Here is an 87,120-nt window from a genome sequence, read left to right as displayed (position 1 = left end):
CGTAGGAGTCTTGAGAAGGGCTGTCCCTAGTACGAGAGGACCGGGACGGACGGACCTCTGGTGTGCCAGTTGTTCTGCCAAGGGCATGGCTGGTTGGCTACGTTCGGGAGGGATAACCGCTGAAAGCATCTAAGCGGGAAGCCTGCTTCGAGATGAGGACTCCCACCCCCTTGTAGGGGTTAAGGCCCCCTGTAGACGACGGGGTTGATAGGCCGGATCTGGAAGCCCTGTGAGGGGTGGAGGTGACCGGTACTAATAGGCCGAGGGCTTGTCCATAGCTGCTTGCGTCCACTGTGCGGCTCCCAGACAGCAAACTATTGCTGCTGGGTCAGCTGGAATTTGTTCACCTAACTGAAGAGTGTGCTTGTTCGCTGACCCACTTTAGGGTTTCGGTGGTCATAGCGTTGGGGAAACGCCCGGTCTCATTCCGAACCCGGAAGCTAAGCCTGACCGCGCCGATGGTACTGCATGGGGGACCGTGTGGGAGAGTAGGTCACCGCCGAACAATTATTGAGGACCTGTGGTCCCAGCGTGAGCGCTGGGACCACAGGTCCTTTTTTGTTTTTCGTTCCGGTGCGACCGGAGTTAGAGGAGAGTAGTGAGATGACCACCAACGAGCCCGACCGGCGTGACGAGGACCGTGGCCGCGGCCGGCGTCGTGACGGCGACGGGCGTGGTTTCGACCGGCGGGACGGGGAGCGGCACGGGGGACCGCGTCGTGGGGACGGGGATCGGCAGGGGCGTGGGCCGCGGCGGCAGGATGACCGGCCGCGGCGTGATTTCCGCCGGGATGAGGACCAGCCGCGTGGGCCCCGCCGGGATGATGACCGTCCCCGGCGTGACTTCCGGCGTGACGACGACCGTCCTCGCGGGCCTCGGCGGGATGACGATCGTCGCGGAGACGACCGGTCTCGGGGGTTCCGTCGCGATGACGACCGTCCTCGTCGTCCCTTCCGTCGTGATGGCGACCGGCCGCGGAGTGACTTCAACCGTGGTGACGACCGGCCGCGGCGTGACTTCCGTCGCGATGATGACCGGCCGCGCCGCGATTTCCGGCGTGATGAGGATCGGCCGCGTGGGCCGCGCCGGGATGATGACCGGCCGCGGCGTGATTTCCGGCGTGATGAGGATCGGCCGCGTGGGCCGCGCCGGGATGATGACCGGCCTCGTCGTGACTTCCGGCGTGATGACGGCCGGCTTCGCGGGCCGCGGCGTGACGGGGATCGCGACGGGCGCGGGGCGTACGGCCGTGGGGGGCGGTTCGAGCGGCGGGACGACCGGCGGGGGGATCGGGCGCGTGGTCCGCGGCGGGAGGGGGAGCGGCCGCCCGTGCGGCGGTTGTCGATCCCCGAGGACGTCACCGGGCAGGAGATCGACAAGGCTGTTCGGCAGGAGCTGCAGAGCCTGCCCAAGACGCTGGCCGAGGACGTCGCCAAGAACCTCGTCATGGTCGCCCGGCTGCTCGACGAGGACGCAGCCCGGGCCTACGAGCACGCCAAGGTGGCCCTGCGGCTCGCGTCCCGCGTCGGGGCCGTGCGGGAGGCCGCCGGCTTCGCCGCGTACCACACGGGCCGGTATCAGGAGGCGCTGGCCGAGTTCCGCGCGGCGCGGCGCATGAGCGGGCGTCCCGACCTCTGGCCGGTGATGGCCGACTGCGAGCGCGGCATGGGGCGTCCGGAGCGTGCGCTGGCGATGGCCGGTGAGCCGGAGGTGCAGCGGCTGGACAAGGCGGGGCAGGTGGAGATGCGGCTCGTCGCCGCCGGGGCGCGGCGGGACATGGGGCAGGCCGACGCCGCCGTCGTCACCCTGCAGAGCCCCGAGTTGGCGTCCACGGGTGTGCACCCGTGGACCGCGCGGCTGCGCTACGCCTACGCCGACGCCCTGCTGGAGGTCGGCCGCGGGGAGGACGCGCGGGAGTGGTTCGCGAAGGCCCTGGAAGCCGACCACGACGGGCTCACGGACGCCTCCGACCGGCTGGCCGAGCTGGACGGCATCGAATTCACGGACGCGCTCGATCCGGATACCGAGGACGGCGAGGAGAGCGACGGCGTCAGCGCCGTCGAAGAGGAGTCGGGGTCTTCCTCGGATGCCGGTGCCGGTCTGCCCGAGGTGAACGACACCGACTTCACCGACGACGACGATCCCGCGGGCGACGAGGACCCAGTCCGCTGACTCACCCCAGGTCCAGCGCCCGCAGCACCAGCCCCGTGGCCGGCTTCGGGCCGAAGGACGTGGACTTGCGCGGCATCGTCACCCCGTCCCGCGCAAGCTCCCGTACGACGTCCTCCGCGACCGGCTTCATGAGCACCGCCGTGCCGCCCAGGCGCTCCGCCTGGGCGGCGGCGGCCTCGGGGTCGTGGACGTAGCCGATGTGCGCGGGCTCGTCCGGGAGTCGCCAGACGTGCTCGATGAGCGTCGCGTGCAGCACCGTGGCGTCCAGGCTGCGCCACGCCTCCGGCCTGTCGGTCCGTACGGTACGGGCCAGCAGCCCCGGGTCCGGGCGGTCGACCAGGTGCAGCGTGTCCCTGCCCGACAGGAGAAACGCGTTGCCCTCCGTCTCTTCCAGCGCCGCCAGCGCCGCGGACAGGGGCCCGGGGACGGGCCGGACGCGGGCGTCGTCGCCGAGGAGGCGCAGTGCGTCGGCCGGCGGGAGGGTGCGTAGCACGCGGTGGATGCCGCGGACGACGAGCGGGTGGCGGGCTGTGTCGACCAGCAGGACGAGGCCGTAGTCCCAGGGCCCCGGCGTGCCCGGCGGCGCCGGTTCCTCGGCGCGCAGCCGCAGATACGTCGCCCAGCGGTGGTGCCCGTCCGCGATGAGCGCACGCTGCCGCGCCAGGTCCGCGCGTACGGCCGCGATCTCGTCCGTGTCCGTCACCGCCCACAGCCGGTGCGCGAAGCCGTCCTCCGTCGTCATCGCCAGCAGCGGTGTGCGCGCTGTCGTGCGTTCGACGAGGACGGCGGTCGTGCCGGTGGCCGCGCCGTCGCTGCGGTACGACAGCAGCAGGGGCTCGGGGTTGGCGGCGGTCTCGCGCATCAGGCCCGCGCGGTCGGCGACGATCTCCTCCATCACGTCCTCGTGCGGCAGGACGACGCCCTCCGCCGGCTCGCTCAGCGCCAGCAGCCCGATGACGCCCCGCTGCAGCAGCTCGCCCCTGCGCTGCTCGTACACGTAGAGCGCGGGCCGCGGGTCCGGTACGAGGACACCCTCCGCGCGCCACCGACGCAGGGTGTCGGCGGCGAGGCGGTGGCGGGCGGCGGGGTCGCCGGCCCGGGGGAGGATGAGGCGGACGATGTTGTACGGGTCTGCGGTCTCCAGGTGGTGCAGTCCGTCGGGCCGGACGACGACGTCGTACGGCGGGGAGGTGACTGCGGCGAGGCTGCGCACCCGGGACGGCGCGTAGCGCAACCCGCGGAAGGCGTGGATCTCAAGGCCGGGTGAACGCTGCATGGACCGGATCGTATGCGCCGCCGGCGGTGCGCGACGATAGGGCCCGTAGGTATCGCGCCGCCCGAGGAGCCGCCGTCGTGACCAGCCAGCCCGTCAGGACCCGCCCCGACGCCTGCGCGGAGCCGCTGTGCGCGGCGTACGACACGGCGCTGCTGGACCTCGACGGCGTGGTCTACATCGGCGGCGTGGCCGTCGAGCACGCCGTCGGCGCGCTGGACGCGGCGCGGTCCGCCGGCATGCGGCTGGCGTACGTGACGAACAACGCCTCCCGCACCCCGGCCGTCGTCGCCGAGCGGCTGACCGCGATGGGCGTGCCGGCGGAACCGGCGGACGTGATCACCTCGGCGCAGGCCGTGGCGCGGCTGGTGGCCGAGCAGGTGCCGCCGGGGGCACGGGTGCTGGCGGTCGGCGGGGAGGGGCTGGACGGGCCGCTGCGTGAGCGCGGGCTCGTGATCGTGAAGTCGGCGGACGACGACCCGGCGGCCGTGGTGCAGGGGTACGGGGGGCCGGGGATGGCGTGGGGGCGGCTGGACGAGGCGGCGGTCGCGGTGCAGCGCGGCGTGCCGTGGTTCGCGTCGAACGCGGACCTGACGATCCCGACCCCCCGCGGCCTCGCCCCCGGCAACGGCGCGGCGCTGGCGGTGGTGCGCCTGGTCACCGGCGCCGAGCCGCGGGTGGCGGGGAAGCCGCAGCCGCCGATGCACCGCGAGACGATCATCAGGACCGGGGCGCGACGGCCGCTGGTCGTCGGCGACCGGCTCGACACCGACATCGAGGGCGCGTACAACGGCGGCGTCGACGCGCTGCTGGTGCTGACCGGCATCACCCGCGCCGCGGAGCTGGTGGCGGCGGCACCGCGGCACCGGCCGGCGTATGTGGCGGCGGACCTGCGCGGGCTGTCGGCCGGCCAGCCGGAGGTGGCGGTGACGGGCGCGGGCGAGGGGGTCGCGGCGCGGTGCGGCGGCTGGACCGCCTCCGTACGCGGCACGGATCCGCAGCCGTGGCTGGACGGCGAGGGGCAACCGCTGGACGGGCTGCGGGCGTTGTGCGCGGCGGCGTGGACGTACGCGGGCGAGGGCTCCTGCGGCCTCGACGCGGGGAAGGCGCTGGCCCGCCTCGGCCTGTGAGTTCCCCGAGTCAACCTGCCCGGGTTTTGTTTGATCTTGTTGCTGGGCCGGTGCTCCAGAGCGAGTCGCTACGCGTGTCGACGGCGAGTGCGGTAGGCGCGTTGCTGGCAGGCGTGTGAGCAGTACAGGCGGGGACGACCGCGTGGCGCCTGAGTGACCGGCTGTCCGCAGGCGCGGCATGGGTGACCTGCGGTTGGCACGTTTTCGTCACTTTCATTTTCAACTATCGGAGTTTCGTCACGGTCCGCGGTGGCGTCGCGCCGCCGGTGGCGGCTGTCACGGGCCGCGCGGGCAGCGTCGGTGAGATTCCGGTGCGGAAGGCGTCCTCGTGGCGTTCGGAGGTTGAGCTCGACGTCGAGGCTGGGGCATTGCACCGGATCGGCGTGGTCGCACCGCAGGAGAGCTTGAAGGTAGTCGCGCGCAGCTTCCATCTGTTCCAGTTGCCGCTCGACAAGCTCGACTTGTTCCGCAATGGTGCGTTGCCACGCTGTGGTGTCGGACTTGTCAGACGCGGCGGTGGCTGCGCGGTCCAGTGGCATCTTGCCGGTGACGTGGCACAGGTACGCGAGCCCGATGCGGCGAAGATCCTGCTCGCGGTAGAGCCGTTGCTGTCCACGGCGGGCGGGGCTGCCGAGTACGCCCTGCTTCTCCCACCATCGCAGGGTGGAGGGCGCCAGCCCGTACAGCGCGGCTGCCTCGCCGATGCGTACTCCTTCATCACTCACAGGCGTCCTTTGACATCAAGTCGGCTTCAAGATTCAGAATTTAGGTCAGCCTAACCTGAGCAACGAGATGGCGAGGACCGCTGACCGCATATGACAGCCACAGACGCCGCACCGCGCGGGTCATCCGACAAGCCACCGGCGGAGCCCGCCGGTATCGACACTCCTCGACTGATCGGGCTCGGTGCCGCAGCCCGCATGCTGCGCCCGATCCGTACCCGCCTGATCGTCGGTGCGGCGATGTCGGCCGTGGCCGAAGCAGCAGGGTTCGTGCCCTTCCTGGCAGTCGCGGAGATCGCGCGTACCGTGCTGGCAGCTCCGGATATCGCGAGCACGGCGACATCGGCGTGGGTGTGGGCCGGCATCGGTGCGGTGGGCGCCTTGGTGCGGCTGGTCCTGCTCGGGTTGGCTGCACACGTGGGGCACACCGCCGATGCGGAGATGTTGCACCACCTGCGGGTGCGGATCGTGCGGCGGCTGGGAACGGTGCCTCTTGGCTGGTTCCGCTCCGCGGGCTCGGGCCGGGTTCGCAAGGCGATGAGCGAAGACCTGGGCGCGATGCACGAACTGTTCGCCCACGCGCTGGGTGGCATGGTGGGCGCGACGACCACGCTGATGGTGGCGGTCGGCTACCTGGTGTCGGTGGACTGGCGCATGGCGCTGATCATCGTCACGGTCCCCGGGCTCGGGCTGCTCAACTACCGGGCCGGAATGCGTTCATCGCCGGCCCACATCAACCGTCTGATCGCCGCTGAGGAGCGGATCAGCGCAGCCAGCCAGGAGTACGTCGACGGGATCAGCGTCGTCAAGACCTTCGGGGGCACCGAGCGGCGGGTGTTGGGCCGGTTCAACGAGGCCATGGACGAGCACAGCGACGCGTACCGCGCGTTCGTGACCCAGAACCGGACCAGTTCGGCCGTGAGCCATGTGCTGGGTTCGGAGATGACGATTCTGGGCGTGGTCATGGCCGCCGGCCTGGCCTTCGTGAGCGCGGGCTGGCTCACCGTCACGGACCTGTTGCCGTTCCTCGTCGTGGGCGTCGGGCTCCCGAGCTCGATCGGCCCGGTGTTCCGCGGCGCCCACGGCCTGCGGACAGCGCGCATGGCGGCCGGCCATATCGACAGCCTGCTGTCCCTCGACCCCCTTCCCGAACCGCGGGAGCCACGACAGCCGGACGGTCACCGGATCGAGATCGACCGGGTGTCCTTCTCGTATGACGGGGTGTCCAACGCGGTCGAGGACATCACCGCGAGATGCGAGCCGGGCACTGTCACCGCCCTCGTCGGCCCGTCCGGCGCCGGAAAGTCCACCCTGGCCGGCCTGTTGCCGCGGTTCTACGACGTCACCAGCGGCGCGATCCGGATCGGTGGCGTCGACGTCCGCGACATGGCGTCGGAGACTCTGCTGTCGTCGGTGTCGCTGGTGTTCCAGGACGTGATGCTGCTGCGCGACACGGTGACCGAGAACATCCGGATCGGCCGCCCTGAGGCAGCCGACCACGAGGTTCGGCAGGCGGCCAAGGCGGCCCAACTCCATCACGTGATCCAGCGGTTGCCGGACGGCTACGACACGGTGCTCGGCGTCGGCAAGGGCGGGCTCTCCGGTGGTGAGCGGCAGCGCCTGACGATCGCGCGAGCGATTCTTTCCGACGCTCCCATCGTCATCTTGGACGAGGCCACCGCAGCGCTCGATCCCGACAACGAAGCGGCCGTTCAAGACGCACTCGCCGAACTCGTCGCGGGCAAGACCGTGGTCGTGATCGCCCATCGACTGCACACCATCACCGGCGCCGACCAGATTCTCGTCCTCGACGAAGGCCGCCAGGTCGACGCCGGAGCCCACCACGACCTCGTCTCCCGCCGCGGGCTGTACGCCCGGCTGTGGCACGCCCAGCAGCGGAGACCATGCGTGATCCGCAACGTGTACCGGCTGTGGCCGCATCCTGGACCGCTGGTCCGCATGTGGCTGAGCACGGCTGGCTCACACCGACGACCTTGATCGCACTCGGGGTCGCCGTGATCGCTCTGGCTGCCTTCCTGATCGTCGAACTGCGGCACCCGCAACCGATGCTGCCGGTGCGCTGGTTCGCCGACCCACGCTTCACCGTCCCGAACGCCGGGTCGTTCCTCCTCGCGTTCACCGTGTTCGCGCTGGGCGTCTTCCTCCCGGCGTACCTGCAACAGGCGCAGCATCACAGCGCGGCCACCGTCGGGTTGATGCTGATGCCCGCCGCGGTGGTCGCCGTTACGGTGCCTCCGCTGACCGGGCACCTGGTCGCCAGGATTGGGCCCCGACTGCCGATGACTGCTGGGTTGCTGCTCGCGGCCACCGGTCTTGCCACCCTCCTTGCGATCGGTCCCGACACCGGCTACGCGCGAACCGTCACGGCGCTCATTCTGATGAACGCCGGCTACGGACTCCTGATGCCCGCATCGAACACGGCGGCCATGGCCGCCGTGCAACAACAGCGCACCGGCAGCGCCAGCTCCACCATCGCCGCGATCCGGCAAACCGGAACGACCTTCGGTATCGCCCTCTTCGGGGCGTTGCTCGCGTCCGAGATGTCGAGCACCGACGGCAGAACCGCCGAGCAGGCCCACACCGACGGACTGCACCTCATCGCCTTCGTCGCAGCCATGATTGCGCTCGCCGCCGCAGCCCTGGTGGCCACCGCGATGCGAACCGATGCGTCGAAACCAGTCGATGCGAAAGAGCCCGCCGCCAAAGGAAACTCCGTGGGAAAACAGCAGGAAAGCACCGTCAGCGAGGTTCCGCCCACTCCAACGATCGATCAGGGTAGGCTAACCTAACTGCGTGTTGGTCGACGCTGTTCCCCGTACGGACCCCGGGCCCAAGGACGCCGCGCCGCGCCGCCGGTGGTTCTCCCCGCGCGCCGCCGGTCTGCTCGCCTCCTGCGCCGCGCTGCTGCTCGTCTGCGTGGCGAGCATCGCCGTCGGCGCCAAGGCCATCCCCCTGGACCAGGTCTGGCACGGCCTCTTCGACTACACCGGCACCGACACCGACGTCGTCATCCGCGACATGCGCGTCCCGCGCACCGTCCTCGGCCTCCTCGCCGGCGCCGCGCTCGGCCTCTCCGGCGCCGTGATGCAGGCCCTCACCCGCAACCCCCTCGCCGAGCCCGGGCTGCTCGGCATCAACGCCGGTGCCTCCGCCGCCGTCGTCAGCGCCATCAGCTTCTTCGGCGTCACCTCCGTCGCGGGCTACGTCTGGTTCGCGTTCGCCGGCGCCGCCGCCGTCTCCGTACTCGTCTACGCCCTCGGCGGCAGCCGCAGCGCCACGCCCGTGCGCCTCGCGCTCGCCGGCACCGCCGCCACCGCCGCGCTCTTCGGCTACGTGCGCGCCGTCGAGCTGACGGACACCGCGGCGCTGGACAAAATGCGTTTCTGGACCACCGGTTCGCTCGCCTCCGCCGACACCACCACCATCCGGCAGGTGCTCCCGTTCCTCGCCGTCGGCATCGTCCTCGCGCTGCTGCTCGCCCGCCCGCTGAACGCCATGGCCATGGGCGACGACACCGCCCGCGCCCTCGGCGCGAACCTCACCCGCACCCGGCTGCTCGCCATGCTCGCCGTCACGCTGCTGTGCGGCGCCGCGACCGCGGCCTGCGGGCCCATCGTCTTCGTCGGCCTGATGATCCCGCACATGGTGCGCGCCGTGACCGGGCCCGACAACCGCTGGATCCTGCCGTACGCGGCCGTGCTCGCGCCCGTGCTGCTGCTCGGCGCCGACGTGCTCGGCCGGGTGCTGGCCCGGCCCGCGGAGGTGCAGGTCGGGATCGTCACCGTGATCCTCGGCGGGCCGGTGTTCATCCATCTCGTACGACGCCGGAGGATGGCGCAGCTGTGAGAACGCTCAACGTACGCGGCACGAAGGGCGATCTGTCGGTACGCCTCGACCTGCGCGCCCTGCTCGTCTGCCTGCTGCTCACCGCCGCCGCGCTGGCCGCCGCCGTGGTCCTCGTCGGCACCGGCGACTTCCCCATCTCCTTCGGCGACGTGGTGCGCACGCTGCTCGGCGGCGGCGATCCCGGGCAGGAGTTCGTCGTCCGCGAGCTGCGGCTGCCGCGGGTGCTGGTGGGGCTGCTCGTCGGTGCGGCGCTGGGGCTGGCGGGGGCGGTGTTCCAGGCCATCTCCCGCAACCCGCTGGGCAGTCCGGACGTGCTGGGCGTCTCGCACGGCTCCGCGGTCGGCGCGCTCGTGGTCATCGTGCTGTTCAAGGGCAGCTCGGAGGCGGTCGCGACCGGCGCCGTGGCCGGCGGGCTCGCCACCGGGGCGGCGATCTACCTGCTCGCGTGGCGGCGGGGCGTGTCCGGCTACCGGCTCGTCCTCGTCGGCATCGGCGCCGCCGCCATCCTCACGGGCGTCATCAACTACCTCCTCACCAAGGCCGACCTGGTCGACGCCGCCCGTGCCACCCTGTGGATCACCGGCTCGCTCGGCGGTCGCGACTGGACGCACGTGTGGCCGCTGGTCGCGGTCTGCGGGGTGCTGGTGCCGTTGGTCCTGGCGTGCGGCCGGCCGCTGCGGATGATGGAGATGGGCGACGACACGGCGTACGCGCTGGGCATTCCCGTCGAGCGGGTACGGCTCGTGGCGCTGCTGGCCGCCGTGCTGCTCACCGCCGCCGCCACCGCCGCCGCGGGGCCCGTCGCCTTCGTCGCCCTCACCGCCCCGCAGCTCGCCCGCCGGCTGACCCGCTCGCCCGGCCCCAACCTGGCGCCCGCCGCGCTCATGGGCGCCACGCTGCTGATCGTCGCCGACTGGGGGGCGCAGCGCGCCTTCGGCGCCGACCAGGTGCCCGTCGGCGTCGTCACCGGAGTGCTCGGCGGCGTCTACCTCCTCTGGCTGCTGGCCGCGGAGCGCCGGGCGGGCCGGATATGAAAGACCGAACGCCGAACAGGAGCCCCGCAGTGAGCCGTCTCGCCGCCGAGGACGTCACCCTCGGGTACGACAGCAGGGTCGTCGCCGAGAAGCTGTCGGTGGCGGTGCCCGACTCCTCGTTCACCGTCGTCGTCGGGCCCAACGCCTGCGGCAAGTCGACGCTGCTGCGCGCGCTGGCGCGGATGCTGAAGCCGAGCGCCGGCGCGGTGCTGCTGGACGGCGACGTGATCGGCACGCTGCCGGCGCGGAAGGTGGCGCGGATACTCGGGCTGCTGCCGCAGTCGTCCGTGGCCCCCGACGGCATCACGGTCGGCGACCTCGTCGCCCGCGGGCGCTACCCGCACCAGGGGCTGCTGCGGCAGTGGTCGCGGGAGGACGAACGGGTGGTCCAGGAGTCGATGGCCGCCACCGGGATCGGGGAACTGGCGGATCGTTATGTCGACGAACTGTCCGGCGGGCAGCGGCAGCGGGTGTGGATCGCGATGGCGCTGGCGCAGCAGACGCCGCTGCTGCTGCTCGACGAGCCGACGACGTACCTCGACATCCAGCACCAGATCGAGGTCCTCGACCTCTGCGCCGAACTCCACGAGACACAGGGGCGCACGCTGGTGGCCGTGCTGCACGACCTCAACCACGCGGCGCGCTACGCCACGCACCTCATCGCCATGCGCGACGGGCGGATCGTCGCGGAAGGGCATCCGAACGACATCGTGGACGCCGAGTTGGTCGAGCGCGTCTTCGGCCTCAAGTGCCAGGTGATAGCCGACCCGGAGACCGGTACGCCGCTGGTCGTCCCGGCGGCGCGCAAGGCGCGGGCGGCGGCGGCCGGCCGGGTCTGAGCGGGGCCGGGGCGGCGGTTCGGGGTACCGTTCGTGGCATGAGCGAGCCGACGCCGATGCCCGCAGCGGAGCCCGAGACCGCGGCCGAGCCGCCCGACGCCGGGCGGACGGCGCCGCGGTGGCCGGAGCCGGGCGCGGGGGGCGCGGCGGGGCCGGGGGGCGGGGGCGTAGCGGAGGCCGCCGGCGGGGCCGCGGCGTTCGCGCGTACGGAAGCGGAATCCGCACCGGCACCGCAACCGGAACCGGAATCAGCGTCGGCGGCCGTCCAGGAGCCCGAGCCGGCCGAGGCCGGGCCCGTGCCGCTCGGCGTCGCGCGCACGCCCACCGGCAACGCCGACGTCGACGCCGCGCTCGACCGCCTCGCCGACGCCGACGAGCTGCCGACCGGTAGCCACCTGGAGGTCTACGAGGACGCCCACGGCCGGATGCGCGAGGCGCTGGAGGAGCTGGACCGCACCCAGGGCCCGCCCCCACCGGCTCCCGCGAACCCCGCGCCCGTACATACGCCCGCGGGCCCCGCGCGCCCGCCGTACGGCCAGGGCCAGGGCCAGGGCCAGGGCCAGGGCCATGCCCGCCCCGGCCCGTCCACGCCCGCGCAGGCGCCCGGGCGCCCCGCGCCCGCGAGCCCCGGCCCCACGCCGTACGGCCAGGGCCACACCCGCCCCGCGCCGCCCGCGCCCGCGCCGTCCCCCGCGCCGTACGGCCCCGCCTCGCCCCGCCCCGGCGCGCCGGCGCCGCCCCGCCCCGGCGCGCACCCGTACCGGCCGGGGAACCCGTGAGCGGTGGCCGGCGGCGCCGGCTCGACGCCGAGCTGGTGAGCCGCGAGCTGGCCCGGTCCCGTGAGCACGCCGGGCGCCTCATCGCCGCCGGCCGCGTCACCGTCGGCGGCATGGTCGCCAGCAAGCCCGCCACCCAGGTCGAGACGTCCGCCGCCGTCGTCGTCGTCCCCGACGACGCCGACCCCGACTACGCCTCCCGCGGCGGCCACAAGCTCGCCGGCGCCCTCGCGGCGTTCGAGCCCCGCGGGCTGCGCGTCGCCGGCCGGCGCGCCCTGGACGCCGGCGCCTCCACCGGCGGCTTCACCGACGTGCTGCTGCGCGCCGGCGCCGCGCACGTCGTCGCCGTGGACGTCGGCTACGGACAGCTCGCCTGGAAGCTGCAGAGCGACGAGCGGGTCACCGTCCGGGACCGTACGAACGTCCGCGAGCTGACGCCCGCCCACCTGGACGGGGAGCTTGCCGAACTCGTCGTCGGCGACCTGTCGTTCATTCCGCTCGGGCTCGTGCTGCCCGCGCTGGTGTGCTGCGCCACGCCCGACGCGGATCTCGTGCTCATGGTCAAGCCGCAGTTCGAGGTCGGCAAGGAGCGCCTCGGCAGCGGTGGCGTGGTCCGCGGCGCGGGGCTGCGCGCCGAGGCCGTCCGCGGGGTCGCGGGGCAGGGGGCGGCGCTCGGGCTCGGCGTGCTCGGCGTGACGGCGAGCCCGTTGCCCGGACCGAAGGGGAACGTCGAGTATTTTCTGTGGCTGCGCGCCGGGGCGCCCGCGCTGGACCCGGCGGACGTCGAGCGAGCCGTGGCGGAGGGGCCCCGATGACAGACCGTACCGTGTTCCTGCTCGCCCACACCGGCCGGCCGGCGGCGATCCGCAGCGCCGAGCTGGTCGTCCGCGGGCTGCTGCGCTCCGGCGTCGGCGTGCGCGTGCTCGCCGACGAGGCGGCCGACCTGCCGCTGCCGCCGGAGGCGGAACTGGTGGAGCCGGGTCCCGGGGTGATCGACGACTGCGAGCTGCTGATCGTGCTGGGCGGCGACGGCACGCTGCTGCGCGGCGCCGCGTTCGCCCGCAGGTCCGGCGTGCCGATGCTCGGCGTCAACCTCGGCCGCGTCGGCTTCCTCGCCGAGGCCGAGCGGGACGACCTCGACAAGGTCGTGGACCGGGTGGTGACGAAGGAGTACGAGGTCGAGGAGCGGATGACGCTCGACGTCCTGGTACGCAACGAGGGCCATACCGTGCACGCCGACTGGGCGCTCAACGAGGCGTCCGTCGAGAAGGCCGCGCGCGAGCGCATGCTGGAGGTCGTCACCGAGGTCGACGGCCGGCCCGTCTCCCGCTTCGGCTGCGACGGCGTCGTCTGCGCGACGCCGACCGGCTCGACCGCGTACGCCTTCTCGGCCGGCGGGCCCGTCGTCTGGCCCGAGGTCGAGGCGCTGCTGATGGTGCCGATCAGCGCGCACGCGCTGTTCGCCAAGCCGCTGGTCACCTCCCCGGACTCGATCCTGGCGGTGGAGGTGCAGCCGACGGGCCAGCGCGGCGTGCTGTGGTGCGACGGCCGCCGCACCGTCGACCTGGCGGCCGGCGCGCGCGTCGAGGTGCGCCGGGGCGCGGTGCCGGTGCGGCTGGCGCGGCTGCACCACGCCTCGTTCACCGACCGGCTGGTGGCGAAGTTCGCCCTGCCCGTGGCGGGCTGGCGGGGCGCGCCGCACTGACGCGCGGCCCGTCCCACGCACGGTCCCCGCACCCGGCGCCGCGGCCCGGTGCCACCGGCCGCCCGTGCCCCCGGCCGGACCGCTGATCACGAAGCCCCTCGCGACGCGGTGCCGCAACCTCGTATGGTCGTACCGTGTTGGAGGAGATGCGGATCCAGTCCCTGGGCGTCATCGACGACGCGGTCGTCGAGCTGTCGCCCGGCTTCACGGCCGTGACGGGCGAGACCGGCGCCGGCAAGACCATGGTCGTCACCAGCCTCGGGCTGCTGCTAGGAGGGCGCGCGGACGCCGCGCTCGTACGCATCGGCGCCAGGTCCGCGGTGGTGGAGGGCCGGGTCGCCGTGCCCGACGGCTCGCCCGCCGCGGTGCGCGCCGAGGACGCGGGCGCGGAGCTGGACGACGGCGCCCTGCTCATCAGCCGTACGGTGTCGGCCGAAGGCCGCTCCCGGGCGCACCTCGGCGGGCGCGGCGTCCCCGTCGGGCTCCTCGGCGAGCTGGCCGAGGACCTGGTCGCGGTGCACGGGCAGACCGACCAGCAGGGGCTGCTCAAGCCGGCCCGGCAGCGGCAGGCGCTCGACCGGTACGCGGGCGACGCGGTCGCCGCGCCGCTCGCCACGTACTCGGCGGCGTACCGCAGGCTGCGCGCCGTCAGCGCCGAGCTGGCCGAGATCACCACCCGGGCGCGCGAGCGGCTGCAGGAGGCGGATCTGCTGCGGTTCGGCCTTGAGGAGGTCTCCGCGGCGGAGCCGCGGGCCGGCGAGGACGTCGAGCTGGCCGCGGAGGCCGAGCGGCTCGGCCACGCCGAGGCGCTGGCCGCCGCATCCGCCGCCGCACACGCCGCGCTCGCGGGCGATCCGGCCGACCCCGAGGCCGTCGACGCCGGCACGCTCGTCGCGGGCGCACAGCGCGCCCTGGCGGCCGTACGGGCCCACGACCCGGCGCTGGCCGGGCTCGCCGACCGGCTCACCGAGGTCGGCATCCTCCTCGGCGACGTGGCGCAGGAGCTGGCGGCGTACGGCGACGGCATCGACGCCGACCCGCTGCGGCTCGCCGCGGTGGAGGAGCGCCGCTCCGTGCTCACCCACCTCACCCGCAAGTACGGCCACGAGCACGCCTCCGCTACCGGCGGCGGGGGAGCGGCCGGCGGCGGGGGAGCGGCCGGCGACGGCAGCGTCGCCGCCGTCATCGAGTGGGCCGAGGCGGGCGCCGCCCGGCTCGCCGAGCTGGACGGCGACGACGAGCGCATCGAGGAGCTGACCGCCGAGCGCGACGCGCTCCGCGGCGAGCTGGCGCATCTCGCGCGGGCGCTGACCGAGGCGCGCGGCGAGGCGGCGGAACGGTTCGGCACCGCCGTCACCGACGAGCTGACCGAGCTGGCGATGCCGCACGCGCGGGTCACGGTCGACCTGCGCCGTACGGAGGTCGCGGAGAGCGCCGACGGGCTGGAGATCGACGGCCGCCACGTCGCGTACGGCCCCACGGGCGTCGACGAGGCCGAGCTGCTGCTCGCCCCGCACCCCGGCGCCCCGCCGCGGCCGATCGCCAAGGGCGCCTCGGGCGGCGAGCTGTCGCGCGTGATGCTGGCGGTCGAGGTGGTCTTCGCCGGCTCCGACCCGGTGCCGACGTACCTCTTCGACGAGGTCGACGCGGGCGTGGGCGGCAAGGCCGCCGTCGAGGTGGGCCGCCGGCTCGCCCGGCTGGCGCGCGGCGCCCAGGTCGTCGTGGTGACCCACCTGCCGCAGGTCGCGGCCTTCGCCGACCGCCAGTTGCTGGTGGAGAAGACCAGCGACGGCGCGGTCACTCGCAGCGGCGTCACCGTGCTGGACGGCGAGGCGCGGGTGCGGGAGCTGTCCCGCATGCTGGCGGGCCAGGAGGACTCCGAGACGGCCCGTGCGCACGCGGAGGAGCTGCTCGCGGCGGCCCGCGCCGGAGCCGAGTAGCCCGGAGCCGGGCAGCCGCCAGCCGGGGGCGGTGTGTGCGGGGCGGCGCCCCGGGGCGGTGGGCCCGGGTGGGCCGTGCGGGTGCCCAGGGCAACCCGGTCCGTACCCGGTGCGTCTACCGAAGTGATCGGGCGGAGTGCACTGCCCCGTCCGCCCCGTCGGCCCCGTCCACGCGCCTCCCCGGCGCGCGACGGGCGTGCGGGACATCGCCCGGAAGGGTGGTGCATGTCTGACCTGTACGCCCGTACAGAGCGGTTGACGGCGCCGAGCCGGGTCCGGTGGCTGCTTGTAGGTGGCATCCTGGGCTGGCCCTGCGACGCCACGGACAGGAGTTCCGGCCCAGTGAGCAGCACCCCCGCACCGCCCCACGGCCCCACCGCGCTGCACGCCGTGCAGCTCGTCGGCCGTGGCGAGGCCGGCAGCGGCGTCCATGTGCGCTCGCTGGCGGCCGGGTTGGTGGCCCGGGGCATTCGGGTCACGGTGGTCGCCACCCCCGACGCCGCCGAGCGCTACGGCTTCGCCGCGGCCGGCGCCCACGTCGCCCGGCTGCCCGGGCGCGGCGGGCCGGCCACCGCGCCGCTGTGCACGGCGACCGTCCTGCGCGCGGCGTGCGCCGGTGCGGACCTCGTCCACGCGCACGGCCTGCAGTGCGGGCTGATGGCGTGCTCGACGATCCTCGGCCAGCGCAGGCCGCTGGTGGTCACCTGGCACACGAAGAACACCCCCGCAGGGGTACGGGGCCGGGTGCTGCCGCTCCTCGAACGACGGGTGTCCCGGTCGGCCCGCGTCGTCCTCGGCGCCACCACCGACCTCGTCGACGGCGCCCGCCGCCGCGGCGCCCGCGACGCCCGGCTCGCGCCGATCGCCGTCCCCGCGCCCCGGCAGCCGCACGGCGGCGGGGACGGCGCCGCCCTGCGCCGCCGGCAGGTGCGCGCCGAACTCGGCACCCTGGACCGGCCCCTGGTCGTCACGGCCGCTCCGCTCGCCGCGTACGGCGCGTTCGACCCGCTGCTCGACGCCGCCCGCATCTGGCGGGCGCTGCCGGAGCAGCCGCTGCTCGCCATCGCCGGCGAGGGCCCGGCGCGCGGCCGGCTCCAGCGCCGTATCGACGCCGAGAAGCTGCCCGTACGGCTCCTGGGCCGCCGGGACGACCTGCCCCGGATGCTGGCCGCCGCGGACGTCGCGGTGCTCTCCAGCCCGTGGGAGGCGCGCCCGGTGCTGGCCCAGGAGGCGCTGCACGCGGGCGCCCCGCTGGTGGCCACGGCGGTCGGCGGCGTCCCCGAACTCGTCGGCGACGCGGCGGAACTCGTGCCGTACGGGGACACCCGCGCGCTCGCCGACGCGGTCACGGCCCTGCTGCACGACCCGGCCCGCCGCGCGGGCCTCTCCGCCGCGGGCCGTGCCCAGGCGGGCACCTGGCCGACGGAGGACGACACCGTCACCCAGGTCCTGTCGATCTACGACGAGCTGATGACGTACACGTAACGGCCTGCGGCCGGGCGGTCGGGGACGACGGGTGCGGGTCGTCGGGGGTTGTTCGGGTGGCGGTGCGAAGTCGCCGTGGGAGGGCTGGAGATCGGCGGGCGGCGGGGGAGCGGGGCCGGCAGGCGCGGCTGGTCGCGGTGCCTGAGTCGGGCTCGCCGCCGACGGCCGAGGGCCGCCGTGCGGCGGCGCCGTCGCGGCCCGGAGCGCCTTCCGCCGGACCTCCCACCGCCCCGCTGGGCGTACCGGTGGCCGAGCGGACCGGGGCGGGAGGCGACCGACACGCGCGGCCGGCCGCGGGGTCGCCGCCGGACGCGGCATGCCGTGTGGCTGTGTCCCGACCCGAGCGTCTGCCGCTGGAACTCACTCTCGCCGCCCCGCGCGGAGCGCGTCGGTCGCCGGGCGGGCGAAGCGAGCGCCGACTGCCACGTGCGGCCGGCCGCGGGGTCGCCGGCGTCCGGGTGCGAACTCGCCGCCGGACGGCCGGAGGCCGCCGGGCGCGGAGGAGCACCGCCGTGAACCGGAGCACCTGCCGCCGGAGGAGCACCGCCGCGGCCCGGAGCGCGAGCCGCTGGAGCCCCTCCCCGCCGCCCCGCGCGGAGCGCTACCCGTACGCCCCCGACGCGCTCAGCCGCAGCGCCGTGTCGATCAGCGGCACGTGGCTGAACGCCTGCGGGAAGTTCCCCACTTGGCGCTGCAGCCGCGGGTCCCACTCCTCCGCGAGCAGCCCCAGGTCGTTCCGCAGCGCCAGCAGCTTCTCGAAGAGGTGCCGCGCCTCCTGCACCCGGCCGATCATCGCCAGGTCGTCCGCCATCCAGAACGAGCAGGCGAGGAACGCCCCTTCGTCGCCCGGCAGCCCGTCGCTGCCGGTCTCGTCGCCCGAGGTCGGGTAGCGGCGGATGAAGCCGTCGGGGGTGCCCAGCTCGCGCTGGATGGCCTCGATGGTGCCGATGACGCGCTTGTCGTCCGGCGGCAGGAAGCCGACCTGCGGGATGAGCAGCAGCGAGGCGTCCAGCTCCTGCGAGCCGTAGGACTGCGTGAAGGTGTTGCGCTGCCGGTCGTAGCCCTTCTCGCACACGTCGCGGTGGATGTCGTCGCGCAGCCGCTGCCAGCGCTCCAGCGGGCCGTCCGCCTCGCCCGACTCGATGAGCTTGATCGTGCGGTCGACGGCGACCCAGGTCATCACCTTGGAGTGCACGAAGTGCCGGCGCGGGCCGCGCACCTCCCACAGCCCCTCGTCGGGGCGGTCCCAGTTCTCCTCGACCCAGCGGATCATCTTCAGCTGCAGCAGCGACGCGTAGTCGTTGCGGGAGAGTCCCGTCATGTGCGCGAGATGGAGCGCCTCGACGACCTCGCCGTAGACGTCGAGCTGGAGCTGCCCCGCCGCGCCGTTGCCGGCGCGCACCGGGCGGGACTCCTCGTACCCCGGGAGCCACTCCAGCTCCGACTCGCCCAGCTCGCGCTCGCCGGCGATGCCGTACATGATCTGCAGGTTCTCCGGGTCGCCCGCGACGGCGCGCAGCAGCCACTCGCGCCAGGCGCGCGCCTCTTCGTGGTATCCGGTGCGCAGCAGGGACGACAGCGTGATGGCGGCGTCACGCAGCCATGTGAACCGGTAGTCCCAGTTGCGTACGCCGCCGATGTCCTCGGGCAGCGAGGTGGTGGGCGCGGCGACGATGCCGCCGGTCGGCTCGTACGTCAGTGCCTTGAGCGTGATCAGCGAGCGGATCACGGCGTGCCGGTAGGGGCCGTGGTACGTACAGTGCTCGGTCCACTCCTGCCAGAAGTCCTCGGTGGCGGTGAGCGACGCCTCGGGGTCGGCGGGCTGCGGCGGCTCGCGGTGCGAGGGCTGCCAGCTGATCGTGAACGCCAGCCGGTCGCCGGGGCCGACGGTGAAGTCCGAGTACGTCGTGAGCTCCCGGCCGTACGTCGGCACCGGGGCGTCCAGCCACACCGAGTCCGGCCCGGCGACGCCGACCGTGCGGCCGTCGTCGGTCTGGTGAACCCACGGGACGATACGTCCGTAGGAGAAGCGCATCCGCAGCGCGGAGCGCATCGGCACCCGGCCCGTGACGCCCTCCACGATGCGGATCAGCTGCGGCGCGGCGCCGTCACGCGGCGGCATGAAGTCGATCAGCCGGACCGTGCCGCGGGGGGTGTCCCACTCGGACTCCAGCACCAGCGAGTCGCCCCGGTAGCGCCGCCGGGTCGCGGGCGGCGGACCGGCTTCGGGGGCGTATGCGGGACCGAGGCGCCAGAAGCCGTGCTCCTCGGTCCCGAGTAGGGAGGCGAACACCGCATGGGAGTCGAACCGGGGCAGGCAGAGCCAGTCGGCCGTGCCGTCGCGACGGACGAGCGCTGCCGTCTGCATGTCGCCCAGAAGTGCGTAGTCCTCGATCCGCCCGGCCACGTGCCTCTCCAGGTAGAAGTGCGTTCCGCAGAGAATAAAGCCTCCGCGTGCGGGCGTGCGCCCACGGTCGCGGATTCCCTCTGGTCTGATCGGGTCGGGCGGATGGACAGCGGTTGGCCGCGGGCGGTGACCAGGGGATCACTGATACCCTGGTAGCCCGTGGAGCGGAGGGCCGGCCGGGCATGTGGCGGCGGCGCTCGCCGAGCGACCCACCTCGATCTGGGGCACCCCGCGACGCACCTCATCAGCGACCACGGGAGCCCTCTTGGCCATGCCATCCACGACGACAAAGCACATCTTCGTCACGGGAGGCGTCGCCTCCTCGCTCGGCAAGGGGCTCACCGCCTCCAGCCTCGGCGCGCTGCTGAAGGCGCGCGGGCTGCGGGTGACGATGCAGAAGCTGGATCCGTACCTGAACGTCGATCCGGGCACGATGAACCCGTTCCAGCACGGTGAGGTATTCGTCACCAACGACGGCGCGGAGACCGACCTCGACATCGGGCACTACGAGCGCTTCCTCGACGTCGACCTCGACGGCTCGGCGAACGTCACCACCGGCCAGGTCTACTCCAGCGTGATCGCCAAGGAGCGCCGCGGCGAGTACCTGGGCGACACGGTCCAGGTGATCCCGCACATCACGAACGAGATCAAGTCCCGCATCCGGCGCATGGCGTCCGACGACGTGGACGTGGTGATCACGGAAGTCGGCGGCACCGTGGGCGACATCGAGTCGCTGCCGTTCCTGGAGGCCGTCCGCCAGGTGCGGCACGAGGTCGGCCGGGACAACGTGTTCGTCGTGCACATCTCGCTGCTGCCGTACATCGGCCCGTCCGGCGAGCTGAAGACCAAGCCGACGCAGCACTCGGTCGCCGCGCTGCGCAGCATCGGCATCCAGCCCGACGCGATCGTCCTGCGTGCGGACCGCGAGGTGCCGGCGGCGATCAAGCGGAAGATCTCGCTCATGTGCGACGTCGACGAGGCCGCCGTCGTCGCCGCCATCGACGCCAAGTCGATCTACGACATCCCCAAGGTGCTGCACGCGGAGGGCCTCGACGCGTACGTCGTCCGCAAGCTGGACCTGCCGTTCCGGGACGTGGACTGGACCGAGTGGGACGATCTGCTGCGGCGCGTGCACGAGCCGGCACACGAGGTGACGATCGCGCTCGTCGGCAAGTACATCGACCTGCCCGACGCCTATCTGTCGGTCACGGAGGCGATCCGCGCCGGCGGCTTCGCCAACAACGCCCGCGCCAAGATCAAATGGGTCACGTCCGACGACTGCCGCACGCCGCAGGGCGCCCGCAAGCACCTCGCGGACGTGGACGGCATCGTCATCCCCGGCGGCTTCGGCGAGCGCGGCGTGGAGGGCAAGATCGGCGCGATCACGTACGCCCGCGAGAACCGCGTGCCGCTGCTCGGCATCTGTCTCGGCCTGCACTGCATCGTCATCGAGGCGGCGCGGAACCTCGCGGGCGTCTCGGGCGCCAACTCCACGGAGTTCGACCGGGCCGCGACCGACCCGGTGATCTCCACCATGGAGGAGCAGCTCGACATCGTCGCGGGCGAGGGCGACATGGGCGGCACGATGCGGCTCGGCCTCTACCCGGCGAAGCTGGCGGAGGGCTCGGTGGTGCGCGAGGCGTACGCGGACCAGCCCTATGTCGAGGAGCGCCACCGGCACCGCTACGAGGTCAACAACTCCTACCGCGGCGAGCTGGAGAAGAAGGCCGGCCTCGCCTTCTCCGGCACCTCCCCGGACAACAAGCTGGTGGAGTACGTGGAGTACCCGCGCGAGGTGCACCCGTACCTGGTCTCCACCCAGGCCCACCCCGAGCTGCGCTCGCGGCCGACGCGGCCGCATCCGCTGTTCGCCGGCCTGGTGAAAGCGGCCGTCGCACGACAGGAGGGCGCCGGACAGGAGGGCGCCGGACCGGAGGGTGTGCGCCAGCAGGGAGCGGGCCGGCCGCCGGCCGGCTCGCAGGGCGCACGCGCCGGTGCGCAGGAGCCGGTGGCCGCTGTGCGCGAGGGGGGCAAGTGATGCCCGAGCAGCTGAAGGACACGGCCGCCGAGTGGGAGGTCGTCGCCTCCGAGACGCCGTTCACCGGCGCCAAGACCGCCGTGCGCACCGACGACGTGGTCATGCCGGACGGCACCGTCGCCCGCCGCGACTACCAGGTCCACCCCGGCTCGGTCGCGGTCCTCGCCCTCGACGACGAGGACCGCGTGCTGGTGCTCAACCAGTACCGCCACCCCGTGCGGCACAAGCTCTGGGAGATCCCCGCCGGCCTCCTCGACGTACCCGGCGAGAACCCTCTGAGCGCCGCCCAGCGCGAGCTCTACGAGGAGGCGCACGTCAAGGCCGACGACTGGCGCGTGCTCGTCGACGTCTACACCACCCCCGGCGGCTGCGACGAGGCCGTGCGCGTCTTCCTCGCCCGCGGGGTCACCGACGCCGAGGGCGAGCGCTTCGCCGCCGAGGGCGAGGAGCTGGACCTCACGCTCGACCGCGTACCGGTGGCGGACGTGCTGCGCGGCGTGCTCGCCGGAGACCTGCACAACAACTGCCTGATGCTCGGCGTGCTGGCGCTCCAGGCCGCCCGCGCGGACGGCGGGCTCGACGCGCTGCGCCCGGCGAACGCCCCCTGGCCGGCCCGCCCGTTCACGCCCTGAGCGGGACGGGTGGGGGGCCGCCGCCGGGCGGTTGATCCGATGCGGTGATTTTCGTTCCGGCGTTCGGCCATGTGCCGTTACGTGACCCGCCCTTCACGCTGGGTCAATTACGCTCACCGGCGTGACGGAACAGGCCGCCTCCCACCGGTTCGTCGGCAGAACCCGCGAGCTCGACGCGCTGCGCGCCGACATCGCCCGCGCCGGTCTTGACACCCTCGCGGGCCGCCCGGCCCCCCGCAGCCGGGTGCTGCTCATCGCCGGGCGGCCGGGCTCCGGGCGCAGCGCGCTCGCCGCCGAGCTCGCCCGCGACGTCGCGGGCGACTACCCGGGCGGCGTCCACACCGCGCGGCTCTCCGGCCCCGGCGGCGAGGCGGTGCCGCTGGAGCGGGCCGTACGCGACCTGCTCGACGCCCTCGGGGTGCCGCCGGTCGCCGGCGCGGGCCCGGAGCGCCTCGCCGCCGATCTGCGCGCCGCGCTCGCCGAGCGCTCGGCGCTGCTCGTCCTCGACGACGTCACCGCCCCCGAGCAGCTGCTGGAGCTGGTCCCCGAGTCGCGCGACTGCCTCGTCGTGGCCGTCGCCCAGGGCCCGCTGAAGGGCGTCCCGGACGTACGGCCGTGCACCCTCGGCGGGCTGGAGCCCGCGGCGGCGCTGGCGCTGATCGCCTCGTACGCGGGGGAGACGCGGATCGCCTGCGACCCGGAGGCCACGCACGTGCTGGCCGAGCAGTGCGCCGGCCACCCCGCGGCGCTGGTGCTGGCCGGCGGCTGGCTCGCCGGGCACCCGCAGGCGTGCGTCGCGGACGCCGTACGGGAACTGCGCCGCAAGGGCGGCAGCACCGAGGGTTCCGCCGGGCGGCCGTCCGGCCCGAAGGCGCTGGCGCGGGCGTTCCGGCTCGTATACGAATCGCTGCCGCCGCCGGTCGTGCAGCTGCTGCGGCTGCTGCCGCTGGCGCCCGCCGGGCTCGTCGACGCCCACTCCGCCGCCGCGCTCGCCGGCTGCACCGTCGCGGCGGCCCGCGGCACGCTCGCGGACTGCGCCGGCCAGGGACTGCTGCGCCCGGCGCCGCAGCCGGAGGGGGCCGGTCCCACGCAGTACGAGGTGCCCGGCTGCCTGCAGCCGCTGCTGCGCGAGGCGCTGGAGTCCGGCGTGGGCGCGGAGGAGGCGCTGCTCGCCCGGGCCCGGATGCTGGAGCGGTACGTACGCCTGCTGCAGTCCTGCCGGGCCGTCACCGAGCCCCCCGGCTCGGCGGTGCACGCCCGGCTCGCGGGGCTGCCGCGGGCGCTGCGCTTCCCGTCGCCGGAGGCCGCCGCGGCGTGGCTGCGCAGCCGGCTGCCGTCGCTGCTGGCGGCGGCCCGGGCGGCGGTCGCCGACGGGGAGCTGGACACGCTGGCGCGGCGGCTGGTCGCCGCGCTGTCGCGGGCGCTGGCGGCGCACCGGGGCGAGGCGGAGGCCGCGCCCGAGCAGTACCGGCTGCACGAGCTGGTGCTGGGCGTCGCCGAGCGGCGCGGGCTGGTGTGGGAGAAGGCGGCGGCGCTGCTCAACCTCGGCGATCTGGACCTGCGCGCGGAGCGGCCCGCCGAGGCGCTGGGGCGGTACCGGGGGGCGCTGGCGGCGGCGCGCGAGGCGCGGGATCCGCAGCCGGTGGGGCGGGCGCTGGAGTCGGTCGGGGCGGCGTACCAGGAGCTACGGGACTGGGGCCGGGCGGCGGACTGGTTCGGACGGGCGCTGGCGCTGCGGCAGACGCGCGGCGAGCTGGCCGACGAGGCCCGGCTGCGGGCGCGGCTGGGCGCGGTGCACACGTACGCCGGGGCCTGGGGCTGGGCGCTGCGGGAGTGGCGCGGGTCGGCGGCGGCCCACCGCCGGCTCGGGGACGTCGGCGGGCAGGCGCGGGCGCTGGGCGAGGTGGCGCGGGTGCAGATGTACGCGGGGTATCCGCGGGAGGCGGTGAGGACGTGTACCCGCGCGATGGAGGCGGCGCGGGTCTCGGGCGACACCGCGCTGCGGGCGGCGGTGCAGCTCAGGCTGGCGGACCTCGTGGACGGCGCCGGCGACCCGGAGGCGGCGGAGCTGTACCGGGGGGCGGCGGGGCGGCTGGCCGAGCGGGTCCCGGAGCCGGCCGAGGGGCCGGTCGTCGTCCCCGTGGCGGAGCCCGTAGCGGAAGCCGCCGCGGAGCCCGTAGCGGAACCTGGGACGGAGCCGGAGCCGGAGCCGGAGCCGGTCGCGGAGCCGGCGCCCGGGACCGTATCGGCGCACGAGCGCGCGGGCGACGAAGCCGGCGCCGGGGAGCGCGCCCCCGGGCCCGCCCCGGAAGCCGTACCGGACGCGGAAGCGACGTCCGCCGGCGAGCCGGCAGGGGAGCCGGCCGCCGAGCCCGTCGAGGTCGCCGCGGAGACCGTCTCCGAGGAGGGCCGGGAGGTCGTGCCCGAGGAGAGCCCGAAGGCGGGCCCGGCACCCCGCCCCGCCCCCGCCGACCTGTGAATCCATCGACACGTCGCAGAAATCTGCCAGTTTCAAAGGCTGGACTAAGATGATGCCTTCATTTGAGAATGGCCAAGCCGCGGCGGACACCCCGACCGGGGCCTGACGAGATCCCCTCACCCAAGGACCGTGATCCATCGTGAAGGTCGGAATCCCACGCGAGATCAAGAACAACGAGTTCCGGGTGGCCATCACACCTGCCGGAGTGCACGAGCTGGTCCGCCACCGCCACGAAGTCGTCGTGGAGCGGGGCGCCGGCCTCGGCTCCTCCATCTCCGACGAGGAGTACGTCGCGGCCGGGGCGGAGATCCTGCCCACCGCCGACGACGTGTGGGCCGCGGCCGACCTGGTGCTGAAGGTCAAGGAGCCGATCGCGGAGGAGTATCACCGGCTCCGCAAGGACCAGGTGCTCTTCACCTACCTCCACCTCGCCGCCTCCCGCCCGTGCACCGACGCGCTGCTGGAGTCCGGCACCACCGCCATCGCGTACGAGACCGTGGAGACCGCCGACCGGCAACTGCCGCTGCTCGCCCCGATGTCGGAGGTCGCCGGCCGGCTCGCCCCGCAGGTCGGCGCGTACCACCTGATGCGCTCGCAGGGCGGTCGCGGCGTGCTGCCGGGCGGCGTGCCCGGCGTGGCGCCGGGGCAGGCGGTCGTGATCGGCGGCGGCGTCTCCGGCTGGAACGCCACGCAGATCGCCGTCGGCATGGGCTTCCACGTCACGCTGCTCGACACCGACGTGCGCAAGCTGCGCGAGGCCGACCGGGTCTTCGGCACGCAGGTACGCACCCTGGCCTCCAGCGCCTACGCCCTCGGGCAGGCCGTCCTGGACGCCGACCTGGTGATCGGCGCGGTGCTCATCCCGGGCGCGAAGGCGCCGAAGCTCGTCGACAACGAACTGGTGTCGCGGATGAAGCCGGGAAGTGTTCTTGTCGACATCGCGATCGACCAGGGCGGCTGCTTCGCCGACTCGCGCCCGACCACGCACGCGGAACCGACCTTCCGGGTGCACGACTCGGTCTTCTACTGCGTTGCCAACATGCCCGGCGCGGTGCCCAACACGTCCACGTACGCGCTCACCAACGCGACCCTGCCGTACATCGTCAAGCTCGCGAACCACGGCTGGCGGGCGGCGCTGCGCGGCGATCCGGCCCTGGCCCTCGGCCTCAACACGCACGAGGGGCAGGTCGTTTACGGTCCCGTGGCGGACGCGCACGGTCTTCCGGCGGCCGAACTCGCGCGCGTACTCGGCTGATTTCGCGCAGGTGCGCGGCACATCGACCACATTGGCCACGTGTCAACTCCGCGTCACCGGCGGAACCTTGTCACCAGGGGTTCGGCCGTGCGCCACGCCGGCGCGGGGCGCGCCCGAAGTGGTGTTCCACACCCGACACATCGTGCTCTGTCTGCGGGATTGTGTTGCTGAGGGACCCCGACACGCCATAGAGTCGCCAATCGTCGGCATGGTGCCACGCTGACCAATCGAGAAGTGCCCTGGTCACCAAGGAGACAAGGTGACTCGGTCTGGAGACAGAATTCGGGTCACCGAGGAGGTAGGACGACTTGTGAATGAGTCGACATTTGCTCCCGGGGGTGGTCGTCCAGGCACGCCTGCGCGGGGCCACGTCCCCCCGGGGGTGGAGGCGCCTGTCGGCTCCGTCGCCGTCCACACCTTCTCGGCCGCACACCAGGGCGGAAACGCATACCAGAGCATGGACGGTCATCACGTGAACGCCATGACCGGCAGCCAGAGCGGCGGCGAGGACACGACCCGTATCGCCGCATCGGCCACCTCTGACTTCGAGGACCTGTCAGAAAGCCACTTCTACGATCCGGACGCGGACTACGAGCCGGATCCCGAGTACGCCGCGACGCTCGCCCCGGACGCCGCCCGGCAGCGCCGGGAGCGCATCGGCCCCACGGGCCGACCGCTGCCGTACTTCCCCATCCCGGGCCCGGTCACCGACCACGGCCCGGCGAAGGTCATCGCCATGTGCAACCAGAAGGGCGGCGTCGGCAAGACCACGTCCGCCATCAACCTGGGTGCGGCGCTGGCCGAGTACGGCCGCCGCGTGCTGCTCGTGGACTTCGACCCGCAGGGCGCGCTCTCCGTCGGCCTCGGCGTCAACCCGATGGAGCTGGACCTCACGGTCTACAACCTGCTCATGGAGCGGGGGATGTCGGCCGACGAGGTGCTGCTCAAGACGGCCGTGCCCAACATGGACCTGCTCCCCAGCAACATCGACCTCTCCGCCGCCGAGGTGCAGTTGGTCAGCGAGGTGGCGCGGGAGCAGACGCTGCAGCGCGCCCTGAAGCCGCTGCTGCCCGAGTACGACTACGTCGTCATCGACTGCCAGCCGTCGCTGGGTCTGCTCACGGTCAACGCGCTGACCGCGGCGCACAAGGTGATCGTGCCGCTGGAGTGCGAGTTCTTCGCGCTGCGCGGGGTCGCGCTGCTCACCGAGACGATCGAGAAGGTCCAGGAGCGGCTCAACCCCGACCTGGAGCTGGACGGCATCCTCGCCACGATGTACGACTCGCGGACTGTGCACAGCCGCGAGGTACTGGCGCGCGTCGTCGAGGCGTTCGACGACCACGTCTACCACACCGTCATCGGGCGCACCGTCCGCTTCCCCGAGACCACCGTGGCGGGCGAGCCCATCACCTCGTACGCGTCGAACTCCGTGGGCGCGGCAGCCTACCGCCAGCTCGCCAGGGAGGTGCTCGCCCGGTGCCACGCCGAGTGAGCCTGCCCGGGGCCGACGAGCTTTTCCGCACCACCGGGGGGACCGCGCTCCAGTCGTCCACGCCGCAGTCGGACCGGCAGCGGGCCAACGGCGAGACGCCCGGCGGCACGCCGCGCGTTCCGGCGCCGAGCCGGGAGGGCGACTCGGAGGCCGTGGCGGCCGGTTCCGAGGGAGAGTCCGGCGCGGACGCCGAGGAGGCGGGCGCGGAGGAATCCGGCGGCTCGGGCGGCGATACGGGCGCCCGCGCGCGGGGCGTACCCACGGGCCCCGGCGGCAAGGCCGGCCCGGCGGCTCCGGCGGGCGGCAAGCGCACGCCGGGCGGGCCCGCCCGGCGGGACCCGGAGGCGACGGAGCACGGCGGCCGGGACGCGGGCGCGGACGCCGGCCCCGGCGGGCGGACGCGGCAGGATGAGCGCGAGCCGGCGGCCCAGGCGCGTACGAAGTCCGCGCGGCAGGGCGGCGGTTCGGCCGAGGCCGCCCAGCCCCGGCGCGGCCGGGGCCGGGGCCGCGGCGCGGCGCGGCGGCCCAGCGGCCGGGAGCGGCACGACGAGAAGATCACGGTCTACGTCTCCGCCGAGGAGCTGATGGACCTGGAGCACGCCCGGCTGGTGCTCCGCGGCGACCACGGTCTGGCGGTGGACCGCGGCCGTATCGTCCGCGAGGCCGTCGCGGTGGTGCTGGCGGACTTGGAGTCGCGCGGCGACGCGAGCATCCTCGTACGCCGCCTGCGCGGACGCTGACGCCCCGCCGCCCGTACGTCCGGGCCGCGCAGGCGCGTGGCCCCCGTACCGGATGACCGCGGCGCCACCCCACCGGACGGCAACCGGTCACGAACCGCTCCGGGCGATACGCTGCGAGCGATGGACGACAGGCACGACGACCCGCAGCGCCCCGCGCGTACCGCCCGGCGCTCCCTCGGCCGCGGCCCCGGGGTCGCCGCGACGCCCACCAAGCCCACTCCGCCACCCGCCGACCCGGATCCGGTGCGGGAGCCGTACCCCGAGCCGATGCCCCTGCCGCAGCCGGATCCGTCGCCCGTCCCCGGTACGCCGGAGCCGCCCCCGCTGCCCATCCCCGGCCCCGCCCCGCACCCCGACGAGCCGAGCCCCGAGCCGGCGCCCGGGCCCGGCCCGGGGGAGCCCGACCCCGAGCCGGAGACCGAGCCCGCACCGGCCGGCCCGGGCGGCGCGGAGCCCGGCGAGGAACCCGGCCCGGCAGACGAACCCACACCTGGCGCCGAACCCGGGCCCGGCCACGAGCCTGAGCCCGGCCACGAACCCGAGCCCGGTCCCAGCCGAGAGACCGGCCGCGAGCCCGCCTCGGAGACCAGCGCGGCCGAGGACCCCGACGACGGCGCCTTCCGGGTCCGGCTCGCCAACTTCGAGGGGCCCTTCGACCTCCTCCTCCAGCTCATCTCCAAACACAAGCTGGACGTCACCGAGGTCTCCCTGCACCGCGTCACCGACGACTTCATGGCCCACATCCGCGCCATGGGCCCCGACTGGGACCTCGACCAGACCACCGAGTTCCTCGTCGTCGCCGCCACCCTCCTCGACCTCAAGGCCGCCCGCCTGCTGCCCGCCGCCGAGGTCGAGGACGAGGAGGACCTCGCGCTGCTGGAGGCCCGCGACCTGCTGTTCGCACGGCTGCTGCAGTACCGCGCGTACAAAGAGATAGCTGGCATCTTTCAGCGCCGGCTGGAGGACGAGTCGCTGCGCCACCCCCGTACCGTCGGGCTGGAGCCGCACCACGCGGAGCTGCTGCCCGAGGTGGTCATCAGCATCGGCCCCGAGGGCTTCGCCCGGCTCGCGGTCAAGGCGATGCAGCCCAGGCCCGTGCCCCAGGTCTACGTCGAACACATCCACGCCCCGCTCGTCAGCGTCCAGGAGCAGGCGCAGGTCGTGGTCGCCCGGCTGCGCGAACACGGCTCGGTCAGCTTCCAGGAGCTGATCTCCGACGCCCCCGACCCGCTGACCGTCGTGGCCCGGTTCCTGGCGCTGCTGGAGCTGTACCGGGAGCGGGCCGTGGCGCTGGACCAGGAGGGCGCGCTGGAGCCGCTGACGGTGCGGTGGACGGGGCGGGAGGACGCGGTGCCGGTGGTGACCGACGAGTTCGACACGGCGCCGGGCGACGCGGACGACGGCGCCGGCGGCGATCAGGGCAAAAACGGTCAGGGCAAAGGCGCAGACGCAGACGCAGGCAAAGGGGACGACGAGCGATGAGCGACGCGGTGGCGGACGTGCCGGAGGCGGCGGGCACGGCGGATGCGGAACGGCAGCAGGAACGGCCGCCGGAGCAGCAGCCCGCGGAACAGCCTGAGGAACAGCCCGAGGAGCAGCCGGTGGCGGACCCCGCCGCGGAACTTCCGCTGCGCCCGGCCCTCGAAGCCGTCCTCATGGTCGTCGACGAGCCCGTCACCGCCGAGCACCTGGCCAAGGTCCTCCACCGCCGCCCCCGCGAGATCGCCGACGCCCTGCGCGAGCTGTCCGACGAGTACACCGTGCAGGGCCGCGGCTTCGACCTGCGCCACGTCGCCGGCGGCTGGCGCTTCTACACCCGCGCCGCCTACGCCCCCGCCGTCGAGGGCTTCGTACTCGACGGCCAGCAGTCCCGGCTCACCCAGGCCGCGCTGGAGACCCTCGCGGTCGTCGCGTACCGCCAGCCGGTCTCCCGTTCCCGCGTCTCCGCGGTCCGCGGCGTCAACTGCGACGGCGTCATGCGCACGCTGCTGCAGCGCGGACTCATCGAGGAGGCGGGCACGGATGACGGAACAGGTGCGATCCTGTACAGGACGACGAACTACTTCCTGGAGCGGATGGGCCTGCGCGGTCTGGACGAGCTCCCCGAGCTGGCCCCGTTCCTCCCGGACGCGGACGCGGTGGAGGGCGAGTCCCAGGAGGGCGTCCCGTCGTTCGACGTGGATGACGAAACCTGACCCAACAAACGGACTGACGGTAGCTCGATGCGAAGCAGCGGCGGCAGGAACAGCAGGAAGCCCACGGGCTCCGACTCCCGGGGGGCGGGTGGCAAGCGCGACGCGCAACAGCGCCGGCAGGGCCGCCCCCGCCCCGAGGAACGGCGGTACGAGAAGTCCGGTGCCCCCCAGGGCGAGCGCCCGGGCGGCCCGGGGAAGGGGGGCCGGGGGCGCGGCGGCGCGCCGAGCCGGCCCGCGCGCTCCCGCGAGTACGACGCGCAGCTGGAGGAGCGGGCCCGGGCCCGGCACGCGGGGCCGCAGCGCAAGCTGCCGAAGACGTTCGGCGAGCCCGAGGGCGAGCGGCTGCAGAAGGTGCTGGCGCGGGCCGGCATGGGGTCGCGGCGCGCCTGCGAGGAGCTGATCGACCAGGCGCGGGTCGAGGTCAACGGGCGCATCGTCACCGAGCAGGGGCTGCGCGTCGACCCGCAGAATGACGAGATCAGGGTCGACGGGCTGACCGTGGCCACCCAGTCGTACCTCTTCTTCGCCCTCAACAAGCCCGTCGGCGTCGTCTCCTCGATGGACGACCCGGAGGGCCGGCAGAACCTCGGCGACTACGTGGACAACCGCGAGACCCGGCTCTTCCACGTCGGCCGCCTGGACACCGAGACCGAGGGCATCATCCTCCTCACCAACCACGGCGAGCTGGCCCACCGCCTCACCCACCCCCGCTACGGCGTGAAGAAGACCTACCTCGCCGCGATCCAGGGCCCGCTCCCGCGCGACCTGGGCAAGCGGCTGAAGAGCGGCATCCGGCTGGACGACGGCTACGCCAAGGCGGACGACTTCCGGGTGGTGGAGAACACCGGCAAGAACTACCTCGTCGAGGTGGTGCTGCATGAGGGCCGCAAGCACATCGTGCGGCGGATGCTCGCCGAGGCGGGCTTCCCCGTCGACAAACTGGTACGCGTCCGGTTCGGCCCGATCGCGCTGGGCGACCAGAAGTCCGGCTGGCTGCGCCGGCTCACCAACACCGAGGTCGGGATGCTGATGAAGGAGGTCGGGCTCTGACGCGCCGGCCCACCCGGCCCACCCGGCTCACCCGGCCCGTACGCCCCGGAAGCCCGCCCCGTCCGGCGGCCTCCCCGCGCCCCGCGGGGCGGCTGCCGCGTATCCTTGCGCCGTGCGTACCGCCCTCGTCCTCGGCACCGGCCTCATCGGCACCTCCGCCGCCCTGGCGCTGACCCGCAGAGGCGTCACGGTCTATCTGCAGGACGAGGACGCCGACCAGGCCCGTACCGCCGCCGCCCTCGGGGCCGGCAGCGACGAGCCGCCGCCGGCCCCCGTGGACCTGGCCGTCGTCGCCGTGCCGCCCGCGCTCACCGGCCGCACCCTCGCCGACGCCCAGCGCCGCGGCCTGGCCGGCGGCTACCTCGACGTCGCCAGCGTCAAGGGCGGCCCCCGCCGCACCCTGGAGGAACTCGGTGGCGACCTCACCCGCTACATCGGCAGCCACCCGATGGCCGGCAGCGAGCGCTCCGGCCCGCTGGCCGCCTCCGCGGAGCTGTTCGAGGGCCGCCCCTGGGTGCTGAGCCCGGGCGGGACCACCGATACCGAGGTCCTGAACCTCGCGCTGGAGCTGGTCGCGCTCTGCCGCGCCGTGCCCGTCGTGATGGACGCCGACGCCCACGACCGCGCCGTCGCCCTCGTCTCGCACACCCCGCAGCTGGTCTCCAGCATGGTCGCCGCCCGGCTGGAGGACGCCGAGGAGGCCGCGGTCCGGCTCTGCGGGCAGGGCATCCGGGACGTCACCCGCATCGCCGCCTCGGACCCGGCGATGTGGATCGACATCCTCTCCGCCAACCCCGGCCCGGTCGCCGAGGTGCTGTCCGAGGTAGCCGCCGACCTCGACGAGACGGTACGCGCGCTGCGCGCGCTGCAGGCCGCCGACGACGACAAGCGGCGCACCGGCGCGGCCGGCATCGAGGACGTGCTGCGCCGCGGCGGCGCCGGCCGCGAGCGGGTGCCGGGCAAGCACGGCGCCGCCCCCGCGGACTACGAGACCGTCACCGTGCTCATCGGCGACCGGCCGGGCGAGCTGGCCCGCATCTTCGCCGACGCCGGGGCGGCCGGGGTCAACATCGAGGACGTACGCATCGAGCACGCCACCGGCCAGCAGGCCGGGCGGGTGCAGCTGATGGTCGAGCCGCCGGCCGCGCACGCGCTCACGGCCGCGCTGCGGGAGCGCGGGTGGCCGCTGAGGCAGTGACCGAGGCCCGCGCAGGTACCAGTACCCTGGTCCCGCACAAGTCGACCCGGTTAACCCGGACGTATACCTGAGGAAGGGTGTCGTACGCCCCGTGGACAGCGCTGCCAGGGCCCAGCGGGCCCCCGTGATCGTCGCCATCGACGGCCCCGCCGGCACCGGCAAGTCGAGCACGTCCAGGGCCGTCGCCGCCCGGCTCGGCCTGCGTTACCTCGACACCGGCGCGCAGTACCGGGCCGCCGCCTGGTGGATGCTGGGCAACGGCGTGGACGTGCGCGACGCCGCCGCGGTCGCCGCCGCCGCGGAGAAGCCGCAGATCGTCTCCGGCACCGACCCGGCGGCGCCCGCGATCACCGTGGACGGCGTGGACGCCGCGGGCCCGATCCGCACCCAGGAGGTCACCGCCGCGGTCAGCGCCGTCAGCGCGGTGCCGGAGGTACGGGCGCGGGTGACCGCGCTGCAGCGGTCGATCGCGGCCGAGTCCGCGAAGAGCGGCGGGATCGTGGTCGAGGGCCGGGACATCGGCACGACGGTGCTGCCGGACGCGGACGTGAAGATCTTCCTCACCGCCTCGGAAGCGGTACGGGCCGCACGGCGCAGCGGCGAGCTGAAGGGCAAGGACGCCCGCGACCTGGCCGCCACGCAGGCGTCGCTCGCCCGGCGCGACGCCGCCGACTCCGGCCGCAAGGTCTCGCCGCTCGCCAAGGCCGCGGACGCCATCGAGGTGGACACGACGGAGCTGACCCTGGAGCAGGTCATCCAGTGCGTCGTGACCCTCGTCGAAGAGAAGCAGCAGGGTCGGTGACCGAACCGGCCGGCGCGGTGCCGGAGACACGGGGTGCGCTCGTCGGGCGGCGGATGTCCGCGCCCGTGATGCACGGCTACTTCAGGCCGCGGATACTCGGCGCCTGGCGGGTGCCCGCCAGCGGGCCCGTGATCCTGGCCGGTAACCACTCCCACAACGTCGACGGCCCGCTGCTCATGGGCACCTCGCCGCGGCCGGTGCACTTCCTGATCAAGCAGGAGGCGTTCGTCGGGATCGTCGGCTGGTACCTGCGCACCATCGGCCAGGTGGCCATCGACCGCACCACGGTCGACCGGGCGGCGATCACCCGCGCGCTGGGCGTGCTGGACGCCGGCGGGGTACTCGGGATCTTTCCGGAGGGCAGCAGGGGAGAGGGCGACTTCTCCTCAATCCGCGCCGGTCTCGCGTACTTCGCGGTGCGCTCCGGCGCCCCGGTGGTGCCGGTCGCGGTGCTGGGCACGGCGGAGCGGAGCAGCCGCGTCGTCAAGGCGCTGCCGCCGGTGCGCTCCCGGGTGGACGTCGTCTTCGGCGAGCCCTTCCAGGCCGGGTCGCCGGACGGCCGGCGTACCCGCAAGGCGATGGACGAGGCGACGCTGCGCATCCAGGACCGGCTCACCGCGCACCTGGCCGCCGCCAGGCGCGAAACCGGCCGCTTGGGCCCGTAGGCCAGACTTGAGGTTGCGGGCCCGGCCGACCGGGCGGTGAGCAGCCAAGAACGCAAGGACGAGGAACGTGATGAGCGAGACCGGCATCCCCCCGGAGCAGGCCCCGGACGGCGCGGCCCACGGCGACGAGCACGGGGAGCTGGGCGACGCCGAATACGCCGAGTTCATGGAGCTGGCCGCCGAGGAGGGCTTCGACCTCGACGACGTCGAGGGCGACCTCGCGCGGGCCGGGCACGGCCCGCTGCCGGTGGTGGCCGTCGTCGGGCGGCCGAACGTCGGCAAGTCGACCCTGGTGAACCGCATCATCGGCCGCCGCGAGGCGGTCGTGGAGGACCGGCCGGGCGTCACCCGCGACCGCGTGTCCTACGAGGCGGAGTGGGCCGGCCGCCGCTTCAAGGTGGTCGACACCGGCGGCTGGGAGCAGGACGTGCTCGGCATCCACGCCTCCGTCGCCGCGCAGGCCGAGTTCGCGGTGGAGGCCGCGGACGCCGTGGTCTTCGTGGTGGACACGCAGACGGGCGCCACGGACACCGACGAGGCCGTCGTGAAGATGCTGCGCCGGGCCGGCAAGCCGGTGGTGCTCTGCGCCAACAAGGTCGACGGGCAGGCGGGCGAGGCGGAGGCGGCGTACCTCTGGTCGCTCGGCCTCGGCGAGCCCCACCCGGTCTCCGCGCTGCACGGCCGCGGCACGGGCGACATGCTCGACGCGGTGCTCGACGCGCTGCCGGACGCGCCGGCGCAGTCGTTCGGCGGCGGGCTCGGCGGTCCGCGCCGGGTGGCGCTCATCGGGCGGCCCAATGTCGGCAAGTCGTCCCTGCTCAACAAGGTCGCCAGGGAGGACCGCGTCGTCGTGGACGACGTCGCGGGCACCACCCGCGACCCGGTGGACGAGCTGATCCAACTGGGCGGGAAGACGTGGCGCTTCGTCGACACCGCCGGCATCAGGCGCCGCGTCCATCTCCAGGAGGGCGCCGACTACTACGCCTCGCTGCGCACGGCCGCCGCGCTGGAGAAGGCGGAGGTCGCGGTCGTCCTGGTGGACGCCGGCGAGACGCTGGCCGTGCAGGACACCCGGATCATCTCCATGGCCGTCGACGCCGGCCGGGCGCTGGTCATCGCGTACAACAAGTGGGACCTGCTCGACGAGGAGCGCCGCTTCTACCTGGAGCGGGAGATCGAGCGCGATCTCGTCCAGGTGCAGTGGGCGCCGCGGGTCAACGTCTCGGCCCGTACCGGACGGCACATGGAGAAGCTGGTGCCGGCGATTCAGACGGCGCTGGCGGGCTGGGAGACGCGGGTGCCGACCGGCAGGCTCAACGCCTTCCTGGGCGAGCTGGTCGCCGGCCAGCCGCACCCGGTGCGCGGCGGCAAGCAGCCGCGGATCCTCTTCGGCACCCAGGCGGGCACCCGGCCGCCGCGGTTCGTGCTCTTCGCCTCCGGGTTCATCGAGGCGAACTACCGGCGGTTCATCGAGCGGCGGCTGCGCGAGGAGTTCGGCTTCGAGGGCAGCCCGATCCGGATCTCGGTACGGGTGCGGGAGAAGCGGGGCCGCAAGAAGTAGCGGCCCCGGTTCCGGGTGCTGCCGGCGGGTTCGCGCGTGCGTAGCCGTGCGTGCGTGGCGTACGCGGCCCGGGAGGCGGGGCGGCGTGGCTACTCCTCGGCCGCGCGGTGGCGGTGCAACTGCAGGTGTGGCGTGGGCGGCAGGGATGGCCGCGCGGAGTTCATGATCGCGTCGAAGCGCAGCTGCTCCTCGCCGGAGCGGTCCCCGGGCAGCGCCCGGAAGAGCCGGCGGTACTCGGCGAACAGGGCGTCGTAGATCGGCGTCCCCGAGATGCGGGCCGCGTGGGGCTCGTGGGCAGGGCGCATGCCGGGAATCGCGTGGTATCGGTGCACACTTGTGCAACGAAGGCGTGGCGTGGAGGGATGCGGGTGCGCGTTGCTCCGATCAGGTACCGGTGAGGGGCATCGTCGCGCCGACGAGCAGCCCGCGCCCGGCGGCCTGCGCCAGCGCCTCGCCGAGCAGGTCCTCGCGCGGCTGCCGCCCGATCGCGCCGGCGGGCGCCGCGTACACCAGCACCTCCTGCTCCTTCGCGGCGGCGGCCCGCCAGCCGTCCGAGACGTTCAGCGGCTGGTGGGCCTGCCACCAGGCCGTCGGCGGCTGACCGGCGGTGCCGGGCTGCATCACGGCGTGCAGCTGGCCGGCGACGAGCAGCACGGACCAACCGGTGACCGGGGCCGGGGGCCTGACCATGTCCATCACGGGCAGGTAGCCGCTCTCGATGAGCAGCGGCAGGAAGTCGTCGCCGGGGCCCTCGGAGCCGGGCCGGACGACGGGGGCCGTGGGCTCGACGACGAGCGCGGGGCGGGCGTCTTCGCCGCACATCACCAGCCCGCAGGTGACGCCGAGCACCGCCTGCGCCTCGCCGGGGTCGTTCGCGGGGGCGGCGGGCTCGACAGGGGCGACAGGGGCGGCGAGGGCGTCGGGGGCGGCGGAGGCGTCGAGGGCGGCCGGGGGTGAGACGGCGGCGGGGGACGCGCTGGCGCCGGCCGGTACGGGGACCGGCGCCGGGGGCGCGGCGGCGAACGGGGGCGCGGGGGAGTGCGCGACGGCGGGCGCGGGAGTCTGCACGTGCGCCTGGACGGGGGCCTGCTCCGGCGCCTGCTTCGGGCCGTCGTCCGCGGTGATCGAGCGTACGGCGCCCTGCAGTTGGTCCTCGGAGACCGGAACGACCTGGGACGGGATGCAGGCGGCGTGGGCGAAGGCGAGCACCGCGGTCTCCTCGCCCACGAAGAGCACGGTGCTCGTCTGCTCCTGCGCGGAGTCGCCGGGGACGCGGCAGGAGGTGCAGTCGTACGCGCCGGGGGCGGACTCCCCGGCGACGAGCCGGTCGGCTTCCTCGTCGCCGATCTCGGCGCGTACGGCGTCGCTCACTTCGAGCATGCGGGGCACGAGTCGCTCCTCGATGTCGTGGTGCGTGTTCATCTGGGCACAACGGGCGACCTGTGTGCGGAGTCACGCCCGCGGCGGCGATTGCCGGAACGGTGCGTACGGACGGTAGGGAGCTGGTCGGAAATTCTCACTGTGGGTCAACTGATGTGCGAATCACGGCGGTTGGTGCCGTGAGGCGAGCCACAGCGCGACCGAAGATTTGCCAGACAAAGCCGGATTTGACCGGCTCGGCGCCATGTCCGGTATTGATCGATACCCGCGGTAACCGGCAACTGGCCTCGAATGACGGGGTCTTGGTTGATTACGCCCGACAAGGCTGCCTAGATTCGGCCGCCGCGTGCACCGAGCACCGACCGGGCAGGGGACCCGGGTCCACCGAGAGGAACGAATGCCTTTCCCGAAGGGCGACATACGCGCCACCCGCAGTGACCGTACGACCAGTGAGGCAGGCACCACCATCAGCACCATCAGGACACGCAGCACACGCAGCACACGCGGCACACGCAGGAACGCCGCCGTCGTCACCGGAGCCGCCGCGCTCCTCGCCCCCCTCGCGCTCCTCGCCTCCGCCGCGCCGGCGGGCGCCGCGGACAGCGGAGTGTGGGACCGTATCGCCCAGTGCGAGAGCGGCGGCGACTGGTCCATCAGCACCGGCAACGGCTACTACGGCGGGCTGCAGTTCGCCGCGTCCACCTGGGAGGCGTACGGCGGCACCGCCTACGCCGCCACCGCGGACGGGGCGAGCCGGGAGCAGCAGATCGCGGTCGCCACGAAGGTGCAGGCCGCGCAGGGCTGGAACGCCTGGCCGCACTGCTCCGTCGAGGCCGGCGCGTCCGGCGGCGCGCCGGCGGTGGCGCAGCCCGGGCAGGAGGAGCCCGCCGAACCGCGCACGGAGCCGCGCACGGAGCCGCGGGCGGACCGCGGCGAGGGCCAGCGGCAGCCGCTGATGCGCGGCGACGGCAACTACACCGTCAAGGCCGGCGACACGCTCAGCCGCATCGCCGACGCGCACGGCACGCCCTGGCGCGAGGTCTACGAGGCCAACCGCGACGTCATCGGCGGCGACCCGGACGTCATCCTGCCGGGCCAGCGCCTGCACGTCTGACGCGACGGCCCCGGTCCGCCGATCCGCTCAGCGGGCCGCCGGGCGCCAATGGGGGCACCCCCGCCAGTCAGGGCGTAGCCGGTGGGGGAGGGGGTACCCCCGCCAGTAAGGGCGTAGCCGGTGGGGGAGGGGGTACCCCCTCCAGTCAGGGCGTAGCCGGTGGGGGAGGCGCCCCCACCTCGGCGGGCTCGCCGCTGAACACCACGTTGCCGCGACGGAGTTCGTACGCCACCGTCGCCGCGGCCGCAAGGCCGGGCGGCAGGCTCTGCTCCGCGACGACGACGGTGGCGGCGAGCCCGCCGAGCAGTTCGTACGTACGGGCCGCCACCGCGGCCGACATCCCCTGGCCCGGCTCGTCGAGCAGGACGAGCCGGGCGGGGGACAGCAGCGCGCGGGAGACCGCGAGCATCCGCTGCTCGCCGCCCGAGAGCGTGCCGGCGCGGTGCGCCAGCAGCCGCGCCAGCTCCGGATACGCCGTCAGCGCCGGGCCGGTGTCGCCGTCGCGGGCCGCGAGCCGCAGGTTCTCCGCGACCGTCAGCGAGCCGAACACCGCGCGCACCTCCGGCGTCAGCGAGAGCCCGCGCCGGGCCCGGGCGTACGCGGGCATCCGCGTGACGTCCTCGCCGCGCCACACCACGCGGCCCGCGGCCAGCGGCACGGTCCCGGCGAGGGCGCGCAGGGCGGTCGTCCGGCCGGAGCCGTTGCGGCCGAGCAGCACGGTGAGCCGGGCGGCGGGCACGGCGAGGTCGACGCCGTGCAGGGCCTCCAGCGGGCCGTAGCGGACGCGGGCGCGGTGCAGGGCGATCTCGACGCTCACGGGGCCTCCGCGGGGGCGGTGGTGCCGGTGCCGGTGCCGGTCGCCGCGAGCACGTGGCCGGCGGAGCCGGTGGCGAGGATGCGGCCGGCGGACATCGCGTAGACGGTGTCGGCGAGTTCGCCGACGAGTTCGAGGTCGTGCTCGACGACCAGCAGGGCCATGCCGTCGGCGGCGAGCGCGCGCAGGACGCGTACGAGCGCGGCGGTCTCGGCGAGGTCGAGGCCGGCGGCCGGCTCGTCCAGCAGCAGCACGCGCGGACCGCCGGCGAGCGCGCGGCCGAGCTCGACGCGGCGCAGGGTGCCGGTGGGCAGGTCGGCGGCGGGGGCGTGGCGCAGCGGCCCGTCGAGGCCGAGGAGCCGCAGCACGCGGTCGGTGGCCGCCGGGTCGCGGACGCGGCCCTGCTCGGCGCCGATGCCGACGTTCTCGGCGACGGTCAGGGAGGGGAAGACGGCGGGCTGCTGGAACGTCCGCGCCAACCCGAGCCGGGTGCGCGCATGCGCACCGCGCCGGGTCACGTCCCGTCCCCCGAGCACGACCCGCCCGGCCCGGGGCCGGAGGGTCCCGGCGAGACAGTGGAACAGGGTGGACTTGCCGGCCCCGTTGGGCCCGACGAGGGCGGTGACCTGCCCGGGGGCGACGCGGAGGTCGACGCCGGAGAGCACGGAGAAGTCGCCGTACGAAACCGCGACGCCGCTTGCGACCAGCACGGAGTCGCCTGCGGCGGGCCCGCGGGGCTGGCTCCCCCCGCCCCCGGCGGACGAACCGCCCGCCGCGGAGCCCCGGTTGCCGAGCGGGGCCGCGCCGGCCAGGCGGGGGCGCTCGTCGTCGGCGCCGGCGTCACCACGCGAGCGGTGCGGGGCTTCGCCGGCACCGGGTCCCGGTGTGTGCCGCGCGTCGATGCCCGGCACGCGCGTGGGTCCCGCGCTCGCCGGTCCGTGGGCGCCGGAGTCGGCGCCGTCGGGCGTGGGTCGCGGGGGTTCGCCTCCGCCGGTCTCGGTCGGGTTCCGTTCGTCGGCGCTTCGCGTCCGTGTTGGTTCCGCGCTCGGCGGCCTGCGGCCGTGCCCGCCGTCGGCGCCGGAATCGGCGCCGCCGCGGGCCCGGTGCGGGGCTTCGCCCGCACTGGGCCCCGGCATGTTCCGCTCGGCGATGCCGTCTGCGCTCCGTGCCGTTGACGCGGAGGCGGCCCCGGCGCCGCCGCCTGCCGCCCGTGGGGCTTCACCCGAGTCGGGCAGGGGCGTGTTTCGCCCGCCGACGCCCCGTACGTGCCCTGCCGCCCCCGCCGGAGGCGTTGTCGCACCCGTGGCCCGCGCCGGTGGCGTCGGAGGGCGGGCGTCCTCCGACGGGCTGGATCCGGCGTTCATGTCCCTGCCGGTCGTACGCGCCGGCGGCCCGGCATCGGCCGCCCCCGCCGGAGGCGGTGTCGCGCCCGCCGTCACTCTGGCCCGGACCCGCAACCCCAGCGGGGTCAGCCTCGGCGGTCGAAGCAGGCGGGACGCCGCCCGGTGGAGGGCCTCGTACAGGCCGCCCGGGAAGCGGCCCAGGAGGACCGCCAGGACGCCGATGACCGCCGCCGCCATTCCGCCGCGTGTGCCCGCGTCGAGGCCCACCAGCAGCGCCGACGCCAGCAGCGCGCCCAGCATGCTGTCCGCGCCCACCACGACCACCGCCGCGAACCACAGCAATCCCCGCACCGGGTCGAAGGCGTTGGGGTCGAACGCCCGCGCGCCCATGGCCAGCATGCCGCCGCCCATCGCCGCCAGCGCCGCGCCCGCCGCGAACGCGGCGACCTTCAGCGACGGCACCGGCACCCCCGCCGCCGCGGCGCCGGACTCGTGGTCCCGCATCGCCGCCAGCGCCCGCCCCGGGCGGCCCCGGCGCAGTGCCCACGCCGCCGCCACCGCGCCGGCGAGCAGCAGCAGTTCGAGTACGTAGAACGCCCGGTCCCCGGTGAAGCCCGAGGGCCGTCCCAGCGTCAGCCCCGACGTCGCGTACGGCTGCGCGAAGACGAAGCGGCTCACCGCCACTCCCACCGCCAGCGTCACCAGCGCCAGCGCCAGGCCCTGCCGCCGGATCGCCGGATACCCCGTGAGCAGCCCCAGCGGCGCCACCAGCAGCACCGCGACGCCCAGCGCCACCAGTTCCGGCAGTGCCGCCGGCAGGCCCGGGAACCGCCCGGCCGCCAGCAGCGCCGTGAACAGCGCCCCGAGCCCCGCGTACGCCGCCTGCCCCAGCGAGACCTGGCCGCCGCGACCCGTGACGACCACCAGCGACAGCAGCACCACCGCCAGCGCCGGCACCTGGATCGACGTGGTCAGGTCGGAGCCCGCGAAGCCCAGCGGCAGCAGGAACAGCACCCCGGCGACCAGCCACGGCCGCCCGTCGCCGGCCGCCGAGTCCAGCGTGTCGGCCGGCACCCGCAGAAAGCCGTCGCCGCCGCCGGACCAGACCCCGATCCGGGGCAGCGCCAGCGCCGCCACCAGCAGCAGCACCGCGAAGAGGTTCGCACCCAGCGCCTGCACCACCTGCTCGCCCCAGCCCCCCGGGTGCAGCCGGGTCAGCTGCGCCTGCCCCACGCCGACCGCGAGCGCCACCGCCACGACCGCCGGCAGGCTCCGCAGCCCGGCCGCGACCGCGACCCCGATCACGGCCATCACCAACAGCGGCAGCCCGTACGGATCCAGCCGGTACTCCGGCGCCAGCAGCACGCCCGTCACGCCCGCCGTGAACGTGCCGAACGCCCAGCCCGCGTCCGCGACCCGGTCCGCGTCGATGCCGCTGAGCGCGGCGAGCCGGCGGTTGTCGACGACCGCGCGCAGCTCGCGTCCGAACCGGGTCCACCGGGTGACCGCCGCGACCGCGGCGGCCAGCGCCACCGCCGTGCCGAGCTGCACCCACGGGTCGGACGGCAGCAGTTCGGGCGCGTCCGTGCGCGCGCCCGTACCCCAGACGAGCCCCGCCGCGCCCATCAGCAGCACGAACATCCCGAGCGAGGCCACCAGTGCCTGCGCGCCGCCCGCCCCCGCCCCGCTCGACTGCAGTACGGACAGCGGCCGGAAGACGAACCGGCCCATCAGCAGCCCGATGCCGGGGGCCACGACGAGCAGGCTGACGGCCGCCGCCGCCCACAGCGGCCAGTTCCAGCCGACGGCGAGCTGGCGCATGACGTACGCGGTGAACATCGCGACCGCGCCGTGCGCGAGGTTGAGCACACCGGTGGCCCGGTACGTCACGACGACGCCGATGCCGGAGAGCGCGGCGGCGCTGCCCACCGCGAGCCCGGCCAGCGTCAGTTCGTATGTGAGCGACACCTCACGCCTCCGCCGCCGGGCCCGGCTCGCAGACCGGGCACGGCGTCAGCGCCCGCCCTCCGCCGGCGGCTCCGGCGGGGTCCGCGACCGGCACGGCGCCGGTCTTGCCGCCGATGAGGGGGCACCCCGGACGGTGGTAGAGCGTCCCGCCGGGCACCGCGCGGTACGGGGCGTCCCCGCCGGCCTCCGCCGCCGGCCCGGGGTCCGGCGCCGAACCGGCCGGGCCACCCGGCCCGTCCGCGTCCGCCGCGACCAGCAGCCCGTACAACTCCTCTACCCGCGCCGCCGCAAGACCCTGGTCGCCGCGCGACAGCAGCACCGCCCCGGCGACGATCAGCGCCGCCCCCGGGATCGTGCACGACGCCAGGTACGGGATCTGCCGCTCGGCGAACCGCTCGCCCGACACGCCGTACCAGCCGACGGCGCACAGCACGGCCCCGGCGGCGAGCGCGGCCCAGCCGCCCCACTGCAGGGCCATGGCCTTCAGCGAGTGCCCGCGCGCCGGGCCGATTTGCCGCATTCTGCCCCCTGTGCATGTCAGCCGCTTGGGATGCACTATGCCGTGTGTGGTTGTACTACGCAGTAGACCGGCGCAGTAGACCGGCGCAGTAGACCGCACGGATCGGCGGGACACTTGACGCATGACGACGTTCAGGGGTGAGGACGGATGACCCGAGGAGCACGCACGCGGAGCGCCGCGTGGCTGGCCGCGGCGGTACTGCTCACGGGGCTGGGCGCGGCCGGCTGCGGGGACGACGGCGGCGGGGCGGACACGCCGGACAAGGCGCCGAGCGCGCCGGCGGCGGAGAGCAGCGCCGCCGCGGAGCCGGGCGGGGACGCGGACGGCGGCGCCGGCGGCGCCGAACCGGCCGACCCGGCCGCGGCGGAGAAGGAGATCGAGGAGAACTGGACGACGTTCTTCTCGCCGGACTCCGACGCCGACGCGAAGCTGGCGGTGCTGGAGGACGGCGAGGCGATGCGGCCGCTGATGGTCGCCTTCTCCGACGACAAGCGCTGGAAGCAGGTCGGCGCCGAGGTCACGGCGGTGGAGTTCGACTCCGCCGAGGAGGCGAAGGTGACGTACGACATCGCGCTGAAGGGCCAGACGGTCGTGCCCGGCGCGACGGGTGTCTCGGTGCTGCAGGACGGCACCTGGAAGGTGTCGAAGAAGGCGATCTGCACCCTCGTGGAGATGAGCGGGTCGCCGGGCCCCGGGTGCTGAGATGAACCGGTCGGGGGGTGCTGCGCTGGCGGCGGCGGTGCTGGTGCTGCTGACCGCCGCCTGCGGCAGCCGGGTGCCCGAGAGCGAGTTCGCCGAGCGGCGCGCCTTGCCCGAGGGCGCCCCGCCCGGCGGCGCCGCGCCCTCGGGCGCGGCGAGCGGTGAGCCGGTCAGGGTCGGCGTCATCGCCAGCCAGACGAGCCCGGTGGGCGACGCGTTCAGCGGGCCGCAGGACGGCGCGCAGGCGTACTTCGAGGCGCTGAACGCGCGCGGAGGTGTCAACGGCCGCCCCGTCGAGGTCGTCACCTGCGACGACGGCGGCAGCGGGCTGGGCAACAGCGACTGCGTGCGCGAACTGGTGCTGAAGGAGAAGGTGTTCGCGCTCGTCGCCACCACCTCGCTGAACTACGCCGGCGCCCCGCAGGTCAGCGACGCCGGGGTGCCGGACATCGGCGGCCAGCCGATCGGGGCCGCGTACGAGACGTACCCGCACCTCTACGGCATCTACGGCAGCCGCGCCCCGCGCACCGGCGGCAAGGCGGGCTGGGGCGGCGACCTGTACGGCGGCACCGAGGTCTACCGCTACTTCAAGCGGGAGCACGGCGCCCGCACCGCCGCCGTCGTCTCGTACAACCAGGCGGCCTCGGCCTCGTACGCGCGCAGCGTCACCGGCGGGCTGGAGGCCGAGGGCTACGACGTCGTCACCGAGCAGGTCGACTTCGCGCTGCCCAACTTCGACGCGGTCGCCGCGGACCTGCGCGCCCGCGACGTCGACCTCGTCTTCGACGCCGTCGACACGGGCGGCAACGCCAAGCTGTGCCAGGCGCTGGACGAGGCCGGCGTGGAGCTGACCGCGAAGGTCACCAACGTGCAGAACTGGAACTCCACGGTCCCGGAGGACTTCGCCGACGCCGAGCGCTGCCGCAACTCCCTCTGGGTCACCGGCTCCAGCCGCAACTACGAGGACGCCGGCCACCCGGCGGTCAAGGCGTTCCGGGAGGGCATGGACCGCTACGCCGACACCGACACCCGCTCGCAGTGGCAGCTGGAGGGCTGGGCGGCGGCGATGTGGTTCGCGGACGCCGCGAAGTCCTGCGGTGCGGAGCTGACGCGGGAGTGCGTGGAGGACTTCATGGCGCGCACCGAGCCATACGACGCGGACGGGCTGCTGCTGCCCGCCCGCTTCGAGCAGCTCCCCGAGCCGCCGGAGACCCGGCCCACGTGCGTGTCGGCGGCCCGCTGGCAGGACGAGGCGAACGACGGGGCCGGCGGCTGGGTCAGCCAGGGCGAGATGACGGAGAACTGCTTCACGGTGCCGCAGCTGCCCTATCGGCCGTGAGGGGAGAGCGCCGACGCGGGCTGAGGCCGGGCCGCTCGGCGGCCCCGCGCCCCGCGCCTCACTCGGCCAGCGGGTCGACCACGTCCCGCCGGGCGCCCGGGCCCAGCTGCTCGTGCCGCACGACGTACGGGTGGTGCAGGTCGAAGGCCGGCGACTCGGAGCGGATCCGCGGCAGGGTGGCGAAGTTGTGCCGCGGCGGCGGGCAGGAGGTGGCCCACTCCAGGGAGCGGCCGAACCCCCACGGGTCGTCCACGTCGACCTTCCTGCCCTCCTTCGCCGTGAGCCAGAGGTTGTACAGGAACGGCAGCGTGGAGGCGCCGAGCAGGAAGGAGCCGATGGTGGAGATCGTGTTGAGCGTGGTGAAGCCGTCGGCGGCGAGGTAGTCCGCGTACCGCCGCGGCATGCCCGCGGCGCCCAGCCAGTGGTGGACGAGGAAAGTGAGGTGGAAGCCGACGAAGAGGGTCCAGAAGTGGATCCTCCCCAGCCGTTCGTCCAGCATCTTCCCGGTGAACTTCGGCCACCAGAAGTAGAAGCCGGCGAAGGTCGCGAACACCACCGTCCCGAAGACCACGTAGTGGAAGTGGCCGACGACGAAGTACGTGTCCGTGACGTGGAAGTCCAGCGGTGGCGAGGCGAGCAGCACGCCCGTCAGCCCGCCGAAGAGGAAGCTGACCAGGAACCCGATGGCCCACAGCATCGGCGTCTCGAACGACAGCGAGCCGTTGATCATCGTGCCGATCCAGTTGAAGAACTTCACTCCGGTGGGCACCGCGATCAGGAACGACATCAGCGAGAACCACGGCAGCAGCACCGCCCCGGTCGCGAACATGTGGTGTGCCCAGACGACGATCGACAGGAACGTGATCGCCACGGTGGCGCCGACCAGCATCACGTAGCCGAAGATCGGCTTGCGGGAGAAGACCGGGATGATCTCGCTGATGATGCCGAAGAACGGCAGCGCGACGATGTAGACCTCCGGATGGCCGAAGAACCAGAACAGGTGCTGCCACAGCAGCGCCCCGCCCACGTTCCCGTCGAAGACGACCGAGCCGAAGCGCCGGTCCGACTCCAGCACCAGCAGCGACGCCGCCAGCACCGGGAACGCCTGCAGGATGAGGATCGAGGTGAACAGGGTGTTCCAGGTGAAGATCGGCATCCGGAACATCGTCATGCCGGGCGCGCGCATCCCGATGATCGTGGTGAGGAAGTTGACCGCGCCCAGGATGGTGCCGAAGCCGGCCAGCGCCAGCCCCATGATCCACAGGTCCGCGCCGATCCCGGGGGAGTGGACGTCGCCGTTCAGCGGCGCGTACGCGAACCAGCCGAAGTCCGCGGGCCCGCTCGGCGTGAGGTAGCTGCTCAGCACGATCAGCCCGCCGAAGAGGAACAGCCAGTACGACAGCATGTTCAGCCGTGGGAAGGCCACGTCGGGCGCACCGATCTGCAGCGGCATGATCTCGTTGGCGAACCCGGCGAAGGTCGGCGTCGCGAAGAGCAGCAGCATGATCGTGCCGTGGATCGTGAACGACTGGTTGAACTGCTCGGGGCTGATCAGCTGCATCCCAGGCCGGGCCAGCTCCGCCCGCATCAGCAGCGCGAGCACGCCGGCGAAGAGGAAGAAGGCGAACGAGGTGATGAGGTAGAGATGTCCGATCTTCTTGTGGTCCGTGGTCGTCAGCCAGTCCGCGATCACCGAGCCGTGCCGCCGGATGCGCGGGGGAGCGGGTGCCGGTGCCGCCTCTGTCGTCCCCATCGCCTCTGCACCTTCCGCTCGTCGGTCGTGTGTGACGACGCCCTCGTCCACGGCACGACGGTGCCACCGGTGTACGGATCAGGCGCGCTACGCGCGTTCGCCCGGTGTGTCGCGGGGGGCCGCCCGGGCTATTTATGCGGAGCTGACAACGGGTGCCGCACGGGGGAAATTCGGTGAATTCCAGGCCGACCGACGGGTAAACGGAAGGTGTGTTTAGGGCCGCTGGAAGTAATTCCCGATAGCCCGTCAGGAGGTGCCTCTCGGACGCCCGTACGGGGCCTGTTCCGGGCCGGTCGACGGCGGCCGGGCGCTGTGACAGAAGTGTGACCCGCGGTGAACAGGGCCGGGACATCCCCGTGGGCCCGGACCTACCGCGGCCGTGACCAGGGGCATAGCGTGGGCCCCATGGCGACTCCACCGAACCTGCCGATCCCGTCCTCGAACCCCGACGACGACCCCGAGCGCTATGTCGGCCTGGCCGCCGCCGACGCCGAGGAGCGGGCCAGGGGCCGCGGCTGGAGCACGGTCCGCTCGCTGCCCCCGGGGGCCATCATCACCATGGAGTTCATGGGCGGACGGCTGAACTTCACCGTCCAAGACGGCCGGGTCACGCGCTGCTGGGTCGGATAGTACGGGCCCCGGGTAGGGCCGGGTGGTACGAGTGACGGGCCGGGGCCCGGCGTCCGCTCAGCCGCCCGCGCGGGCCTGCGGGCGCCCGCCGGGGCGGTCCGACTGCGGTGGCCGGCGGTGCCCGGCCGGGGTGACCGGGGGGCGCTCGTGCCGCGTCGTGGTGTGCGGGCGCGGGGCCAGGTGCGGCCAGGTGTCCGGGCGCGCGGCCGAGCCCGTACCGGAGCTGACTTGGGCCATCTCCCGGGCGGACTGCGTACCGGCGCCGGTCGGCCGCTGCGAGACGATCGAGACGCGGGTGGCCAGCGGGGACAGCGAGGCCGGTGCGGGCCGGCCGGGGACCGGGTGGCCGCGCAGCCGGTCACGCAGGAGCAGCAGCCACGCCTCGGCGCGGGCCACGCCGGGCTCGAACCAGGGCAGGGCGAGCAGCACGAGCAGGCCGGCGACCCAGCCGAGCAGCACGTCGCTGAGCCAGTGCGTACCGAGGTAGACCGTCGTGCCGCCGACGCCCAGCGCCACCATCGCGCAGACCACGGAGGCGGTCCTGCGGGCCCGCGGGGTCGTCGCCAGATAGGCCACGACACCCCAGGTCACGACGGCGTTCGCGGTGTGCCCCGAAGGGAATATATCGCCGCCGGCCCACATCTCGTTCGAGCCGATCTCGGTGGCGTAGTGCGGGCCGAGCCGGCCCATGCCGATCTTCGCCGCCCCGACCGTGGCGTTCAGCAGGAGCAGCGAGCCGGCCAGCATGAACAGCGGGCGCAGGGTGTGCTGCCGCCAGGAGCGCCAGGCCAGCCAGGCCAGCACGGCGACGGCGGTGGGGGCGCGCTGCCCGAGCACCACGAAGTAGTCCAGGAAGGCGTGGTACTCCGGCCACTGCTTGTACGGCCGGAAGAGCATCAGCTGCCAGTCGAGGTGCACCAGCCACGACGTGGTCACCACGGCCACGACGATCGCCGCGTAGACGGCCAGCGACGACCAGAAGAGCCACAGCCGGGTCCTGGTCATACGCGGCCGCCAGCCGCGGTGTGTGGTCGGGCGCTCCGCTACCTGCGGACGCCTCTCTTCGGTACGCACGGAATCGACGCTACATGGCCGCGTGCCGGGGATTGACCAAACGGACGGATCTGTAATGCCTATGTGATGTGGACTGCGTCGCCAACGGCACTTACCCCACCGCCTTTTCAGGACTCATGTCTTCCGCTTTCTGGGAATATTCGAGTGCGGCCAATCGGTCAATTGTTTTTCGCGCTCCTCCGTTTATCGGAGATTCGCCGTGCCGTCGCGGGCCGTTCGCCTGGCGGTCGAGCCGGCGCCGCGAGGGTGTGACGGGCGTCACATCTGATGCGCAAAGCCCGCAACATGTCACTTCCCGACCCGGGAGCGGGCAATCATGGCACGTCAGACGACCTGTTCGGACACACGGGGGCCAAGCTCCGCCGCAACCGGTAGCGCCGCCGCCGCAACCGACTGTGCCGCCGCCCGCCGCCGGAGGACTCGCGTACGCTGTCGACTCGCGCGAGTCCGGGAGGTGCGTAGATGTCAGGAACGGCCACGGCCACGACCCCGCCGCGGAACGTTCCAGGCGCGTACGAGGCCGGCGCGGGACGCTGGACCGTCCTGGCCGTCCTCTGCTCCAGCCTGCTGCTCGTCGCCCTCGACGCGACCGTGCTGCACGTCGCCGTCCCGGCGCTGACCGAGGACCTCCGGCCCAGCGCCGTCGACCTGCTGTGGATCGTCGACGCCTACCCCCTCGTCGCCGCCTCCCTGCTCATCCTCTTCGGCACCCTCGGCGACCGCGTGGGCCGCCGCCGCGTGCTGCTGCTCGGCTACGCGATCTTCGGCGTGGCCTCCGCGCTCGCCGCCGCGGCGAGCGACCCGCACGTGCTGATCGCCGCCCGCGCGCTGCTCGGCGTCGGCGGCGCCATGATCATGCCGGCCACGCTGTCGATCCTGCGCCAGGTCTTCCCCGACCGCCGCGAGCGCGCCGCGGCCATCGGGCTGTGGAGCGCCACCGCCGCCGTCGGCGCGGCCATCGGCCCGCTCCTCGGCGGCTTCCTACTGGAGCACTTCTGGTGGGGCTCCGTCTTCCTGATCAACATCCCGCTGATGGTCGTCGCCGTGCCCGTGGGCCGCTGGCTGCTGCCGGAGTCCACCGCGGAGCGGGCCGGCCCCTGGGACGTCCTCGGCGCGCTGATCGCGGCCGTCGGGCTCTTCGGCGTCGTCCTCGCCCTGAAGCAGGCCGGCACCGGCGACGGCCCGCTGCACCCGTCCGTCGTCGCGCCGTTCGCCGTCGGGTGCGCCCTGCTCGTGCTCTTCGTACGCAGGCAGCGCCGCCGCGTCCACCCGCTCGTCGACTACACCGTCATCTCCTGCCGGTCCTTCGGCACCGCCGTCGGCTGCATCGTGCTCGCGCTGCTCGCCCTCGTGGGGCTGCAGCTCGTCGCCGTGCAGTACATGCAGCTCGTCCTCGGCCTCAGCCCGCTGGAGACCGGGCTGCGGCTCATCCCGCTGACCGTCGCCGCCGTGGCCGCGGGGCTCGCGGGCTCCCGCATGGTCGCCCGGCTCGGCCCGCGCGCCATGGTCGCGCTCGGCTTCCTGCTCACCGCCGTCGCCGTCGCCGGGCTGATCAGCCTGGGCGAGGAGGACCGGCCGCTGGTGCTGTGCGCGGGCTTCGTGCTGCTGGGGTACGGGCTGGAGACGACGATCTTCGGCGCGTACGAGTCGATGCTCAGCGAGGCCCCGGCGGAGCAGGCCGGCGGGGTCGCGGCGATCGGCGAGACCTCGTACCAGCTCGGCGCCGGCATCGGCATAGCGCTGCTCGGCAGCGTCATGAACGCCGTCTACCGCCCCGCGCTCGGCACCGTGCCCGGCGTGCCGGTGAGCGCGAGCGACGCCGCGGGCAACTCGCTCGGCGAGGCCTACGAGACCGCCGGCGAGCTGGGCGGCGCGGCGGGCGCCACGCTGCGGGCCGCCGCGCGGGACGCGTTCGTCCACGGCATGCACGTGACGCTGGCGGTCAGCGCCGGGCTGCTGCTGCTCGGCGCGGTCACGGCGCTGCGGCTGCCCCGGTCGATGGAGTGCGGGGCGCCGGAGCACCCCGGCGCGGCGTACGACGACCGGTGGGACGTACGGCGTGTGCAAGAGGTCACGCCGCGCGCGGGCAGGCTGGACGGCGCCGATTACGCGCACGTAGCGTCGGGCCGTGACCCCGATGGCCGGCCCGAGGACGACAGCCATGCCCGCAAGCACTACGCCGCCCTTCAACCCCGCCGACCCGCTGGGAGTTGACGACCTCCTCGGCCCCGAGGACCTCGCCGTCCGCGACACCGTGCGCGGCTGGGCGGCCGACCGCGTGCTGCCGCACGTCGCCGAGTGGTACGAGCGCGGCGAGCTGCCCGGCGTGCGCGAACTCGCCCGCGAACTGGGCGCGATGGGGGCGCTGGGCATGTCGCTGAGCGGCGACGGCTGCGCCGGCGCCTCCGCCGTGCAGTACGGGCTGGCCTGCCTGGAGCTGGAGGCCGCCGACTCCGGCATCCGCTCGCTGGTCTCCGTGCAGGGCTCGCTCGCGATGTACGCGATCTGGCGGTTCGGCTCCGAGGAGCAGAAGCGGCAATGGCTGCCGCCGATGGCGGCCGGCGAGGTCATCGGCTGCTTCGGCCTCACCGAGCCGGACCACGGCTCCGACCCGGCCGGGATGCGTACGTACGCCAAGCGGGACGGCTCGGACTGGGTGCTGACCGGCCGCAAGATGTGGATCACCAACGGCTCGGTGGCCGGCGTCGCCGTCGTGTGGGCCCGTACCGACGACGGCATCCGCGGCTTCGTCGTCCCGGCCGACGCACCCGGCTTCGCCGCGCCCGAGATCACCCACAAGTGGTCGCTGCGCGCCTCGGTCACCTCCGAGCTGGTCCTCGACGACGTGCGGCTGCCCGCCGACGCCGTGCTGCCGGCGGCCACCGGATTGCGCGGCCCGCTGAGCTGCCTGACCCACGCCCGCTACGGCATCGTCTGGGGCGCCATGGGCGCGGCCCGGTCGTCCTTCGAGGCGGCGCTGGAGTACGCCCGTACCCGCGAGCAGTTCGGCAAGCCCATCGGCGGCTTCCAGCTCACCCAGGCCAAGCTCGCCGACATGGCCGTCGAGCTGCACAAGGGCGTGCTGCTCGCGCACCACCTGGGCATCCGGATGGACGCCGGCACGCTGCGCCCCGAGCAGGTCAGCTTCGGCAAGCTCAACAACGTCCGCGAGGCCATCGAGATCTGCCGCACGGCCCGCACGATCCTGGGGGCGAACGGCATCTCGCTGGAGTACCCGGTGATGCGGCACGCCACGAACCTGGAGTCGGTGCTGACCTACGAGGGCACCGTGGAGATGCACCAACTGGTGCTGGGCAAGGCGCTGACGGGGCTGGACGCGTTCCGGGGCTGAGCCTTACGGCCCAGCCCCGGTCCCGGTCGCTGCCTGTGTCGTCGTCTCAGCTCTGGTTGAAGAACCCGCCCTGCGTGGGGCGCGGCACCTCGCCGGGCACGATCGCGTACTCCGCGGGGGTCAGCAGGAACACCCGCGTCGCCACCCGCTCGATGGAGCCGCGCAGTCCGAAGGTGAGACCCGCCGCGAAGTCGACGACGCGCTTGGCGTCGGCGGCCTCCAGCATCGTGAGGTTCACGATGACGGGAACGCCCTCGCGGAAGAGTTCGCCGATCCCGCGCGCGTCGCGGAACCCGTCCGGCGTCACGGTGGCGATACGGCGCCCCTTCTCCTGGGCGACCTGGGACGCCACGCGCACGCGCGGGTCCGTCGTCCAGGCGGCGTCTCCCTGGGTCTCTGCGCTGTCGTCTTCGTACCCGTCGTAGTAGCGCTCGTCTTCGTTGTCGTCGACGAGGCCGAGCCAGGCACTAGCCCTGCGTACCGATCCCATGACGCCTCCTCTCTCTCCCGCGGCGTGGGCTGTCCCCGGAGCGGTCCGGGGATGTCTGTCCGCTCACCTATGGTCATCCATGATGCGGATGATGTGCCAATCAGATAGAGGGCACGCGCCGGGTTCGTGACAGTACTGGCACAGAAACGGCTGTCGGTTCGTCAGAGTTCCCCCAGCGCGGCGGGACTGACGGGGTGACAGGAGATTTTTGCGGGGCCGGACGGGTGTTTCGGCCTCCGCTCGGGTGGTTCCCGCGCTGTTCGAGTGGTCGGAAGCCGGGCCGGGCCGGTCGGGCGGGGCCGGGGGGCGTGCTTGCGCAACCATGTGCCAGTGCCTACTTGTGCACACCTGTCATCGTCTGAATACTCTCAGCAGCGCTTGTCAGGGGCACGACGAAAATAATAGGGGCCTTATCCCCACGGAGGAGATCACCGATCCCCTCCGGGCGAGCCTTTCCATGTTTTCTCCGCCCCGTGGCTGCGCCTCACGGACCTGCCCGCCGGCGGGTCCCCGAGCACACTCGGAGGATTGAGTGAGGATCAAGCGCACACCCCCACTGAGCGGCACCAAGAAGCGACTGCCCCTCATCGCGGCGCTGACCGCCGCCCTCGCCGGCACCGCGCTCGCGGTACCGGCGTCGGGCGCCGCCCAGCAACCGGAGGGCTTCAGCGCCGCCACCCTGGCCAGAGCCGACGAGGCGGTGCTCGCCGCCGACGTCGGCGGCACCGCGTGGGGTGTCGACAAGAAGTCCGGGACCCTCGTCGTGAGCGTCGACGAGACCGTGACCCCGGCCGAAGTGGGCCGGATCATGCGGACCGCAGGCGCCGACGCCGACGCCCTGCAGATCGATCACATGAAGGGCAAGCTCCAGCGCTACATCAACGGCGGCCAGGCGATCTACGCCGACAGCTGGCGCTGCTCGCTCGGCTTCAACGTCCGCAGCGGCAGCACGTACTACTTCGTCACCGCCGGTCACTGCACCGACGGCGCGGGCACGTGGTACACCAACTCCGCCCGCACCACCACCATCGGCCCGACCGCAGGATCCAGCTTCCCGACAAACGACTACGGGCTGGTCCGCTACAGCAACACCTCGCTGGCCCACCCCGGCACCGTGAACCTCTACAACGGCAGCAGCCAGGACATCACCCGCGCCGCCAACGCGACCGTCGGCCAGTCCGTCCGGCGCAGCGGCTCCACCACCGGCGTCCACAGCGGCAGCGTCACGGGGCTGAACCAGACCGTGAACTACGGCGGCGGCGACGTCGTCTACGGCATGGTCCGCACCAACGTGTGCGCCGAGCCCGGCGACTCCGGCGGCCCGCTGTTCTCCGGTACGACGGCCCTCGGCCTGACCTCCGGCGGCAGCGGCGACTGCTCCGCCGGTGGTACGACGTTCTTCCAGCCGGTCGTGGAGGCGCTCAACGCCTACGGCGTGAGCGTCTACTGACCCCGACGCACGGGGCCTGACCGCCCCGGCCGCCGCCCCCGCCCGGACCCCCGCCGGGCGGGGGCGGTGCGGTTCCGGAGCCGGCCGGGCCCGATCCGGTACGGCCGCGGCCTCCCGGCCATATCTCGGACCCGGCGGCGGAGCTACCGTTGAGAGAGAACGGCTGACTCGCACGCGACGCAGGGGGCCGTGATGATCGAGGCACTGATCGCAGTGGTGGTGACCATCGTCTGCCTCGGGGCCATCTACGTGATGGCCGGGGCCCGGGTGGTCAAGCAGTACGAACGGGGGCTGGTCTTCCGGCTCGGCCGGCTCAGGCCCGAGATCCGCGCCCCCGGCTTCACGATGATCGTTCCGTTCGTCGACCGGCTGCGCAAGGTCAACATGCAGATCGTGACCCTGCCCATCCCGGCCCAGGAGGGCATCACCCGCGACAACGTGACGGTCCGTGTCGACGCCGTCGTGTACTTCAAGGTCGTCGCCCCGGCCGACGCCATCGTGCACGTCGAGGACTACCGCTTCGCGGTCTCCCAGATGGCCCAGACGTCGCTGCGGTCGATCATCGGCAAGAGCGAGCTGGACGACCTGCTCTCCAACCGGGAGAAGCTCAACCAGGGGCTGGAGCTGATGATCGACAGCCCCGCGGTGGAGTGGGGCGTCACCATCGACCGGGTCGAGATCAAGGACGTGTCGCTGCCCGAGACGATGAAGCGTTCCATGGCCCGGCAGGCGGAGGCGGCGCGCGACCGGCGGGCGCGGGTCATCAACGCCGACGCCGAGCTGCAGGCGTCCCGGAAGCTGGCGCAGGCGGCGCAGCAGATGTCCGACCACCCGGCGGCGCTGCAGCTGCGGCTGCTGCAGACGGTGGGTGCGGTCGCGGCGGAGAAGAACTCGACGCTGGTGCTGCCGTTCCCGGTGGAGCTGCTGCGGTTCCTGGAGCGGGCGCAACGGGACGTGATCGCCCAGCCGCCGGCGGCGGGCGGCCCGGCCGCGGGTGCGGCGGCGGAGGGCGCGGAGCCCGAGATGGACACCGGCGAGGACGAGGGGGTGCCGGCGCCCGTGGACCCGATCGACCCGCTGGGCGCGCTGGAGCCGGGGAACCCCCTCGGTCCGGTGGATTCGCTGGGCCGCCCGGAGGAGGTGGAGCCGGGCGACGCGGCGGCCGACGAGCTGGAGCCGCCGCGGCGGGACGGGGCGGACCGGGAGGGCTGACGGGCGGGGTCGCGGTCCGTGCCGGCCCGGGAGCGGGCGCGTGGAGCCGGACCTGCGGCAATGGGGGTAGTGGGGGAGGCCGTCGCGGACGGTGGTGAGTGCGCACCGGAGGATGGCGCGTCGGGTACCGGAGCCGGGCCCCGTGGGGGGCCTCGCGAGTCAGCCGCCGAAGGCCGCGAGCGCGTCCTCCGCGGAGTTGCGCGCCCACACGTACTCGTCCGCCCACGCCGCCGCGTCCGCGAAGCCGGACTCCGCCGCGATGCGGGCGCAGGCCGCCCCGTAGTCGTACGGCGTCCGGCGCAGCGCCGCGCCGCCCGGGCCGAGTAGCGCCCAGTGCGCGCCGGGGCGTCCGTACGGCATGCCGACGCTGCCCGGGTTGACCACCAGCCGGCCGTGCGTCAGCCGGGCGAACGCCATGTGCGTGTGCCCGAGCACCACGGTCTCCACCTCCGGGCCGAGACCGCCCAGCACCTCCGCCCAGCGCCCGGCCACCGCGTCGACCAGCACCGTCTCGTCGTCGGCCCGCGGGGTGGCGTGGCAGAAGTACACCTGCCCGAGACCGCCGACCGGCAGCGTGGCGCTCGCCGGCAGTGCCGCCAGCAGCTCGACCTGCTCCGCGCGCAGCTGCTCCGCCGCCCAGGGCCCGATCGGGTCGGGGCTGCCGGCGCGGGCGCCGCGGCGGTACTCCACCAGCTCCCGGTCGGCGTTGCCGCCGACCCAGACGGCACGCTCGCCGAGCGCGGTCAGCGCGTCGAGGGTGCGGTCGGGGAGCGGGCCGGCGGCGAGGTCGCCGGTCAGCACGACGGCGTCGGCGGCGCGCACGTCGGGCTCGGCGAGCACGGCTTCGAGGGCCGGCAGCACGCCGTGGATGTCGGAGAGTACGGCGACGGTCCCGGGCATGCGACCAGGGTGCCGGGCGGCGGCGCGGGACGCACGGAGGTTCGCTGAGAGCAGGGCGGGCGTCCCGGCGCGGGCGGCGTCAGCGGCCCGGCTCGACGCGGGCCTCCTGCCAGGCGCGGGCCAGGATCTCGTCCGCCGTCTCCGCCGGCGTCTGGTCGGAGGTGTCCAGCCACAGCCCGAGCCGCGGGGTCTCGTTGTGCAGCACGTCGTCCAGCTCCCGTACGCTCCACGCCGGCCCGTACGCCGTCTTCGCCCGCGCCGCCTCGCGCGCCGCCACCGCCTCCGGCCGCGGCGCCAGCACGACGACGAGCAGCGGGTCGGTACGGAACAGGGCCGCGGTCCGCGCCAGCTCGCCGCCCAGCACCACGTCCTGGGCCACCACCGTGAACCCCGCCGCCGCGTACGCGTCGGCCGTGTGCGCCATCAGCCCGTACCGCAGTCGCAGCTGCCGCAGCGCCTCCGGCGACCCCGCCGGCGTCATCTCGGCGCGCCCGCCCACGACCATGCGGCGGAAGACGTCGCCGCGCACGTGCGCCGATCGCGGCAGCCGTTCGGCGATCAACTGGGCGACGGTGGACTTGCCGGCGGCCTGGACACCGGTCAGCAGCAGCACGGCCGGGGTGTCGGGGAAAATGAGCGGCTCCTCGGAATGCGGCCGGGACGGTCGGCGTTGCAGGTGGCGTTACCGTCGCGAGTATCCGTATCACAGCAGGGAGAGGGCCATGGCCGCTGCCGCAAGTGAAACGCCCAGGGTGGACTTCTACTTCGACCCGGTCTGTCCGTTCGCGTGGATCACCTCACGCTGGATCCTCGAAGTGGAGCAGCAGCGGGACATCGACCTCCGTTTCCGGGTGATGAGCCTGTCCGTGCTCAACGAGGGCCGCGACCTGTCGGAGCGGTACCGTGCGCTGATGGACCGGGCCTGGGGCCCGGTGCGGGTGTGCGTCGCCGCCGCGCAGCAGCACGGCGAGGGCGTCCTGCGCGACCTGTACACCGCGCTCGGCACCCGCATCCACAACGAGGGCGAAGACGACTACGAGACGGTCATCAAGGCGGCCCTGGCCGACGTGGGCCTGCCGGTCGAGCTGGCCGCCGCGGCGGCCACCGACGAGTACGACAAGGCGCTGCGCACGAGCCACCACGAGGGCATGGACCCGGTCGGCGAAGAGGTCGGCACCCCGACCATCCACATCGACGGCGTGGCGTTCTTCGGACCGGTGATGACGGCGATCCCGCGGGGCGAGGAGGCGCTGCGGATCTTCGACGGGGCGCTGGCGATGGCGACGTACCCGAAGTTCTTCGAGCTGAAGCGGACGCGCACGGGCGAGCTGAGCTTCGACTGAACGAGAGGTGCGGGTAAGGACCGGGCGTAATGGCGCCCGGTCCTCACCCTGCTGCCGACGTACCGGCCCCCGTCGCCGGCCGGCGGCGCCTTGTGAAGAGCCAGGCCGCCGCCGCCACCGACAGCGGCCACAGCAGGTACGGGCCGGAGGCCACCAGCAGCGCCGCGACCGCGACCAGCGCCGGCACCGCCGCCTTCCGCCCCGCGCTGCCGCGCGGCAGCAGCCGGAACGCGGCGGCCACACCCGCTCGCGAAATACACCGTCGTGAACGAGCCCGTCGTCAGCAGCACCAGCGGCTTCGTGCCGGTGTCCGTCAGCGTCACCGAGGCCAGCGCCGCGAACGACAGCGCCGAGATCACCGCCAGGCTGCGCCGCGGCACCTCCCCGGCCTCGCTGCCCCGCGCCAGCCGCGCCGGCAGCGCGCCGTCGCGGCCGAGGGCGGCGCCCAGCTTGGCGGCGCCGGCGTAGTACACGTTCATGACGCCGAGGGTGAGGAGCAGCGCGGCGCAGGCCGCCGTCCCCTGCGAGGTTTTCGGCCTCGACCGCAGCGACCTCGTCGACCCCTGGTACGAGCTGCGCCTGTGCGCCGCCCAGCCCGGGCCGCTCACCACCGCCCCCGGGCTGCTGCTGCAAAGCCCGTACGGCCTCGGCGACCTGGCCGAGGCCGACACCGTGCTGATCCCCGGCCTCGCCCGCGGCCACCAGCTCGACCCGCCGCCGGACCTCGTCGCCGCCGTGCGGAAGGCGTACGAGGCGGGCAAGCGGATCGTCGCCCTGTGCGCGGGCGCGTACGTACCGGCGGCGGCCGGCGTGCGGCAATGGGGGTACCCCCGCCAGTAAGGGCGTAGCCGGTGGGGGAGGCCGCCGCGCGACGACGCACTGGATGAACGCCACCGACTTCGCCCACCGCTTCCCCCGCGTCCGCGTCGAACCCGACGCCCTCTACCGCGAGGACGGCCCCGTCTTCACCTCCGCCGGCACCGGCGCCGCCGTCGACCTCTGCCTCCACCTCGTCCGCCGCGACCACGGCTCGGCGGTCGCCAACGAGGTCGCCCGGCGCATGGTCGTACCCCCGCACCGCGAGGGCGGCCAGGCCCAGTACGCCAAGCTCCCGGCCCAGCCGCCCCGGCCGGCCGTCCCCGACCACGGGCTCGCACCCGTGCTCGACTGGGCCCGCGCCCGGCTCCACGAGCCGCTGACCGTGGCCCGGCTGGCCCGCGCCGCGCACCTCGCCGAGCGCACCTTCGCCCGCCGCTTCCGCGACACCCTCGGCGTCACGCCGCTGCAGTGGCTGCTGCAGGAGCGCGTCCGGCTGGCGCAGGAGCTGCTGGAAACCACGGACGTGCCGGTGGAGGCGGTGGCGCGGCGCGCGGGGCTGGGGAGCGCGGCGAACCTGCGGCACCAGTTCGCCCGCCAGACGGGCGTCTCGCCGCGGACCTACCGGCACGTGTTCCGCGAGCGGGCGCGCTGAGGCGGGCGGTGCCGGGTCCGGGTCCGGGTCCGTCCCTGCGCCGCCCGCCAGGCCGCTCGTCAGGCCGCCCGGGTCACCGCCAGGTGCGTACGGCGGTGGCGCGGCGACTCCGCCTCGTCCAGCAGGGCGACCGCGAAGTCCGGGTACGAGATGCGCTCCCCGAGGTCGCCGTGGGGGTGGACACGGTAGCCGCGGTCCGAGCGGCCGGCGTCGTGGTCGAAGTCGCCGGCCGGGCTGACGTAGAGCCAGTCCAGCTCCGGCGGCGCCGAGCGCAGGACGTCCAGGCCCGCCGCGTGCGCCGCGCAGAAGGGGCGGAACTCCGCCGGGAACGCCGGGTCGTCGAGGATCCGACGGCCGGTCGCGTCCGGCAGCAGCGACGCCAGCCCGACCAGCACCAGCCGCGGCACGTCCGCCCGCGCAAGACCGGCCACCAGCGCCTTCGCCGAGCCGCGGAAGAAGGCGTCCGGGTCCGTGCCCTCCCCGTACACCGCCGCCGCGGCGATCGCCGCCGTGCAGCCGGCGGCCGTCTCCGCCACCGCCTCCACGTCCGCCGCGTCCCCGGCGACCAGCCGTATGCCGGCACCCGCGACCGCCGCGTGCTTCGCCGGGTCGCGCACCACGGCGACCACCTCGTGCCCGCGCCGCCGCGCCTCCGCCACTGCCTGGCGGCCGGCCCTGCCGCCCGCCCCGTACACCACGATCCTGCCCATTCCGCGTACCTTCCGCTCGGTCGTCTTCGTCCGCGCACGCTAACCGGACCTGCGGTTTCCTCCGGGATACCGGGATCGCCGCCTACGCTGGCGGGATGAGCGAGCCGCTGCGCCCCGACATGTTCGACGAGCTGTGCCCGTCGTCGATGCTGCCGTTCCGCTTCGGCGACAAGTGGGCCGGCCTGATCCTCAGGTGCCTTCAGGACGGGCCGCGCCGCTACTCCGAACTCCGCGTCCCGCTGCGGCGGGTGACGCCCAAGGTGATGACCCGCTCGCTGCGGACCCTGGAGCGCGACGGGCTGGTGTCGCGCACGGCGTACGAGGGGGTGCCGCAGCGGGTGGAATACGGGCTGACGCCGCTGGGGCGGAGCATGCTGGAGCCGCTGAACGCGGCGTGCGCGTGGGCGGCGGAGCACTGGGACGAACTGCTCGACGCCCGGGAGGCGTACGAGCGGCGGGCGGGGGCCGCAGAAGCCGCGGAGTCCGCGGGGGCCGCGGGAGGCTGAGCCGGCGGGACGTCAGCTCTCGTACGTCCCCGGCGCGCCGCCGCCCAGCGGGAAGCGCAGCCACTCCCGCCACCGCCTCCCGTCGTACGCCACCAGGTCCACCGCCCCCACCCGCGCCGTGACCGGCAGCCGGGGCGCGAGGTCCGCCTCGATCGCCGCGTGCACCGCCTCGCCGCCGCTGTTGGCGACGGTCAGGTGCGGGTCGAGGTCGCCGAAGACGCCGCCGTACGGCAATGGGGGTACCCCCATTGCCGTACGACGGGATCCACGTCCGGCATCGCCACGCTGAGCGCGGTCGTGCCGGGTGCGGTGGGCCAGCCCTGCGCCGCCGGTTCGGGTGCGGGCTCGGGGTGCGGGGGCGGCATGCGGAGGATCGTACGGTGCCGGGGCCCCGGCACCGGCCGCGGGCCCGGCACCGGGGCGGCGGCGAAACCGCTGTTCCGCGTCTTCGCGTACGGCGTACCGTAGCGATCATGACTACGGACCCCGATCTGCACCGGCGGCGCGCCTCCTCCTTCGGCAGCCAGGCCGCGGCCTACGCCGAATACCGCCCCGACTACCCCGTGGCCGCGGTCCGATGGACCCTGGAGCCGGTCGCGGACCGCGACGACCCGCACGTGCTCGACCTCGCCGCCGGCACCGGCAAGCTGACCGCCGCGCTGGTCGCCGAGGGCGTGCGGACCACGGCCGTCGAGCCGGACGCGGCGATGCGGGACGAGCTGCGGCGGGCGCTGCCGGACGTGCCGGCGCACGAGGGCACGGCGGAACGGATCCCGCTGCCGGCCGGGTCCGTGGACGCGGTGCTGGTGGGGCAGGCGTTCCACTGGTTCGACCCGGAGCGGGCGCTGCCGGAGATCGCCCGGGTGCTGCGGCCCGGCGGGGTGGTCGCGGGGCTGTGGAACCAGGGCGACCACGAGGTGGACTGGATCATCGGGCTGGACGAGGTCACGCGCGGCGAAGCCTGCTTCGCCGACCTGTCGGACGAGGTGCGGCTGCCGCCGCACGGGGAGTACGAGCCGGTGGAGCGGCAGCGGTTCCCCAACAGGACGCGGTACACGCGCGATTCGCTGACGGCGATGGTCGCCACGCACTCGCGTCTGCTGCTGCTGCCGGACGACGAGCGGGCGCAGTTGCTCGCGCGGGTCCGGGGGTACCTGGCGGCGCGGCCGGAGACGCAGCGTGCGGAGTTCGAGGTGCCGCTGGTCACGGTCGCCGACCGGGCGGTGCTGCGGGGCTGAGCGGAGGTGCGGGGCCGGGCCGTACCCGTCATACCTGGGAGCTACCCGGCAGGTGGGCTCTCCGGCGGGACGCCGACGAGGCGAGGCGCTGCGCGCGGGCGCGTCCGGGTTTCCGGGCCTCGTCCGCCCCGCCGGCCGCTGACCGCCTCGCCGGAACCGGCACCCGCCGCGGCGAGACGTACCGGAGTCAGCGGAACCTCCCGGGGTTGTGGGCGCGTTCGGGGCCGTCCAGGGCGCGGGCGCGATGGACGATGAGGTTGACGGAACCGCGGTCGCGTTCGAGGTGGCCGGCGAGGAGGACGGCCGGGGCTTCGAGGACCGCCCGCCGGCTGCGTTCCCAGACCGGCGGCGAGAACACGAGATTGATCATGCCGGTCTCGTCTTCCAGCGCGCCGAAGACGACGCCCTTGGCGGTGGGCGGGCGCTGGATGTACTTGGCGAGACCGCCGACGACGATGCGGGCGTGGTCGGCCAGGCGCCGGGCCTCCCGGGCGGGGACGGCGCCGCGGCGGGCGAGTTCGGGGCGCAGGTGCTCGGCGGGGTGGTGGGCGGCGCTGGCCCCGGTGGCGGCCAGGTCGGCGGCGGTGGCGTCGGCCGCCGTCAGGGCGGGCAGGGCGGGGGCCGGGGCGAGGTCGTCCATGCCGGGGAGGACGGGCTGGGTCTCGCCGGCGTAGGCGCCGGCGGACCACAGTGCGGTACGGCGGTCGCCGCCGAAGCGGTCGAAGGCGCCGGCGATCGCCAGGTGCTCCATCAGCCGGGCGGACAGCCGGGCCCGGCGCGCGACGTCGGCCGGGCTCCGGAAGGGGCCGGTGCCACGTGCGGCGAGGATGCGCTCGGCGACGTCCTCGCTGACGCCGGTCACGCTGGTCAGGCCGCGGCGGATCGCGGGCCGGCGGTCGGGCCACGCCTCCTGCGCCGGCCGGGGTTCGAGCGTGGCGTGCACGCCGGAGCGGGTGATGTCGACGCCGCGGACCTCGATGCCGTGGTGCTTGGCGTCCTGGATGAGGGTCTGGGAGTCGTAGAAGCCCATGGGCAGATGCGCCATGATCGCTGCCAGGAGGGCGTGCGGGTAGTGGTGTTTGATCCAGGCGCTGGCGTAGATGATCCCGGCCATCGACTGGGCGTGGGACTGCGGGAAGCCGTAGTCGCTGAACGCCTCGATCATGCCGACGATCTTCTCGGCGGCCGGGCGGTCGATGCCGTTGGCGGCCATGCCGGCGAAGAGCCGGCCGCGCAGGGCGGCGACCTTCTCCGGGGCGTGTTTGGCGGCCATCGCCTTACGCAGACGGTCCGCCTCGCCGGGGGTGAAGCCGGCGCAGTCGATGGCCAGGGCCATGGCCTGTTCCTGCCAGAGAGCGACGCCCAGGGTCTTGGACAGGGCCGGCTCGGCGAGCGGGTGGGGGTAGGTGACGGGTTCCTCACCGCGGCGGCGGCGCAGGTAGGGGTGCTTCGAGCCGGCCTGGATCGGGCCGGGCCGGATGATCGACGCGGCGACGGCGAGGTCGTCGAACGTCTTCGGCACCAGTTGGGGCAGGGTGCTGACCTGAGCGCGGCTCTCGGCCTGGAAGACCCCGATCGTCCGCCCGGCCGCGATCATGGCGTAGACGTCGGGGTCGTCCTGGGGGATGGAGGCCATGCCGAGGTGCACGCCGTGGTGTTCGGCGATCAGGTCGCAGGCGGTATGCAGGGCGGCGAGCATGCCGAGCCCGAGAATGTCGATCTTCAGCAGTCCGGCGGCGGCGACGTCGTCCTTGTCGCCCTGCAGGACGGAGCGGCCTTCGCGGGTGGCCCACTCCACCGGCATGATCTCGCCGATGGGCTGGCGGGTGAGCACCATGCCGCCGACGTGGATGCCCAGATGGCGGGGCAGGGTGTGCAGCTGCGCCGCCAGCTCGCGGACGTCGTCGGGGACGTCCAGCTCGGGGCCCGGGGGTTCGTGGTGGATGTGCCGGGTCATCTCGGAGATGCGGGCCGCCGGATAGCCCAGGGCGCGGGCGGCGTCCCTGACGGAGAGCCGGGGCTGGTAGGTGATCAGGTTCGCGACCTGCGCGGCGTGATCGCGGCCGTAACGGGTGTAGAGGTACTGGATCACTTCCTCCCGCCTGTCGTTCTCGAAGTCGATGTCGATGTCCGGGTCGGCCTTCTCCGCGTGCAGGAACCGTTCGAACAGCAGGCCGTGGCGCAGCGCGTCGACGGAGGTGATGCCGAGGGCGTAGCAGACCACGGAGGAGGCGGCGCTGCCGCGGCCCTGGCACCAGATGGACTGCTCGGTGGCGAACCGGACGATGTCCCAGCAGATGAGGAAGTACCCGGCCATCCCCAGCTCGGCGATCACCGTCAACTCGTGATCGAGCTGCTTCCAGGCGGCTGCCGCGGCCGGCTCGGCGCGTGGCCCGTAACGGCGCGTGCAGCCCTCTTCGGCCAGCCGGCGGAGATAGCCGTCCGGGGTGTGGCCGGCGGGTACGTCGAAGTCGGGCAGCTGCGGACGCAGCCGGTCGAGGGCGACGACGCTGTGGCGCGCCAGGTCGACAGCGGTGGCGACGGCATCGGGATAGCGCGACATCAGGGTGGCCATCTCCGCGGCGGTGCGCAGATGCGCCGCGGGCGCCGGCGGCAGGTGCCCGGCGGCGGTGTCGAGGTCCTGGCGGCGGTGCAGTGCGGCCAGGGCGGCGGCCAGCCGTGCGCCGCGGGGAGCCGCGTACCGGACGGCGTTCGAGGCCACGACCGGCAGCCTGCGGCGCTGCGCGGCGGCGTGGAGGGCGTCGTTGCGCGGTCCGTCTTCGGGCAGGCGGTGGTCGACGAGTTCGACGTGGAGATGCTGAGGGCCGAACAGCTCGACGAGCTGGCCCAGCCGGGCGTCGGTGGCCGGGGCGTCGTAGGCGGCGTCACCTGTGGCGGGGCAGCCGGTGAGGACGGCCCACTCGCCCTCCCGGGCGGCGGCGGACAACCCGTCGAGGTCGTAGACCGGGGCGCCCTTGGCGCCGGCGAGCTGACCGGCGCTGATCGCGGCGGACAGGCGGGTGAAGCCGAGCAGGCTGCGGGCGAGCACCACCACGGGGCCCAGCCCCTGACCGAGGGTGAGCTCGGCGCCGTAGACGGTGCCCACGCCGTGCTCGGCGGCGGCCTCGGCGAAGCGGCGCGCGGCGTACAGGCCGTCGGTATCGGTGATCGCCATGATCTCGATGCCGAGCCGGCCCGCCTCGGCCACCAGGTCTTCCGGGTGGCTGGCGCCGGTGAGGAAGCTGCTGGCGGAGTGCACGTGCAGCTCCGCCCAGCCCCCGCCGACCGGTGCGCTCGGGGCGTACGGCGTGGGAAAGCGCAGGACGCGACCCCTCGCGTCAGCCATACTGCCCATCGCGTCAGCCATACAGCGCCTCCACCCCCCAGGCGCCGCCTTCGATGCGCAGCAGCCAGGCCCGCCCGTCCGCGCAGGCGACCTGCAGCCGCGCCAGCCGCCGGGCCCGGGCGGGGATCCACCACTCCTCCAGCGCCGGCCACGGTCCGGTCCAGCCCGTGATCGCCACCGGTGCGGTGCCGTCGACCGACAGTGCCGCCGGCGGCTGGGTGAGCAGGGTGCGTCCGGAGACCCCGACCTGGGTGCCGTCCGCCGCGTACAGGCGCGCCGGGCGCGGGGTGGGGTAGACCACCGCCGGATGCGGGGCCGGCAGCCGCCCGGGCCACGGCCCCTCGACCATCGGCCTGGTGCGGGCGTCACCGTAGGGGATGCGGGTGATCCGGTCGGCCGGGCCGCGGCCGCCCGCCAGCTCGTGGCGTACTACGGCCCGGTGGCCGAGCATCGCCTGCAGCTGGCCTGCCGCGCGCTCCAGCTCCTCCGGTGCGATCCCGGGGCCGAACAGGAGCGTCTGCCGGCCGGTGGCGGCCGACAGCCCCTCCGGCACCAGCCGCAGCGCGGTGATCCCGGCGAGGTCCGCAAGCTGCCCGGTCCCGGCCCAGGCGGCGAGCTGCCAGCGCACCCGCTCGGCGACCGCCAGGGCGGAGAGCCGCCCTTCGTGCCGCCACCACCGGCCCAGGCTCCGCCCGTCGGCCAGCCGCACCTCCACCTGCAGCCGGGCGCACACCGCGCCCGCCCGTGCGAGGCGGGCATGGAGCTGTTCGGCGAGGTTCTTGGCGATGAAGGCGACCGGCTCGATGTTCTCCTCGGCCGGCTCGAACGCCTGCGCCACGCTGTGGTCCCGCTCCGCACCCGCGGCGTTCAGCGGCCGGGCCTCCAGACCGCGCGCGGTCCGCTGAGCGGCAGCGGCGTCGTGCCCGAACCGTGCCAGCACCCGTTCGGACGGCAGCGCGGCGAACGCGCCGAGGGTGGCGATGCCCAACCGGGGCAGCAGCTGCGTCAGCCGCGGACGGCCCAGCACCCCCACCGGGTACGGCGCGAGGAAGGCGGCGGTCTCCCCGGCGGGTACCAGCACCCCGGCCCGTACCGCGAGGGCGGAGGCAAGGACGCTGTCCGCCGCCCCGGTCCGCGCCGCGTGGCCCGCGGCTTCGAGGACGGCGATGGTCTGCTCGGCCAGCCGCTCCTCGCCGCCGAAATAGCGGGCCGGCCCGCGGGCCGGCAGCACGACCAGCCCGGGCCGCAGCACCTCCATCCGCGGGGCGATACGTTTCTCCAGCAACCGCAGCACCGGCTCGAACGCCCGGACCTCGGCCGCGCCGTCCCGGTCGACCAGCCGCAGCTCCCGGCTGCGTCCGGACGCCTGCCGCACCCGCATCCCGCGACGCACCCCCTGCCGCCGGGCCGCGGAGGAACAGGCCACCACCCGCTCCCGGGCGATCACCGCCACCGGCTCCCCCTCCTCCGCACCCGCGGCCACCACCGGCCAGTCCGGGCACCAAATCGAGAAAGATCGCATGTCACACCTCCCGCAAAGCCCGGTCCCGAGGCCGGCGCGGCCACGTAGCGCCAGAATCGGATATTTGTTCGATACGGGCAAGGTGGCCAGCCGGGACTCATGTGGCCGACGGCGGGCCGGCATCGCCGGCCGATCCAACTGGCCGTCGTGCGGGTGCTGTTGGCAGGGGGGTGTCCCGGGGGTGTGGCGGACCACGCAAATCGAACGCGTCCGGTACGGCCGGCGGCTGGGGCGGCCGGTCTTCCGGCGGCAGGGCTACGGGCGTGCCGTGGCGGCGAGCGAGCCGAGGAGCGCGAGTGCCTCGCTGCTGGGCGAGGCGGGCTCGGCGTGGTAGACGACGAGTTCCTGGCCGGGGGCCGAGCGGACATCGAAGGTCTGCATGGTCAGGGTGAGCCGGCCGACGTCGCGGTGGGCGAAGCGCTTGCGTTCCAGCGCCTTGCCCCGGGCGTCGTGGCGGGCCCAGAGGTCGGCGAACTCGGGGCTGGCCTCCAGCAGTTCGGTGAGCACCTGGCGTATCCGCGGATCGTCGGGCGCCGCGCCGTGGCCGAGGCGGAAGCCGGCCACGGAGTTGCGCGCGACGTCGTGCCAGTCGCGGTAGAAGGCGCGGGCGGCCGGGTCGGTGAACACGACGTGCATGAGGTTGCGCGAGTGCGTCCAGCCGTGGAAGAGCGCGTCGGCGATGGCGTTGGAGGCGAGGACGTCGTACGCGCGGTTGTAGACGATCGCCGGGTTGTGCGGCCAGGTGTCCATGAGGGCCAGCAGGCTCGGCTCCACCCTGTCCGGTACGGCGGCGGCGCGGGCGCGCGGGCCGAGTCCCGCCAGCCGGAACAGGTGCAGGCGGCCGTCGTCGTCCAGCCGCAGGGCCGCGGCCAGGGCGTCGAGCACCTGCGCGGAGGGCGTACGCTCCCGGCCCTGCTCCAGGCGTATGTAGTAGTCGGCGCTGACCCCGGCGAGCAGAGCCACCTCCTCGCGCCGCAGCCCGGGCACCCGGCGGTGCCCGGTGGCGGGGAGGTTCACGTCGCCCGGGGTGACGTCGGCGCGGCGGGCGGAGAGGTAGGCGCCGAGTTCGGAGCGTGCCATACCGCCATGCTAGGACCGGGACCGGCCGTCCTGCCTGGGTGCGCTGCACCCAGGAGAACGCCGCCTCTCCCGCGGGTGCCCCGGCCGGGCCAGCCTTGGGGCCATGACTACATCCCCCCACCTCGCCACCGTCCCCGCCGCCTGGGACCTCACCGGACGGGTGGCCGTCGTGACCGGAGCCGCCCGCGGCATCGGCCACGCCACCGCCGCGCTCCTGCGCGCCCGCGGCGCCCGACTGGTCGTCACCGACCGCTCCGAAGCCGTCGAAGAACTCGCCGCGAAGGACCCCGACAACATCGCCGCCCTCGTCGGCGACGTCGCCGACGAGGACCTCGCCCGCGCCACCGCGGCGCTCGCGACCAGCCGCTTCGGCTCGCTGGACATCCTGGTCAACAACGCCGGCCGCACCCTGAACAAGCTGGTCACCGAGACCACCGCCGAGGACTTCGACGCCATCCTGCGCGTCAACGCCCGCGGCAACTTCGTCCAGGCCCGCGAGGCGTTCCGCGCCATGGAGGCCGGTGGCACGGGCGGGGCGATCGTCTCGATCGCCTCCGTCTCCTCGCTCGTCGCCTTCGCCACGCAGACCGCCTACGCCGCGTCGAAGGGCGCCCTGGCCCAGATCACCCGGGTACTGGCCATCGAGGGCGGCCCCAAGGGCATCCGCTCCAACGCCGTGCTCCCCGGGGTCGTCGACACCGACATCATGGAGGGCGTCGTCGACAACGGCCGCGAGATGCTCGCGTCGTTCGGCCCGGCCCACCCCATCGGCCGGATCGGGCACCCCGAGGAGGTCGCGGAGGCCGTCGCCTTCCTCGCCTCCGACGCGGCCTCCTTCGTCACCGGCGCGCTCCTGACCGTCGACGGCGGCTGGACCGCCCAGTGACGACCGCCCGCGGCGGCATGATGACGACTCTTTGAGAGGACGGGGTGCGGCCGGCGCTGCGCGGCGCCTTCGTGGCGGCCTACACCGGACGCGAGGCACTGCGGTGCGCGTTCTCGTACTACCGGGCCATGCCGGAGAGTGCGGCGCAGATCGGGAAGGCCGTGGCGGCGGCCCGGCTGACCGTGCCGACCCTGGCGATCGGCGCACACCCTGTCGGCGCGGCGCTGGAGCGGTAGCTCCGGCCGATCGCCGACGACCTCACAGGCCACCTCATCCGGGACAGCGGCCACATCATTCCGCTGCACCGGCCGCGTGAACTGCTCGCAGTACTGGCTCCCTTCCTGGGACGGTGAACTCGACCACCGGACGAGCCGTGCCGTCGGGGCCGGGCAACCACACCTCGACCCGCCGCTGCCGCGAAGCCGCACCCCGCCCGGTGATCGTCAGCTGGGCGCGGCGGCCGGAGAGCAGGCCGAAACCACTGCCCAGCCCCTCCCAGGACGCCTGCGTCACCTGCAACCGCACCCCGGCCCCGGGCCAGTCCTGCCAGGTCAGCAGCAGCGCACCGCTGCGCCGCAGTCGGGCGGCGATGCGGCGGCCGGTGCGCGCGCCGACATGGCCGACCGGGCCGAGCAGGACCACCGGGGCGGCCTCACACACCATCGCCAGCACCTCCGGCCACCGCCGGCCCGGCTCCTCCACGCTCAACCCGCACGCCAGATCCAGCCCGGCATCCACCGCCGCGAGCGCGCCGAGCTGCGGCAGCCCCACCGCTGCCCACGCCCCGCCGTCCGCCGCGGCCTCGGCGGCCAACGCGATCAGCAGCGGCAGGTCGCCGCCGGTGCTCACCACCTCGCCGCGCGGCAGGCGACCGCCCGGGAAGAGCCCGGACAGCGACTCGGGCGCCTCCAGGCCCCCCTGGTCACCAGGCGAAACGACATGCATGAACATATGTTCGATTGCTTGGGCGGGAAATGCAAGCGGGTGGGGCGTGACGTGTGTCAGCTCCCCAGGGCGCGCTTGAGGATCTTGCCCATGTCGTTGCGGGGGAGGGCGTCGAGGAAGTGGACGGTACGGGGCCGCTTGTGCGGCGCCAGGTGGTCGGCCACGTACGACGCCAGTTCCGCGGCGGACGGCGGCGCGCCCTCCGGAACCGGGACCACCCAGGCGACGATGCGCTCGCCCAGGTCCGGGTCCGGCTCGCCGGTCACCGCGGCCTCGGCGACGGCCGGGTGCTCCAGCAGCGCGTTCTCGATCTCCCCGGCGCCGATCTTGTAGCCGCCGGACTTGATGAGGTCGGTGGCGCGGCGGCCGACGATGCGGTAGCGGCCGGCCGCGTCCCGTACCGCCATGTCGCCGGTGCGGAACCAGCCGTCGCGGAACGCCGCCGCCGTCGCCTCGGGGCGGTTGAGGTAGCCGGTGAACAGGTTCGGGCCGCGGACCTCGATCTCGCCCACCGTCTCCCCGTCGTACGCGGTGAGTTCGGCCCCCGCGTCGTCGACGAGCCGGGTGGCGACGGAGGGCAGGGGCACGCCGACGCTGCCGGTGGCATCCGGGTCGTCGGGGCGGACGCTGGTGTTCATCAGTGTCTCCGTCATGCCGTAGCGCTCCACGACCCGGCGGCCGGTCGCCGCGGTGAGCCGCCGGTGGTCCGCCACCGGCAGCGCGGCGGAGCCCGAGACGAGCAGCCGGGCGCGGGCGAGGGAGGCGGCCAGCCGCGTACCGGAAGGGGCGCCGTCGAGGGCGTCGGCCAGCCGGTGGTACATCGTCGGCACCCCGAACAGCATCGTGCCGCCCGCGTCCAGCGCCGCCGCCACCGTCTCGGGCGCGAAGCGGCCCACGTGGTGCACGGCGCCGCCGTGGCGCAGCGGGCCCAGCACGCCGAGGACCAGCCCGTGGACGTGGAACAGCGGCAGCGCGTGCACCACCGTGTCGCGCTCTGTCCAGCCCCAGACCTCCGCGAGGTCGTCGAGGGTCGCGGCCAGCGCCCGCTGCGACAGCACGACGCCCTTGGGCGGGCCCGTCGTACCGGAGGTGTAGACGACGAGCGCGGCGGTCTCCGGCCCGGAGCCGGAGGCGGCCGGTGCGGAGGCCGCCGACGGGGTGGCGGCCGGTGCGGAGGCCGGCGGCGTGGCCGGCACCTCCACGTGCACCCGCTCGACCCCCGCCAGCGCCTCCGGCAGCTCCGCACCCGGCGCCGCCAGCACCAGCTCCGGCCCGCTGTCCGCCACGATGTGCGCCAGCTCCCGCACCCCGATACGCGGGTTGAGCGGCACCGCCGCCACGCCCGCCGTCAGCGCCGCCGTCACCGCCACCGCGGTCGCCGGCTCCGGCGTCGCCCAGACCGCCACCCGCCGGGCGCCCGCGATCCGCCGGGCGACGGCGTCCGCCGCCGCGGCCAGCCCGCCGTACGTCAGCACGGTGCCGCCGAAGCGCAGCGCGACCCGCTCCGGCGCGGTGCGCAGTGCGGGGAACAGCTCCCACGAGGCCCGCGCGTCTCGCAGCGTTCCGGACTCCCGCGACGTCCTCGCTTCCCGCGCCCCCCGCGCCCCCCGCGCCTTCCCTGTTTCCCGCATCTCCACGACGCCCGCTCTCCTCCCCCTCGGCCCTCCGCGGGTGCGCTGCCGTCGCGCGCCCGCGGAGGGCACCGTAACCCGCCGCCGGGGTGCGCGGCCGGTTTTCGACCTTCGCGCACACCGAAACACCGCGCCGCTCGCCGGGCCATATCGGCCCGGCGAGCGGCGCGGTGTCCGCCGTCCTCAGCCCAGTGGGCGAAAGCGCCGCAGCCGGAGGCTGTTGGCGACCACCGAGACGGACGAGAAGGCCATCGCGGCGCCGGCGAGCATGGGGTTGAGCAGGCCCGCGGCGGCGAGGGGGAGGGCCGCGACGTTGTAGCCGAAGGCCCAGACGAGGTTGGTCTTGATGGTGCCCAGGGTGGAGCGGGCGAGCCGGATGGCGTCCGGCGCGGCCCGCAGGTCGCCGGTGACCAGGGTCAGGTCGGCGGCCTCGATGGCGGCGTCGGTGCCGGTGCCGATGGCCAGCCCCAGGTCGGCCTGGGCGAGGGCGGCGGCGTCGTTGACGCCGTCCCCGACCATGGCGACGGTACGCCCCTGGGCCTGCAGCCGCTTGACGGCGTCGACCTTGTCCTCGGGGAGGACCTCGGCGATGACCTCGTCGATGCCGACCTCGGCGGCGACGGTCTTCGCGACGGCCGTGTTGTCGCCGGTGAGCAGGATCGGGGTCAGACCCAGGTCCCGCAGCCGGGCGATGGCCTGCGCGCTGGTGGGTTTGACCGCGTCGGCGACCTCCAGCAGGGCGCGGGCCTCGCCGTCCCAGGCGACCGCGATCGCGGTGCGCCCGGCCTTCTCCGACCGGTCCTTGGCCTCGGCGAGTCCGGCGGGCAGCGGCATCGCCCACTCCGCGAGGAGCTGCTGCCGGCCGACGAGGACCGCGTGTCCGTCGACCACGCCCTGGACGCCGAGCCCGGGCACGTTGGCGAAGTCCTCGGGCGCCGGCAGCGTACCGAGGCGTTCGCTCGCCGCCGCGGCCACCGCCTGGGCGATGGGGTGCTCCGAGGCGTGCTCCAGCGCACCCGCGAGCCGCAGCACCGTCTCCTCGTCCTCGCCGTCCGCGGTGTGCAGGGCGTGCAGGGTCATGGTGCCGGTGGTGACCGTGCCGGTCTTGTCCAGGACGACGGTGTCGACCTTGCGGGTCGACTCCAGGACCTCGGGGCCCTTGATGAGGATGCCGAGCTGGGCACCGCGGCCGGTGCCGACCATGAGGGCGATCGGAGTGGCCAGGCCGAGGGCGCAGGGGCAGGCGATGATCAGCACGGCGACCGCGGCGGTGAACGCGGCGGCCATCCCGTCGCCCGTACCGAGCCAGAACCCCAGCGTCCCCAGGGACAGCGCGATGACGATGGGGACGAAGACGCCGGAGATGCGGTCGGCGAGCCGCTGCACGGCGGCCTTGCCGTTCTGGGCGTCCTCGACCAGCCGGGCCATCCGCGCCAGCTGCGTGTCCGAGCCGACCCGGGTGGCCTCGACGACCAGCCGGCCGCCGGCGTTGACGGTGGCGCCGGTGACGGCGTCGCCCACGGCGACCTCCACCGGCACGGACTCGCCGGTGAGCATGGAGGTATCCACGGCGGAGGCGCCTTCGACGACGGTGCCGTCGGTGGCGATCTTCTCGCCGGGCCGGACCACGAAGCGGTCCCCGACCGCCAGCCGGTCCACGGGGACCCGCTCCTCGCGGCCGTCCCGCAGGACCGCGACCTCCTTGGCGCCCAGCTCCAGCAGCGCGCGCAGCGCCGCGCCCGCCTTCCGCTTGGACTTGGTCTCGAAGTACCGCCCGGCGAGGATGAACGTCGTCACGCCGGCGGCGGCTTCGAGGTAGATGTTGCCGGAGCCGTCGCTGCGGGCGATGGTCAGCTCGAAGGGGTGGGTCATCCCGGGCTCGCCCGCGGTGCCGAAGAACAGCGCCCACAGCGACCAGAGGAACGCCGCCGTCGTACCGCCCGAGATCAGCGTGTCCATGGTGACGGCGCCGTGCCGGGCGTTGGTCCAGGCGGCCCGGTGGAACGGCCAGGCGCCCCAGACGACCACCGGCGCGGCCAGCGTGAGCGAGAGCCACTGCCAGTACTCGAACTGCAGGGCGGGCGCCATCGCCATGGCCACCACCGGCACGGACAGCGCCAGGGAGCCGAAGAGCCGCTGCCGCAGCGTCCGCAGTTCGTCGGGCGGCCCCTGGCCGTCGCCCTCGCCGCCCCCGCCGCCGTCCGTCCCGTCGCCCGCGGCCGGTCCGGCGGCGGGTGCGGGCGGGGCGGCGGTGTAGCCGGTACGTTCGACGGTGGCGATGAGGTCGCCGACGGCCACGCCGTCCTCGTACGACACCTTGGCCTTCTCGGTGGCGTAGTTGACGGTGGCCTCGACGCCCTCCATGCGGTTGAGCTTCTTCTCGATCCGTGCGGCACAAGAGGCGCAGGTCATGCCGCCGATCGCGAGTTCGACCTCGGCTGTCCTGCCTGGCGTGGTGGTGGTCATCACTGCTCCTTGTGTCGCAATACCCCTAGGGGGTATTAGTCCTTCGGCTCCATGTATACCCCTGAGCCGTATCGAATGCAAGTGCCGACCTCGCTTGACTGGATACCCCTAGGGGGTATTATGACGAGTATCGAGGCCGGTCGCAACGACGGGCCGACCGAGAGGAGCGAGCGATGAACACCGCAGCCAGAGCCGGACTCTTCGCGGGCGTGCTGGCCGTCGCGTTCAGCGGGGCGTACGGGGTCGGCAGCGCCGTAGGGCCCGTGAACGACGGCGACCCCGCCCCGGCCCACGGCGGACACGCCGCGGGCGACGAGGGGGAGAAGAAGGAGAAGGGAGGCGGGCACGAGGAGGACACCGGCCCCGCCGCGGGCGGACTCCAGCTCTCCGAGTCGGGCTACACGCTCGACCTGGACACCGAGCGCATCGATGCCCGCAGCCGCACCGAGCTGCGCTTCGCCGTGCGCGACGCGGACGGCGAGCCCGTGACCTCGTACCAGCGGGAGCACGGCAAGGAGCTGCACCTGATCGTCGCCTCCCGCGACCTCGGCACGTACCGCCACCTCCACCCGGTCCGCGACGGCGAGGGCACCTGGAGCACGCCGGTCAAGCTGCCGAAGGCCGGTGACTACCGCGTCTTCGCCGACTTCGTGCCCACCGGCGGCCCCGAGAACGGTCTGACCCTCGGCAGCGACCTCGCCGTCGCCGGCGACTACGGCCCGGCGTCGCTGCCCGAGGCGAAGCCGACCGCGACCGTCGACGGGTACGAGGTGACGCTCGACGGCGGCCTCACGCCCGGCTCCGCGCGGGACGTGGAGTTCACGGTCGAGAAGGACGGCAAGCCGGTCACCGACCTGCAGCCGTACCTCGGCGCGTACGGGCACCTGGTCGCGCTGCGCGCCGGCGACCTGGCGTACCTGCACGTCCACCCGAACGGGGAGCCCGGCGACGGCAGCACGGAGCCCGGCCCCGAGGTGGCCTTCTCCGCGACCGCGCCCAGCACCGGTTCGTACCGCCTCTTCCTCGACTTCAAGCACGAGGGCGAGGTGCGCACGGCGGCCTTCACCGTCAGCGCGGAAGGCGGGGACGCGCCCGCCGAGGAGAGCGGGACGAGCGAGGAGGGCGGTGACGGTCACGAGCACTGACGGCCGTGGTAGACCTGCTGCATGCGCAGCAGGAAAGCCCTCGTCCGCCGCCCCGGACCGCGTCTCGCCGAGGGCCTGGTCACGCACATCGCACGCACGCCCGTCGATGCCGACCGGGCCCTCGCGCAGTGGCGGTCCTACGTCGCCGCCCTCGAACTGCACGGCTGGGAGACCGCCGAGGTCGAGCCCGCCGACGACTGCCCGGACGCCGTCTTCGTCGAGGACACGGTGGTGATCTACAAGAACGTCGCCCTCGTCACCCGCCCCGGCGCCGACTCCCGCAGGCCGGAGACCCGCGGCGTCGAGGACGCCGTGAGCCGCATGCGCTGCTCCGTGAACCACGTCCGCGAGCCCGGCACCCTCGACGGCGGCGACGTGCTCAAGGCCGGCGACACGATCTACGTGGGCCGCGGCGGCCGTACCAACGCCGAGGGCGTCCGACAGCTCCGCGCCTGCTTCGAGCCGCTCGGCGCCCGCGTCGTGGCCGTCCCGGTCACCAACGTGCTGCACCTGAAATCCGGCATCACCGCCCTGCCCGACGGCACCTTCACCACCCACCCCGGGCTGGTCGACGAACCGGCGCTCTTCCCCGGCCGCATCGAGGTGCCGGAGGCCGCCGGGGCGTACGTCGTCCTGCTCGGCGGCGGCGCGCTGCTGATGGCGGCGAGCGCACCGCGGACGGCCGCCCTGTACGAGGACCTGGGCTACACGCCGGTGCCGGTGGACATCGGCGAGTTCGAGAAGCTCGAAGGCTCGGTGACGTGCCTGTCGGTGCGGATGCGCGGCCTGTACGACTGACGGCGCGGGGTGCCGCGGCGGGGCGCGGGTGCGGCGGCGGGCAGGTGCGGAACCGCCGGGCCGGCGCTCGTACGCCGAGGCCGGTGGCTCCGCACCGCGGCCGGTCCGCGCGTACACCGCCGGGACGGTGACCGCGGCAGCCGACCCGGGCGCCCGGGGAGCGCCCCGGGCGCGCGGGGGCGGTCCTGGCGGGCACGAGCGGCCCCGCGGTGGTCCCGCCAGGGCCGTGCCCGTCGCCCGCCTCCTCCGCCGCGTCAGCGGCTCTCCGCCGCCACCCGCAGCGACCCCGGCCGGGCCCGGACGGCGGGGTCCGGGGCCGGGGCCGGGGTGAGGTGGCCGCCGAGGCGGCGGCCGGCCACCACCGGCGCGCGGAGGCCCGTGGGCAGGCCGACTGACGCGCGTAGAGCCGAGGCCTGACGACGTACCCGGGCAGCCGCCACCTCGCCCCCCGGGCCGCCCGCGGCCGCGTGCGCGGCGGCGAGCACGTCGAGGGTGCGCGACGTCCAGTACGGGGTGTCGAGGTGCCGCCAGATCGACAGCGCCTGCCGCGCCGTCGCCTTGGCCGCCGCCGGCCGGTGCGCGTGCAGCTGCAGGTCCGCCTGCGCGCGCAGCGTCAGCGCCTCCCCGAACCGCTCGCCGAACCTCCGGTACGCCGTGAGGCTCTCGTCAAGCATCCGCTCGGCCCGCGCCGGCTCCCCGATCACGTCCGTCAGGTGCCCGAGCCACTGCAGCGCGTGCACCTCGTCCACCCGGTCGCCGGCCTCCGCCGCCAGCCCGCGACTGCGCAGCATCCGCGCCGCGGCGGAGGGCACGCGGCCGACGGCGAGGTCCACGAGGCCGAGGTTGCGCTCCGCGGATGCCTCGCCGTGCCGGTAGCCGTCCTGTTGCGCGAGGATCAGCGCCCGTTCGAACTCGCGCCGGGCGGCGCCGGGTTCGCCGCACTCCAGGTGGACGGTGCCGAGGCCGCAGCGGGCGTACGCCTCGGACCGTACGTTGCCGCCCGCGCGGGCCCGCTCGATGCCGCGCCGCAGACAGGCGGCGGCCTGCGCGTACTGCCCGCGCAGCCGCAGCAGCACACCGAGCCCCGCCGCCGCGGCGGACTCGGCGGGGTGGTGGCCGCCACCCGCGGCGACCCCGTCCCGGCCCGCGCCGCGGGGGCGGGCCCCGGGCTGCGCCCGCGCGACCGCGCGCGGGCGGTCCAGCGCCGCGAACTCCTTCAGCGACCGCTTGAACGCCGCGACCGCCTCCCCGTAGTGGTCCTGCACGGTCTCCAGCTCGCCCAGGTTGCGGTGCAGCACGGCGACGCCGAGCCGGTCGCCGGCCGCGGTCGCCGCGGCCAGCGCCGTGCGGTGGGTCTCGCGCCAGTCGTCGAAGTGCGCGGACGACTCGAAGAACGCCGCCAGCGTCGCCGCCAGCCGCCACGCGGTGCCGGCCTCGCCGGCGCTGGATGCCGCCCGGACGAGGGCGCAGAGCGTGGTCCGTTCCGCCTCCAGCCAGGCCAGCGGCTCCGCCGCGACCCGGGCCGCCTCCGCCGCCGGGGGGCGGTGCTGCGGCGCCGGTACCCGTACGCGGCCGGAGAAGCCGGAGGACAGGGTGTCGTCGGCGCGGTGGGCGAGGTCGAGGTAGGCGGTGAGGACGCGGCCGAGCGCGGCGGACCGCTCGGCGGCCGACTCCTGGGTGTGGGCGCGCTCGCGGGCGTAGAGGCGCAGGAGGTCGTGCAGGCGGTAGCGGGGTTCGGCGGCGGGGTCGGGGGCGTGGACCTCGACGAGGTGGTTGTCGACGAGCGCGTCGAGGGACCGCTCGGCCACGGCCACCGGGTCGTGCGGGGGCACGTCGCCGAGGAGCGCCGCCACGACCCAGCCGGGCACCGTCGGCACGTCGAGCAGGCCGAGGAGCCGGAACGCGCGCTGCGCCACGGGGTCGAGGGCCGCGTAACCCAGCGTGACGCTGGCCCGTACCTCCAGGTCGCCCGCGACCAGCTCGTCCAGCCGCCGCCGCTCGTCGGCCAGCGCCTCGGCCAGCCGGGGCAGCGACAGGTGCCGCCGGGTCGCCAGCCGGGCGCCCGCGATGCGCAGCGCGAGCGGCAGGTTGCCGCACTGCGCCGTGATCCGCGCGGCGACCGCGGGGTCGCGGCGCGTCCGGTCGTCGCCGGCCGCCCGCGCCAGCAGCTCCAGCGCCTCCGCGTCGCTGAGCAGGCCCAGCCCGACGCGCAGCGCCCCTTCGAGCCCGGCGAGCGCCGCGCGGCTGGTGACGAGCACGGCGCTGTCGCCGGTGCCGGGCAGCAGGGGGCGTATCTGCCGCTCGCAGTCGGCGTTGTCGAGCACGACGAGCACGCGGCGGTCGGCGAGTTCCGCGCGGTAGCGCCGGGCCCGTTCCTCCAGGCTCTCGGGGATGCCGGCGCCGGTCATGCCGAGCGTCTTGAGCAGGGAGGCCAGCACCTCGCCGGTGTCGGCCGGGTGCCCCGCGGCGGTGCGCAGGTCGGCGTAGAGCTGGCCGTCGGGGAAGACGTCGCGGAGCAGGTGCGCGGCGTGCACGGCGAACGTGGACTTGCCGGCGCCGGCGACGCCGGTGACGAGGACGGTGCGCGGCGCGGGGTGACGCGCGTCGACCCGCCACGCGTCGAAGCCGGGCGCCTCGTGATCCGGCACCCCGGTCCCGGCCTCCGGCGGGCCCAGCCACCGCAGCACCCGCACCAGCTGTTCCCGCCGCCCCACGAAGTCCGGGATACGGGCCGGCAGCTGGCAGTACGCCGGGCGCTCCGCGACCTCGAGCCGCGGCGCCGGCTCCGGACCGCCCGCCAGCACCGCCGCGTGCACCTCCTGCAGCTGCGCCCCCGGCTCCACGTCCAGTTCGTCCACCAGCATCCGGCGGGCCCGCTCGTACGTGCGGAGCGCGTCCGAGCGCCGCCCCGAGCGGTGCAGCGCCAGCATCAGCCGGCCCCACAGCGGCTCCCGTAGCGGGTGCTCCGCGAGCAGCGCGCCCAGCTCCGCGGCCAGTTCCGGGTGCCGGCCCACCGCCAGCTTCGCGTCGGCCAGGTCCTCCCAGGCCGTCAGCCGGCACTCCTCCAGCCGGGCGGCCTCGGCCCGTACGGCATCGGTGGCCGGCACGTCCGCGAACGCCGGGCCGCGCCACAGCCCCAGCGCCTCCGTCAGCGACTCCACCGCCGCGTCCGGCCGCCGGTCGGCCAGCTCCGCGCGCCCGGCGGCGGCCAGGGTCGCGAAGCGGGCGGCGTCGGTGCCGTCCGGCTCCACGGCCAGCTCGTAGCCGCCGGGGCGGGTGTGTAACGCCTCCGGGTCGGCGCCCAGGGCGCGGCGCAGCCGGTGCACGTACACCTGCAGCGACTTGGCCGCGGAGTCCGGTACGTCGTCGCCCCACAGCTCGGCGATGAGCGCGTCGGCGGGGACGAACCGGCCCGCGTTGATGAGCAGATGGGCGAGCAGGGCGCGCTGTTTCGCGGCGTTGAGCGGGATCCACCGCGTGCCGTTACAGACGTCGAGCCTGCCAAGGATCCGATAGCGCATCACACCGTCCCCTGGTCACGGTCGTCGTGAGCTGCTCCGGCGTCACCTTCCTTGTACCCGGCGGTACATGTCAAGGACACCCGCGTCGTGGCAGGCAGCGGGCGCGCAACCGTCGCGCAACCGCCGCGCCGCGGCCACGCCGGTCAGGCGCGGTGGCGGCCGTGGGAGCGCCGGCGTACGGCGTTCAGCATCGCCGCCGCGCCGATGGCGAGGGCCGCGGCGCCGCGTCGCCCTCCGGAGCGGCCGGGCGGGGCGGCGCGGGGCGGTGTCGGTGGCGGCTGCGATGATCGGCGTATGAGCACAGAAGCGGCGGACGCCGCACCGATGGGCGGTTTACCGCGACCCCACCGGCACCAGGAGATCGTGGACGTGCACCTGATACTGCTCCGGCGCGCGCCCGCGCCCGAGGTGCTGCTCGCCCGCCGGGACCGCACGGGCTACGCGGACGGCCTGCTGAACCTGCCCAGCGGCCATCTGGAGGACGGCGAGGACGTCCGGGACGCGGTGCTGCGCGAGGCCGCCGAGGAGATCGGGCTCGTGCTCGCTCCCGAGCAGGTCGAGGCGGCGCTCGTCATCCAGCACAAGCCGCCGGTGGGCCGGCCCCGGATGGGATGGTTCTTCGCCGCCGAACTGCCGCCCGGCGCCCGGCCGGTGAACGCGGAGCCGGACAAGTGCGCGGGCATCGGCTGGTATCCGCTGGACGACGTGCCGGCCGACACCGTGGCGTACTGCCGGGCGGGTCTGGAGGCGTACCGGGCGGGGAAGCGTTTCGTGCTGCACTGGCACGAGCCGGGGGATCCCCTCGTGTACGCCCCGGGAGTGCCCGACAGGGCGGTGGCGCTGCCGCAGACGGACGGCCCGCCGTGACGGCGGCGGGGGCGGCTGGGGCGGCGGCGAGGCTGCTCAGAGCTCCTTGATGCAGCGCCACTCGACGGCGGCCGGCCGGTAGCCCAGCCAGCGGTTGACGGCGAGCATCGGCGCGTTCTCGGTGTCGTTGCCCGTGTACGCGTCGGTGTACCCGGCCGCCTGTGCCCGCCGCAGCGACTCGTGCTTGGCGAGCTTCGCCAGCCCCCGGCCGCGGAACGCCCGCCGGGTGCCGGTCATCCCGGACGAGTAGCGCGCGTGCCCGTCGGTTTCCGCCAGGCTGAACGCCGCCACCTCGCCGCCCACCACGGCGGCGAACGTCAGCTCGTGGTCGACCCGCGGATCGCGCCAGGTGTGGCCGAGCCAGCGCTCGTACGTCATGGCGTCGGCCGGGGTGTCGCTCGGCTCGTCCGCGGACGCCTCGGCGTCCGCCTCGTACAGCGGGCGCGGATCGTCGGCGAAGTCCGCGAAGGGACGCAGCTCCACGCCTGCCGCCGGCTCCGGCCGCGGCGGGAGTTCGGCGCGCAGGTCGAGGTGGAGGATCTGGCCGGAGCGCCCCCGGCGGTAGCCGCGCCGCTCGGCGAAGCCGAGGTCGCGCTCGGTGTCGTACGCCCAGGTGTACACGGCGGTCGCGCCCTGCGCGGCGAGGTGTGCCTCGGCCGCCGCGACGAGCGCGGTGCCGGCGCCGCGGCCGGTGTGCCCGGGGTGCACGTGCGGGTGTGTGATGCCCTGCCCGGGCGTGCTGCTCTCGTACGACACGTAAGCTTCGGCCTCGCCGACGATCTGCCCGTCGACCTCCGCGACCAGCTGCCGCAGCCGCTTCCGCGGCGGCGCGGAGGCCACCGCCCAGCGCACCGACTCGGGGGTCACGACGAAGAACGGCACCGCGGCGCGTTGGACCTCGGCGACGGCGTCCGCGTCCTCGGGCCGGAAGTCACGTACGAGCACACTCATGGCGCCGCACGGTACGGCGAGAGGGGCGCCGCTGTCGTGCGAATTTCGCGCGGCGGCCCACAATGAGTCCGTGACCATCCAGATTATCGTCGACCAGCAGGCGCCCGAGGCCCCGTACGAGCAGGTGCGCGCCCAGATCTCCGCCCAGGCGCGCGGCGGTGCCCTCCCGGCCGGTACCAAGCTGCCCACCGTACGCGGCCTCGCCGAGCAGCTCGGCCTCGCCCCGAACACCGTCGCCAAGGCGTACCGCGCGCTGGAGAGCGACGGGGTGATCGAGACCCGGGGCCGGCACGGCAGCTTCGTGGCGGCGGCCGGCGACGCCGCGCAGCGCGAGGCGGCAGCGGCGGCCCAGGCGTACGCGCAGCGGGCGCAGCGCCTCGGACTCGACCACGGAACCGCGCTGACCGCGGTGGAAGAGGCGCTGCGCGCCGCCTACGCCGGCGCGTAGGACCCCACCGGGTGGACCGGTCAGGGTCCTCGGGGGTACACGCCGGAACCTGGGGCCTCGTTCACCCGGGCCGGGCCGCGTGCTCGCGATGCCGGCGGCGCCGGGCACGCGGCCGTCGCGCAGCGGCTCGGCCGACGAGGCCCACCACGGGCCGAGCCGACGACTGCGCAGACCGCACCCGGTGCCGCCCGCGAACCGGCCCGGCCCGGGAGGCCGTCGCGCGGCGCCGAGCGGATACCCCCGTACTCCGCCCGGCGCCGCGCCGCTTTCGGTGCTGGGGCGCTGGCTTGGTGCTGGTGACCAGCCTGGTGACCGGGAGGGACCGGCCGCAAGCGAACAGCGTCGAAACGGGAAGCTGGAACGGGAATCCGACCACCCACCAGCGGAAACAGGACTAGGGTGGAACGCGTCGGAACGGGGGGCGGGATGTGACTGACGCGGCGACGGAGAAGTTCGCGGCGATGCTGCGCGAGTTGAAGCAGCGCTCGGGGCGCAGCTACGGCTCGCTGGCAGCCCGGCTGCACGTGAGCACGTCGACCCTCCACCGCTACTGCAACGGCGACGCGGTCCCTGCGAGCTATGCCCCGGCGGAGCGCCTGGCACGCCTGTGCGGGGCGACACCCGAGGAACTGGTGGAACTCCACCGCCGCTGGCACCGCGCGAACGGCACCCGGCGGGGGGCGACTCCGTCGTGGGCGGCGGGGGAGGACGAGCCGTCCGGCGGCCGACCCGGAAGCCGTAGTTCCGGTTCGCCGCGGCGCGGAACGCCTGCGGCGGGCGCGCGCGGTACGGGATCGGCGGGGCGGTCGCCCGGCGTTCGGGGTGCCGGTGCGGTGGCGCGCGGCGGCGCGGGTGAGAGGCCCGCGGCGGGCGCCGGTCGGGGTACGACGCCGGCGTGGGCGGAGGAGGCGCCGGGAGGCCGGAACGGCCGTCCCGGCGACCGGGGTTCGGGTGCGGCGGCGCGCGGGAGCGCGGGGCGCGGTAACGACGACTTGACCGACGCGACCGGCGACACACCTGCGGCGCGCGGCGGTTCGTCGGCGCGTGGCGTGACCGCGGGTGCGGCGGCTGCGGCCGTTCCTTCGTCCAAGGGCGAGGGCCCCGGAGGCGACGGCGCGCACGCCGACGCCGACGACGCAGCCGGCGTGGTGGACTCCACCGGCCGCGGCGCCGGGGGCCGCGGCGGTGACCCGACCCGTTCCGGCGACCCCACCGGTTCCGGCGAACCCCGTGGCTCTGTCGACAAGTCGGCCACCGCCGCACCCCGCGCCTGGGCCCGCGGGCGCTGGCGGCGGCGGCGCGTGCTCGTGCCCGCCGCCGGGGTGGCCGCCGTCGCGCTCGTCGCGCTCGTCGCCACCTCCAGCGGGTCCACCGGCGAAGGCCGGGCCGCGGGTGGCGAGGAGCCCGAGAGCGCCGCGCTGTCGGGCGGGAGCCGGGGTGGCGGCGGTGCCGAGGGGAGCGAGACGTCGGAGAAGGGCGGTGGGACCGCCGAGCCGTCGGAGCGGCGCAAGCCCTCGCCCGCCGGCGGCGGTGCCGGCAAGGGCGGCGAGCCCGGCGCGGCCCCCCGCAAGGGCGGGGCCACCGACGAGGACCGGGCCGAGCCGGCCGCCCGGACCCCCCTCGCGTGGTCCGTCCGCTCCCACGTCTGGGAGAACGGCTGCGACCACCGCTACGTACTCGACAAGTCGCCCGACGACGTCCCGCCCCCGCCCATGGCGCAGGACGCCGAGGCGTGGGCCGGCAGCCAGGGCGCCGTCCACGGCGGCCTCACGAACATCGAGACCGCCATCGAGCCCCGCGGCGACGAGCAGGTGACCATCACCGCCGTGCACGTGCGCAAGACCGCGAGCGGCACGCCGCTGCCGTGGAACGCCTTCGCGATGTCCGACGGCTGCGGCGGCGAGGTCACCGAGGCGGCGTACACCGTCGACCTCGACGTCCCCCGCCCCGTTCTCAAGCCCAAGAACGGCGCTGACTCCACGCAGACCTGGGAGCCCCCCGCCCTCCCGTACCGCGTCACCCCCGACGACCCGCTGTCCCTCCTCATCCACGCCAACACCGAGGACTACGACGTCCGCTGGTACCTGGAGGTCGAGTGGAGCAGCGGCGACGACTCCGGCGTCGTCCGCATCGACGACCGTGGCGCCCCGTTCCGTACCAGCGCGATCAAGGACCGGCCGCTGTACGGCTACGACACCCTCAACGGCTCCTGGCGCCCGTACCTGACGTCCGACGACCCGGCCCAGGACCCCGCGTCGGACTCCGCGTCCCCGACGCCGTGACCGCCGGGCCGGAACCGGAGGAACCGGAAGAAGCGGAAGGCGGCCCACCGGCGAGGGGCGGAAACCAGCCAGATGAAACGGTTCTCCAGGTCAAGACCGCGTTCTGGGCCGGGAATTGGGGATGATTCCCTTGTGGGGGATGCGCATGTGACGCAGGCAGACGATAGGGTTAGCCCTGCCCGGGCCGGGAGCCCTCGTCAGGGTGGGGAGTGTCATGGATCAGATAATGCGCGGCAAAGCGCGAGTTCCTGCGATCAACTGCGGGAGCACCGCGTCGCGGGCACGCGTCGACCGGCACCTAGCGGTGCTCGGCGGCCCCGCCGCCCCCCAGGGGGACACGGACAGCGCCACCATGCTGATGCGTGAGCTGACCGCGCGCGAGGACAGGGCCGCGAAGCCGGGCCGTATGGCGCGCGTCTCCCTCTTCGCCCCGCTGCGGAAGCTGCGGCGCACCCTCTTCGGCAACCGCCGGAGCTAGCAGACAGCTCGTATCGGGGCGGGCGCGGCTACCCGGCATGCCGCGCCCGCCCCGATCGCTGCCCGCACACGTCCAGGACCCGGCAGCTCCCGAACCATCCCCGCACGCGCACCGCGCAGCCTGCCGTTGCTCAGTCCCGCCCGCGCGCGCCGCGCCGCACCGCCAGCGGTACGAACACCGCCAGCAGCACCGCCGACCAGCACAGCGCCGCCGCCACCGGATGCGTCATCGGCCAGGCCGCGCCCGCCGCGTCGTCCAGTCCCGCCGGGGCACTGCCCGTCAGGTCCCGTACGGCGGTGACGTACGCGCTGAGCGGGTTCCACTCCACCACCGCCCGCAGCCACCCCGGCATGCCGTGCGTCGGCACGTACGCGTTGGACAGCAGCTGCAGCACGAACGTGGTGCTCGCCAGCTGCCCCGCCGCCTCCTCGTCGCCGACCACCATGCCGAGGTGGATCCCGATCCACGCCGACGCGAAGCGCAGCAGGAGCAGCAGCCCCAGCGCCCCGGCGCTCGCCGCCGCGCCGCCGTCGTTCCGCCAGCCCACGGCGTAGCCCACCGCGACCAGCGGCACCAGCCCGGCCGCGAACAGCAGCACGTCCGCGACCGCGTGCCCGAGCGGCACCGCCGACCGGCTGATCGGCAGCGCCCGGAAGCGATCCGTCACGCCGCGGCCGGTGTCGACGGCCGCCTGCAGCATGCCGGTGACGAGGCCGCCGGCGGCGGTGGTGGCGAAGAGGCCGGGGACGATGTAGGTGCGGTAGTCGGCGTCGCCGGGGAGTGAGACGGAGTTGCCGAAGACGTAGCCGAAGAAGAGCAGCAGCGTCAGCGGCATCACCTGGGTGATGACGAGCAGCCCGGGGTTGCGCCGGGCGCGCTGCAGCTGACGGCCGACCATGGCCATGCCGTCGTACGCGAGGTCGGTCATGCCGCCTCCTCCTGCCCCTGGGCACCCGGGGCGTCGCTCGCGGAGCCCCCGGCCGCCCCCGTGAGCCGGAGGAAGACCTCGTCCAGCGTCGGCCTGCGCAGACTCGCGTCGACCACCGGCACCCCCGCCGCGTCCAGCTCCCGCACCATGCGCGGCAGCGTCAGCCCCGGGTCGAACGCCGCCGCTCCCACCGCGCGCCGCTCCGCGTCCAGCCGCGGTTCGCCGCCGGTGAGCGGCCCGAGCACCACGGCCGCCGCGGGCAGCGCGGCCTCCTCGGCCACGACCACCTCCGCGTACGCGCCCACGCGCCGCTTCAGCTCGTCCGGCGTGCCGGTGACGGCCGCCCGGCCGTGGTCGACGACCACCACCGAGTCCGCCAGCCGGTCCGCCTCCTCCAGGTACTGCGTCGTCAGCAGCACCGTCGTGCCCGCCGCTGCCAGCTCGCGCACCGCCGTCCAGATCTGCTCGCGGCTGGCCGGGTCGAGCCCGGTGGTCGGCTCGTCCAGGAAGAGCACCCGCGGCCGGGCCAGCAGGCCGGCCGCCAGGTCGAGCCGCCGCCGCATGCCGCCGGAGTACGTGCGGGCCGGCCGGTCGGCGGCGTCGGCCAGGCCGAAGCGGGCCAGCAGCTCGTCCGCCCGCTCCCGCCCCGCGGGCCCGCGGAGGCGCTGCAGCCGGGCGAAGAGGCGGAGGTTCTCCCGCCCCGACAGGTCGTCGTCCACGGAGGTGGCCTGCCCGGTGACGCCTATGGCCCGGCGCACGGCGGCCGGCTCGGCGACGACGTCGTGCCCGGCGACCCGGGCGCCGCCGCCGTCCGGCCGGGCGAGCGTGGTCAGCACGCGCACGGCGGTGGTCTTGCCCGCGCCGTTCGGGCCGAGGAGCCCGCAGACGGTCCCTTCGGGGATGGCGAGGTCGAGGCCGCGGAGCGCGTGGACGTCGCCGTAGCGCTTCTCCAGCCCCTCACTAAGTACAGCGTACGTAGTTGTCATGCGGTCGAGCATAGCCGACTCAGTACGCTGTACGTGAACCGGGCGACCGGCGCCCGTGGGAAGGAAGCGATGGCAGCGAGCGGACGAGCGTCCGACGGGACGGCGCGCGGTGCCACCCCCGAGGTGATCTGGACCCGCCCCGAGCGCACCGGCCGCGGCCCGCGGCCCGCGCACAGCCGCGCCGGGATCGCCGCCGCCGCGGTGCGGATCGCCGACGCGGACGGGCTCGACGCGGTCTCGATGCGGCGCGTCGCCGCCGAGGTCGGCAGCGGCACCATGTCGCTCTACAACTACGTGCCGCGCAAGGAGGACCTGCACGAGCTGATGGTCGACGCGGTCAGCGCGGAGTACGACCTGTCGGCGCCGCTCAGCGGCGACTGGCGCGCCGACGTGCTCGGGCTGGCGGAGCAGTCGCGGGACCTGATGCGCCGGCACCCGTGGCTGCCGCGGCTCACCGCGAGTGCGGCGTACGGGTTCACGCCCCACGTCCTGCGCTACCTCGACCGGTTCCTCGCCGCGCTGGCGGGCCTGGAGGTGCCGCCGGGCACGAAGATGGAGCTGATCGCGATGGTCACCGCGTCGGTGACCAGCTACGTGACCTTCGAGATCGCCCTCGCCGAGCGGGCCCGGGCGCTGCCGTGGAGCGAGGCGGAGGAGCAGGCGGTGCGCGGGGCGTACCTGGCGGGGCAGCTGGCGACGGGGGAGTACCCGCACCTGGCCGCGGCGCTGGCGGAGGCGGCCGAACCGGGGGACTACGAGGAGGCGTTCCGGCGGATGCTGGGGCGGGTGCTGGACGGCTTCGCGGCGTCGGGCGGCGGGGCGCCGGGCGGCGGGAAATCGGGTGACGGGGAATCGGGCGGGGCATCGGGCGGCGGGGCGGACTGACGGATTCCGCCGCCGGTCACGGGAGTTGGGTGCGCATCACCCTTGAAACGCGCCCGGTGGTCGCTGCGCATCGTCCGCGCCGACCAGGCCCATGCCGTCTCCACCGGCAGCCCGGATGTCACCGTCGGCATCATCGACAACGGCGTCGAGGACACCCACCGCGACCTCGCCGCGACTTCTCCGCGGGCCAGTCCGCCGACTGCGCCGGCGGCGACGCCGACACCAGCCCGGGCGCCTGGCGGCCCTATCCGGGGGACGGCATCGTCGGCCACGGCACCTGGGTCGCCGGTCAGGTAGCCGCCCCGCGCAACGGCATCGGCATCGCCGGCGTCGCCCCGGACGTGACGGTCGCGTCCATCAGGGCGGCCGACGCCGACGGCTTCATCTACGCCGAATCCGCCGTCTGCGCGCTCGTCTTCGCGGCCGACCACGGCATCGACATCGCCAACATGAGCTTCTCGGTGGACCCGTGGCACTTCGTCTGCTCCGACGACCCCGACCAGCGGGCCATCCTGGACGCCGTCACCCGCGCCGACCGCTACGCCACCGACAAGGGCGTGCTCCAGGTCGCCGCCGCCGGCAACGGCAGCCGCGACCTCGCCGACCCGACGTTCACCGACGTCGAAAGCCCCACCGACGCCACGCCGGCCGAGCGCACCGTCGACCCCGCCGAGTGCCCCGTGGTGCCGCACATGCTGCCCGGTGTCGTCAGCGCGGCGTCGGTCGGCTCGGAGAACCTCAAGTCCGACCACTCGGACCACGGCCTCGGCGTCATCGACGCCGCCGCCCCGGGCGGCGACGACTACCAGATCCCGGACACCGTTCCTGTGGACTGAGCGGGAGTGACTCCGCTCGGCCGCACGCCCCGAACGGTCTTGGGCGCACTGGTCCCCGGCGTACTCGACCCCGGGGCAGCGACACGGATCCTGTCCGTGGTCCGATCCCGGGAGGCCGGTTCCCTCACGACCTGGCCATGTGGGCACGGCCAGAGGGCGACGGGGAAGCCCCGAACCATCACTCCGGTGGAGCGGGGGCCCCGCACGCTGGCGCCCTACCCGGCGTCCCAGATCGCACGATCACCGTAGCCCGAACGGCCCGGGCCACCGCAAGCCCACAAGCCGACCATCACACGATCGAGTCACACCACCCTCGTGCACACTATCCGGCCAGCAGTTGGCTACCCCCTCGAAGG

General features: G+C 74.6%; 71 protein-coding genes, 2 rRNA genes and 3 pseudogenes. 50 read left to right on the top strand and 26 right to left on the bottom strand.

The window, feature by feature from the left end; all coding sequences use genetic code 11:
• The 3 genes from T328_RS31695 to T328_RS31685 form a co-directional block, all read left to right on the top strand.
• Nucleotides 1–276: ribosomal RNA gene (locus T328_RS31695) — 23S ribosomal RNA — on the top strand; the annotation flags it as partial.
• Between the two features lie 112 nt (nt 277–388).
• Nucleotides 389–505, top strand: a 5S ribosomal RNA gene (gene rrf, locus T328_RS31690).
• A gap of 824 nt (nt 506–1,329) precedes the next feature.
• A complete protein-coding gene (locus tag T328_RS31685; RefSeq protein ID WP_496499674.1) occupies nt 1,330–2,172 on the top strand; it encodes a tetratricopeptide repeat protein in 843 nt (280 codons plus the stop codon).
• Between the two features lies 1 nt (nt 2,173).
• Here the strand turns inward: T328_RS31685 and T328_RS31680 are convergent, their stop codons facing one another.
• A complete protein-coding gene (locus T328_RS31680) occupies nt 2,174–3,448 on the bottom strand; it encodes a DUF1015 family protein (protein ID WP_496499673.1) in 1,275 nt (424 codons plus the stop codon).
• Nucleotides 3,449–3,525: 77 nt separating this feature from the next.
• Here T328_RS31680 and T328_RS31675 point away from each other — a divergent pair, with 77 nt between their 5' ends.
• A complete protein-coding gene (locus T328_RS31675; protein ID WP_496499672.1) occupies nt 3,526–4,575 on the top strand; it encodes an HAD hydrolase-like protein in 1,050 nt (349 codons plus the stop codon).
• Nucleotides 4,576–4,643: 68 nt separating this feature from the next.
• On the opposite strand, the gene T328_RS31670 is transcribed toward T328_RS31675, so the two are convergent.
• A complete protein-coding gene (locus T328_RS31670) occupies nt 4,644–5,300 on the bottom strand; it encodes a MerR family transcriptional regulator (protein WP_496499671.1) in 657 nt (218 codons plus the stop codon).
• Nucleotides 5,301–5,390: 90 nt separating this feature from the next.
• Between T328_RS31670 and T328_RS31665 the strand changes: the two genes are divergently transcribed.
• From T328_RS31665 to T328_RS31620, 10 genes are all read left to right on the top strand, one after another.
• Entirely contained in the window at nt 5,391–7,295 is a 1,905-nt protein-coding gene (locus T328_RS31665) for an ABC transporter ATP-binding protein (protein WP_496499670.1), read from the top strand.
• Complete coding sequence (locus T328_RS31660) at nt 7,292–8,107, top strand: MFS transporter (RefSeq protein ID WP_496499669.1); 816 nt, start codon at nt 7,292–7,294, stop codon at nt 8,105–8,107. The genes T328_RS31665 and T328_RS31660 overlap by 4 nt, the downstream gene beginning before the upstream one ends.
• 4 nt (nt 8,108–8,111) lie before the next feature.
• A complete protein-coding gene (locus T328_RS31655; RefSeq protein ID WP_496499668.1) occupies nt 8,112–9,164 on the top strand; it encodes a FecCD family ABC transporter permease in 1,053 nt (350 codons plus the stop codon).
• Entirely contained in the window at nt 9,161–10,198 is a 1,038-nt protein-coding gene (locus tag T328_RS31650) for a FecCD family ABC transporter permease (protein WP_496499667.1), read from the top strand. Before T328_RS31655 ends, T328_RS31650 begins: the two co-directional genes overlap by 4 nt.
• The gene (locus T328_RS31645) at nt 10,195–11,037 is read left to right on the top strand and encodes an ABC transporter ATP-binding protein (RefSeq protein WP_496499666.1); all 843 of its coding nucleotides are present in this window, start codon (nt 10,195–10,197) and stop codon (nt 11,035–11,037) included. The genes T328_RS31650 and T328_RS31645 overlap by 4 nt, the downstream gene beginning before the upstream one ends.
• 38 nt (nt 11,038–11,075) lie before the next feature.
• On the top strand, nt 11,076–11,816 hold the full coding sequence (locus tag T328_RS31640; RefSeq protein WP_496499665.1) for a hypothetical protein: 741 nt from the start codon (nt 11,076–11,078) through the stop codon (nt 11,814–11,816).
• Entirely contained in the window at nt 11,813–12,628 is an 816-nt protein-coding gene (locus tag T328_RS31635; protein WP_496499664.1) for a TlyA family RNA methyltransferase, read from the top strand. Before T328_RS31640 ends, T328_RS31635 begins: the two co-directional genes overlap by 4 nt.
• Nucleotides 12,625–13,518 (top strand): NAD kinase, encoded by an 894-nt coding sequence (locus T328_RS31630; protein WP_496499663.1) that lies wholly within the window; start codon nt 12,625–12,627, stop codon nt 13,516–13,518. Before T328_RS31635 ends, T328_RS31630 begins: the two co-directional genes overlap by 4 nt.
• 146 nt (nt 13,519–13,664) lie before the next feature.
• Nucleotides 13,665–15,458 carry a DNA repair protein RecN gene (locus T328_RS31625; RefSeq protein ID WP_496499680.1) on the top strand — a complete coding sequence of 598 codons (1,794 nt, stop codon included), beginning with the start codon at nt 13,665–13,667 and terminating at the stop codon, nt 15,456–15,458.
• 342 nt (nt 15,459–15,800) lie between these two features.
• Entirely contained in the window at nt 15,801–16,943 is a 1,143-nt protein-coding gene (locus T328_RS31620) for a glycosyltransferase family 4 protein (RefSeq protein ID WP_496499662.1), read from the top strand.
• A 601-nt stretch (nt 16,944–17,544) separates the two neighbouring features.
• Here the strand turns inward: T328_RS31620 and T328_RS31615 are convergent.
• Nucleotides 17,545–19,350, bottom strand: coding sequence for a glycoside hydrolase family 15 protein (locus T328_RS31615; protein WP_496499661.1), 1,806 nt, complete (start codon nt 19,348–19,350; stop codon nt 17,545–17,547).
• A 271-nt stretch (nt 19,351–19,621) separates the two neighbouring features.
• Here T328_RS31615 and pyrG point away from each other — a divergent pair, with 271 nt between their 5' ends.
• From pyrG to der, 13 genes are all read left to right on the top strand, one after another.
• Nucleotides 19,622–21,388 (top strand): CTP synthase, encoded by a 1,767-nt coding sequence (pyrG, locus tag T328_RS31610; protein ID WP_496499660.1) that lies wholly within the window; start codon nt 19,622–19,624, stop codon nt 21,386–21,388.
• A complete protein-coding gene (locus T328_RS31605) occupies nt 21,388–22,020 on the top strand; it encodes an NUDIX domain-containing protein (RefSeq protein ID WP_496499659.1) in 633 nt (210 codons plus the stop codon). The genes pyrG and T328_RS31605 overlap by 1 nt, the downstream gene beginning before the upstream one ends.
• Before the next feature lie 121 nt (nt 22,021–22,141).
• Nucleotides 22,142–24,499 carry a tetratricopeptide repeat protein gene (locus T328_RS31600; protein ID WP_496499658.1) on the top strand — a complete coding sequence of 786 codons (2,358 nt, stop codon included), beginning with the start codon at nt 22,142–22,144 and terminating at the stop codon, nt 24,497–24,499.
• A gap of 139 nt (nt 24,500–24,638) precedes the next feature.
• Nucleotides 24,639–25,754, top strand: coding sequence for an alanine dehydrogenase (gene ald / locus T328_RS31595; RefSeq protein WP_496499657.1), 1,116 nt, complete (start codon nt 24,639–24,641; stop codon nt 25,752–25,754).
• A 310-nt stretch (nt 25,755–26,064) separates the two neighbouring features.
• Nucleotides 26,065–27,246 carry a ParA family protein gene (locus T328_RS31590; RefSeq protein WP_496499656.1) on the top strand — a complete coding sequence of 394 codons (1,182 nt, stop codon included), beginning with the start codon at nt 26,065–26,067 and terminating at the stop codon, nt 27,244–27,246.
• Nucleotides 27,243–27,986 carry a hypothetical protein gene (locus T328_RS31585; protein ID WP_496499679.1) on the top strand — a complete coding sequence of 248 codons (744 nt, stop codon included), beginning with the start codon at nt 27,243–27,245 and terminating at the stop codon, nt 27,984–27,986. The genes T328_RS31590 and T328_RS31585 overlap by 4 nt, the downstream gene beginning before the upstream one ends.
• Before the next feature lie 120 nt (nt 27,987–28,106).
• The gene (locus tag T328_RS31580) at nt 28,107–29,468 is read left to right on the top strand and encodes a segregation and condensation protein A (RefSeq protein WP_496499655.1); all 1,362 of its coding nucleotides are present in this window, start codon (nt 28,107–28,109) and stop codon (nt 29,466–29,468) included.
• Complete coding sequence (gene scpB / locus T328_RS31575; protein ID WP_496499654.1) at nt 29,465–30,181, top strand: SMC-Scp complex subunit ScpB; 717 nt, start codon at nt 29,465–29,467, stop codon at nt 30,179–30,181. The genes T328_RS31580 and scpB overlap by 4 nt, the downstream gene beginning before the upstream one ends.
• A gap of 27 nt (nt 30,182–30,208) precedes the next feature.
• A complete protein-coding gene (locus T328_RS31570) occupies nt 30,209–31,231 on the top strand; it encodes a pseudouridine synthase (protein WP_496499653.1) in 1,023 nt (340 codons plus the stop codon).
• A 112-nt stretch (nt 31,232–31,343) separates the two neighbouring features.
• Nucleotides 31,344–32,429: a prephenate dehydrogenase gene (locus tag T328_RS31565; protein WP_496499652.1), complete on the top strand. Its 1,086-nt coding sequence runs from the start codon at nt 31,344–31,346 to the stop codon at nt 32,427–32,429.
• Nucleotides 32,430–32,520: 91 nt separating this feature from the next.
• Complete coding sequence (gene cmk, locus T328_RS31560; RefSeq protein WP_496499651.1) at nt 32,521–33,231, top strand: (d)CMP kinase; 711 nt, start codon at nt 32,521–32,523, stop codon at nt 33,229–33,231.
• A gap of 53 nt (nt 33,232–33,284) precedes the next feature.
• Entirely contained in the window at nt 33,285–33,896 is a 612-nt protein-coding gene (locus tag T328_RS31555) for a lysophospholipid acyltransferase family protein (protein WP_496499678.1), read from the top strand.
• A 70-nt stretch (nt 33,897–33,966) separates the two neighbouring features.
• Nucleotides 33,967–35,457, top strand: coding sequence for a ribosome biogenesis GTPase Der (gene der, locus T328_RS31550; RefSeq protein WP_496499650.1), 1,491 nt, complete (start codon nt 33,967–33,969; stop codon nt 35,455–35,457).
• Between the two features lie 89 nt (nt 35,458–35,546).
• Here the strand turns inward: der and T328_RS31545 are convergent, their stop codons facing one another.
• Together T328_RS31545 and T328_RS31540 are read right to left on the bottom strand one after the other, a co-directional pair.
• Nucleotides 35,547–35,762, bottom strand: coding sequence for a hypothetical protein (locus T328_RS31545; RefSeq protein WP_496499649.1), 216 nt, complete (start codon nt 35,760–35,762; stop codon nt 35,547–35,549).
• Nucleotides 35,763–35,841: 79 nt separating this feature from the next.
• The gene (locus T328_RS31540) at nt 35,842–36,837 is read right to left on the bottom strand and encodes a DUF8842 C-terminal domain-containing protein (RefSeq protein ID WP_496499677.1); all 996 of its coding nucleotides are present in this window, start codon (nt 36,835–36,837) and stop codon (nt 35,842–35,844) included.
• A gap of 397 nt (nt 36,838–37,234) precedes the next feature.
• On the opposite strand from T328_RS31540, the gene T328_RS31535 reads away from it, so the two are divergent.
• Complete coding sequence (locus T328_RS31535) at nt 37,235–37,951, top strand: LysM peptidoglycan-binding domain-containing protein (RefSeq protein WP_496499648.1); 717 nt, start codon at nt 37,235–37,237, stop codon at nt 37,949–37,951.
• A 145-nt stretch (nt 37,952–38,096) separates the two neighbouring features.
• Here the strand turns inward: T328_RS31535 and T328_RS31530 are convergent, their stop codons facing one another.
• The 3 genes from T328_RS31530 to T328_RS31520 are packed head-to-tail and all read right to left on the bottom strand — an operon-like array spanning nt 38,097 to nt 42,554.
• Nucleotides 38,097–38,768 carry an ATP-binding cassette domain-containing protein gene (locus T328_RS31530; RefSeq protein WP_496499647.1) on the bottom strand — a complete coding sequence of 224 codons (672 nt, stop codon included), beginning with the start codon at nt 38,766–38,768 and terminating at the stop codon, nt 38,097–38,099.
• Nucleotides 38,765–42,076: a branched-chain amino acid ABC transporter permease/ATP-binding protein gene (locus T328_RS31525; protein WP_496499646.1), complete on the bottom strand. Its 3,312-nt coding sequence runs from the start codon at nt 42,074–42,076 to the stop codon at nt 38,765–38,767. The genes T328_RS31530 and T328_RS31525 overlap by 4 nt, the downstream gene beginning before the upstream one ends.
• A gap of 1 nt (nt 42,077) precedes the next feature.
• Nucleotides 42,078–42,554, bottom strand: a complete 477-nt coding sequence (locus T328_RS31520; RefSeq protein WP_496499676.1) for a hypothetical protein — start codon at nt 42,552–42,554, stop codon at nt 42,078–42,080.
• A 189-nt stretch (nt 42,555–42,743) separates the two neighbouring features.
• On the opposite strand from T328_RS31520, the gene T328_RS31515 reads away from it, so the two are divergent.
• On the top strand, nt 42,744–43,298 hold the full coding sequence (locus tag T328_RS31515) for an MTB12 C-terminal domain-containing protein (RefSeq protein WP_496499645.1): 555 nt from the start codon (nt 42,744–42,746) through the stop codon (nt 43,296–43,298).
• A 1-nt stretch (nt 43,299) separates the two neighbouring features.
• The gene (locus T328_RS31510; RefSeq protein ID WP_496499644.1) at nt 43,300–44,634 is read left to right on the top strand and encodes an ABC transporter substrate-binding protein; all 1,335 of its coding nucleotides are present in this window, start codon (nt 43,300–43,302) and stop codon (nt 44,632–44,634) included.
• 58 nt (nt 44,635–44,692) lie between these two features.
• On the opposite strand, the gene ctaD is transcribed toward T328_RS31510, so the two are convergent.
• Nucleotides 44,693–46,387: an aa3-type cytochrome oxidase subunit I gene (gene ctaD / locus T328_RS31505; RefSeq protein ID WP_496499643.1), complete on the bottom strand. Its 1,695-nt coding sequence runs from the start codon at nt 46,385–46,387 to the stop codon at nt 44,693–44,695.
• A gap of 405 nt (nt 46,388–46,792) precedes the next feature.
• Between ctaD and T328_RS31500 the strand changes: the two genes are divergently transcribed.
• A complete protein-coding gene (locus T328_RS31500) occupies nt 46,793–47,017 on the top strand; it encodes an I78 family peptidase inhibitor (protein WP_496499642.1) in 225 nt (74 codons plus the stop codon).
• 57 nt (nt 47,018–47,074) lie between these two features.
• Here the strand turns inward: T328_RS31500 and T328_RS31495 are convergent, their stop codons facing one another.
• Nucleotides 47,075–48,022 carry a phosphatase PAP2 family protein gene (locus T328_RS31495; RefSeq protein WP_496499641.1) on the bottom strand — a complete coding sequence of 316 codons (948 nt, stop codon included), beginning with the start codon at nt 48,020–48,022 and terminating at the stop codon, nt 47,075–47,077.
• A gap of 531 nt (nt 48,023–48,553) precedes the next feature.
• Between T328_RS31495 and T328_RS31490 the strand changes: the two genes are divergently transcribed.
• Complete coding sequence (locus tag T328_RS31490; protein WP_496499640.1) at nt 48,554–50,305, top strand: MFS transporter; 1,752 nt, start codon at nt 48,554–48,556, stop codon at nt 50,303–50,305.
• On the top strand, nt 50,253–51,443 hold the full coding sequence (locus tag T328_RS31485; RefSeq protein WP_496499639.1) for an acyl-CoA dehydrogenase family protein: 1,191 nt from the start codon (nt 50,253–50,255) through the stop codon (nt 51,441–51,443). The genes T328_RS31490 and T328_RS31485 overlap by 53 nt, the downstream gene beginning before the upstream one ends.
• A gap of 46 nt (nt 51,444–51,489) precedes the next feature.
• Here the strand turns inward: T328_RS31485 and T328_RS31480 are convergent, their stop codons facing one another.
• Nucleotides 51,490–51,933 (bottom strand): cell division protein SepF, encoded by a 444-nt coding sequence (locus T328_RS31480; protein ID WP_496499638.1) that lies wholly within the window; start codon nt 51,931–51,933, stop codon nt 51,490–51,492.
• Between the two features lie 532 nt (nt 51,934–52,465).
• Here T328_RS31480 and T328_RS31475 point away from each other — a divergent pair.
• Nucleotides 52,466–53,383, top strand: a complete 918-nt coding sequence (locus tag T328_RS31475) for a S1 family peptidase (RefSeq protein WP_496499637.1) — start codon at nt 52,466–52,468, stop codon at nt 53,381–53,383.
• A gap of 192 nt (nt 53,384–53,575) precedes the next feature.
• Nucleotides 53,576–54,595: a slipin family protein gene (locus T328_RS31470; RefSeq protein WP_496499636.1), complete on the top strand. Its 1,020-nt coding sequence runs from the start codon at nt 53,576–53,578 to the stop codon at nt 54,593–54,595.
• Between the two features lie 159 nt (nt 54,596–54,754).
• On the opposite strand, the gene T328_RS31465 is transcribed toward T328_RS31470, so the two are convergent.
• Together T328_RS31465 and T328_RS31460 are read right to left on the bottom strand one after the other, a co-directional pair.
• A complete protein-coding gene (locus T328_RS31465) occupies nt 54,755–55,495 on the bottom strand; it encodes a metallophosphoesterase family protein (protein WP_496499635.1) in 741 nt (246 codons plus the stop codon).
• Nucleotides 55,496–55,574: 79 nt separating this feature from the next.
• Complete coding sequence (locus T328_RS31460) at nt 55,575–56,108, bottom strand: AAA family ATPase (protein WP_496499634.1); 534 nt, start codon at nt 56,106–56,108, stop codon at nt 55,575–55,577.
• A 109-nt stretch (nt 56,109–56,217) separates the two neighbouring features.
• Between T328_RS31460 and T328_RS31455 the strand changes: the two genes are divergently transcribed.
• A complete protein-coding gene (locus T328_RS31455) occupies nt 56,218–56,838 on the top strand; it encodes a mycothiol-dependent nitroreductase Rv2466c family protein (RefSeq protein ID WP_496499633.1) in 621 nt (206 codons plus the stop codon).
• 43 nt (nt 56,839–56,881) lie between these two features.
• On the opposite strand, the gene T328_RS31450 is transcribed toward T328_RS31455, so the two are convergent.
• Complete coding sequence (locus tag T328_RS31450; protein ID WP_496499632.1) at nt 56,882–57,079, bottom strand: hypothetical protein; 198 nt, start codon at nt 57,077–57,079, stop codon at nt 56,882–56,884.
• Between the two features lie 23 nt (nt 57,080–57,102).
• On the opposite strand from T328_RS31450, the gene T328_RS31445 reads away from it, so the two are divergent.
• Together T328_RS31445 and T328_RS31440 are read left to right on the top strand one after the other, a co-directional pair.
• Nucleotides 57,103–57,306, top strand: coding sequence for a hypothetical protein (locus T328_RS31445; protein ID WP_496499631.1), 204 nt, complete (start codon nt 57,103–57,105; stop codon nt 57,304–57,306).
• Nucleotides 57,307–57,315: 9 nt separating this feature from the next.
• A pseudogene (locus T328_RS31440) lies at nt 57,316–58,309 on the top strand (GlxA family transcriptional regulator).
• A gap of 59 nt (nt 58,310–58,368) precedes the next feature.
• Here the strand turns inward: T328_RS31440 and T328_RS31435 are convergent.
• The gene (locus tag T328_RS31435; RefSeq protein WP_496499630.1) at nt 58,369–59,019 is read right to left on the bottom strand and encodes an NAD(P)-dependent oxidoreductase; all 651 of its coding nucleotides are present in this window, start codon (nt 59,017–59,019) and stop codon (nt 58,369–58,371) included.
• A gap of 95 nt (nt 59,020–59,114) precedes the next feature.
• Between T328_RS31435 and T328_RS31430 the strand changes: the two genes are divergently transcribed.
• Nucleotides 59,115–59,525: a winged helix-turn-helix transcriptional regulator gene (locus T328_RS31430; protein ID WP_496499629.1), complete on the top strand. Its 411-nt coding sequence runs from the start codon at nt 59,115–59,117 to the stop codon at nt 59,523–59,525.
• Between the two features lie 12 nt (nt 59,526–59,537).
• Here T328_RS31430 and T328_RS31425 read toward each other — a convergent pair whose 3' ends face one another.
• Nucleotides 59,538–59,774, bottom strand: coding sequence for a hypothetical protein (locus tag T328_RS31425; RefSeq protein WP_496499628.1), 237 nt, complete (start codon nt 59,772–59,774; stop codon nt 59,538–59,540).
• Between the two features lie 224 nt (nt 59,775–59,998).
• Here T328_RS31425 and T328_RS31420 point away from each other — a divergent pair, with 224 nt between their 5' ends.
• A complete protein-coding gene (locus T328_RS31420) occupies nt 59,999–60,763 on the top strand; it encodes a class I SAM-dependent methyltransferase (RefSeq protein ID WP_496499627.1) in 765 nt (254 codons plus the stop codon).
• Nucleotides 60,764–60,950: 187 nt separating this feature from the next.
• Here the strand turns inward: T328_RS31420 and T328_RS31415 are convergent, their stop codons facing one another.
• The 3 genes from T328_RS31415 to T328_RS31405 form a co-directional block, all read right to left on the bottom strand.
• Nucleotides 60,951–64,109, bottom strand: a complete 3,159-nt coding sequence (locus T328_RS31415; RefSeq protein ID WP_496499626.1) for an error-prone DNA polymerase — start codon at nt 64,107–64,109, stop codon at nt 60,951–60,953.
• A gap of 13 nt (nt 64,110–64,122) precedes the next feature.
• Nucleotides 64,123–65,631, bottom strand: a complete 1,509-nt coding sequence (locus T328_RS31410) for a DNA polymerase Y family protein (RefSeq protein WP_496499625.1) — start codon at nt 65,629–65,631, stop codon at nt 64,123–64,125.
• A gap of 255 nt (nt 65,632–65,886) precedes the next feature.
• Entirely contained in the window at nt 65,887–66,711 is an 825-nt protein-coding gene (locus tag T328_RS31405) for a helix-turn-helix domain-containing protein (protein WP_496499624.1), read from the bottom strand.
• A gap of 103 nt (nt 66,712–66,814) precedes the next feature.
• On the opposite strand from T328_RS31405, the gene T328_RS31400 reads away from it, so the two are divergent.
• Nucleotides 66,815–67,597: an SDR family NAD(P)-dependent oxidoreductase gene (locus T328_RS31400; protein ID WP_496499623.1), complete on the top strand. Its 783-nt coding sequence runs from the start codon at nt 66,815–66,817 to the stop codon at nt 67,595–67,597.
• Between the two features lie 38 nt (nt 67,598–67,635).
• Nucleotides 67,636–67,950: pseudogene (locus tag T328_RS31395) on the top strand (alpha/beta fold hydrolase family protein); the annotation flags it as partial.
• Here T328_RS31395 and imuA' read toward each other — a convergent pair.
• The 3 genes from imuA' to T328_RS31380 form a co-directional block, all read right to left on the bottom strand.
• Nucleotides 67,889–68,542, bottom strand: a complete 654-nt coding sequence (gene imuA' / locus T328_RS31390) for a DnaE2-dependent mutagenesis accessory factor ImuA' (RefSeq protein ID WP_496499622.1) — start codon at nt 68,540–68,542, stop codon at nt 67,889–67,891. The pseudogene T328_RS31395 and the gene imuA' sit on opposite strands and share 62 nt — an antisense overlap.
• 56 nt (nt 68,543–68,598) lie before the next feature.
• Nucleotides 68,599–70,173: an AMP-binding protein gene (locus T328_RS31385; RefSeq protein ID WP_496499675.1), complete on the bottom strand. Its 1,575-nt coding sequence runs from the start codon at nt 70,171–70,173 to the stop codon at nt 68,599–68,601.
• A gap of 183 nt (nt 70,174–70,356) precedes the next feature.
• Nucleotides 70,357–72,639, bottom strand: coding sequence for a heavy metal translocating P-type ATPase (locus T328_RS31380; protein ID WP_496499621.1), 2,283 nt, complete (start codon nt 72,637–72,639; stop codon nt 70,357–70,359).
• A 173-nt stretch (nt 72,640–72,812) separates the two neighbouring features.
• Here T328_RS31380 and T328_RS31375 point away from each other — a divergent pair, with 173 nt between their 5' ends.
• The gene (locus T328_RS31375) at nt 72,813–73,784 is read left to right on the top strand and encodes a DUF8832 domain-containing protein (RefSeq protein WP_496499620.1); all 972 of its coding nucleotides are present in this window, start codon (nt 72,813–72,815) and stop codon (nt 73,782–73,784) included.
• A 21-nt stretch (nt 73,785–73,805) separates the two neighbouring features.
• Nucleotides 73,806–74,582: a dimethylargininase gene (gene ddaH / locus T328_RS31370; protein ID WP_496499619.1), complete on the top strand. Its 777-nt coding sequence runs from the start codon at nt 73,806–73,808 to the stop codon at nt 74,580–74,582.
• A gap of 254 nt (nt 74,583–74,836) precedes the next feature.
• Here the strand turns inward: ddaH and T328_RS31365 are convergent, their stop codons facing one another.
• Nucleotides 74,837–78,103 carry an AfsR/SARP family transcriptional regulator gene (locus T328_RS31365; RefSeq protein WP_496499618.1) on the bottom strand — a complete coding sequence of 1,089 codons (3,267 nt, stop codon included), beginning with the start codon at nt 78,101–78,103 and terminating at the stop codon, nt 74,837–74,839.
• A 342-nt stretch (nt 78,104–78,445) separates the two neighbouring features.
• Between T328_RS31365 and T328_RS31360 the strand changes: the two are divergent.
• Nucleotides 78,446–78,970: pseudogene (locus T328_RS31360) on the top strand (NUDIX hydrolase); the annotation flags it as partial.
• Nucleotides 78,971–79,006: 36 nt separating this feature from the next.
• Here T328_RS31360 and T328_RS31355 read toward each other — a convergent pair.
• The gene (locus T328_RS31355; protein ID WP_496499617.1) at nt 79,007–79,921 is read right to left on the bottom strand and encodes a GNAT family N-acetyltransferase; all 915 of its coding nucleotides are present in this window, start codon (nt 79,919–79,921) and stop codon (nt 79,007–79,009) included.
• 70 nt (nt 79,922–79,991) lie between these two features.
• On the opposite strand from T328_RS31355, the gene T328_RS31350 reads away from it, so the two are divergent.
• The 3 genes from T328_RS31350 to T328_RS31340 all read left to right on the top strand — a co-directional run bounded on the left by T328_RS31350 (nt 79,992) and on the right by T328_RS31340 (nt 83,129).
• Nucleotides 79,992–80,369: a GntR family transcriptional regulator gene (locus tag T328_RS31350; RefSeq protein ID WP_496499616.1), complete on the top strand. Its 378-nt coding sequence runs from the start codon at nt 79,992–79,994 to the stop codon at nt 80,367–80,369.
• A 428-nt stretch (nt 80,370–80,797) separates the two neighbouring features.
• Nucleotides 80,798–82,651 (top strand): helix-turn-helix domain-containing protein, encoded by a 1,854-nt coding sequence (locus tag T328_RS31345; RefSeq protein WP_496499615.1) that lies wholly within the window; start codon nt 80,798–80,800, stop codon nt 82,649–82,651.
• 214 nt (nt 82,652–82,865) lie between these two features.
• Nucleotides 82,866–83,129 carry a hypothetical protein gene (locus tag T328_RS31340; protein WP_496499614.1) on the top strand — a complete coding sequence of 88 codons (264 nt, stop codon included), beginning with the start codon at nt 82,866–82,868 and terminating at the stop codon, nt 83,127–83,129.
• Nucleotides 83,130–83,259: 130 nt separating this feature from the next.
• Here the strand turns inward: T328_RS31340 and T328_RS31335 are convergent, their stop codons facing one another.
• Complete coding sequence (locus T328_RS31335) at nt 83,260–84,057, bottom strand: ABC transporter permease (protein WP_496499613.1); 798 nt, start codon at nt 84,055–84,057, stop codon at nt 83,260–83,262.
• Nucleotides 84,054–85,043, bottom strand: a complete 990-nt coding sequence (locus tag T328_RS31330) for an ATP-binding cassette domain-containing protein (protein WP_496499612.1) — start codon at nt 85,041–85,043, stop codon at nt 84,054–84,056. The genes T328_RS31335 and T328_RS31330 overlap by 4 nt, the downstream gene beginning before the upstream one ends.
• Nucleotides 85,044–85,112: 69 nt before the next feature.
• Between T328_RS31330 and T328_RS31325 the strand changes: the two genes are divergently transcribed.
• Entirely contained in the window at nt 85,113–85,928 is an 816-nt protein-coding gene (locus tag T328_RS31325; RefSeq protein WP_496499611.1) for a TetR/AcrR family transcriptional regulator, read from the top strand.
• A gap of 29 nt (nt 85,929–85,957) precedes the next feature.
• Nucleotides 85,958–86,764: a S8 family serine peptidase gene (locus tag T328_RS31320; protein ID WP_496499610.1), complete on the top strand. Its 807-nt coding sequence runs from the start codon at nt 85,958–85,960 to the stop codon at nt 86,762–86,764.
• Nucleotides 86,765–87,120 lie beyond the last annotated feature (356 nt).

Source organism: Streptomyces sp. CNX435, from assembly GCF_059570575.1.
This window is presented reverse-complemented; position numbering and strand designations above follow the sequence as displayed.

Bases quoted from the DNA above. Each gene is read 5' to 3' on its own strand.
- T328_RS31680 (WP_496499673.1), bottom strand. From the start codon at position 3,448: ATGCAGCGTTCACCCGGCCTTGAGATCCACGCCTTCCGCGGGTTGCGC.
- T328_RS31665 (WP_496499670.1), top strand. From the start codon at position 5,391: ATGACAGCCACAGACGCCGCACCGCGCGGGTCATCCGACAAGCCACCG.
- T328_RS31645 (WP_496499666.1), top strand. From the start codon at position 10,195: ATGAAAGACCGAACGCCGAACAGGAGCCCCGCAGTGAGCCGTCTCGCC.
- T328_RS31640 (WP_496499665.1), top strand. From the start codon at position 11,076: ATGAGCGAGCCGACGCCGATGCCCGCAGCGGAGCCCGAGACCGCGGCC.
- T328_RS31630 (WP_496499663.1), top strand. From the start codon at position 12,625: ATGACAGACCGTACCGTGTTCCTGCTCGCCCACACCGGCCGGCCGGCG.
- T328_RS31625 (WP_496499680.1), top strand. From the start codon at position 13,665: ATGCGGATCCAGTCCCTGGGCGTCATCGACGACGCGGTCGTCGAGCTG.
- pyrG (WP_496499660.1), top strand. From the start codon at position 19,622: ATGCCATCCACGACGACAAAGCACATCTTCGTCACGGGAGGCGTCGCC.
- T328_RS31605 (WP_496499659.1), top strand. From the start codon at position 21,388: ATGCCCGAGCAGCTGAAGGACACGGCCGCCGAGTGGGAGGTCGTCGCC.
- T328_RS31580 (WP_496499655.1), top strand. From the start codon at position 28,107: ATGGACGACAGGCACGACGACCCGCAGCGCCCCGCGCGTACCGCCCGG.
- scpB (WP_496499654.1), top strand. From the start codon at position 29,465: ATGAGCGACGCGGTGGCGGACGTGCCGGAGGCGGCGGGCACGGCGGAT.
- T328_RS31570 (WP_496499653.1), top strand. From the start codon at position 30,209: ATGCGAAGCAGCGGCGGCAGGAACAGCAGGAAGCCCACGGGCTCCGAC.
- T328_RS31555 (WP_496499678.1), top strand. From the start codon at position 33,285: ATGTCCGCGCCCGTGATGCACGGCTACTTCAGGCCGCGGATACTCGGC.
- der (WP_496499650.1), top strand. From the start codon at position 33,967: ATGAGCGAGACCGGCATCCCCCCGGAGCAGGCCCCGGACGGCGCGGCC.
- T328_RS31545 (WP_496499649.1), bottom strand. From the start codon at position 35,762: ATGCGCCCTGCCCACGAGCCCCACGCGGCCCGCATCTCGGGGACGCCG.
- T328_RS31540 (WP_496499677.1), bottom strand. From the start codon at position 36,837: ATGCTCGAAGTGAGCGACGCCGTACGCGCCGAGATCGGCGACGAGGAA.
- T328_RS31535 (WP_496499648.1), top strand. From the start codon at position 37,235: ATGCCTTTCCCGAAGGGCGACATACGCGCCACCCGCAGTGACCGTACG.
- T328_RS31520 (WP_496499676.1), bottom strand. From the start codon at position 42,554: ATGGCCCTGCAGTGGGGCGGCTGGGCCGCGCTCGCCGCCGGGGCCGTG.
- T328_RS31515 (WP_496499645.1), top strand. From the start codon at position 42,744: ATGACCCGAGGAGCACGCACGCGGAGCGCCGCGTGGCTGGCCGCGGCG.
- T328_RS31510 (WP_496499644.1), top strand. From the start codon at position 43,300: ATGAACCGGTCGGGGGGTGCTGCGCTGGCGGCGGCGGTGCTGGTGCTG.
- ctaD (WP_496499643.1), bottom strand. From the start codon at position 46,387: ATGGGGACGACAGAGGCGGCACCGGCACCCGCTCCCCCGCGCATCCGG.
- T328_RS31500 (WP_496499642.1), top strand. From the start codon at position 46,793: ATGGCGACTCCACCGAACCTGCCGATCCCGTCCTCGAACCCCGACGAC.
- T328_RS31495 (WP_496499641.1), bottom strand. From the start codon at position 48,022: ATGACCAGGACCCGGCTGTGGCTCTTCTGGTCGTCGCTGGCCGTCTAC.
- T328_RS31490 (WP_496499640.1), top strand. From the start codon at position 48,554: ATGTCAGGAACGGCCACGGCCACGACCCCGCCGCGGAACGTTCCAGGC.
- T328_RS31485 (WP_496499639.1), top strand. From the start codon at position 50,253: ATGCCCGCAAGCACTACGCCGCCCTTCAACCCCGCCGACCCGCTGGGA.
- T328_RS31480 (WP_496499638.1), bottom strand. From the start codon at position 51,933: ATGGGATCGGTACGCAGGGCTAGTGCCTGGCTCGGCCTCGTCGACGAC.
- T328_RS31470 (WP_496499636.1), top strand. From the start codon at position 53,576: ATGATCGAGGCACTGATCGCAGTGGTGGTGACCATCGTCTGCCTCGGG.
- T328_RS31465 (WP_496499635.1), bottom strand. From the start codon at position 55,495: ATGCCCGGGACCGTCGCCGTACTCTCCGACATCCACGGCGTGCTGCCG.
- T328_RS31455 (WP_496499633.1), top strand. From the start codon at position 56,218: ATGGCCGCTGCCGCAAGTGAAACGCCCAGGGTGGACTTCTACTTCGAC.
- T328_RS31435 (WP_496499630.1), bottom strand. From the start codon at position 59,019: ATGGGCAGGATCGTGGTGTACGGGGCGGGCGGCAGGGCCGGCCGCCAG.
- T328_RS31430 (WP_496499629.1), top strand. From the start codon at position 59,115: ATGAGCGAGCCGCTGCGCCCCGACATGTTCGACGAGCTGTGCCCGTCG.
- T328_RS31425 (WP_496499628.1), bottom strand. From the start codon at position 59,774: ATGGGGGTACCCCCATTGCCGTACGGCGGCGTCTTCGGCGACCTCGAC.
- T328_RS31420 (WP_496499627.1), top strand. From the start codon at position 59,999: ATGACTACGGACCCCGATCTGCACCGGCGGCGCGCCTCCTCCTTCGGC.
- T328_RS31415 (WP_496499626.1), bottom strand. From the start codon at position 64,109: ATGGCTGACGCGAGGGGTCGCGTCCTGCGCTTTCCCACGCCGTACGCC.
- T328_RS31410 (WP_496499625.1), bottom strand. From the start codon at position 65,631: ATGCGATCTTTCTCGATTTGGTGCCCGGACTGGCCGGTGGTGGCCGCG.
- T328_RS31405 (WP_496499624.1), bottom strand. From the start codon at position 66,711: ATGGCACGCTCCGAACTCGGCGCCTACCTCTCCGCCCGCCGCGCCGAC.
- T328_RS31400 (WP_496499623.1), top strand. From the start codon at position 66,815: ATGACTACATCCCCCCACCTCGCCACCGTCCCCGCCGCCTGGGACCTC.
- imuA' (WP_496499622.1), bottom strand. From the start codon at position 68,542: ATGCATGTCGTTTCGCCTGGTGACCAGGGGGGCCTGGAGGCGCCCGAG.
- T328_RS31385 (WP_496499675.1), bottom strand. From the start codon at position 70,173: ATGCGGGAAACAGGGAAGGCGCGGGGGGCGCGGGGGGCGCGGGAAGCG.
- T328_RS31380 (WP_496499621.1), bottom strand. From the start codon at position 72,639: ATGACCACCACCACGCCAGGCAGGACAGCCGAGGTCGAACTCGCGATC.
- T328_RS31375 (WP_496499620.1), top strand. From the start codon at position 72,813: ATGAACACCGCAGCCAGAGCCGGACTCTTCGCGGGCGTGCTGGCCGTC.
- ddaH (WP_496499619.1), top strand. From the start codon at position 73,806: ATGCGCAGCAGGAAAGCCCTCGTCCGCCGCCCCGGACCGCGTCTCGCC.
- T328_RS31365 (WP_496499618.1), bottom strand. From the start codon at position 78,103: ATGCGCTATCGGATCCTTGGCAGGCTCGACGTCTGTAACGGCACGCGG.
- T328_RS31355 (WP_496499617.1), bottom strand. From the start codon at position 79,921: ATGAGTGTGCTCGTACGTGACTTCCGGCCCGAGGACGCGGACGCCGTC.
- T328_RS31340 (WP_496499614.1), top strand. From the start codon at position 82,866: ATGGATCAGATAATGCGCGGCAAAGCGCGAGTTCCTGCGATCAACTGC.
- T328_RS31335 (WP_496499613.1), bottom strand. From the start codon at position 84,057: ATGACCGACCTCGCGTACGACGGCATGGCCATGGTCGGCCGTCAGCTG.
- T328_RS31330 (WP_496499612.1), bottom strand. From the start codon at position 85,043: ATGACAACTACGTACGCTGTACTTAGTGAGGGGCTGGAGAAGCGCTAC.
- T328_RS31325 (WP_496499611.1), top strand. From the start codon at position 85,113: ATGGCAGCGAGCGGACGAGCGTCCGACGGGACGGCGCGCGGTGCCACC.